Origin of the sequence: Pseudomonas sp. OTU750018 (assembly GCF_011636575.1) — a bacterium.
Lineage (GTDB): Bacteria > Pseudomonadota > Gammaproteobacteria > Pseudomonadales > Pseudomonadaceae > Aquipseudomonas > Aquipseudomonas peli.
In genome coordinates this window covers 563,257-673,317 of sequence record NZ_JAAPAU010000001.1, presented here as the reverse complement: position 1 = coordinate 673,317, position 110,061 = coordinate 563,257, and the positions used below count along the sequence as shown (strand labels likewise).

Sequence of the window (110,061 nt, the reverse complement as noted above, 5' to 3'; positions counted from 1 at the left end):
TGCGCTGGCTGCCTCGCCTACGTTTTTCAACGGACTGCTACTCGGCGCGGAAGGCACGCAGAAAGACGTCTACCGCATCGCGCACATGCTCTTCGGCCTCTGCGCCTTGTAGGGCTTCGCCACAGCCGATCAACAGGCGAAAGTTGGCACCGCCCTTGATCAGGCAGAAGAACTGGTCGGCGGCGCTCAGCGGGTCGGGTACGCGCAGCTTGCCGCTCTGGTCGGCGCTGCGTAGCAGCTCTTCCATGCCGTGCAGCACACGCTGTGGGCCGGCTTCATAGAACATCCGCGACAGCGTCGAGTCCTGCGCCGCCAGGCTCACCATCACCCTGTGCAGCTCCACGGACTCACGGCTGTTGATCAGCAGATTAAAGCCGCGGCCGATGTTCAGCAGCGTCTGCGCAATAGGTACCTGGTCATCCAGTTCGAAGAGCAGCTCGGGTAGTTGCTCTTCGCATTTGGACTTCACGGCTTCAGCGAACAGCTTCTCCTTGTCAGTGAAGTGGCTGTACACCGTGAGCTTGGAAACCCCGGCTTCCGCGGCAATTGCGTCCATGCTGCTACCGTCATAACCATTGCTAAGAAACAGGGTCTTCGCCGCTTCCAGAATGGCTTTGCGTTTGGCCAGGTCTTTGGGTCGGCCGGGGCCGCTGGGTGGCAACACTTTGTTTGGCATTGGTCGTTTTTAATACTGGACTAGTGAGTTTGCTATTTTTACTATACCCGCCAGTATAAATATTCAAAAGCCTCCACAAAGGTTAGTCATCATGTTTCGTCATGCACTGTCTGTTGCGTTGCCTGTCAGTCTTATCCTGTTGCTCGGCGCTTGCGGTAATGGCGAGCCCGCCAAGGTTGCCGTGCGTCCGGCCATGGTGGTGCAGCCGCAACTGGCTGGCGACCTGATGGATGCCTACCCCGGTGAGGTGCGTGCGCGCCTGGAGCCGGAGCTGGCGTTCCGTATCGGTGGCAAGGTGGCCAAGCGCTTGGTTGATGTGGGCGCGCGGGTGAAGAAGGACCAGCCGCTGGCCGAACTGGACCCGCAGGACGTGCGTCTGCAGCTCGAGGCTATCCGCGCCCAAGTGGCGGCAGCCGAGGCCAACTTGCAGCTGGTACGTGCCGAGCGTGACCGCTACAAAACCCTGCTGGCGCGCAACCTGGTCAGCCGCTCGCAGTATGACAATGCCGAAAACACCTACCGCTCCGGTGAGGCGCGCCTGAAACAAGTGCGTGCTGAATTCAACGTGGCTAACAATCAGGCTGGTTACGCGGTTCTGCGCGCGTCCCAGGACGGTGTAGTGGCGCGGCGGATGGTTGAAGTCGGCCAGGTGGTAGCCGCAGGGCAAACCGTGTTCACCCTGGCTGCGGATGGCGAGCGGGAAGTGTTGATCAACCTGCCGGAGCAAGCCTTCGAGCGCTTTAAGGTCGGTCAGGATGTGGCGGTTGAACTGTGGTCGCAGCCGGATCAGCGCTTCCCGGGGCGCATCCGTGAGATGTCGCCATCGGCCGATCCGCAATCGCGCACCTTCGCTGCCCGCGTGGCCTTCGTGGAAGGCAAGGTGCCGGCCGAACTGGGCCAGAGCGCCCGCGTATTTATCGCCCACAACGGCGACGTGCCGCTGGCCGTGCCGCTGTCGGCCGTGACGGCCGAGAAGGGCCAGCCCTATGTCTGGGTGGTCGACCCCAAGGATTCCACTCTCAAGCGCACTGACGTGCGCATTGGTGCCTACGGTGAGAAAACCGTGCCGATACTCGAAGGCCTGCAAGCCACTGATTGGGTGGTAGCGGCCGGTGGTCAGGTGTTGCGTGAAGGCCAGCAGGTGCGTCCGGTGGACCGCGACAACCGTGCGGTGCAGTTGACGGCCAAGGCCGACCTGACGGTCGAGGAGTAAGCCCGATGGATTTCAACCTCTCCGCCTGGGCGCTGCGTAACCGCCAGATCGTCCTGTACCTCATGCTGCTGCTGGCTGTAGTCGGCGCTATTTCCTACACCAAGCTGGGCCAGAGCGAAGACCCGCCCTTTACCTTCAAGGCCATGGTGGTGCGCACCAACTGGCCAGGGGCGAGCGCCGAAGAAGTGGCCCGGCAGGTCACTGAGCGCATCGAAAAGAAGCTGATGGAGACCGGCGACTACGACAAGATCGTCTCGTTCTCGCGTCCGGGTGAATCCCAGGTGACCTTTATCGCCCGCGATTCGATGCATTCCGCCGACATTCCTGACCTGTTCTATCAGGTGCGTAAAAAGGTCAGCGATATTCGCCACACCTTGCCCCAGGGTATTCAGGGGCCGTTCTATAACGATGAATTCGGTACCACCTTCGGCAATATCTACGCACTGACCGGTGAAGGCTTCGACTACGCCGTGCTCAAGGATTACGCCGACCGCGTCCAGCTGCAGCTGCAGCGGGTCAAGGATGTCGGCAAGGTCGACCTGCTCGGTTTGCAGGACGAGAAGGTGTGGATCGAACTGTCCAACACCAAGTTGGCCACCCTTGGCCTGCCACTGGCGGCCGTGCAGCAGGCGTTGGAAGAACAGAACGCGGTGGCTGCCGCCGGCTTCTTCGAAACCGCCTCGGATCGCGTGCAACTGCGCGTCACTGGGCGTTTTGAAACGGTTGATGAAATCCGTAACTTCCCGATTCGTGTGGCCGACCGTACGTTCCGCATCTCTGATGTAGCCGAGGTTAAGCGCGGCTTCAATGATCCACCCGCGCCGCGCATGCGCTACATGGGTGAAGACGCCATCGGCCTGGCGGTGTCGATGAAGGCCGGTGGCGACATTCTGGTGCTGGGCGAGGCCCTGGAAGGTGAGTTCGCTCGCCTGCAGGAAACCCTGCCGGCCGGCATGCAACTGAACAAGGTGTCGGATCAGCCAGCAGCGGTGAAGACGGGCGTCGGTGAGTTCGTTCGCGTGCTCACCGAAGCGGTGATCATCGTGCTGCTGGTGAGTTTCTTCTCCCTCGGCCTACGCACGGGCCTGGTGGTGGCGCTGTCGATTCCGCTGGTGTTGGCGATGACCTTCGCCGCCATGTACTACCTCGGCATTGGCCTGCACAAGATTTCCCTCGGCGCGCTGGTGCTGGCGCTGGGCCTGATGGTGGATGACGCGATCATTGCCGTGGAGATGATGGCGATCAAGATGGAGCAGGGATACGACCGCATTAAAGCGGCCAGTTATGCCTGGACCAGCACTGCTTTCCCCATGCTCACCGGCACCCTGATTACCGCAGCCGGCTTCCTGCCGATTGCCACGGCGCAGTCGGGCACCGGTGAATACACCCGCTCGATCTTCCAGGTGGTGGCGATTGCCCTGCTGGTGTCGTGGATCGCTGCCGTGGTGTTTGTACCGTACCTCGGCGCCAAGCTGCTGCCCGATCTGGCCAAGCTGCACGCGGCCAAGCATGGCGGCAGCGCCGACGGCCACGACCCCTATGGCACGCCGTTCTACCGGCGCGTGCGCACGGCGGTGGAGTGGTGCGTACGTCGGCGTAAAACCGTGATCGTGCTGACTATCGCGCTGTTTGTCGGCTCCATCCTGCTGTTCCGCTTTGTCCCGCAGCAGTTCTTCCCGGCCTCCGGCCGTCTGGAGCTGATGGTCGACCTCAAACTCAGTGAAGGTGCGTCCCTGGCCGCCACCGAGGAGCAGGCCAAGCGTCTGGAGAAATTACTCAGTGGCCATGAAGGCATCGACAACTTTGTCGCCTACGTCGGTACCGGTTCGCCGCGCTTCTACCTGCCGTTGGACCAGCAGCTGCCGGCTGCCAGCTTTGCCCAGTTTGTGGTGCTGGCGAAAAGCATCGAAGACCGCGAGAAGATCCGCACCTGGCTGATTGAGGTGCTCAACGACGAGTTCCCGACCCTGCGCACGCGTATCTCGCGTCTGGAGAACGGCCCGCCTGTGGGCTATCCGGTGCAGTTCCGCGTCTCCGGTGAGCATATCGACGAGGTGCGTCAGTTGGCCCGTCAGGTGGCCGATAAGGTGCGCGAGAACAGCCATGTGAGCAACGTGCACCTGGATTGGGAAGAACCGAGCAAGGTGGTGCGCCTGAACATCGATCAGGAGCGTGCCCGCGCCTTGGGTGTGAGCACCGCCGATCTGTCGCGCTTCCTGCAAAGTTCGCTGACCGGCTCGCCCGTTAGCCAGTACCGCGAAGGTAACGAGCTGATCGAAATCCTCCTGCGCGGCACGGTGAGTGAGCGTCAGGAACTCGGCCTGCTGCCAAGCCTGGCGGTGCCCACCGATAATGGTCGCAGCGTGCCGCTTTCGCAGATCGCCACCCTGGAGTACGGCTTCGAGGAAGGCATCATCTGGCACCGCAACCGTCTGCCGACCGTCACCGTGCGTGCTGATGTGTACGGCAAGGAGCAGCCGGCCAGCTTGATCAAGCAGATCCTGCCAACCCTTGAGCCGGTGCGTGCACAGCTGCCGGACGGCTACCAGCTGGACGTCGGCGGCACCGTGGAGGATTCTAGCCGTGGGCAGAAGTCGGTCAACGCTGGTATTCCACTGTTTATCGTGGTGGTACTGACCCTGCTGATGCTTCAGCTGAAAAGCTTCTCGCGCTCGGCCATGGTGTTCCTCACGGCGCCGCTGGGGCTGATTGGCGTGACGCTGTTCCTGCTGATCTTCCGACAGCCGTTCGGCTTCGTTGCCATGCTTGGCACCATCGCCTTGTCGGGGATGATCATGCGTAACTCAGTGATTCTGGTCGACCAGATCGAGCAGGACATCGAAGCCGGTATGGACCGCTGGCACGCGATCATCGAAGCCACCGTGCGGCGTTTCCGGCCTATCGTGCTGACTGCCCTGGCGGCGGTACTGGCGATGATCCCGCTGTCGCGCAGCGTGTTCTTCGGGCCGATGGCCGTGGCCATCATGGGCGGCCTGATCGTCGCCACCGCGTTGACCCTGCTGTTCCTGCCGGCGCTGTATGCGGCATGGTTCCGGGTCAAGGAAGTGGAAGCGAAACCAGCCTGATTCGGCGGCAGACGATGTGAAAAGCCAGGCCCAGTGCCTGGCTTTTTTATGCCGTTCAGAAAAGTCGTTTGTTGGTCTACTGTCAAAAATATGCAACTGTCAGCTGTGTGGTGCAGCTGGCTTTTACTGCGATTACAGTCTGTTACAGAGGGGTTTAGAGCGTTTCTTCGAATTATCTGCTTACGTTTCGTCGTTTTTGTTTGACATATTTTACGTATTTGCCAGACTGCGCGACCTTGAACGGGCGCGTGCAGCAACCCGTCGAGAATGGTCATAACAAAAACCTGTAGCCCATCGATCCGTCCTGCGCAGCCTGCGCGGGCCATGCATGCGGTGGGCTGACGTCTGTGGAACGGGAAAGCATGCTGATCTGGTTCGTTGCGCTCTATTTGCTGGTGACTGTCGCCATCGGTTTCTGCGCCTCCACCCGGGTGCACAACACCCGCGATTTCGCCTCCGGTGGTCGTAGCATGGGCTTCCCCATCGTCGCCGCCATGGTGTTCGCCACCTGGTTTGGCTCCGAGGCCGTGCTGGGTATCCCCGCCACCTTCCTCGAAGAAGGCTTTGCCGGCATCGTCGAAGACCCATTCGGCTCATTTGGTTGCCTGTTCCTGGTCGGCCTGATCATCGCCCGGCCGCTGTACCGGATGAACCTGCTGACCATCGGCGACTACTTCAAGAAACGCTTCGGCCCGCAGGTCGAGCTGATCATCAGCCTGGTCATCGTCATGTCCTACCTGGGCTGGATCGCCGCGCAGCTGATTGCGTTGGGCCTGGTGTTCAACGTCATCTCCGACGGCAGCATCAGTACGACCCAGGGCATGTTCCTCGGTACCTTTATCGTGCTGCTGTACACCCTGTTCGGCGGCATGTGGTCGATTGCCCTGACTGACTTCTTCCAGATGATCATCATCGTCGTCGGCCTGATCTATCTGGTCTGGCTGTTCAGCGACATGGCCGGCGGCGCCGACCTGGTGATCAGCAAGGCGGCCAGCGATGGCAAATTCACCTTTATGCATGCCTTCGAGCCCAAGGACATCGTCGCCTTTATCGGCGCAGCGGTGACCATGATGCTCGGCTCCATCCCGCAGCAGGACGTCTACCAGCGCGTGATGTCGGCCAAGAGCGAGAACATTGCTGCGCGTGCCTCGATGGCCGGCGCGGTGTTCTATCTGGGCTTCTGCATGCTGCCGATTTTCTTGGTGTACGCCGCCTCGATGATCGACCCGGCGCTGGTCGAGAAGTGGCTGACCGAAGACTCGCAGATGATTCTGCCGTTGCTGATCCTCGACAAGACGCCGCTGTTCGCCCAGATCATGTTCTTCGGCGCGCTGCTCTCGGCGATCATGTCCACTGCCTCCGGCACCTTGCTGGCGCCGTCGGTAACCCTGACCGAGAACGTGCTCAAGCGTTTCCTGCCGGTGCTTAACGACAAGCAGTTCCTGCTGCTGATGCGCGTCACCATCGTGGTCTGCGCGGCGGCGACTCTGAGCTTTGCCCTGTATTCCGATGCGAGCATCTACGAGATGGTCGGCAACGCCTACAAGGTGACCCTGGTGGCGGCCGTTGTGCCGTTGTTTGCCGGGTTGTTCTGGAAGCGCGCGACCACCCAGGGCGCGCTGGTTGCCATCGCCTTTGGTCTGGTGTCGTGGATCTACCTGGAATACACCTGGAGCGAAGCCGCCTTCTGGCCGCCGCAGCTGGCGGGCCTGCTGTTCAGCATGGCCGGTATGTTGATTGGTACGCTGCTGCCGCAGTGGAGCCGTAATCACAACGGTACGCTGGTGGCGCAGGCGGAATAAGCCTGGCGCTTGGCCGACAAAACCCCGCTGATTGGCGGGGTTTTGTTTTTCGGCCCCGGTGAGGGCATGTCTCGCCCTTGTAGGAGCGGCCCATGGCCGCGAGCTTTGTTGTTTTCTGGGATTGGTCTTTGTATGCGCCGCTTTTGCTGCGTTTCGGATATTGGTTCCGCCCTTACGGCGGGTCACTTCTGGCAAACGCCCCAGAAGTAACCAAGAGGTCTTGCCCCTTGCATCCGGGTCTCGCTGCGCTCGACTTCCCTCACTCCATCATTGCTCCAGGGGCACGCCGCGAAGGGCCATCCTTGGCCCATCGCGGCTCTCGCGGCATCCATGCCGCTCAACCCCTTACACAACGATTCCACTCGGCCTCCTGATGGGGCCTTTGGCGTCGTCTGTGAAATTGCAGGCTGGTAACTAAAAACAGAGCAACAGCTTTGTCTTTTGCCTTTCGCTCTGCCTTCCACAAATCGGCTAGGCAATGCGGTCCCCGAATCCCGTCAGGAGGCCGAGTGGAAGTGCTGTGGAGAGGGGCGTTTGGCATGGATGCCAAACGAGGCATGTCGGGCCATGGATGGCCCGTCTTGCCGACCCTCGGAACAGCACCGTAGCGAGGGGAGTTGAGCGCAGCGAAACCCGGATGCCGGGCGCGCTTTCTCTTTGGTTACTTTCTCTTTGCGCGCGCAAAGAGAAAGTGACTCGCCGTAAGGGCGAAAAGGTGATTCAAATTCAACGCAAATGCGGCGGGCGTTAGGGGCTTGATGGGTAGCAAGCAGGCCTTGCCCATCGCGCCATTCTAGGGCGGCCCTCTTGGAGGCCTCAGCCGGGAAAAGCTGGATAGCCGTGCTCTCGATCTGTATCTCAAAGGTACAGGCTGCAAAGGCGGGATTTTGGGTGGGGGGCTTCATGCCGCCAGTTTCGGCGGCATGGGGGAAGATGTTGCAGATTGACGCGGTTAAGTACCTAGGCGTTATATCCATGCATCTGTTAGGGGAGTGCTGAGATGGAAAACATAGATAAATTTAACTACTACGTTGCGTTGATCTTCGCCCGGCTACAACGAAACTTTCCTGAGCGTGTAAATGTTACGGGCCCTGACATGTTCGGTGGAACAAGTTGTGAAAGCACTATTGACGCTGCGGGCCGCTATACAGGCAAGTATCTAGTAGATGGTGAAGTTCAGGACTTAAGAAACGATCTAGATTTTCTTTGGGCCACTACTCGCTGGCTTATAGATACTGGGTATCTGATAGGTAGTGCTAAAAATGAAATGGCTGGAAGGGTCTGTCATGTGACCTTAAGCCCAAAAGCTTTAGAAGTACTCAAAGCTGCACCTTCATCAATTTCGGCCGAGCGTTCTCTTGGTGACGATCTTGAGGAAGCGATGTCGACTGCTGCCAAGGATAAGCTAGCTGAAATTGCCGGTACTGGATTGACATGGCTTTTCAAGGTTGGCTGGGGTGCCGTCGGTGCCGTTTAGGCCCTTTAGATCGGCGTTAAAAGCGCCGATCTCATCTAGCCATATATGTTTTGTCTATTTCTCGATCAATAGAAGGTTTTGAAGAGCAGTTTGTTTACGTTCACAAAAAAGCCAGACCTCATGGTCTGGCATTTTCGTATCTACGTCACCCGTTCTTACAACGCCCCAAACACCTTCTTCGCCAAACTGGTAGCCGCACCCGCCGGGTTTTCCCTAATGCTGGCTTCCTGCTCGGCGATCATGGCAAACAGACCGTCCAGCGCCTGCTCGGTTACATAGTTCTCGATATTCGCGCTTTTCGCGTCGATCACGCCGAAGCTCGCGGCTTGGCCGGCGAAGCTGTTGTATTGCTTGGCCAGGCCGACCTGGTCGGTGGCTTGCTTGACGATGGGCAGGAACTTGGCGCGGATCTGTTCGCGGCTGGTCTTGTTCAGGTATTGAGTGGCGGAATCTTGCGGGCCGCTGAGGATGCTCTTGGCGTCCTGCACGGTCATCTTCTTCACCGAATCCACCAGCAGCGCCTGGGCTTGCGGTACGGCGGCTTCGGCGGCTTTATTCATGCTTGCTTCGAGCTGATCAACCTGCGCGCCCATGCCCATCATCTTCATGGTTTTTGCGGCTTTGCCGAGGTTGCCCGGCAGTTCGATGCGCACGTCCGGGTTATTGCTGAAACCGCCGGGTTTGCCCAGCTGCTGCACGGCTACTTTGGCGCCTTGGGTGAGGGCATCCTTGAGGCCGCCGCTGGCGTCGCTTTGCGAAAGATCGGCCAGCGACAGGGCGAAGGCACTGCTGGAGAGGGCGAGGCCGGCGGCCAGGGAGATAAGACGGAGCATGATGGGCATCCTTGTGCGGTTGGTAAGGCAGTAACTGGAGCTTAACGGAGTGGCGCGCGCAGGCAAATCTGCAGTTGCGTCGCCGCTCTGGCAGGGCGTCGCGCCAGAAGGTCGCTGGAGAGGGAGAAGGGGCGAAGCTAGTTGGTTAAGCGCTGCAGCTCGCGACGCACCATTTGTGCGTAGGCGGCGGGCTTAAGGGCATACAGCTCGGCCGCCACCCAGCTAAGCCAGCGTCCACCCAGCTCGGCCTTGGCGGCCAGCAGGCGCTGGGCTTCAGTTTCGGCGCGAGCCTGGTTGGATTGGTGAAACTCCGCACGGGAGGGCCGTGCGGGTTGGTCGTTGGTTTCGCTCATAACGCTGCGGCCAGGCCGGGTTTACACCGGCTCGGCGACATCCTCGTTGCGATCCATGGTCACCTGGCGAATCGACAGGCGCAGCTCTGCCGGCAGCACGCGCTTGGCGGCGCCTTCGGCCAGTTCGCTGAGCAGCGGGTGGTGGCTGAGTTTGCCGGCTTCATCCTGACGCAGCACGCCCTGGTCGAGCAGGCTCTGGATAAAGTGACGGAACAGGCTCTTGTCGAAGAACTCCGGGGCGTTGAGGCCATGCAGGATCGACAGGCGCTGGGCCATCACGGTGCAGAGGTCTTCCAGCTCTTCGGCGCTGATGGCGTTCTGCCCGGCGTTCAGCAGCAGGGCGGTGGCCATATAGAAGCGCTGCAGGGTCTGCACGATGGCGCGGGCCAGCAGAGTGAGCAGGACGAACTCGCGCGAGCTGGGCGCCGGGCGTACATACATATCGCCGTCGAGCTTGAGCAGGCCCTGTTCAACGAAAGCGGTCAGCCATTGATCGACCACACCGTCCAGCTCATCTAGGTTCCAGCGGATAAACAGTTCGGCTTGCAGGTAGGGGTAGAGCGCGCGGGTGTAGCGCAGGATCTGCTCGCGGCTCATCCGTGAACTGCTCTGGAAAAAGCTCGCCAGCAGCGCCGGCAGGGCGAAGATGTGCAGCACGTTGTTGCGGTAGTAGGTCATCAGAACGGCGTTCTGCTCGTCCAGATAGAGAATCTTGCCGAGGGCGTCCTTCTGTTCGGCGAGCAGGTTCATCTTCTGTACGTATTCGATCAGCGCCTGTCCGTTGCCGTCTGGCAGGGTGGTGTGCGGCGAGTAGGGCACGCTGCGCAGCAGGGCTAGATAGAGGTCGAGCACCCGCGACAGAGCGCGTTCGTCCAGGGCCAGTTTGCTGGTGGAGAGCAGCGCCAGGGCCACCAGGTTGACCGGGTTGATCGCCGCCGCCTCGTTGAGGTGCTGGGCCACGCGCTCGCCGAGGTTGTTGGTGGCTTCATTCAGCCAGGCCGGGCGGTACTGCGTGCCGTAATCCTGCTCACGCCAGTCAGGCTGCTCGCTGTCTAGGAATTCCGCCAGCTTGATCGGCTCGCCGAAGTTGACCCAGACATGGCCAAAGCGCTGCTTGAGCGCGCCGATGACCTTGAAGATGTCGAAGATCGACTCTTTCTTCTTGCTCGCGCCGCGCAGCTCACCCAGGTAGGTGCGGCCTTCCAGCACGCGTTCGTAGCCGATATACACCGGCACGAACACCACTGGCAGGCGGTTGCTGCGCAGGAAGCTGCGCATGGTGATGGCCAGCATGCCGGTTTTCGGTTGCAGCATGCGCCCGGTGCGCGAACGGCCGCCTTCGACGAAGTACTCGACCGGGAAGCCCTTGCTGAACAGGGTGTGCAGGTATTCGTTGAACACCGCGGTATAGAGCGGGTTGCCCTTGAAGGTGCGGCGCATAAAGAACGCGCCGCCACGCCGCAGCAAGCCGCCGATCACCGGCATATTCAAGTTGATGCCGGCAGCGATATGCGGCGGCGTCAGGCCATTACGGAACAGCAGGTAGGACAGCAGCAGGTAGTCGATATGGCTGCGGTGGCAGGGCACATAAATCACCTCGTGGCCCTGGGCGACTTCCTGCACGCCCTCGATATGGTTGACCTTGATGCCATCGTAGATCTTGTTCCAGAACCAACTCAGCACCAGTTCGAGGAAGCGAATGGCGGTGTAGGTGTAATCCGAGGCGATCTCGTTGCCATAGCGCAGGGCCTGGCTTTCAGCCTTCTCCAGGCTGATGTTCTCGCGTTCGGCTTCTTCGATGATCGCCTGACGCACCTGCGGGCCATGCACCAGGCCTTTGACCAGGTTGCGGCGGTGCGACACGTCCGGGCCGATCACGGCGGCTTTCTGGTTGCGGAAGTGCACGCGCAGGATGCGCTGGACCATGCGCAGGGTGCGCTCGTGACCTTTGTCCTGCTCGACCAGCTCGCGCAGATGGATCGGCGTGGAGAACTGCACGCGGGTCTTGCGGCCGAGGATAAGGATGCTGACCAGGCGGCGCAGACGCCCGGTGACCGCCCAGCTGTCGGCGAACAGCAACTTCCACGGGCTGGTTTCGCGGTCCGGCGACTGGCCCCAGAACACGCTGACCGGAATGATCTGCGCATCGTCCACCGCATGCTGGCTCAGCGCGCTGACCAGGCGTTGCAGGGTGGGCGAGATGCCGCGTTTGTCCTGCCGGCCGAGCCAGTCGGGCTCAGGCGTCAGGTAGAAGAAGGCGGCAGGCTCCAGCAGTTCACCCACCGCCACCGGCAGCACCGGGCGTGGCAGGCCGGCCTTGCGGCACTCCGTATCGACCACCGCCAGGTCACTCAGCGACGGTTGCTGCAGCACGTAGAACACCGGCTTGCTGCGGTCGAGCTTGAGGGTAAAGGCGGACTGATTGATGGTTTCCGAGCGCACCCAGAGGTACAGCACGCGGCGCAGGGTGCCAAAAACGAGACGGCGGAGCGGAGATCGGGTCATACGGAGTCTGCAGGCTTGAAAACGAGCATTTGCTCGGGGGGCGTAGTGTGCCGGATCGCTTGGCTGGCGGCAAAAATCTTCTAGGGTTTAGCAGGCGTCAGCTGGGTTGCGAAATTTTTTCAGCGCAGCTGTAACAGCCGCCGGTCGGCCTCGTCTATTGGGCCGAGGCAGCCAATCGGCCGCCACTGTAAACCACCATTGGAGCGTTGCCATGAACCATCTGAACACTGTTGTTGCATCCCTGGGCGCGGTACTGCTGAGCAGCGCTACATTGAGCGTACAGGCCGCGAGCAACCCGTTTGCCGCGCAGGAGCTGAGCAGCGGCTACAGCCTGGCTGCTGGCGAAAAATCCGCCGAAGGCAGCTGCGGTGAGGGCAAATGCGGCGGCGAGATGAAAAAAGCCGAAGGCGAAGGCAAGTGTGGCGAAGGCAAGTGCGGTGGTGAAGCCAAGGCCGAAGGCGAAGGTAAATGCGGTGAAGGCAAGTGCGGCGGCGAGCAGAAAACCGAGTAACGGACTGAGTGCAGGGGCAGAACATGCAGATGGATTTCGTTAACGGTGCCGGGCTGGGCCTGCGTCGCGGCCTGCTTGGAGCGCTGCAGGAGTGCAGCACAGACGAGGTGGATTTCCTCGAGCTGGCGCCGGAGAACTGGATCGGTGTCGGTGGGCGCCTGGGCAAGCAGCTGCGCGCCTTAAGCGAGCGCCTACCACTGCTCTGCCATGGTCTGTCCCTTAACCTCGGTGGCTTTGCCCCGCTGGACATCGAGCTGCTCAAAGCCATCAAGGGCTTTCTCGACCTGCATGGCGTGCGCGGTTACAGCGAGCACCTGTCGGCTTGCGCCGACCATGGCCAGCTTTATGACCTGATGCCGCTGCCGTTTTCCGAGGAGTCGGTGCTGCGTATCGCCGAGCGCGTGCGCATCGTGCAAGACGTACTGGAGCGTCCGCTTATCATCGAAAACGTGTCGGCCTATGCGCAGTTGCCGGGCGAGCTAGATGAAGCGGCGTTTGTCAGCGCGGTGCTGGAACAGGCCGACTGCCAGCTGTTGCTCGACGTGAACAACGTCTTCGTTAACAGCATCAATTTCAACTTTGATGCGTCGGGCTATATCGCCAGTCTGCCCAGTGCGCGCATCGCCTATCTGCATGTGGCCGGGCATTACGACCAGGCCAGTGATTTGAAGATCGATACCCACGGCGCGCCGGTGATTGACCCGGTGTGGGCGCTGCTGGAGCAGGCCTACGCCGTGCACGGCGTGCGCCCGACCTTGCTGGAGCGGGATTTCAACTTCCCGCCGATTGCCGAGTTGTATGCCGAGGTGGCGCAGATTCGTCAGTTGCAAGCGACTGCCACTCCGCTTAGAGGGTACGGCACATGAGCGGCGTCGAAGCACAACGCGCCTTTGCTGCACGGATTCGCCAGCCGGCAGAGCAGCCGCTGCTTGAGGGTGTTACGGCCGAGCGGATGGCGGTGTATGAAGCGCTGTTCTTCAACAATATCGAAGGCTTTATCAGCGGCGCCTTCCCGGTGCTGCACCGGCTGATCGAAGCTGATCGCTGGCAGCGTCTGGTACGCAGTTTTATCGCCGAGCATCAGGCGCGTACGCCTTATTTCTTGCAGATCAGCCAGGAGTTTCTTGCCTGGTTACAGCAGGGCTATGTCGCTGAGGCCGGCGATCCGCAGTTTATGCTGGAATTGGCACATTACGAGTGGGTCGAGCTGGCGTTGGATGTCAGCGAGGCCGAGCTGCCTGCGCAGGGCTGGTCGCCACTGGCCTGGCCGCTGGCGTATCAGTGGCCGGTGCAGCGTATTGGTGGCGACTTCCAGCCGACAACGCCGCCGGGCGAGCCGACGTGTTTACTGGTCTGGCGCGATGGGCAAGACAAAGTGCGCTTTATGCAAATCAGCCCCTTTGCCTATCAGCTGGCGACACGCTTGCAGGCTGGTGAAGGCGCTGATGCCGCATTGTTGGCATTGGCCCAGCAGCATGGTCTGAGCGCCGACACACAGTACTTCAACAATGCCCATAACCTGCTGGCGGAGTGGTGCCGCCAGGAAATCTGGTATTCCCCCGTCACCTAATCACTTGACCCCGGCACCCTCGGTGTCGACCTGCGGAGATGTCCCATGCTGAGCTTTTTCAATCGTCTCCAGGATGCCCTGGACGCTACCCGTCGTCTGGATTTTATCGGTCCGTTATTGCTGCGCCTGTACCTGGTGCCTGTGTTCTGGATGGCCGGTATGCACAAACTGGCGGACATCGACGCCACCGCCGCCTGGTTCGACAATCCGGATTGGGGTCTGGGCCTGCCATTTCCCGAACTGCTGGCCTGGGCAGCGGCGCTCACCGAGACGGGCGGGGCGCTGCTGCTGTTGTTTGGCCTGGCGGTGCGCTGGGTGAGTATCCCGTTGATCGTCACCATGCTGGTGGCGATTTTTGCCGTGCACCTGCCCTTCGGTTGGCAGGCGATTGCCGATGCCAGCGCGCCGTTCGCCAATGAGCGGGTCATGGACTCGGTGGGCAAGCTCGAACGTGCCCGCGAGCTGCTCAAAGAGCACGGCAATTACGACTGGCTGACTAGCAGCGGCAAGCTGGTTGTGCTGAACAACGGTATCGAGTTTGCCGCCACCTACCTGGTGATGCTGGTGGCGCTGTTTTTCAGTGGGGCCGGGCGTTGGTTGAGCCTGGATTATTGGTTTAGCCGGGCATTGCGTCGGCAACCATGAGCCTAACAGGGCCCGCCGCTGCAATGGCGCGGGCCTCTGGCAAAGCATTGAACTAGAGCGGTTTTACTGCTTATAGGTAAAGGAAGTAAAAAGTTCCGCTGTCATCAAATATTTATATATCAGCAACTGCCGTGAAATATCCCGCCGCCAAGATTCCCTCCAGCACGAACGAGCCCCAGCGCTCGGGTGTTTTCAACACTTAAAAGTCCATTTAGAGGAATCTTCGATGATCCGTAAGCACAGCTTCCGTGGAGTAATGGCCGGCTTCGCAACCAGCGCTCTGGCCCTGGCCGTTTCCGCCCAGGCTTTCGCCGGTACCGTTACCACTGACGGCGCCGATCTCGTGATCAAGACCAAGGGTGGCCTGGAAGTCTCCACCACCGACAAAGAATTCAGCTTCAAACTGGGCGGCAAGCTGCAGTGGGATGCCACTAATTTTGATGGCCTGCGCGCCGCAGCTGAAGACAGCCCGTTCGATGGCGCCTTCAATACCTACATCCGTCGTGCCGAGCTGTCCATCGAAGGTGTTGCGTACAAGAACTGGGGCTACGGTTTCACCCTGGAACACGATGGCACCGATGATAATGCCACTAAGTTCACCGATGCCTTCTTCACCTACGACGGTCTTGATCTGGCCAGCGTGACCATCGGTCGTTTTGGCGCAGAGTATGGCTTGGAAAACACCACCAGCTCTTCGTGGATCACTGGTATTGAGCGTCCGTTCATGTACGACTACCTCAATGGTGACGAAGACACCAACTTTGGCGTGGCGGTTAAACACAGCGGCGACAATTATGGTCTGCTTGCTCAGGCTGCTACCTACAAGACCGAATACAACGACGGCGACAAAGACAACGACGAGTCGTTTGGCTATACCCTGCGTGCCAACTGGGCTCCTTACATGAACGGTACCGATGTTGTTCACCTGGGTGCCAACTTCCACAGCAACAATCCGGATGACGACCGTGCTCGCGTTCGTACTCGTATGGGCCTGCGCAGTGATGGCAACGACCGTCTGACCTTCTCCGATACTCGTGTGACCGATAAAGATGTCGAGTGGTTGCTTGAGGCCGGTGCACAGTTCGGCGGTTTGCGTGCACAAGCTGAATACTTCAGCCGTAGCATCAGCGGCAAGAGCACAACTGGCACTTCCCAGGACGTTGATGTTGACGGCTACTACGCTCAGGTTGGCTACATGTTTGGCGGTGTTCGTGGTTTCAAAGCTGCCGATGGCAAGTGGGATAAACCAACTGAAGCCGGTGCAATCGAAGTGTTTGCCCGCTATGAAAACAGCACTATCGACGGTGATGCTTCCGCCGTTAGCACCAACATCATCGCTGGCGTGGCTCCGGTTAGCGTCAATGACGAGTTTGAAACCAGTGCCATGGTTGTCGGCGTCAACTACTTCCCGACTAAAGCCATTCGCATGAGCTTGAACTACGTCGATTATGAAGTTGACAACGTCAACACCAATGCCAGCCTGACCAAGAACGGCAAAACCTACAAAGTAGAAGACGACGGCCAGGCCATCGTTGGTCGTCTGCAGTACGTGTTCTAAGTAACACCGCTCAACTGCTGCTCCTATCTTTAAGCCCCGCCAAGTGCGGGGCTTTTTTTCGCAATTTTTATGTTGGGAAGGACCGATGCGCGTTTGTGCTGTGTTGTTACTGATGGCGGCTATGAGTTCTGCAGCCGTGGCTGAGGATTACCGTGCGGCCAAGCCCGGTGAGTTGTTGCAGATACGTCTTGAACAGTTGCACCCGACCCAGGCCGTGGTGGGTTATGACCAGATTTATTACAAGCTCGGGCGTTTTGCCAAAGAGCTGAACAAACTCTTCGATGAGTACTGCGAGGGCAATGGCCAGGGCGAAAGCAGTAAGGTGCCAAAGGGCGCCAATCTGCATCAGCCGGACAGCTTCAGTTGCCAGGGTGCAGTGGCTTCACGCAGCAGTGAGATGAAAACTGTGGTGGTCGGCCCAGAGGGTAAGTTGTACCTGACCGATGGTCACCATACGTTCACCACGTTGTGGGAGCAGCCTGAAGGCGGCGCCAAGCTGCAGATGTGGGTCAAGGTAACCGACAACTTCAGCGATAGCGCGGATCTGGCCAGCTTCTGGCAGCGCATGCAGGCCGCGCGCAAGGTCTGGCTCAAGGATGGCCAAGGTCAGGTGATTACCCCGGAGCAGATTCCAGCGCAGCTTGGCCTGGCCAATCTGGGCGATGATCCCTACCGCGCGCTGGTGTATTTCACCCGCGAGGTGGCCTACGACAAACCGCGTTCGGGCGACGTGGCCCCTGAGTTTCTCGAGTTCTACTGGGGCAACTGGCTGCGTGGCCAGCTCAATCTGAGTGAGTACGACCTGCGCGACAAAGGCGACTACCGCGACGCGATTGGCGAGGCAGCCAAGCTGATGGTCGCCCTGAAGGCCGACAACACGGTCGGTGACAGCGGCTTCAAGGCGGCGGAGCTGGGCGGCTACTCTTCTGTCGACCGCAAGGAAATGGGCAAGATGGCCAGCAAGAAGCTGCCGTATATGGTTGCCTACAAGGCCACGCGCTGACACGGTCATATCGCGCCAGGCAAGGTGTCTGGCGCTGGGCTTGGCGCTATAGTGCAGCCTTGCCCGAGTCGCCGAGCTACCGATGTTGCCTACCTGCCTGAAGTCCATCCATGAAATTGCCGCCAGTCAGTGGGATGCTCTGCTGACTGATGCGCAGCCCTTTTTGCGCCACGCCTTTCTCTCGGCTCTGGAGGATAGCGGTAGTGTGGGCGGGCGCACTGGCTGGCAGCCGGCTCATGCAGTTCTACTCGGCGAACAAAGCCAACTGCTGGCCGCCATGCCGGGCTATGTGAAAAGCCATTCCTATGGCGAGTACGTGTTCGATCATGGCTGGGCGGATGCCTGCCACCGTGCGGGCATCGACTATTACCCCAAGCTGCTCGGTGCGATTCCTTTTTCGCCTGTGACGGGCCAGCGCGTGCTGGGCGATCCACAGGCGGCCGGGCAATTGCTCGATGAGCTAAGCGCTGGCCTTGAGCAACAGGGCTTGTCGAGCCTGCATATCAACTTCACCACCGAGGCCGAAAATGCCCTGCTGCAGGGCCGTGATGGCTGGTTGCAGCGTCTGGGGTGTCAGTTTCACTGGCGCAACCGTGGCTACCGGGATTTTCAGGACTTTCTCGATGCGCTCAGTTCGCGTAAGCGCAAGCAGATGCGCAAAGAGCGCGAGCAAGTGGCGGGGCAGGGCATCGAGTTCGACTGGCGCGAAGGCCATCAGCTCAGTGAGCTGGAGTGGGATTTCGTCTACCTGTGTTACGCCAATACCTACCGCGTGCGCGGCCAGTCACCCTACCTGACGCGCGCTTTTTTCAGCCTGCTGGCCGAGCGCATGCCCGAGATGATCCGCGTGGTACTCGCCCATCAAGCCGGCAGACCTGTGGCCATGGCCTTTAGCCTGGTCGGCGGCGACAGCCTGTACGGACGCTACTGGGGTTGTCTGGCGGAGTTTGATCGGCTGCATTTCGAAACCTGTTTCTACCAGGGTATGGACCATGCCATCGCCGCTGGCCTGCAACGCTTCGACGCCGGTGCCCAGGGCGAGCACAAGCTGATTCGCGGCTTTGAGCCGGTGATCACCCACTCCTGGCACTACCTCTGCCACCCCGGCCTGCGCAATGCCGTGGCGAACTTTCTCGCCGAAGAACAGCATGGCGTGCGCGGTTATGCTGAGGATGCACGCGGTTTGTTGCCGTATCGGCAGGGCTGAGGGTTTTCGCGGGCATGGCCCGCTCCTACAGGAGGATAGTCTGACAATACACATCAACCGTAGCGGCCCATGGCCGCTATCTGCGTTTTACTCCACCCCGACAAATCCCCCTGTCTGATGCTGCCAAAGCCGCGCGTAGAGGCCGCCTGCGGCGATCAGTTCACTGTGGCTGCCGGTTTCGACGATACGCCCCTGATCGATCACCACCAGGCGGTCCATCCGCGCGATGGTCGACAGGCGGTGGGCGATGGCGATCACCGTTTTGCCCTGCATCAGGGTATCCAGGCTTTCCTGGATCGCCGCTTCGATTTCCGAGTCCAGCGCCGAGGTGGCTTCGTCCAGCACCAGAATCGGTGCGTCCTTGAGCAGCACGCGGGCGATTGCGATGCGTTGGCGCTGGCCGCCGGAGAGCTTTACCCCGCGCTCGCCGATCTGTGCGTCGAAACCATGGCCGCCCATGCCGTCGTCCAGCAGCGGGATAAAGCTGTCGGCGCGGGCCTTGCGCACGGCTTCGAGCAGCTGTGCTTCGCTGGCTTCGGGCTTGCCGTAGAGCAGGTTGTCGCGGATTGAGCGGTGCAGCAGCGAGGTGTCCTGGGTGACCATGCCGATCTGCGCGCGCAGGCTCTCCTGGGCTACGTCGGCGATATTCTGGCCGTCGATCAGGATGCGCCCGCTCTCCAGGTCGTAAAGGCGCAGCAGCAGGTTGGCCAGGGTTGATTTGCCCGCGCCGGACGGGCCGATCAGGCCGATCTTCTCTCCGGGTGCCACCGTCAGGCTCAGGCCGGCGATCACGCCGTTGCGCTTGCCGTAATGAAAGTGGATGTTGTCGAACTGCACGGCGCCCTGGCTGACGTGCAGCGGCTTGGCCTCGGGCTGGTCGAGTACCTGGCGCGGCTGCACGATGGTTTTCATGCCGTCCTGCACGGTGCCGACGTTCTCGAAAATGCCGTTAACCACCCACATGATCCATTCGGCCATGCCGTTGATGCGGATCACCAGGCCCAGTGCCAGGGCGATAGCGCCAGTGCTGATCAGTTGCTGATCCCACAACCACAGCGCCAGCGCGCCGGTGCCGACGATCAGCATGCCGTTAAGGCAGGTGATCAGGAAATCCAGGGTAGTGATGATGCGCGACTGCAGACGTACCTTGCCGAGCAATTCCTGCATGGCTTCGCGGGCGTAGTGTTCCTCGACCTGGGTGTGGGCGAACAGCTTGAGCGTGGTGATGTTGCTGTAGCCGTCGACCACCCGGCCCATGACTTTCGAGCGCGCCGCCGAGGCCGCCGCTGAGCGTTCCTTGATACGCGGCACGAAGTACCAGAGCGCCGCGCAGTAACCGACTATCCACAGCAGCAGCGGGGCAATCAGGCGCAGGTCGGCGGCAGCAAACAGGTACAGCGCGCTGGCGGCATACACCAGCACATGCCAGAGCGCGTCGACCACCTGCATCGCCGAGTCGCGCAGCGAAGGGCCGGTCTGCATGATGCGTTGGGCAATGCGCCCGGCGAAATCGTTCTGGAAGAAGCTCAGGCTCTGCTTGAGCACATAGCGGTGGTTCTGCCAGCGGATCAGGTTGGTTAGGCCAGGGTTGATGGTCTGATGCGTGAGCAAGTTATGCAGGCCGAACACCAGTGGGCGGATGACCAGCGCCACCAGCAGCATCCACAGCAGCGTGTGCTGGTGCTGCTCGAAGAACTCTCCACTTGGGGTGTTCTGCGTCATGTCGATCAGCTGACCGAGGAAGCTGAACAGCGCCACTTCGATCAGGGCGGCGACGAAACCGACCACCAGCACGGCGAGCATCAGCGGCCAGACTTGGCGCAAATAGTAGGCGTAGAACGCCAGCATGCCGGCCGGAGGCTCGACATCCGGGCTGGCTTTGAAGACGTCGATAAGGCTTTCGAAACGGCGAAACAACATGTCAGGCATCCTGCCTAAATCAGGGAATAGCGCCCGATTCTAACGAGTTTGCCGGGGAAGGTGTTGCGCAGAAAAAACAGGCGGGGTGTGAAGCGGGCTTGAATGCGCGGGGTGAGTAGGCCCACCCCGCGTGGGGTTATCAGAGACGCTTGGCGGCAGTGATCAGCACCGGCTCACGCGGCACATTCTGATGGCCGCCACGGTTGGCAGTCGGCACCTGCGCGATCTTGTCGACCACGTCCATGCCCTTCACCACCTTGCCGAACACCGCGTAACCGAAGTCACGCGAGCCGTGGTCGAGGAAGGCGTTGTCCTTGTGGTTGATAAAGAACTGGCTGGTGGCCGAGTCGCGTACCTGGGTACGGGCCATGGCCAGGGTGCCGCGCACGTTGTGCAGGCCGTTGTCGGCTTCGTTCTTGATTGGCGCCTGGGTGTCTTTCTGCTGCATGTCGGCATCGAAACCGCCGCCTTGCACCATAAAGCCTGGGATCACGCGGTGGAACTGGGTGCCGGCGTAGTAGCCGCTGTCGACGTAGGCGAGGAAATTGGCGGTGCTGATTGGCGCCTTTTCGGCATCCAGTTCGATCTCGATTTCACCGAAGCTGGTGGTCAGCAGCACTTTCGGGTTTTCGGCGGCCAGCAGGCTGCCGGCAAACAGGATGGAGCAGGCGGCGAGGGTGAGGGTCTTGAACATGCGGGTAGTCCTTATTGTTGCTTGGCAGTAGGGGCGGCCTGTTCGACTTCGGCAAGGAAGGCTAGCAGGCTGCTGTTGAATTGTTCGGGTTGGTCCAGCGGTGTGGCGTGGCGTGAATCTTCGATTACCAGCAGGCGCGCATTGGGCATTTCGTTAACGTAGGACTGCTTCTGCGCCACCGGGGTGTAATCGCGGTCTGCCGTGACCACCAGGGTCGGACAGCTGATCCGCGCCAGGCGTTCCCGCACGCCCCAGCCGATGATCGCATCCAGGCTGGCAAGGTAAGCACGCTTGTCGTTCTGCGGCCAACGCACCAGGATTTTCTGCCGCAGCTCTTCCTGCTCTGGTTTGGGGAACAGCAGTTTACCCAGGGCCTTGGCAATGGTGTCGAGGCTGAGCAGGCGCGACAGGCTCCAGCGTTTGGCGATCTCGATATAGTCGCGCGGGCTTTTCGCCTTCACTTCCGGGCCGCTGTTGACGATGCACAGGCTTTTCAGCAATTCGGGGCGATCCACGCCCAGCTGGAAGCCGATCATGCCGCCCATGGAAATACCCACCAGATGCACCTGCGCCAGTTGCAGGTGCTCAATCAGTGCCGCCACATCCTCGGCGAAACCTTGAATGCTGTAGCGCTCGCGGGGTTTGTCCGAGCGGCCGTGGCCGCGCACATCCAAGGCGATCACCCGGTAATGACGGGCCAGCTCGGGCACCTGGTATTCCCAATCGCGGGTGCTTGAGCCAAGGCCGTGCACCAGCAGCACAGGGGCACCGTGGCCGTAGTCTTCGTAGTGCAGCTGGCAATCATCGTTGTTGAAGTATGGCATCTGCGGGACTCCTTATCAGGCCGAGGGCAGCGGCGCAGCAAAGGCTGCATTTAACGGCGCAGCATCGAAACGCTGAATCAGCTCAACGAGAATCTGTGTGGCGGGCCCCAGGGGCTTGTCCTTGTTCGAGTAGAGGAAGAACAAGGGGTTGCGGCTGCCACCCTGGTCCAGTGGCAGCGGTTTGAGCAGGCCGTCCTTGAGCTCGCGCTCAATCATATGGCGTGGCAGCCAGGCAAAGCCCAGACCGTTGCCGACAAACGTGGCGGCCGTGGCCAGGCTGCCGACCGTCCAGCGCTGTTCGGCGCCGAGCCAGCCAACATCCTTGGGTTGTTGGCGACCTGAGTCGCGAATCACCACCTGCATCTGGGTTTCCAAATCCTGGAAGGTTACGACGCGCTGCAGGCGATGCAGCGCATGATCGGGGTGAGCCACGGCGACAAACTCCACGGTGCTCATTTCTGCGCCGAGAAAACCGGGAATGTTCAGCGCGCTGATGGCGAGGTCGGCCATGCCGTCCTTGAGCACTTCTTCCACCCCGGACAGCACTTCCTCGCGCAGACGTACACGGCAGCCGCGGCTTTGCGGCATAAAGGCGGTCAGCGCGCGCACCAGGCGGGCGTTGGGGTAGGCGGCATCGACCACCAGGCGTACTTCGGCCTCCCAGCCTTGCTCCATATGGTGCGCCAGGTCTTCCAGTTGGCTGGCCTGTTTGACCAGTTGTCGCGAGCGACGCAGCAGCACGTCGCCGGCTTCGGTGAGTACCGCCTTGCGTCCGTCGATACGCAGCAGCGGTACGCCCAGCTGCTCCTGCATCCGTGCCACGGTATAACTCACCGAAGATTGTGAGCGGTGCAGCACCTCGGCGGCCTGGGCAAAACCGCCGTGATCGACCACGGCCTGCAGGGTGCGCCATTGGTCGAGCGTTACGCGGGGGGCTTTCATATTCGATTCCCGTACTGAGGGTGCAAACACCCACTCAATCAACCTAAACTGGCCGTCTTTTACCGGAGACTGCCCTGATGAAAAAGCTCTGTTGTGCGTTGCTGGCCTGCTTGCCGCTGACTGTAATGGCCTACCCGATCGAGGTGGAAAAACAGCTTAATGGTGCTGAAGTCTCCGCCACCACTCAGGAAATCGACCACAACATGGGTGCTGTGCAGCTGTACAACTATGGCCGTAGCGATGCCAAGTGCACGGCGGTTTTCCGTAACGGCCCTGAAGCGCCGCGCACCCGCAAGGTCGTCCTGCCCGCTGGTGACAGCAACAACCTGGCGGTGAAGTTCAGCCGTAGCATTATCAAGCTGCGGGTCAAACTAACCTGCGAACTGTCTTAATACTGGCCTGAGACTAAGCGCGGCCTGGCTATAAATCAAATTATTAGATTGTTTTGTGCGGTTATTTGCGCTTTTTAATCGAATTAAGTGCGCCTACTCTTTGTCCATCGACGTTCAACACCCCTTCGATGGAGCACACAACATGGCCAACGTCCTGGTAATTGAAAGCAGCGCCCGCCAGCAAGGTTCGGTTTCGCGTCAGCTTACGGCGCAATTTATCGCCAACTGGTCGTCTGCCAATCCGGCAGATCAGATCAAAGTGCGTGACTTGGCGGTTGATCAGGTGCCGCATCTGGATGCCAACCTACTAGGCGGTTGGATGACCCCAGCGGAGCAACAGAGCGACGCCGAGCAAGCGGCGCTGGCGCTGTCCAACCTGCTGACCGACGAATTGCTGGCCGCTGATGTGCTGGTGCTGGCTGCGCCTATGTACAACTTTGCCATCCCTAGCACCCTGAAGGCTTGGCTCGATCACGTGCTGCGCGCCGGGGTGACCTTCAAGTACACCGAAACCGGCCCGCAAGGCCTGCTCAGCGGCAAGCGCGCCTTTGTTCTGACTGCTCGTGGCGGCATCTACGCTGGCGGCACCCAGGATCATCAGGAACCCTACCTGCGCCAGGCGCTGGCCTTTGTCGGCATCCACGATGTCAGCTTTATCCATGCCGAAGGCCTCAATCTGGGCAGCGAGTTTATGGAAAAGGGCCTGAATCAGGCCAAGGCGCAACTGGCCCAGGCCATCTGATTTTTCCGCAAGATCTTGATCTCCTGGCGTCCGGTGCTCCTGGACGTCTCTGCCCGCTCTGCTGATGCAGTGCGGGCTTTTTTATGCCCTGCATTTTTGCACTGTACGGCTGTTTAAGTACCTGGCTGTGTCGCTTTGTGGCTGTGGCCTTCACTACAAGCCAGGCAAGATGTCAGGGTCTGATTAAGCAGGGTGGAGTGATGCAGCTGTCTGGGCGCGGTGTAGCGCTGTCGATTATTGCCTCGGTGTTGTTTGCTCTGGTGCCGGGCTATGTGCGGCTGTTAGCACCATTGGATGGCTTGCAGGTGTTTGCCCAGCGGGTGTTGTGGTCAATACCGGCGGTATTGCTGCTGATCACTTTGTCGCGGCAATGGCCGGTGCTGCTCGCCGCCTGCGAACGAGTGCGGCGCGAGCTGTTGCTGTTCGCCAGTCTGCCGTTGGCCGCGTTGTTGATGGGGATTCAGTGGGCGCTGTTTGTCTGGGCGCCGCTGGCCGGACGCATGCTGGAAGTGTCGCTGGGCTATTTTCTGCTGCCGCTGGCCATGGTGCTGGCCGGGCGGGTGTTTTATGGCGAGCGGCTGCGACCATTGCAGCGTCTGGCGGTGTTCTGCGCCTTGCTCGGCGTGGCCCATGAACTTTGGCTGACCCAGGCGTTCTCCTGGGTGGTGATGGTCACGGTGCTGGGGTATCCGCCGTATTTCATGTTGCGCCGTTGGATGCGTCTGGACGCCTTGTCCGGCTTTGCCTTCGAGATGCTGTTTATGGCACCGGTGGCAATCTGGCTGGTGCTGCAATGGAGCCCGCCGCAGCTGTTTGCCCAGGTGCCGCAGCTGTGGTGGCTGCTGCCGGGGCTGGCGATCCTCAGTTCCCTGGCGTTTGCCGCGATGATGGCTGCCAGTCGCCTGCTGCCGATGGGCCTGTTCGGTATTCTCAGTTATGTCGAGCCGGTGCTGTTGTTTCTCGTAGCGCTGCTGTTTCTCGGTGAGCAGTTCAATAGCGCGCAATGGTTGACCTACCTGCCGATCTGGCTGGCAGTACTGCTGGTCGGCTGGGACAGCGCGCGGCTGCTGATCAAGCAGGCGCGGCAAGGTTTATAGAACGACATCCGCAGGGTTTTCCGGCAGCACCTGATAGTGCAGTTGCACCACGCCGCTGCTGAAACTGCGTTGTTCGTGCAGTCTCAGGCTGCGTTCCAGACCGCTGGCGAACATCGGGATGCCGGCGCCCAGCAGATAAGGCACCAGGCTCACCACCAGCTCGTCGAGCAGACCGGCAGCAAAACAGTTACCGGCCAGCGAACCACCGCCCACCAGCCAGATACGCTGATGGCCTTGTTCGGCCAGCGTCGTCAGGGCTTCGCTCGGTGTGCAATGGCGCATGCTTACGCCATCCGGTAATTGTTCGTGCGGATAGCGGGTCAGTACCAGGCAGGGTTTGCCGAGGTAGGGCCAATCCTCCTCGGAGTCCATCAGCGTGTCGAAGGTCATGCGGCCCATTAGCAGGGCGTCGATGCCGTCATAAAAGGCGTGATAACCGTGGTCGTCGCCAGCCGCCTGGATGCTTTCCAGCCAATCGACCCGGCCATCCGGGCGAGCGATATAGCCGTCCAGGCTGGCGGCGACATAGTAGATCAGAGTGGGTTTCATGCTGATGCCCCCCCGGCAACCGAACAAGCCCATGGCGAGGGCTGTTGAACGGTTGAGTCGGATTGCGCAGCAAAGTTTCCTGCTGGTCTTGCGCGCTTAGCTGGCGGCCTGAGTACGCCCAGCCAACATGCGCAGAATGGCATTGAGCAACATGCCGTAGAGCGGCACGAACAGCAGCAGGCTGACGACCAGTTTCACCCCGTAATCGACCGTGGCGATCTCCACCCAGTGCTCGGCCATAAACGGGTTGCTGCTGTTCCAGAATGCCACCGAGAAGAACGCATAGGTGTCCAGCAGGTTGCCAAGGACGGTCGAGACTGTTGGCGCTACCCACCATAGCGGCAACTGGCGCAGTCGGTCGAATACCTGAATATCGAGGAACTGTCCCAGTACGTAGGCGAGGAAGCTGGCTATGGAAATGCGCAGCACGAACTCGTTGAACTCCAGCAAGGCGCCGAAGCCGCGAAAGCTGGCTTCCTGAAACAGCACCGAGACGATGTAGGAAATCAGCAGCGCCGGCAGCATCACCCGGGCAATCACCCGGCGCGCCGCCTGTTTGCCGAGTAGGCGTACGGTCAGGTCAGTGGCCAGGAAGATAAACGGGAAGCTGAACGCGCCCCAGGTGGTGTGCCAGCCGAACAGGGTGATCGGCAGCTGCACCAGGTAATTGCTGGCGATGATGATCAGGATATGAAACAGCACCAGTGCAATAAGCGCATTGCGCAGGCGCTGAGGGGCGGTAATAAGCATGACGGAACCTTTTTGCTGAATGGGGTTAGGGAACCCATGCCACCCGGAATTGAATGGCGGCGCGCATTCTACCGGCGCGATGCCGTAGATGCGTAGTGGTCTGACGGGAGGCGTCGATTTGTGCTGTTTACGCGCGCGGCTGCAGAGCCGCCAACTAGGCTACAGACGCCGTTGGCCAGGCCGTTCGGGCTTTTAGCCGGCAGAACCGGTAATCTATGCCGCTGTATTGCTGATTTTTTGTCGAGGTATACCCGTGTTTTCCCAATTCGCCCTGCATGAACGCCTGCTCAAAGCCGTGGCCGAGCTGAAATTTGTCGAGCCCACCCCGGTGCAGTTGGCGGCCATTCCGCTGGCGCTGCAAGGAAAAGACTTGCGGGTTACCGCGCAAACCGGCAGCGGCAAGACCGCAGCCTTTGTGCTGCCAATGCTCAATCGCCTGCTCGGCGATGGCGCTTCCCAGCCACGCATGAGCGTGCGCGCGATGATCCTGCTGCCAACCCGTGAGCTGGCCCAGCAAACCCTCAAGGAAGTCGAGCGCTTCGCTCAGTTCACCTTCCTCAAGGGTGGTCTGATCACCGGTGGTGAAGACTTCAAGGTGCAGGCCGCCATGCTGCGTAAGGTCGACATCCTGATCGGTACACCGGGTCGCCTGATCGAGCACGCCAACGCCGGCAACCTGTTGCTTGATGAAGTTGAAGTGCTGGTGCTTGATGAAGCCGACCGCATGCTCGATATGGGCTTTGCTGAAGACGTGCAACGTCTCGGCGAGCTGTGCAATGCCGACCGCCAGACCCTGCTGTTCTCTGCCACCAGTGGCGGCGCAGCCCTGCGCGAAGTGGTCGGCAAGGTGCTGAAAGAACCTGAGCACCTGCAGCTCAACCGCGTCAGCCAGCTCAATGAAGGTACCCGTCAGCAGATCATCACCGCTGACCACAACCATCATAAAGAGCGTCTGGTCGAGTGGCTGCTGAAGAACGAGACCTACGACAAGGCGATCATCTTCACCAATACCCGGGTTCAAGCCGACCGCCTGTACGGCAAGTTGGTCGCTCACGACTTCAAAACCTTTGTGTTGCACGGCGAGAAGGACCAGAAGGATCGCAAGCTGGCCATCGACCGCCTCAAGCAGGGCGCGGTGAAAATTCTGGTGGCCACCGATGTGGCGGCCCGTGGTCTGGATGTTGACGGCCTGGATCTGGTGATCAACTTCGATATGCCGCGCTCCGGCGACGAATACGTACACCGCATCGGTCGCACTGGCCGTGCTGGTGCTGAAGGTCTGGCGATTTCGCTGATCTGTCACAACGACTGGGCGCTGATGTCGAGCATCGAGCGCTACCTCAAACAGCGTTTCGAGCGCCGCAATATCAAAGACCTTAAGGGCATCTACCAGGGGCCGAAAAACCTCAAAGCGTCCGGTAAAGCGGTTGGCCCGAAGAAGAAAAAGGTCGACCCGAAAACGGGCAAGAAGCTGGCGAAAAAACCGGCAGCCAAGGCTCCGAGCAAACGCAACACGATCAATCGGCCGAAACCTGATGCGCCGGTGCTGGTCAGCCAGGACGGCTTGGCACCGCTGAAGCGCCGTACTCCCGCAGCGGAATAACTCGGCTGCAGTGTGATTACAACGGCGGGTTGGCTGGGGAGCTAATCCGCCGTCGTCATTTCAGGGCTTACTTCGGTACGATCAATATCTTGCCATCGCGCTCGCCACTGGCGGCAGCTGCTACGGCCTGCTTGATCTCGCTGACGTCATAGGTCGCAGCAACGCGGGTATGCAGCTTGCCGCTGGCGATCAGTTGTACCAACTCACCAAACACTTTCATTTGCTCGGCCTGGCTGGCGTTCTGGAACCACTTGGCCAGCCAGAAGCCGCGCAGGCTGACATCGCGGAACACAAACGAGGCGGGCGAAACCTGACACGGCTGACGGCTCATCATGCCGTAGTTGACCAATACGCCGCCCTCGCAAAGGCTGGCGGCCAAGTGATCAGTGGCTTCGCCGCCCACTGCATCAATGCCCAAACGCACGCTTGCGCCGCCAGTGGCTGCACGCACGCGTTTAGCCAGGTCCGGACCGTCGACCAGCACCACATCACCGCCTTCTGCTTCGACACCTGCCACCGCTGAATCGCGGCGCACTACGTTGATGGTCTTGAAGCCGCGTAGTTTGGCCAGCTGGATCAGGTAGCTGCCGACGCCGGAGTTGGCGGCGTTTTGGATAACCCAGTCACCGGGTTTGAGGTCAACGAATTCACTGAGCATCAGGGATGCTGTCGGCGGATTGACGGTGAGCATGGCCAGTTGCTGTGGGTCAGCTTCAGGCAGCGGAATCAATTTATTAGCCGGTGCGTTCAAATGGCTGACCCAGGTACCGCAGCCCACGGGCAACAGCACCATTTGGCCGACTTTGAGGTTGCTGACCTCGGGGCCTAGCACTTCCACACGGCCGACCCCTTCGTTGCCGCCTACTGCTGGCAGCGGCGGCAGCATGCCGTATTCGCCTGTCAGGGTAAGCACATCCGACGGGTTGATCGGTGCGGCCAACACCTTGATGCGCACCTGGCCGGCGCCAAGCTCTGGCAGCTGCAGTTCTACAGCGGCGATCACCTCTTGAGGTTGTGGGCCACGGTGTTGGTATTCGGCTTTAAGCATGGGAATTCTCCGGTAGAGGCTGAACAAAGTGGCTGAAGTCTAGACCGGAGTGGCCAAGGTGCGACGAATCCTCCGTTATCGATCTGGGTGATCGGCAGCGGTTGAACAAGCCGAGTGGTGGCTAGTTTGGGTCGTCTTGCATGTCATCGCCGGCTTCTTCCAGTTCATTGAGACGCTGGTCGTAGCCTTCGCAAGCGTTTTCCATCTCGTCAGAGGAAGTCTCGGGTGAGGTTTCCTTCAGTTCTGCGCGCAGCTGTTCCGCACGGGCAGGATCTTTTTTGGTGATCTCTGCGACTTTGGCTGCGAGTTGCCCGGCTTTGGCGATCGCCTCCTCGGAACTGCACGAAGCGTAGGCCGTGCTCTGGGCAAATAGAGCGAAGGCAGCGCAAAGGCTCAGAGCGGTTTTACTGGGCAGAGTGATCTTCATGGCAATGTCCTCGCGGGCGAATAGGCAGACGTGTTCGGTTGAGTAGGCCTGGGTGGGGAAAGTTCAGGTCGAACCTAAGCGGGCAGAGGTGGGTCGGAACTTAACAGGGCGGCGTGCAATGCAGCCCTCGCGCTTGCCACTGGGTTGAGCGCAACGCGAATGGGAGAGAGCGATATGTCTTATAACTGGGATCTTATCGAGCGCTTGCTGCATGAAGTGCAAAGTTCCGCCGGTAAAAACTTCGCGCCCCGTGCTTATGCCGAGGAGCTCGCGCAGGAGCTTGAGCGTGCAGGTGAGCACACCGATAACTTGGATGCGTTGAAAGCACAGGCGGCGGAGTACGAATCGCAGTTGCTCGGCGCTAGCTTTATCGAACCTCGGCCGGAAGAGGAGGGCGGTAACGGCGAGAATTTCGTGCTGACCCCACGAGGCTTGCAACTGCTCAGCATGATTGATAGCAGCATTCCTGGGGGTGAGCATTCCCGTGAGTTGCTTGACGACCAGGGCCCGGCCGCGTTGTCGCCGGAGGTTTTTGCCGATACGGCGGCTAAAGCCAATCTCGTTTAACAACGTTTGGCAATGCGTGCTCAGCTTCTAGTACACGGCTGGGCGGTTAGGCTTTCAGTCTTGCACTGAAAGCTGCTGATGCGTGGCGTATGTCCGATTCGGAATAATCGATCTCAGCGATAGAGCAATGCAGAGTCATGCCATAGCCGGCTATGCTGGGCTCTGGTCCAACTTGGGTATCGCTATGAAGTGGTTGTGGGTCTGTTGTTTGTTGTCGTGCAGTCTGAGCGTCTCGGCGCAAGCCTTGCGCGTAGGCTTTGGTACGCACAAACCGCCTTATATCTTCGAGAGTGAGGCCAGTGGCCTGGAGTACGACATCGTGATGACTGCCGCGCACCGCGGCGGGCTGGAGCCGATGGCGTACTACGCGCCGATGGAGCGCTTGAACCTGATGCTGAGCAAGGGCCATATCGACGTTATTGCCACCACCAACGAGCGCAGCGGTGGTTCTATTTTTTATTCGGATGCCTATATCCGCTACCAGAACGTCGCGGTGGCCTTGCGCTCGCGCAACCTGGATATCCAGCGCATCAGCGACCTGGTGGGTTACTCAGTCAATGCCTTCCAGCGTGCGCGCTTTCTGCTTGGCAGCGAGTTTGAGGTCATGGCTGCAAACAACCCGCGCTACCGCGAAGAAGCCTTTCAGATCGCCCGCAACCGCATGCTCTACAGCGGTCGGGTGGATGTGGTGGTGTCGGATATGCGCATCCTGCGTTACTTCAACCGCGAGGTGTATACCCAGGTGGATGTGACGCAGCCGCTGACCCTGTACCCGATTTTTGCGCCCACAGATTACAAGCTGGGTTGCCGCCTGCAGGCCGATTGCGAGCGCTTCAACCGGGGGTTGGCGGCGATTCGGGAGAATGGTGAGTACACGACCATCGAGCGCCGTTACGCTGTGTATTGAAGGCCTGTGATTGTCGTCACTGGCTGACGGGCGCCACTTCTTCCAGGCTTTCTTGCGCAGCGAGCAGCTCCTCCTCGCTGGGCATGGGCAAGCTGCTGACGCTGAAATCAACAATCTCGATTGCACCCTGACCCTGGCCCAGCAGGTGGAAGGAGAACGCCTTGCGTGCTTGCGGGTTGTCGAAGGTGAAGCTGACCTGGACGGGTTTGTCGCGTGTCAGCAGTGGCAGCGTTGGGATCGCCACGTCGACATCGCGGTCGTACTCCTTGGTTTTCAATTGCAGCGTGGCGCCTTTTTTATCCATACGCAGGGCGCGGATTTTCAGGGTGACGGTGGTCTGGGTAGCTGCACCCAAGGTCAGGTACTGCGCGCCCACCAGGTTGTCTGCCCAATCATCACTGACGCTGGGTTTTAGCCTGATAGGCTGCTGGTTGGCGAACTGATAGCTTTGCTTGATCTGACCTCCATTGCTCAGTGACTGGTCAAGCAGGGCCGCTTGCTGGCTGATCAGGCGTGCCGGTTTGCCGCTGAAGCGGCCCAGGTAGCGTGCGCTGTCGGCAATAAAACCGGTGCTAGCGTAGCGCCGGCAGACATTCTGGAAGTCGCATTCGGTCAGCGTGCCCTGGCCGTCATGCTGGCGCAGCAACCCGTTGGTGTAGGAAATGATCTGGCGGCCAGTGGCATAATCGCGCAGCAATGAGCGTCCGGCGATATTGCTCGGGACCGGGAAGGCGAAGTAGTCGAGCACCGACGCTGTCAGGTCGACATGGCCATACACGCCTTGCTTGATGGCGGGCAGTTGCGCCTGCTCGGGCGCCAGCAGCAAGTTGAAGCCCCAGGCCGAAGCCAGACGGACGTTTTCCAGGCCGTGTGATTCGTCCGAGGTGACGATCACCAGGGTGTCTTTCATCACACCCTGTTTTTCCAGCGCGTTGAGAAAGTCAGCAACGGCATCGTCCAGGTAGGCAATCGCCGCCAGCTTGGCGTTAGGGTGGCGGTCCAGGTAGTCCTGCGGGGCGGAGTAGGGCTGGTGAGTACCCACGGTTAGTAGGGTCAGCATCCAGGGTTGGCGCTTCTTGCGCAGCTGTTGCACGTAACCCAGTGCACCTTCGAAGTAGGCCTTATCGTCCATACCCCAAGGGAATTCGAGGTAGGGCTTGTTCTTGAACCAGTCGCGGCCCAAGGTCTTGTCGAAGCCCATCTGCGGCATGATCTGGTCTTTGGCCATAAAGCGCAGCCCGGCACCTTGCAGGAAGTGCGTACTCAGGCCGCGTTCGCGTAATTGCGCGGGCAGACATTGCTCACTGCGCGCAGGGTTGTTGAGCAGTTCAACGCCCTTCGGCGTGCCGGAGTCGAGTTTTTCGTAATCACCGCAAAGCATGGCGTACAGCCCGCGGATGGTTTGATGGTTATGCAGGACATAATCGGTGGTGAGCATGCCGCGTTCGGCCCACTGGCTCAGGCGCGGCATCGGGTCTTGCGCGTAGCTGCTGCCGATGGCCTGACGGCTGGCTTGCAGATAGGCGCCGGTTACGCCTTCCAGAGTAATGATCAATACGTTGCGGGCGCTGCCGGCTTGCTTGAGCAGCGGTGTACCGTGCAGATCAAGCTGATTCAGGCCGCTGATATCAGGTGGGCTGCTCGGCTCGTTCCCCGCCAGCCAGTCGGCCAGGTGCTGTTGAGCGCCATTGGTACTTTCCGCCAGTAACTTGTGCGTCAGGTTGAACTGCAACCATTGGTCCGCTTCGCTGGGTTTGAATTGCTGGCCGACGGTGTGCACGGCAAACAGGGCCAGTGGCAGCAACAGCCAGGCGCGTGCAAACGGCACGGCACGGCGCGGTGTTTGTACGCTGCGCAGGCCCAGGTAAAGCGCTATCAGCACGGCCATGGCTAAAGCCAATAATGGCTGGCTCAAACCACTGCCTTGGGTTGAATGACTGACAAACTGTGCGTCGCCTAAGTACTGCAAGTCGGCTGGCTCTGGCATGCGGCCTACGGCATTGACCAGCTCGGCGGTGCTCAGGGTGAAAATGCACCAGGTCAGCAGCAGAGCAATGCTCAGCAGCCAGGAGCGCTGGTGCAGGATTATCACCAGCAAGCTGCCAATCGCCAGGTCAGACAGATAGCCATAGGTATGCGACCAGCCCAACAGGTAGCGGCTGAGCAATGGCAGGGCGAGTAACAACAAACCGAGGGTAAGCAGGGTGCTGGAAGGGTGTCGCAGCCAATTGCAGGTAACGCGCACGGGTACTCCTGGGGCGATTGCCATCGTTCAGCAGTGGCAATGCCGAAACCGCCGCAAATTGCGGGCTGACATGATTCTGAAACAAGGTTGTGCTAAGCGCCAGTGGGCGGGGCGTAAAAGGGTGAAACAACTGATGTCGGACTGAGAAAGGGGGCTTGGAAACGGAGGGGGTTATGCACTGGCCAGCGCCTTGTCATTGCGAGCAAAGCGCTGCATGGCCAGAAAGCGTTACTTTTTACCGATGGTGATCTGCTTGGTGGTGCCGTACACCTGGCCGCTGACGCCTTTGGCAATTTGCTGAATTTCCCCGCCGGATTTCAGGAAGGCTTCGATCTGTGCGTCGATCGAGGCGCTGGTTTCCACGGCTGGAGCCGGCTTTGGTTTGCTGTTGGATGCTTTTACGCGCATGACGGCCATTAACCTACTCAAAAATTAATTTGGCCGCGCATAATACTCGAAATGCTTGACAATTGCTTGATAAATAAAGCTCGGATGTAGCGATATGCAGAGAGATTATTCTGTAAATAGCCCGGGTAATTAGCGGATATGCCAGTAAGTGGTTGTTTTAATAAGAATAGATAAATCGTATTGAGGCTGCGTCTTGCGATCTAGGCCATCGGTCGGATTGCTCCGCAGGTCATCAGGCTGGCGCCGTGCGATGGCCGGTAGGCCGAGAAATTCAGAGGCGAGTCGGCTAGAATGCCGGCCTGGTAATGAGGGTAGGGCATCATGGCTGTAATTGGACGAATGAATAGTTTGCAGGTCGTGAAGCACACCGACTTCGGCCTGTACCTGGATGGCGGTGCGGATGGCGAAATTCTATTGCCTAAGCGTTATATCCCGAGCGACACCCCAAGCGAAGTGGAAGACTGGTTAAACGTCTTTATTTACTTGGACAGCGAAGACAAATTAATTGCCACCACAGAAAAACCAAAAGTTCAGGTGGGTGAATTCGCCAGTTTGAAAGTTGTGGATATAAATCGCGTGGGCTTATTCCTGAATTGGGGTTTGCCGAAAGATTTATTGTTACCGCACTCCGAAGAAAAGCGCCCGTTGCAGATTGGTGATTACTGCGTGGTGCATGTATTCCTCGATAAACGCAGCAAGCGCATCACCGCCACCGCACGTCTGGATCGTTATCTGGACATCGCGCCGGCGAACTACAAGGCGGGCGAAGAAGTTGACCTGCTGGTGGTCGAGTCCACAGATATGGGTTTCAAGGCCATCATCAATGGCAAGCACTGGGGCCTGATCCACAAGAATGAACTGTTCAAGTTCGTGCGCAGCGGTATGCAGGAAAAAGGCTTTATCAAGGAAGTGCGCGCTGATGGCAAAATCAGTCTGAGTTTGCAGCCGGTTGGCCAAGAAGCGGCCAGCAGCCTGGGCGAGCAGATTCTGGCCAAGTTGCGCGAGCACGATGGCGTACTCAAGGTGAATGACAAAAGCTCGCCTGAAGAAATTGCTGGGTTGTTTCGCGTCAGCAAGGGCAACTTCAAGAAAGCCATCGGCGGCTTGTACAAACAGGGTCGCATCGTGATCCACGAAGACCGTATCGAACTGCCGAGCAAGTAACCGCCGTTACACTTCACGGCAGCGCAAAGTCAGTGAGGTGTACGGCCTAAGCTAGGCTTGGGATCACAGCTTGAGTCGCGTTGCAGCTAGTGTGCGCGACTTAAGCAATATCTTGCCGGTGTAGCTCAGTCGGTAGAGCAGCGCACTCGTAACGCGAAGGTCGCAGGTTCGATTCCTGTCTCCGGCACCATCCCCACCAATGTTCTAGCCGCCACCAAACTGAGAGAACGATGCCGTTCGACTGGGTTTGGTTTTTTGCGGCGCGGCAATTCTGCCTGCGTAGCGCCAGTCCCAGGGCGCGACGATGTCTTCGGCGGGCAGCTGCCAGAGGCCTTTACCCATGTTTCTGGCCAGGGTTTCGGCATCTTTGAGTCGGTGGTCTTTCAGCTGCTTGGTATAGGCCCAGGCAGCGCCTTGCGCGACCAGTGTGTAGTTCACGTCAGTGCCACCGACATAGGCGCGAGCCCGTGTGATGCCGTAGCGATCTACCTCGTTGACCTGCAGGATGACCTGTTTCTCCAGCACCAAAGCTGACAAAGCCTGCTTGGCTTCGACGCCATAGGGTTGCTTTCTTTCTGGTGCGTCAATTTCTGTGAGGCGAACTCGCAGCCGTTTATTCTCGGTGGTCTGGCAGCTGAACGTATCGCCGTCGCTGATGGCCACTGCCCTGCAGCTGAAGGGATCAGCAAGTGCCAGGTTGGGCAGGCTGATAAAAAACAGTAGAACGATTCGAAAGGTCATCTGGGGCGTGTTGCTCAAGTGAAGACGTAGTCGGTGATAGTAATAAATGCTTGGCAGATTAAGCGGGATGGGCATCGCGAAACAGCACGCCAGCTTTACCCACGGGCTTTCTGCATTGGCTACGTGGGGGCTTGTGCTTTTCTGCGATTCGCGGATGATTGCTCAATATTTGAGCAGTTTTACGGCTCAAGTCTGCCAAGGTGGACCACAGGTCGGAACCGCAGGTGGGTTGCTGTTGCCAAACCATCAAGTTCGTTACGCGCCGATGGCGCAGAGGTTGTGATGACGATGTGTCGATATGCGATCAGCCTGGTTGGGCTGCTGTTGGTAACGCCGCTGTATGCCGAGCAGCTGGCGCCGCAGACGTTGCGGGTCATTCCGAAGACCTATATCAGCCCCGGTGCCAGTGGCAGCATCGGCAGCTCACAGACCATCGAAAGCCATAATCTCTATGGCGGGCAGCGCCTACCCGACGGCCTGCAGCGCCATGAGCAGCGCTACGGCAGCCAGTCGATAGAAAACCGCGGAACGATCAAGCAAACGATTGAGTACCCCAATGGCTATCGGGTGCAGCAGTATCCTGGGCAAAGCACTGAATACGACGAGCGCATCCGCTAACAGGCCGTTGAAGAATTATCTACGTTGCCGATACTGCGTTGAAAACAGGCCGGGACGCGGCGTCTCGGAATGCTCATTTACAGCTCGTAAACTCGTGCGCGAGCTCAGTCCGCTTCCTTGCCGCTAGTAACAGCCTTAGGCTGTTACTAGCGTAGCGCCTTGTCTCGACTGCCTCGCCAACATTCTCAACGACCTGCTAATTCAGGTCGCCATCACCAAGCCCCAGCGCAAGCCTAGAAACGCCAGCAGGCCCAGTGGGCCGAACATTAGCGTCAGCACATAACAGGGCAGCAGTGCCCAGTGGCTGATGCCCGCGATGGCGCCTTCGTGGCGGATATACAGCCCGACCATCAGATCGAACGCCAGAATATGTATCCAGGCTGCCAGTGCGGCTGTGGGTTGGCGCAGCAGTGAGAGCACCCCGCCGAGGCTAAAGAAACCGGGCCTGCCGCTACCCGGCTCAGGCCGCTGGCGCATGGCGACAAACAACAGCCAGCTATAGACGATGGCCAGCAGGACCACGCTGAGGCCCAGTACCAGTTCATCGGTATAGGGCCAGAATGGCAGGCAGACCAGCATCAGCCAGCCGAACAGAGCGATCAGCGAGGTGAGTTTGAACAGGGGTTTCAACGGGGCCATGGAGTGCTCACTGGGCAAGGTGTGAACTCAACCATAGCGGATGCGGCGACTGCCGCATCCTGGCATCAGCGGCTGAATACAGGGCCATCAGCGGGCACGAGGGCCAGCCGATGGGCGCGGTTTATTGCTTCTTGCCCCAGAGTTGCTCCAAGCGTTGATCACGACCGCAGCCGTTGCGGTAGTAGTTGTAGCGCAGCGGATTACGTTGGTAATAGTCCTGGTGATAGTCCTCGGCCGGATAAAAGGTGCTGGCGGCGAGGATTTCCGTGACCACCGGGGCCGGCAAACGCCCGGATTTATCCAAAGTGGCTTTGGAGGCTTCGGCCAGTTGCTGCTCTTCGGCGCTGCTGTAGAAGATCGCGCTGCGGTATTGCGGGCCGCGGTCGCAGAACTGGGCGTTGGCGGTGACCGGATCAATGGTGGGCCAGTAGGCTTCAAGCAGCTTGGCGTAGCTGGTCTTGCTAGGGTCAAAGCGAACGCGCACCGCTTCGATATGCCCGCTAGTGCCTGCAGAAACCTGCTCATAAGTGGGGTTGTCGACATGCCCGCCGATGTAGCCGGAGGTGGTGTCAATTACGCCGGACACTTTGTCGAAGTCTGACTCGGTGCACCAGAAACAGCCGCCGGCGAAGATTGCCACGCCGGGGTTTTCCACCATCGGCGTTGCGGTTTTGGACTGCGGCTGCGGCGCTTGCGCAGCTGTGGGTTCACAAGCGGCCAGCAGGCCGCCCAAAACGAGGATGCTGCTGGCCAGCAGACGGCGGCGCCAAGTATAGGTGATAGCAGTCATGTTCAGCTCCGCAGCTCAGGTAAGGCTTCGCCTTGCGGGATAAAGCGCAAGGCCACGCCGTTGTTGCACCAGCGTTCGCCGCGCGGCTTCGGGCCGTCGTCGAAGACATGACCCTGGTGCCCGCCGCAGCGCGCGCAATGGTATTCGGTACGCGGGAAGAACAGCTTGAAGTCGCGCTTGGTACCCATATGGCCGGCAATCGGCTGGGTAAAACTGGGCCAGCCGGTGCCGCTTTCATATTTGTCCTGGCTGGCGAACAGCGGCAGGTAGCAGGCGGCGCACAGGTAGGTGCCATCGCGTTTTTCCTGATTTAACGGGCTGCTGCCAGGCGCTTCGGTGTCCTCTTCGAAGAGCACGGCATAGGCTTCAGGCGTCAGTAGATCCCGCCAGTCGCTGTGGGGTTTATTCAGAGGCGTCACGCTACTGGCAACAGCTTCTGCCAGGCTTAGTGGGGCGTGACCGAGCAAGGGCAGGGCTGGCAAGAGTGCCATCCCCTTGAGCAGGGAGCGTCTTTTCATGGCAGTGCTCTGTATGAAGTGTGGCCAATAGACAGAGACAAAGCCGAGTTGTTACAGCCTTGCTCTCCGCGCGCGAGAATTTTTCCGCGCAAGTTGTAAGTAAAGATAAATCGAGGGATCAGGCGATGGGTAGGCTGCTGGTTTTATCCACGCCATCATCGATGACGATGCAGTTACGGCCGGCATTCTTGGCGCGATAGAGACGTTCGTCGGCGCGCTGCAGCAGGCTTTCCCAGTGTTCGTCGCGGCGCAAGATGGCCCCGCCTACTGACATGGTCACCGCACCGCTGGGCCCGCGCAGGTGCTGCGCCACTTGCTGCTGCAGGTGCTGCGCGGCGGCCAGTAAGCCCGCACGTTCGGTGTTGGGCAACAGCAGGAGGAATTCCTCGCCGCCGAAGCGGAACAGTCGGTCTTCCTTGCGTGATGAACTTTTGATCAGTTCGACAAAATCCACCAGCACCTGGTCGCCGGCATGATGGCCATGGTTGTCATTGATCCGTTTGAAATGATCGAGGTCCATCACCAAGACGCCGTAGCTGTTGCCGTGGCGGCGGTAAATGGAGGCCGCTATCTTTAGCTCTTCATTCATCGCTCGGCGATTACGGGCGCCGGTCAGCGGGTCACGGATGGCCAGTTGCTGCAGTTGATCGCGCTGGGTGCTGGTGCGGTAGGCAAAGACGAAGCTGAGTATACTGGCCATCATACTGGTGACCAGAAATGACACCATCTGGTAGTCGCTTTCGAATACCGAGCCGGGTTTGAGTTGGCCGTAACCGACCAGCGTGGTGAGCACCAGGGTGGTGGCCAGCAAGGCCTTGGCCGGCGACACCATAAAGAAATTGAACATGATCAGCGGGTAAATCCAGAACAGGCCGTTTACGCCCAGGTTGATGGCGATCAGCGTTGCTCCGGCGGAGAAAATGGTGGCCAGGTAGATGCCGGGTTTGATCGTGTCACCGGTGCGCCAGGCATAGATCACTGCCATCACTGTGGAGACAACGATCACGGTGTCGGAGAAGCCTACCAGGTAGTTGCCGGTCGCTAGCCGGTAGACGGCATAGGGGCTAATGCCAATCACGCCAAACAGGCCCATCAGCGTGATGATGGACAACTGGAAGTCGCTACGCAGGCGCCTGAGCAACCGCGATATCTGCATAGTTAAAGGCCACTGTTGTCGTTGTTATGAGCTAAGCATGCAGAGCTTGCCCTGGCGATGGCAATAGTAAAATTCTGCAACGTGCCAGCATGGGCCACTATCTGCCGAATGGTGTTGGTTTTATCTGGTACTAAGGTTCCAGCCCTTGAGCGGCAAGGCTCGGGCTCGGCACTCGCACAAATGCCAGCATGCTTTTGCTGCGCTGATAGCGCTTCAGGCGTTCAGCCAACGGCTGAGGCAGGTCGGTGCAGGGGGCAAAGCCCAGGCGCAGGTAGAAGTCGCTCAGTTGCGGGTGGCAGAACAGCCAGACCGGTGCCGGGCAATCGAGCAACGCAGTCTCGATCAACTGGCGCGCGATGCCTTGCCCCTGCCGAGTGCTATCGACCAGAAGGCTGGTCAGCCAATGTCCGTGCGCGACCGGGTGCAGGCACAGCGCCGCGAGGATATCCCGGTCTTCGGCTACCCAGAGCTGGGCGCCGGCTGCGGCGCGCATGGCTGATCGTTGATTGCGGTAGAACTTGTCAGCCAGTGGCTTGAGCGAGGCGGGGAGTTGGCGGTAGTGCATTGCAGGTACTGTTGCGACGGTGAGTGGATGCCTGAGCGCAAGCGCGATGCTTGCCTCAGACGGGTGCTTCAGGCGTTGGCGGCGTGGCTGCCGAGCAGGGTTTTCGCACCTTGCTTGTCTTTCTTGTCCGTACGCTTTTCGCTGGCGGTTTTCAGCGGCTTTTTCTTCACTTGTTTCTTCGAATCCATACCTTTGCTCATGATCTTCACCTCTGACAATGTCGTGGTTGAATGTTCTGGAGCGGGCCATACCCTCGCGGTGAGGCGAGGCTGGTACTTGGAGTCTACGCCCATGCAGGGCGAATAGCTGAGGCGTTATCTGGGCGTCTGGATGCAGGACAGGGTTCGACTGGTTAACAGTTCACCGGCAAAAATCGGTGGCTGGCGGTGACAGCCTGAGCGTGCCGCAGCATCATGGGCTTAATTACGCCGTGTACAGCCTGCTTGCTGTGCGACTGTTGAACTCCTAAGCCGAGACATTGATGGAACAAGCGCTGATTTATGCCGGCCAGAGCGTGCCTGGGCGGGTTCGTGGGCACAATGAAGATGCTCTGTTGTGTTGCCCACAGCTGAATCTGTGGGCGATTGCGGACGGCATGGGTGGTCATCAATGCGGCGAAGTGGCCAGTGCCCTGGCCTTACAAACGCTGCAGGCGGCCTGTGCCGAAGGCCAGGACTTGGTGACGGCGGTGCATGCGGCCAATCGCGAAATCCTCAGCGTGGCGCGTACCGGTGAGCAGCGCGGCATGGGCACGACCTTGGTGGCGGTGCACTTTGTCGGCGCGGCCTTCAGCATTGCCTGGGTCGGTGATAGCCGCGCTTATCGGGTCAGCGCCGGGAAGATCGAGCGTCTGACCCGCGATCACAGCTGGGTGCAAACGATGATCGATGCTGGACAGATGAGCATTGAGGCGGCGCGTAGCCATCCGCAGCGCAATGTCATTCTGCAGTGCCTGGGCCGTGATGATCAGCCGCTGGAAGTCGGCATGTTGCAAGGCTCGCTCGGTGAGCATGAGTTGCTGCTGCTGTGCAGCGACGGCCTGACTGGCGAGTTGGAAGACGCGCAGATCCAGCAGCTTTGCAGTAACGCTCAGACCCTCGATGAGCTGGTAGAACAGCTGCTGGCGCAGGCCAACCAACTGGGCGGCAAGGATAATATCTCCTGTATCGTACTCGGCCGTGATGCGGCCACGCCCAGCGTCGAGGCCAAACCGCGAGGTTTGCTCAGCCGCCTGTTCACTTCCCGCAAGCCCTAATTCGCCGGTGTGCCCTGACCCCCATGACTGAACAATTGCTCGAAATCCCCGGTTATCAGGTGCATGGTCGCCTGGGTAAAGGCGGCATGGCCGAGGTGTACCTGGCCACGCAGGCGTCCCTGCAGCGCAGGGTGGCGATCAAGGTGCTGCTGAGCGCGGATGATCAGGCGTTCAGTCAGCGCTTTCTCAAGGAAGGCCACATCGTGGCGTCCCTGCATCACCCCTCAATCATCACCATCTATGACATCGACCAGCTCGCCGATGGTCGCCACTACCTGACTATGGAGTTCGTCCCGGGTGGCGATCTGGCGCAGCACAAGGGCGAGGTGTTCGACCTGCCGCGCGCGCTGCGTATCGTGCAGCAGGTGGCCAGCGGCCTGGCGGTGGTGCATGACAAAGGCCTGGTACACCGCGATATCAAACCGGCCAACATCCTCTTTCGCAGCGACGGCACGGCGGTGATCACCGACTTTGGCGTGGCCAAGGAAGTCGAGCTGGACCATGACCTTACCCAGTTCGGCATCGCCGTCGGCAGCCCGTCCTACAGCAGCCCCGAACAGGCGCAGTGCCAGGCACTGGATGCGCGCAGTGATATCTACAGCCTGGGGGTGATCCTGCTGGAGATGCTCACGGGCAGTAATCCCTACCGCGCTGCCAACTACACCCAGACCGTGATGAACCACCTGCAGATGGGCGTGCCGCAACTGCCGGCGCATTTGCAGAACTACCAGTGGCTGCTCGAACGCATGCTGGCAAAAGACCCGGATGAGCGTTTTGCCGACTGCAAGGTGCTGCTGGCGAGCCTCGATGAGCTGACCCGCGATGACCCGGACAGCACGCGCATCGCCCCCGCGCTGAGCCTGAGCAAACCGGCCAGAGGCAAAACTGCCCGCAGTACGCTGTGGGTCTCGCTGCTGGCCGGCATAGTGTTGCTGGCCGGTGCTGCCAGCGGCGGTTATTACCTGTACCAGCAAAAACAGATCAGCGACTACCTGGCGCGTGCCGAGCTGCGCCTGCAGAACGGCAGCCTGCTGGAGCCGCCGCAGGACAACGCCGATTACCTGTTCCGCCAGGTGCTGGCGCTGGATGCGGATAACCCGGAAGCTCTGGATGGCCTGGCGCGGGTGCTGCAGGCGCGGATCAACCAGTACTTGGCGTTGGCTGAGCAGCGTCTGGCTGATCAGCAGTTGCTGCTGCCTGAGGATGACAGTGCGACTTACTACTTCCGTCAGGTGTTGGCCTGGGAGCCCGATAATCTGCTGGCCCTGGCCGGAATCAACCGCGTGGCGCAGCGCTATATCGAGCAAAGTGAGGGTGCCTACAAGCGCCGCGAGTTTGCCCTGGCCTTGGCGCTGGTGCAGCAGGGCCTGGAAGTAGAGCCGGCTAACGAGCAGTTATTGCAGTTGCTCGATGGTCATGAGCAGCGCGTACGACTGGCCCAAGCGCCGCGGCGCCGGCCGGCAGCTGCGGAACAGCCGGCACCGGTAAACCCCGTCAAGCGGTTATGGAACAACCTATTCGATTAAGTTTTTATGCTGGCATATTGCTACCGGCTAGATTGGCAGGCAGCATGCGCGCCTCGTCCACCGTGCCGCATATGAATGCCCAGGTACGACGGGTTATAGCTGGTTGTTTAACCGATGTTGGCGGAGTGCGCAGATGCTCAAAATTCACTTCAGTGATAATCGTCAGGCCCCGATCTGGTTGGTCGACGAGCGTTTCACCATCGGCCAGGACAGCCGCAACAGCCTGGTGCTGGAAGACCCCAGCATCGCTTCGTTTCACGCGGAAATCCGTCAGGATCAGGGCTTCTATTACCTGACCGATGTGGGCAGTCCGAGCGGCTCTTTCGTCAATGACGAGCGCGTCAGCACGCGCTTCCAATTGCGCGCCGATGACCGTGTGCGCCTGGGTTCGGTGGAGCTGCAGTTGGTCGATCCGGCGCGCAGCAAGACCCACACCGAGCAAGCCGCGCGCTGGTACTTGCAGGTGATTCAGGGTGAACACGAAGGCAAGAAATTCCATATCAACGGCTCCATGACTTTTGGCCGTTCGGTGAAGTGCGAGCTGTGCTTCAGCGATCAGGAGTTATCGCGCCGTCACTGTGAGTTCTTCCTCAAGGATGACGTGCTAGAGGTCAAAGACCTGGCTTCGGCTAACGGCCTACTGGTCAACCAACAGAAGGTCACGACGGCGGTACTGCAGCCGGGCGATCAGTTGAAGATGGGCTCGGTGAGCCTGCTGGTGATCGGTCCGAAAAGCACCGTGGCGACAAGCGAGGATGAAGACGCCACGCTGTTTATGCGCGCGGTGGACCTGCCAAAACCGCTCAAAGCGGCGCCGCTTTCCAGCTCGCCGAACAACCAGTTCAACCCGCTGCGCACAAACGTGCAGGCCAACCCGCTGCGTGCAGCGCCGGCCAATGAACCCCCTGGCTTGAACAAGCCGTTGCTGGCGTTGGCGGTGCTGTTGGTAACCGGGTTGGTCGCGGCGGTGGTGGTGTTTGTTCTCTAGCTCTGGCGGGCTCTGCGCTGCTCGATTGGTGAATGGGCTGACTTGATACGACAGTGCCAGGTGGCAGCTTTGGCGTTAGGCTACGTCCCTTGCACTGCCATCCGCTGTTGGAGTCTCCGTGAAGCCATTGCTCCTGTTGCTATCTGCCTGTTGCCTGGCGTTTCAGCCGTTCAATGCCCTGGCGTGGTCCAACCATTCGTTGGGCAGTCAGCTGGCCTTGCAGAACCTGCCGCAGTTGCAGCGCACGCTGACCTATGAACCGCTGCAGGCCTTTCTGGACGCACAGGCGCCGGCAATCGAGCAATTGCTGGATGAGCAGGAAGCCTTTGCCCGTGCGCATTTTCCGGACTATCCACCCCGCCCGAATGATCTGCGGTTCGAGGCCGCGAGCTCCCTGCCTGAGCAGCGTCGTGCCGAGTTTCTGCAGGCGTTGCGGGTCAATCCACAGATTCGTCTGGCCGGTTTTGTTCAGCAGTTGCCAGGGCAGGGCGATGAGGGTCGACCACGCCTGATGGCCGAGCAGGTGCTGGTGTTTCGCAAGATTGGCCCCTGGAGCCACTGGCGGTATTTGGCGCTGCAGCCAGGTGAGGCGGTGAGTGCTTTGCAGGTGCTGAGCAGTGCGGCCGATGAGCCGGACTATGGCCACGATATCAACCTGTTCAGCGACAACCCGGGCGAAGTTGGCGCGCGCTACAACTTCGGCGTGCAGCCCTTCGGCGATGCGCGCTTCGAGTATTCCTCCCAGGCGCCATTTCATATCGGTTATTACCACGAGCCGGAGTTGGTGCTTCAGGCGGCGCCTTATCTACGCCGCACCCTGCCGCACTGGCGCATCTACCAATACACCGGGCTGGCGCGGCTGGCCCTGGCCACTGGGCACGACTACTGGGGCTATCGCTTCCTCGGTTGGGCGCTGCACTACATGCAGGACCTGACCCAGCCCTACCACGCCAAGACCGTTCCGGGCTTTAGTACGCCAGAGCTGATGCTGATTGCGCTCAAAGGCGCAGCCGGTTACCCGCAAGACCGCCAAGCAGCGATTGCCCGCGTGGCGGATCGGCACACGGCCATCGAGGAGTATCAGCTGGAGCGCATGCAGCACCTGATGGACGAACAAACGCCAGCGCCCCTGTTGCAGGCGTATACGCAAACACCACCGGATGCGTATCCGACTTATTCGGTGGATTACGCGCAGCAGGTGGTGGCGGCCGAGTCCTATGCCACGGCGGATGCGCTGGATCAGGTGATTGGTCAGTGGTTGGCCCGCAAGCCCGCGGCTGCGCCAGGTTTTAGCGGGGGGAATCAGCTGACTCAGGCTCAAGCCGACCCGGTAGTTGAGCAGATGCTGGTGGTGCTGTTTAAACGCTTTGGCGCACACACCCGCAACGTTGTGCAGACTACTTTGGCGCCGCCTGTGTCTGGCGTAACTGCGTCGGACTGAACCACAGTTCACGCCTCTGCAGTGGGGTGGCACTGGGCAATAGCGGGTTGGGCAGTTCGATCACCTGGCGTTCGGCGTCTTGCAGATGCGCCAGGCTGTTGGCGAATTGTTGCTTGAACAACTGCTCAAAGGAGCCGTCCGCGACGGCGCGCTCCATGCCAATGCGGACGGTTTCGGCCAGTTCCGGACGTCGCGGTGAAAAGAAGAAATACAACGCTGTGGGGTAGTGCAGCAGCACATGCGGGTCGGCGACCAACTGCTGTGCCCGTGGGTTTTGCAGCTCGGTACCGATTTCCAGAACCGATCGCGGGAAGTAATCAAAGCGCCGTGCCTGCAGCATATGAAACAGGCTGGCATAGTTGGACGACACCACCACGGGTAAGCCCTGGCTTTGCAGAATGGCGGTATCGGGCCAGTCGTGGCCCTGGCCTGCAGTAAACTGGCGCAGGTCATCCAGGGTTCGCACGTGCTTGAGCAGGTCCACGCGCTCGCGGGGCAGCAACGCGACACGCCAACCGAATAACCCTTTGTCCAACGGTATGCGTACAGGCAGTAGGCGTTCTTCGCGCTCGCGGCTGGTCATGCTCCAGACCACATCCAGGTGTTTGTCGTGTTGCAAATCAACCAACGCACGCTCTTGCTCCATGCTGGTATGCGTGGGCACTAGACGCAGTGGGCTGCCGGCTTTATCCAGCGCGAGGCGTAACTGAGCCAGCATGTAGTTGGAGCGCGACTCATCACCGTCACTCCAGCGCGGGTAGTAAATGGCGGTCGCGTCACTCGCGTGCACGGGCAATAACAAACTGCACAGCAACAGGCATAGCAGCCAGCGCCAGACGGTCTGTTGCAAGGGGAGTGGCATATCGATATGAATCCTTTCAATACCGGCCCGGCAGGGTTCAGTGGGCAGTGCGGCGCGCATTATGCCAGCCTGGCGTCGCGGCCGTATGCCGTAGGTCGATTGCCATCGTCGACTCAGGCCCTGCTGCGCAAGAACGCTCCGTAGTCACGCGCCTGCCCCAGGTCGCTGGCGAATACGCCTTGCTGGTACGCGATACGCCCGTTGATCACAACAGCATCCACGGCGTTGCCACGGTTGACCATGCGCTGCAAGCCACCGAAGGCCTCCATTGGCGCTTCCTGGTAGCTGGCCAGGGATTCATCCAGCGCACTGGGGTCGATGATTACCAGGTCGGCGCGAGCGCCTTCGTAGAGCCTGCCGGCGTCAATGTTGAACCACTCACCCAGCTCGCCGGTCAGGCGCCAGATTGCCGTTTCAATCGGCATCACCGGTTGGCCGCGTAGCTCGGCATCGCGCACCAGTTTGAGCAGGCGCACACCGAAGTTGTAGAAGGCCATATTGCGGATATGCGCACCGGAGTCGGCAAAACCGATCAGGGTGCTCGGCTCGCACACCAGTTTTTCCACCATCTCAGGGCGATGGTTGGCGATCAACGTGCGCCAGCGCAGGCGCGGGCCGTGGGCCACCAGTAGGTCGAGAAACAGATCGGCCGGGTGTTCATTACGGGCCTTGGCCAGTTCGCCAACGCTTTTGCCGACCACGCTGGCGTCCGGGCAGTCGACAATCCAGGCGTCGTCGAAGTCGCGGTGCCAGACCCGTGGGCCGAATTTCTTCTCCACGTCCTGGCGAAAGCGCAGGCGGTAGGCCGGGTCCTGGAACAGTTGACTGCGCATGTCGTGGTTGGCCAGGTGCAGGGCGGCCTGGCCGGCGGGAAACTCCTCGAAAACTACAAACTCCATGCCGTCGGCGTAGGTTTCAAACGGCACCGGCAGGGTTTGCCAACGGAAGTCGGCATGGGTCAGGCGATTGATCCAGCGGGTCAGTGGGCCAAGTACCGGGGCGAGCCACGGGTCGGCTTTGACATCCATCAGGGTGATCAGGGTGGTCTTCAGCGGCTTGCGCCACCAACCGCCGATGCTGTCCCAGAGAAAGGCCAGCACATTGAGTTTGGTGACCAGGTTTGGCGCGCCCTGATGGATGCGTCCGCGCCGGCGCAGGACCTTGTTCAGCCGCGCGTACTCGGCCCAGGGAGCATACACCGAGGGCAGAGATTTCGAGCGCTGGCGGTCGCCATCGAGCTTGTCCCAGGGATTAGTCATGCTCGACAGGCCGAGCAAACCGGCGTCCAACGCTTCTTCCAGCAGGCGTTCCATTTGCTGTAATTCACCCTCGGTGGGGCGCACGTTGGCGTCTACGGCGCGTTCCAGGCCAAGCACGGCAACGCGTAAATCAGAGTGGCCGAGGAAGGAGCAGATGTTCGGCCCCAGCGGATGCTGATCGAGAAAGGCGGCGAATTGGTCGGCGCTGTGCCAAGTCTTGCGTGCCTGCAACAGTGGCAGGACATGCTCGCGCGGCACCGATTCGACGCGGGTGAACAGGTCTGAGCAATCCTCGGGGCTGGACAACACCATGCTGATCGAGCAGCTGCCGATCATCACCGTGGTCACGCCATGGCGCACCGACTCCTTGAGCGCAGGGGCGGCCACCAGTTCGGCGTCGTAATGGGTATGCATGTCGATAAAACCGGGTGTCACCCAGCGGTTTTGTGCATCAATCACCTGGCCGCAGCCATTTTCATCCAGGGCGCTGGCGCTGATGCAGGCCAGCTTACCGTCACGGATGCCAAGGTGACGCACGACGCCGGGCGCGCCGGTGCCATCGAAAAACAGCGCGTTTTTGATCAGCACATCGAACATCGGCAAGCTCCTTGGCGAGTGATTCTGACTCGTCGAGCTTAGTCTGCCGTGCGCCGTTGTTGTGAGGGTGTAAGTGAACAACCCTCGGTCAATTCGGCCACCTCGCCAAGCTGCTCAAGCGTTAAGGCGCCGGCGCTCGGCGCTGATCTCCGGCATATCGGTACGGCGCACGTAGACCCGCAGCGGTTCGCTGATCGCAAGGCGGTCATCGATGTTCTGTTCCAGCAGCAGTTGCAGGCGCGCGCGGTCGAGGCTCATCAGTTCGCCGTCAAAGGCACGCCAGACGAATTCGCACGTAGGGGTGATGCTCTGCTCGAGTACATCGAGGCCAAAGGAGTCTTCGGAAAAACGCACGATATAGCGCCCGGTCTTGGCATTGAAACCGACAAAACCCTGTAGTTGGTCGGCAGCCGCGCAGATGCTGGCAGAGGTGATGCTCATGGGACCCTCGTCGATGGCAATGGATGTCATCGGCATAGGCTAAAGCGCTCTGGGCAGAGGATCTTGCGATGGATCAATAAGTGAGTGGATGGGCTGTTGGGCACCACGACCATTGCGGTCGTGATGCCTGGTGCGGTGTGGCTAGATCAACTTCTGCCGTGCGGCTTCTTCCAGGCTGCTCTGGGTCAGCTGGTTGAGGATCGGGTCAATCGATTCGTTGAAGGGCACCGCCACGATCAGTAGCAGTTGCATCCAGGTGGTGATGGTTTCGCGTTTCTCGATGCGCCCGAGCACCTTGCCGTCACCATCCTTGAAGGTGGTTTCCATGCTCAGTTCATTGCTGAACTTGCCCGGTATGACAAACAGGGTGAAGCCGGTGATAAAGGCGCTGGCCAGACTGCCGCGCTCATGGTTGCTGACGCGCACGCTGATATAAATGTCGGCTTTCTGCTTGGCCGTGGTGACGTTGCTGAAACGCTTGCTGTCCTGGTACTGGGTAACGACCAGCTTTTCCAGATTGGCCTGGTTGAAGCCCCCTGCGCGAGTCTGATCATTGAACAGGTATTGGCTATCAACTTTGACGTAGGCCGACTGCGTAGGTTGCTCACTGGCGGTCAGCGGCCACTGTTCAACCTGGGCCAGGTCGTGGTGCGAGTAGGACAGGCAGCCCGTTAGCGAAAGTAGGGCAGCGGCGAGTAGGGCGGTAAAGACGGCTTTCATGCGTAACATCCTTGTTAGGGGCGAGCGAGTTGACGGGTGCTGTCCTGCAGCAGTTGTTCAACCAGTTGGTTTAGCTGGTCTGAGCCGAGCGACATGTTGAAATAGTCGTTGTCCCAGAGGCCCGTGTTCTGGTCGAGCTTGACCTGCTGACGACTGCTGGCGAGCAGCTTGCCCTGGGCGTCGGTGATCGACAGTTCGCCGGCCAGGTCGTATTTGTCGACATAGATGGGGCCGTTGACCCAGATCCACACAGTCAGTGTCAGCAGGGCTCCGGGGAAATAGGCTGGATGCGGTGTGCGCTTGCCTTTGAGCGAAGTCAGGTTGAGTTTGAGCAGCACATCCTGTTCGCCGAGGGTGGCGGGGAAGCTGATCACCTTGGCGAAGTACTCGCCCCGCTCGATGCGGTTACTCAGTTGTTCGGTGAACTGGCTGCTCAGGGTTTTGCGCAGGTTGTCGTTGATCTTGTTGTCAGTGATCTGTACGTCATCGACCATCACTGCGCGGGGCTGGGTGTAACTGGCGGGCTGCTTGGGGTCGCCAATCGGGCCTGCTGGGGTGAAGGATACGCAGCCGGTCAGGCTTAAGCTGAACAGCGCGGCTACAAGGTAATGCAGAGTTTTCATGGCTCATCCTTGATTGGGTGTTGCACGGCGATAGGCTACGCCAGGCAGCACATGGTTACTGCCTGGCGTAGCGGGAAAGCGGGGGAGGGACTAACGGGTGCTGGAGAAGGCGCTGATCTTGCCGAATGGCGAGCTTTGCATGCCCACCTTTACCGCCATCAGCGGCGAGTTGTTGACCCAGACATCGTCGATCACGATGGTTTCACCGATGTCGTCGTTATCGGCGGCTACCAGTAGGTAGTAAGTGCCGTCTTCGGCGGCTTCACCATCCCAGCTCAGGCTGATCTGGCCGACCACGGCTTCGGCACGCGAAGGCTTGTCGGCAATCACTGCGCCATAGGCATCCAACAGCATGGCGCGTGGTTTCAGGGCGTATTTGCTGACGCCCATGCAGGGGTCGTTGCACAGTGAGTGCACGTTGAGCGTGTAGCGCTCGCCCTTTTTCAGCTGCAGGGAAAAGATCCGGTAGTTGGAGATCGAGCTGCCGAAGTCCAGGCGCGGCTCATCGGCGCTGATCGGCCACTGAGGTGCCAACAGGCCCGGGTTGAGCGGCAGCGGAATGGCCTGGGTGTTGTGGATGGCTTCCAGGGCGCTCTTGGCCATCGGACTTTTGCCCGCCTTAACGTCTTGCTGGTAGGTCGTCTGCGGGTTGCTGGCGCAGGCGCCAAGCAGCAGGCAGACGGCCAGAATCAGAAACTTGTGCACGGTAAAACTCCTGTGTGACAACGTCCTTGTGTACACGCCGGGCGCTGGTGGCGCGGCGGGCGGCGATTCTACCCGCTTTGCGGGGCGCGGGCAGTGGTTAATCGACCGATTCGACGAACTGCGCACACTGAGCGGTGCCGTTCGTGGGCCCGCTGCGCATCCTGCACGGCGGGCCTGGTCAGTCTTTGTTTAGCCGGAAAGCCCGACGTAGACGTTCTGCACGTCATCGTGTGCGTCGAGGGCTTCGAGGAAGGCTTCGACTTCTTCCAGTTGTTCTGCAGTCAGGCTGTTCACCGGGTTTTTCGGGATATAGCCGATCTTCGCCGAGTTGACGCTGAAACCCTGCTCTGGCAGCGCGCGGCACACGGCGTCGAGGTCAGTCGGCTCTGTGATAAACAGGGTGTTGCCTTCATCGGCCGGCTCGAAATCCTGAGCGCCGGCTTCGATGGCGGCCATTTCTGGGTCGGCATCGCTCTCGGTACTGGCTTCGATCATGCCTACATGGTCGAAATCCCAAGTCACCGAGCCGGAAGCGCCCATCTGGCCCTTGCGGAACAGCACACGGACTTCTGCCACAGTGCGGTTGATGTTGTCGGTCAGGCACTCGATGATCACCGGCACCTGGTGCGGGGCGAAACCCTCATAGGTGGCGGAGTGGAAGGTTACGGTGTCACCCAGCAGGCCAGCGCCTTTCTTGATCGCCCGCTCGAGGGTTTCCTTGGGCATCGAGGCTTTTTTCGCTTGATGGATGGCCAGGCGCAGCTTGGGGTTCAGGTCTGGGTCAGCGCCGTTGCGGGCGGCGATCATGATTTCCTTGACCAAGCGGCCGAAGATCTTGCCTCTGGCGTTGGCCGCGGCTTCTTTAGGTTTGGCTTTCCACTGGGCGCCCATGGAGTATCTCGTCGTTGCGGGTTAATGGGTGAGAACCTGTTTACGATCTGCTGCGCGTCGGCCAGCCTGCGTTAAAAACAGCCTCGGAATGCTCATTTACAGCTCGTAAACTCCGCTTCCTCGCTGTTTTTGCCTTGTCTGGCTCTAGCTCGCTAGATCGTAAATAGGCTCTAAGGGATGCGATTCTAGCCCTTCGAAGCGCTGGCGGCACCTGTGGCGCTGCAATCTGCCGATCAGTGTTGTGCTGTACGGCTTATTTGCAGGGTTTCTGTATGGGCGTTATGGCGCTGCTAGCCGCTTTAATAAGCATTGAGTGATTAATCCGGAGCGTCCATGCAACCCAAGGATCTACTGCTGGCCCTGGTGGTGATCATCGTCTGGGGCATGAATTTTGTGGTGATCAAGATCGGCCTGCACGAGATGCCGCCGATGCTGCTGGGCGCGTTGCGTTTTCTGCTGGCGGCCTTTCCTGCCGTGCTGTTTATCAAGCGCCCACAGATTCCGCTGCGTTGGCTGCTGGCCTATGGCGTGACCATCTCGCTGGGGCAGTTTGCCTTTCTCTTCTCGGCCATGTCCGTCGGCATGCCGGCTGGCCTGGCGTCGCTGGTACTGCAATCGCAGGCGCTGTTTACCCTGCTGTTTGCTGTGCTGTTGCTGGGTGAGCGTTTTCGCCTGGCCAATCTGTTCGGGTTATTGGTGGCAGCCGGCGGTTTGCTGCTGATTGGCTCGCAGGGTAATGGCCTGATGACCCTGGCCGGTTTTCTTCTCACGCTCTGCGCTGCCGCCATGTGGGCGCTGGGCAATATCGTCACGCGCAAGTTGGGCAAGGTGAATCTGGTGGGGCTGGTGGTGTGGGGCAGTCTGGTGCCGCCGCTGCCGTTTTTTGCGCTGTCCTGGCTGATGGAAGGCCCTGAGGTGATCGAGTCTGCGCTGCGCGGCTTTAGCCTGGATACCTTGCTGGTGCTGGTCTACCTGGCATTCGGCGCGACCATTCTTGGCTATGGCCTGTGGAGCCGCTTACTGTCGCGCTACCCAGCCAGCCAGGTGGCGCCGTTCTCGCTACTGGTGCCAGTGGTCGGACTGACCTCATCGGCATTGCTGCTTGATGAACGCCTGAGCAGCCTGCAGCTGGTCGGTGCGCTGTTGGTGATGCTCGGTTTGCTGCTGAATTTTTGCGGCGGTTGGTTGCAGGAGCGTTTGCGCGCGCGTTGGGCTTAACGTTTACCCATGGCGCGGCGAGTCCCACTTGGCGCTGGGCCAATCTTCTTTTCGTGGCTCGACTTGTTGCCCTTCTGGTGCCAGGGCTGATCGTCTTGTTTGCCGGAAGCGGCTTTGGCGGCGCCGAACAGCGAGGCAAAGCCGCTGGCTTTAACCGTGTTGGTGGCGTTGCTCTCGTTGGCGGACGGCGCGGCGCTGTCGGCAGACTGAACGGCGAGGGTGGGTTCAGCTGCTGGAGTGTTGGTCATGGCGAGGTCCGCGGGTGCGAGAAGAAAAGGCCGACGAGTATACCTGGCTATTGCCCGAGGTTCTGGACTGTTGGTCAGTGGCGTGGTGCCCGATGGGCGCTGCGCGAAAATAGGATTCGCCGGGCCGAGCGGCCCAGCGAAGAGGCAGGATCAGTCCTGGCGGCTGGTCACTTCCAGCAGGTGATAACCAAACTGGGTCTTCACCGGGCCTTGCACCACGTTGATTGGTGCGCTGAATACTACGGTGTCGAATTCCTTGACCATCTGGCCTGGGCCGAACGAGCCGAGGTCACCGCCACTGCGGCTGGATGGGCAGCTGGAGTTGTCTTTGGCGACTTGGGCGAAGTCGGCACCGCCTTCGATTGCGGCTTTCAGTTCGTTGCACTTGTCTTCGCTGGCAACCAGGATGTGACGGGCAGTGGCGCGGGCCATGGGAATTACTCCTTATAAAGAAGCGGCAAAGCCTACCGGAATCGTTAGGTTATTCAAACGCTGGGCGTGCGACGTTTATCGGTTGAGTAATAAAAGCTGCCTGGAGCGCTGATTCACGCTGCGTTGCGTTGAACCCTGAATGGCGTGCATAAAAAAGGCTTACCCGTGGGTAAGCCTTTTGTTGTTTCGGCCAGCGTTTAGCTGCGTTGTTGCTCAGCTTGGCAGGCGGCGGCGGTGAACAGCACGTCGGTGGAGGAATTCAGCGCGGTTTCTGCAGAGTCCTGCACGATGCCGATGATAAAGCCGACGGCGACCACCTGCATGGCTACATCATTAGGGATACCGAACAGGCTGCACGCCAACGGGATCAGCAGCAGTGAGCCACCGGCCACGCCCGACGCGCCGCAGGCGCTGATCGAGGCGAGTAGGCTGAGCAGCAGGGCAGTCGGCAGATCGACAGCGATGCCCAGGGTGTGTACGGCGGCCATGGTCAGTACGGTGATGGTGATCGCTGCGCCGGCCATGTTGATGGTCGCGCCCAGTGGGATCGACACCGAGTAGGTTTCCTCATGCAGGCCCAGACGCTGGCAGAGCTGCAGGTTGACCGGGATATTGGCCGCCGAGCTACGGGTGAAGAACGCGGTCAGGCCGCTTTCGCGCAGGCAGGTCAGCACCAGTGGGTAAGGGTTGCGACGGGTCTTGAAGTAGACAATCGCCGGGTTGGTCACCAGCGCGACAAACAGCATGCAACCGACCAGTACCAGCAGCAGGTGCAGGTAATCGAGCAGGGCGGAAATACCCGACTCAGCCAGTGTGGCCGCTACCAGGCCGAAAACCCCCAGTGGCGCCAGGCGAATCACCAGTTTGACGATACTGGTGACTGCGTCAGAAAGGTCAGCGAGCATCTGCTTGCTGCTCGGGCTGGCGTGGCGGAAGGCAAAACCCAGCGCGATGGCCCAGGCCAGAATGCCGATAAAGTTGCCTTTGAGCAGAGCATTGATCGGGTTATCCACCACATTCAGCAGCAGGGTTTTCAGCACTTCGCTGATGCCGCCGGGTGGCGACAGCTCGGCGCTGTTGCTCACCAAGGTCAGGCTGGACGGGAAGGCAAAGCTGGCGGCTACTGCGATCAACGCCGCGCTGAATGTGCCGATCAGGTACAGCAGCAGAATCGGTTTGATATGGGTCTGCTGGCCTTGCTGATGGTTGGCAATCGACGCCGCCACCAGTACGAATACCAGCACCGGTGCTACGGCCTTCAGCGCAGATACAAAAACCGTGCCGAGGAAGCTGACGCTCGCTGCGGCTTCAGGCAGGAGCAGCGCCAGGGCGATACCGGCCACCAGGCCGATGGCGATTTGCAGCACCAGACTGGTGCGGTTGAGCAGTTGGACAAGCGGGTGTTGGGCAGTGGTCATGACATGCATCTCTACTTGGCGGGCAGGCCTGCGATCTCTTCATATTGCCTGCGGGGCTTGGGGCGCCGGGGGCTGGATGCATGGCTGCGGTGCGCGTTATGAGGCTTTTCGCGGGGGATGAAACAAGGCCACGCTGAAAAATAGCGCGCGACTCTACCACAGTGACCCGCTGTTACGCGCTGGCGCAGTGCCAGCCCCGCCCAGCGGCTGTTATGCCTATCAACCGGTCGTCAGGCGGGCTAGGCTAGGGCCTTTGCGAGGCCATGAGGTGGTTATGTCCAACGAAGATGCGAACGCTATGGCGGTTGAAACCCTGACGATCGTCGAAGCACGGGTACTGGGTTGCTTGATCGAAAAGCAGCTGACCACCCCCGAAGCCTATCCCCTGACGCTGAATGCTCTGGTGCTGGCCTGCAATCAGAAAACCAGTCGCGAGCCGGTGCTCAACCTTACCGCCGGCCAAGTAGGCCAGGCTCTGCGCAGCCTGGAAGGGCGAGAAATGGCGCGCCTGGTGATGGGTAGCCGAGCGGATCGCTGGGAACACCGCGCCGACAAAGCGCTGGAACTGGTGGCGGCGCAGGTGGTGCTGCTCGGTCTGTTGCTGCTGCGTGGCCCGCAGACTATCAACGAGCTGCTGACCCGCAGCAGCCGCATGCATGATTTTGATGATGCCGAGCAGGTGCAGCATCACCTTGAGCGCCTGATCAGCCGCGAACTGGCCTGCCTGTTGCCACGCCAGTCGGGGCAGCGCGAAGACCGTTATATGCACGTACTGGGTGACCCCGCGGATTTGCAGGCGGTATTGGCAGCCAGAGCCAGTGAGCCGCAGCGCGCGACGGCGGGCGGTCAGCAGGATGAGCGCCTGGACGCTCTGGAGGCGCGGATTGCGGCGCTGGAAGAGCGCTTGGCGCAGTTGGAGTCGCCTGCGCAATAAACAAAAAAGGTGCTCGATTGAGCACCTTTTTTGTGTTGCCTATTAGCTGTAATCAGCTAAAGCGCAGGCCTGGTGTACGTTCAGCGCCACCTTCGGCGACACGGTTTGCGCCAGTGCGGTCTGCACCGTCTTCGGCAACACGCAGGCGCTCTTGCAGGCGATCAGCACCACCTTCAGCGACGCGGTTAGCGCCAGTGCGGTCGGCACCGTCTTCGGCTACACGCAGACGCTCTTGCAGGCGATCAGCACCACCTTCAGCGACACGGTTTGCGCCAGTGCGGTCGGCACCGTCTTCGGCCACACGCAGGCGCTCTAGCAGACGATCAGCACCGCCTTCAGTTTGCAGGTTGCTACCAAAACCCATCAGGGTCTTCACGCTGCTGTCCTGCTTTTCACCCAGCAGTGGCTGCGGGTTGTTCTGTGGCAGGGCAAAGGCGCTGATGGACAGGCTGCTCAGGATTAGGGTGGTGAGAATTTGCTTTTTCATGTTCAGGCTCCTCGTAAGGGCGGGTGTAAGTGAGTACGGAGCCAATCATACGGATGAAAATTTGATGAAGAAGTGCAGGCTGGGCATGGTAATCATCGACGGCATCGATAGTTGAGTTAATGTTTTATTTATCATGTAGTTATATTTATTTTTGAGTGTCTATACGATGGTTTTTGGAGCGATTGTGCATGATCATTAATATCTAATTAGTCGATATATTTAACTGCGCAGCTTGCGCGTCAGGTATAGGGTGTGGCTTTGCTTGAAATATCGAACGCCTGGTGCGTATTTTGTGCGCCTCGCCGTGCAACTGCGGCCTCTTGCATCAATAAGGACAACAGCAAATGAGTACCCTCGACCGCACCGCCCTGGCTGAGTTGCTGCGTGGTGTTGATGAAGTTGAATGTGTAACGCCTGATCTCAACGGCGTGCCGCGCGGCAAGGTGATGACGGCTGAGGGTTTTCTGGAGGGGCGGCGCTTGCAGTTGGCGCGCGGGGTATTGCTGCAATGCATCATGGGTGGCTATCCGGCGCCGTGTTATTACGGCAGTGATGACGGTGACCTGGCCTTGAATGCCGAGCCGACGCAGATTCATCGGCTGCCCTGGAGTGAAACGCCGCGCGCGCTGGCCATCTGCGATGCTGATGAACTGGATGGACGTAGTTCCGGGTTGTCGACCCGCGGCCTGCTTAAGCAGGTAATTGCGCGTTACGCCAGTCATGGCTGGCAGCCGGTGGTGGCGACCGAGCTGGAGTTTTTCGTGTTTGCCCGCAATGCTGATCCGCTGCAGCCATTTCAGCCGCCGCTCGGGCTCGATGGTCGGCGTGAAGACGGCGGCTCGGCCTTCGGTGTGAGTTCCAACAACGGGCTGCGTCCGTTCTTCCGTGAGGTTTATCAGTGCATGGCGGCGCTAGGGTTGCCGCGCGATACCTTTATGCATGAGATGGGCGTAAGCCAGTTTGAAATTAACCTGCTGCACGGCGATCCGCTGCTGCTGGCGGATCAGACCTTTCTGTTCAAACACCTGCTCAAGGAGGTCGCGCTCAAGCATGGGCTCACTGTGGTATGCATGGCCAAGCCGCTGGCGCATACCCCGGGCAGCTCCATGCATATTCATCAGAGTGTGGTGGAGCAGGGCAATGGGCAGAATATCTTCAGCGCGGCCGATGGCCAGGCAACGTCGGCGTTCTATCAATTTATTGCCGGTCAGCAGGCCGCTATGGCTGATTTCACTCTGCTGTTTGCCCCGCATGTAAATTCCTATCAGCGCCTTTGTCATCCTTATGCGTCGCCGAACAATGCCTGCTGGTCGGAGGATAATCGCGCCGCAGGTCTGCGCATTCCGGCCAGTGCGCCAGTGGCGCGGCGGGTGGAAAACCGCTTGCCGGGCGCCGATGCCAATCCTTATCTGGCGCTGGCGGCGAGCCTTGCGGCGGGTTTGTATGGGATTGAACAGCAGCTGCAGCCCAGTGCGCCGATCCAGGGTGAGTTCGAAGTCCCGGACGAATTGGCGCTACCCTGTACCATGCATGCCGCGATCGAGCGTCTCAAGCGCAGTGCACTGGCGCAGGAACTGTTTGGTGCCGAGTTCATCGAAGGCTACATCGCCAGCAAGACGCTGGAACTCACCAGTTTCTTTGATGAAATTACCCCGTGGGAGCGCCGCGTGTTGGCGGCCCATGCCTAGAGTCTGACCGCCGAGCAGGGTTTCGGCGGCTTTTATGGAGACACCTGCCGCCCCATGTCTGTGATCCTCAAGTCATTTAGTTCACTGTATTTCGCCACCCTGTTGATGCTGTTGGGCTCGGGTTTGTTGAGTACTTACCTGGCGTTGCGGTTGGCGGAAACGGCCGATGGACTCTGGGTCGGTGCGCTTATGGCGGCCAATTACCTGGGGCTGGTGCTGGGCGGCAAGATTGGCCACCGTCTGATTGCTCGGGTGGGTCATATCCGCGCCTATGTCGCCTGCGCCGGTGTGGTCACCGCTGCGGTTCTCGGGCATGGCTTGAGCGACTGGTTACCCAGCTGGTTGCTACTGCGGATGCTGGTCGGCCTGGGCATGATGTGCCAGTACATGGTGATCGAGAGCTGGCTCAATGAGCAGGCGGAAACCAGCCAGCGTGGTCAGGTGTTTGCCGGTTATATGGGGGCTTCCTACCTCGGTCTGATCCTCGGGCAGCTGGTGTTGGTGGTGCACCCGACGCTCGGTCTTGAGCTGCTGATGCTAGTGGCGCTGTGCTTTGCCCTGTGCCTGGTGCCGGTGGCCTTGACCCGCAAACTGCACCCTGCCCCCTTGCATCCAGCCCCGCTGGAAATGCGCTTCTTTATCGACCGTGTGCCGTTGTCGCTGACCACCATTGTGGTCGCGGGACTGCTGATTGGTTCGTTCTACGGCCTGGCGCCGCTGTATGGCACGCGCATGGGGTTGTCCACTGAGCAGATCGGTCTGTTTATGGGCTGCTGCATCATCGCTGGCCTGGTGGTGCAGTGGCCGTTGGGCTGGTTGTCTGATCGGCATGACCGCGTGCAGCTGATCCGTGGCTGTGCCGCGTTGCTGGCGCTGGCTGCGCTGCCATTGGCGATTCTGCCGCAGGCCAGTTTGCCGCTGTTGTTTGCCGGCGGCTTTGCGGTGTGTGCCTTGCAATTCAGCCTCTATCCGCTGGCGGTGGCGCTGGCCAATGACCATGTTGAAGCCGAGCGGCGGGTATCACTGACGGCCATGCTGCTGGTGACCTTCGGTGTCGGCGCCAGTATTGGACCGTTACTGGCGGGCGTGCTAATGCGCTTTCTCGGCGCGAACATGTTGTATGCCTTCGTCTGCGGCTGCGCCTTGATTCTGGTGCTGCGTATCCGGCCGGAGCGCGTTACCCATCTGCATCAGGTCGTAGACGCGCCGCTGCACCATATCCCCATGCCAGACAGCACCACCAGTTCGCCGTTGACGGCGGCACTTGATCCGCGCGTCGATGAGCAGGTGGTGCAAGAGCAGATGCATGACACCAGTGCCGTGCAAGCGCCTGAAGGTGAATCGCCTACTCAGCCAGAGCCGCGCGGATGAAACCGTTGCTAAGCGTGGTGATTCCTGCACGCAATGAAGCGCAAGCCCTGCCCGCATTGTTGGATGATTTGGCGGGACTTCGTGCCTCTGGTGCTGAGTTGATCCTGGTCGATGGTGGTAGCAGCGATAGCACTTGCGAGCTGGCGCGGGGGCGGGTTGATCAAATACTTCGAGTGGCCCCTGGGCGTGCGTTGCAGATGAATGCCGGTGCGGCGGTGGCTTGTGGTGAATATGTGTGGTTTTTACATGCCGACACGCGGGTTAGTGCCGCGTCGCTCATGCGCTTACACGACGTGCTAAGTGAGCGACCTCTGTGGGGACGCTTCGATGTGCGTTTATCTGGGCAAGGGCTGGCACTGCGGCTGATTGGTGCGATGATCAGTTTGCGTTCGCGCCTGAGCGGTATCGCCTCGGGTGATCAGGGGATTTTTGTTGCCCGACAGTCCTTTGACGCGTTGGGCGGTTATGCACAGATCCCCTTGATGGAAGATTTACAGCTGTGCAAACGACTTAAGTCGCTGGCTCGACCGCGCTGTCTGCGTCCGCCCTTATTGACCTCCAGTCGGCGCTGGGAGCAGAACGGGATTGTGCGTACTGTGCTGCTTATGTGGCGCCTACGGCTTGCCTACTACTGTGGTGTCAGTCCAGCAAAGCTGGCCCGCCAATACCGCCGAGGGTCATGGCTATGAACCTGTCGATCTCATTGCACTTGCTTGCTCGTTCACCGGTCGCGGGGCAGGTAAAGACTCGCCTGATTCCAGCCCTGGGTGCTCAGGGGGCCTGTGACCTGCAGCAAATGCTGCTAGAGCGCGCATTGCAGTTACCGGCTGACGGCTTTGTTGAGCGCTTTCTCTGGTTGGATGGCGTTCCCAGTACAAGTCTGCAGGCGCTGGCGCAGCGCCTTGGCTGGACGTTGGTCGAACAGCCGGCTGGCGATCTTGGCGAGCGCATGCGCCGTATCGCCACGCTAGGGCTGGCTGAAAGTGATGCGGTAATCCTGATCGGCAATGACTGTCCGGCGCTCAATGGCGACTACCTGCAAGCAGCTTGTAGCGCGTTGCAGGAACGGTCTGTCGTGATTGGGCCTGCGGAGGATGGCGGTTATGTGCTGCTAGGGTTGCGTTGTATAGACGCAACTTTGTTCAGTGAGATGCCGTGGGGCACTGAGCGAGTGCTGGATATGACACTGCAACGCCTGCAGCAGCTGGACTGGCATCCGGGGCTGTTGCCTGCGTTGTGGGACGTGGATCGACCTGAAGATTTGTCTCGCCTGGCGGCGCTGAATATCGTGATCTAGAACAGTCCGTCACTTTCAAAACGCCGCGCTTCGCGCTGCAGCTGGTAAACGAAACGTTCGACCAGACGCTGTTCCTGGCCATTGATGCGGTGAAAACGTGCACCGACAAAAGTGGTGTCTACCTTGTCTTCATATTGCACGTGACGCATCTCGATGGCCGTGGTCATGGCGCCGAAAGGAAAGCGTGCAGTAAACCGTTCATAGACCTGGCCCGCCTGTAGGCTGCCGGTGATGTTGCCGGGGAAGCGCAGCTTGCAGCCGGTTGCAGAGATATCCAGCAAATGCCCCGGTACGGCTGTGCGCAGTTTATCGCCGGCGAGCTCAATTTTGATCAGTTCACTTTGCTTAAGCGGCGCGCGGAAAGCACTACGCCGTTGGTGATAGGTCACCTCAAGCGGCATCGGGCTGAAATAGCAGCGCGCACCTTCATGGTCGGTAATGCGCACGCTTTGTTCGCATGTCCAGGCGACGCGGACACCTTCATGGAAGGCTTCGACATTAAACGCCTCGCCATTAGCAAGGTAGCGCTCGCCATCATTCGGCATTAACTCGTCAAGAATCAGTAGGTTCTTGTCGCGATCAACTTCGATTACGTAGCTCTGGAAGCGTTGGTTACGTTCGTGGAAAGTGATAATCAGCGGGTCATGGTTTTGTTGCAGTTGGCGCAGGTTGGCAACTATTTCCACCGGTGCCTTGAGCACCTTGGGCGGCTGCGGGCCATCTTCCTGGCTAAAAGGACTGGACACGGTCCATAACTCTCCGAGCAAATACTATGGCACTAGCATACTGGCAATATGACAGTATGTCCCCTGTGCCTTGTTGGGTTTCAGGCCTGGCTAAGCGGGCGCTGCTGGCCGATTCTAGCGGCACTGCCGCGGCTGTCATAGAGGCTGGGTGTCTCGTTGCCGCGCAGAATGCCGAGCATGCTGTGAGCGGACGCCTGACTGGAACGAATCAACCGGCCATTGCGCAGATTGGCCGCTTGGCAGCGTTCGAGCAGGCTGTTGAGCTGGTCGCCACGCTCCAGCAACAGCTCGCCCTGATTGGACTGAGCTGCAAGCGTTTGCAGGCCTGCACGGTCGGTACTGAGGTTGAGACTGCTAAGCAGCTGGCTGCGTATCTTGCCGTGCTGGTCGAGCAGCGTCAGCAATGGCAGTTTTTCCGTGAGGATACTTTGCAGGCGAGGGAGGTCGCGGTCGCTGAGGGCTTGGAATTCGGTGTCGATCAATTCAAGCAACTGCTCGGCGGTGCCGATATCGTTGGTGAACAGTTCAAGCAACTGGGTGTCGTGCATTGCAGGCTCTTCGGGGTAACAGGCACTGATGCGAGTAGCATTCAGCGTCTATTGGGCGACCAATTACCCCAGCGTAGCCCGGTGACTAGCGCTGGGATTCGAAATTAAGCAGTTTGCTGGCAACGCGCTGGCTATCAACTTGGTAGCTGCCGTCTTCAATTGCTTGCTTGAGTTGGGCAACGCGTTCTTTATTGACGGTCGGCTGATCGCGCAACTTCTCACTGACTTTCTGAAGCTGTTGCGCATCACGGCTCAGCTGCACGGACTCACCGCTTTTGCCGGCCTGTTGTGCCTGCTCGGCAGGGTTGGGGACGTTGCCAGGCTGTTTGCCGCTGATGGCTTCGTTCTGGCCACCTGCCTGCGCACTGCCGGCCCGCCCCGAATTGGCTGGCGATGCGGCATTGTTGAGCCGGTTGATGTCAATGACCATGATGCAAAACCTCGAACAGAGTTTGGACGCTTGCCTAGCTTGTCGGCATTGCCCTGGAAAACTTTAGGGCAAAAAAGTGTGCGCCAAATAACAGTCTAAACACAGTGTGGATAATCGTCAGCTCACCGAGTGAACAAAGTTTAAAACAAGAATCATGCCTACATCGCTACTTCAACCTGTCCAGGGCCGATTACACGGGCTCTGATTACTCTGTTCGAGCGTTGATTGCGCACACTGATCTGCTTGCCAATTATGCCGTCAGATAAGGCTTCGCCCTGCATTCGCACGCTGATACCTGCGCTGCGGGCGCTGATAACAACCTGATCACCTTTGCGGATGGCGTCGGCCATTTGTACATGGATGGGCGCAAGCACCTGGTCGGGTAACAAAGGGCGCGTCAATTTTTTGCCGATAGCTTGCTTAAGTGCAGTGAGATAGCCCTGGTTGAGCAGGCCGACATCCCGCTCAGCCAACATCACGTCCATTTGTGTCAACAGGATGTCGCGCTTCAACGGTCGGCTGGCGATCACCACTTCCCGGTACAGGCGCACTTGTCCGGGCACAAACACCGTCCAAGGCGAGGCGCCGTCACAGCGTACGCGCAGGGTGACGCGGCCAATCGGTTCCGCAGGGCTTTCCAAGGTTGTGGTCAGGGGCTGCTGGCACTCTGGCAGACGCAAGCGTGGGTCGAGTCGGTTGATTTGAATCTCATGGCGGCCAGCGATGTTGCTACGCTGTAAATAATCGTTCACCGCTTGCTCAAGAAAAACTTCGCCAGCGCCGATAAGTTGTTCAGGTCGTGTGGCGTTGGCTGTTGCCAAAGCGCTATAGCCGACTGCCAGCAAAGCGGGTACAACTGCCAGCCAGTAGCGGCATTTTGCCAGTGAGTGTCGGTTCGTTGTCGTTTCAGTGTTCATATGGGTCAGATAGCAAGGCGCGTGCCGCCTGCTACGCTGACAGCAATCTGTTACTCAAATAAGGAGTTTGGGTATGGCCGGTGTGATGGATTCGGTTAACCAACGAACTCAGTTGGTTGGGCAGAATCGTTTGGAGTTGTTGCTGTTTCGTCTGAACAGCAACCAGCTGTATGGGATCAATGTTTTCAAGGTGAAAGAGGTGCTGCAGTGCCCCAAGCTCACCATCATGCCGAAATCGAGCCCGGTTGTTCGTGGTGTCGCCAATATCCGTGGCGGCACTATCCCGATTCTTGATTTGTCCATGGCCACCGGCAGCGCGCCGCTGGCTAACATCGACAACAGCTTTGTCATCATCACTGAATACAACACCAAGGTTCAGGGCTTTCTGGTGCACTCGGTAGAGCGCATCGTCAACATGAACTGGGAGTCGATTCATCCACCACCCAAGGGCACCGGTCGTGACCATTACCTCACAGCGGTCACCCACCTTGACGACAAGATGGTTGAAATCATTGATGTCGAGAAGATTCTGGCCGAAGTGGCTCCGACATCTGAGGTTATCTCTGAAGGTGTTCTGAATGCGGAGACCCAGGCTCGCGCGGTCAGTAAACGTGTACTGACTTGCGACGACTCATCGGTGGCGCGTAAACAGGTTACTCGCTGTCTGGAAACTGTCGGCGTGGAGGTGGTTGCGCTGAATGATGGGCGTCAGGCACTGGATTATCTGAAGGCGATGGTGGACGAGGGCAAAAATCCCGCAGAAGAGTTTTTGATGCTGATTTCCGACATCGAGATGCCGGAAATGGATGGCTATACGTTGACCGCGGAGATCCGCGCAGATCCGCGCATGCAAAAGCTGCACATCATCCTGCATACTTCGTTATCGGGCGTGTTCAACCAGGCCATGGTGAAGAAAGTCGGCGCGGATGATTTTCTCGCTAAGTTTCGCCCGGATGACCTGGCTGCACGGGTAGCTGACCGCATCAATATCGCGGCAGGGGACTGAGGGCTTTGCCCTCAGTGAATCATATGTTTGTCGAGGCCTCGCGAGTGTCTACAGGTAATTTGGATTTCGAGCAGTTCCGGACTTTCCTGGAAAAAGCCTGCGGCATCCTGCTTGGCACCAACAAGCAGTATCTGGTTTCCAGTCGGCTCAACAAGTTGATGGAGCAGAACAGCATCAAGACCCTGGGTGAGCTGGTGCAGCGCATGCAGAGTCAGCCACGAAGTGGTCTGCGTGAGCAGGTGGTCGATGCCATGACGACCAATGAAACCCTGTGGTTTCGCGACACTTATCCGTTTGAAGTGCTGAAAAACCGTGTGCTGCCGGAGATGATCAAGGCCAGCCCCGGTCAGCGCCTGCGCATCTGGTCGGCGGCGTGCTCTTCGGGGCAGGAACCTTATTCACTGTCGATGACCATCGACGAGTTCGAGAAGACCAATATCGGTCAGCTCAAGGGTGGTTTGCAGATTGTGGCCACTGACCTCTCGCCGACCATGTTGATCAACTGTAAATCCGGTGAATACGACAGTCTGGCGATGGGGCGTGGGCTTTCCCAGGAGCGTCTGCAGCGCTATTTCGACCCTAAAGGGCCGGGGCGTTGGGTGGTCAAACCAGCCATTCGTAGTCGCATTGAGTTTCGCCCGCTGAACCTGTTGGACAGTTACGCCAGCCTCGGCAAGTTCGATGTGGTGTTCTGCCGTAACGTGCTGATCTACTTCTCGGCTGAGGTGAAGAAGGATATCCTCACGCGCATTCATGCCATGTTGAAGCCGGGCGGTTACCTGTTTCTGGGGGCTTCCGAAGCGCTTAATGGCCTGCCTAACCACTACCAGATGGTGCAGTGCAGTCCTGGGATCATCTACAAAGCGAAGTAACAGTCGTTGTATTGAAAAACGGGAGGCCATTGGCCTCCCGTTTTTTATTGCGGACAGTTTTTAATGCTGGCCTTACGAGTTGCTGACCTGCGTCGCGGGGCTGGGTGGCAGGCACTGGCTGTGGGTATCTGGCTCAAGGTAGGGCTGCAGAATCGGGGCCATGCCCTTGAGCACCTGCACTGGCAGGGCTGAGGTGAAACGGAAGCTTTCTGCAGCGCGGCCTGGGACGAAAGCGGTAAGCGTCCCGTAGTGGCGAGCGCCGAGGTAGAACACGAACGTTGCCGTACGGTTCATCGCCCGCGAGCTGATTACCCGGCCACCGGCGCCAACGGTTTCGATGCGATTGTCGCCAGTGCCGGTTTTGCCGCCGACTTTCAGCGGTTGGCCGTCCGCCTGGATAAAACTACCGAGTAGGCGCCGCGCAGTACCGGCTTCAACCACATCGGCGAGGGCGCTGCGCAACGCGGCCGCAACCTCAGAGGCCATCACTCGTTTGCCCTCGGTTTGATCGCGGACCACCAGGGTGTCATAGGGCGTATCCGCAGCGAAGTGCAGGCTGTCGATGCGAGCTGTGGGCTGCCGAATGCCGTCGTTCTGAATAATTCCAGCCAGTTCGGCCAACGCGGCCGGCCGGTCGCCAGAGCTGCCGATGGCGGTTGCTAGCGACGGGACCAGGTGGGCGAAGGGGTAGCCGAGGTTTTGCCAGCGCCGGTGAATATCGAGGAAGGCCTCCACCTCCAGCATGATGCGGATGCGACTGTCGCGGGCGCTCTTGTGTCTGCTGCGGAACAGCCAGCCGTAGACTTCCTGGCGTTCGTCCTGGCTGGCGGCCACCGCATTGCTGAAGGTCGCTTGCGGTTGTTCGATCAGGTAGCCCAAAAGCCACAATTCAAGCGGGTGGACGCGAGCGATATAGCCCTGATCAGGCAGGCTGTAGGTGCCGGGGCCGTAGCTCTTATAGAGCTCGGCGATGCGCTTATCGCTGAGTTTTTCCTGGGGCAGGTATTTGCGCAGGAAGGCGGCGAAGCTGGCTTCATCGCTATTTGGCATCAGGTAGCGGTGCACGGCGGCAAGGCGTACCGAGGTGTGGCGCAGGCCGTTGAGGAAGGTGTCCAGGCGCTGTTGCTCGGGCTGGCCCTGGTATTTTCGCCAGAAACGCAGCAGGAAGGTGGTGCCTTCACGGTCGGCGAAGTCCTGCAGGTAGGCTTGGCGGCGCGGGTCCTTATCATCCTTGAGCAGTTCGGCGCTGTTGTTCGGGCCCTGGTAGGTGCTGTAGCGCACCAGGTCGCGCATCAGGCGGATAAATGGCAGGTTGAGCGACTCGCGCAGGGCTTCGCGCATGCTGGCGATGCGCTGGTTATCTTCGCGGCGGAAGTTGGCGAAGGTGTGAATGCCGCCGCCAGTGAAGAAACGCTCGCCCGGGCTGGCCGAGTATTTGCGCTCCAGCGCGGCATCCAGCATGGCCGGTAGGCTGGCGTTGGGGGTGCTCTGCAGATAGCCGATGGCCCAGCGGGTGAGGTTGTCCTGAGCGTTGACAGCGCGCAATTCGCTGGCGCTTTGGCCGGCATGGCGCTGGTGCAGCTCGGCAATGATTTCCAGGTAGGTGGCCAGCACCCTGAGCTTGGCGGTGGAGCCCAGCTCCAGCTTGCTGCCTTCATTGATGTCGAACGGCTGGTCTGTGCTGTCGGTTTGCACCCGTACCACGCTGCCGTTACTGGTGCGCTCGAACAAGGTGAAGCTGTAGCGCACATCGGCAGTCTTTTCCGGGGACAGCAGACGCTCGCCAAACAGGCCGATTTGCCCGGCAAACTCCGGGTCGGCCAATTGCTGCAGGTACTGGCTGGCGGCTTGCTGCAGCTGGTTGTTCAGCGTGCTGGTGGCGCTCAGGTCGAGGCGATCCAGGTCATACAGCGGCATGTTGAGCATGGCTGACAGGCGTGCCCGCGAAACGCTGATGCCTTTGTTACCGTCCACCACCTGCAGGTTGGGCTCCAGGGCCCAGTCGCGGTAGACCAGTGACTGGTTCAGTGCCGCATCGCGTAGCGCCGCGTCAATCAGGCCGCCGCCGGCCAGCAGACGGATATGGCTATCGGTCAGTTCGGCCAGGTCATTACGGCCCTGAGCCAGGTAATACGAGGGGCGGCGCTGGGCAATCATCAGGGCCAGTACCTGACGCAGCGCCAGGCCGCGCTCGGCCAGGCTGGCATCTGGCGAGCGCGCCGGGTCGAGCAGCAGATTGACCTGGGTGAAGTCCGCGCCGAACCAGATGCGCAGGCCATCGGCCAGGCCATGCACTTCGCCATGCCCGGGGGCGGCGGAGAGCGGCACGCTATTGAGGTAGTCGCGCACGATATTTTCCCGCGCAGCCAGTGTCTGCGGGCCGCTCTGGTAGGCGCGCACGCTGGCGGAAAGCATCTGCCGCAGTTTCTCCGTGGCCGACAAGGTCAGGCCATCCGGGGAGTGGCGGTACTTCTCCAACTGGGTGGCCAGCGTGCTGCCGCCGGCAGACTGGTCCTGCATGTCCAGCAGCTTGCCAACCTGGGAGATGGCTGCCATCACAAAGCGCGGCCAATCCACCGCCGGATTGGCCAGCGGCTGCTCGGGGTCGAGCAGCTTACGGTTCTCGATAAACAGCAGGCTGCTGGCTACCAGTGGCGGGATGGCGTTGAAGCTTGGGTAGCGCTGTTGCGGGTAGCGAAATTCATAGAAGGGCGTGCCGCTGCAATCACTGATGCGCAGGCCACTCTGGATTTTTTCCGGGTAGGGGATAAACAGGCCTCGCTGGGCATAGCTGAGCAGGGCGGGGGAGAACTGCGCCTGCTGCTGAACGATGTAATTGCGCTGGCCAAGGCGTTCCAGCATCAGGGGCAGGTAGGTATAGCCCTGGCGCTTATCGAAAGGGCCTTCTTTGGGGTAGATGATCGACGGGCTGGGACCTGGCTTGACCTGGTAGCTCAACGTTTGCGCATAGCGGCTGAGTTCCTGAGCCTGAAAGCGTGAGGTGCGCACTTCCTCGGCCAGCCAAAAGCCGGCAGCGATGCACAGCAGTAAAACCAGCAGCCAGAAAGTGACCTTCACTTTACTGATGCGCTTGCGCCGGTTAGGTGGTTCGCCGGCCGGCAGGGTGGTGATATCGAGTTGCCAAGGTGCGCCCATATTCATTTAGCCTGATGTACTCATCCATAGGTTTGACAGGTTGCTGAATAACATCAGCGGGCTTGAGCACTGAGTTCCTCTCAGCTGGCCACTGCCTGTAGTTTAGTCGTTGGTGCAGTAGGTAAGCCGGGATGGGCTTGGCAGCCGGAAGATTTTTTGCTGATTTTTATGCGCGGCTGTTGGATTAAGTGATCAGCGGCAACACCGCGATACGGGAACTGGTGCACGATTGTGGTGATGCTGCGTTGAGGCGCAGTTGGCTGGAATTTTGCCGTGACGGAACAGGCGACGAGTGAGCGATGCAGCGCGATCATCGGGAGCAACTCAACCTCAGTTGGCAGGCCAATGCCGATGCCTGGACGGCAGCCGTGCGCGAGCAGCGCATTGAAAGCCGCCGGTTGGTGACGGATGCCGCCATCGTTCAGGCGATTCTGGCCTTGGCGCCTAAGCGTGTGCTGGATCTGGGGTGTGGCGAGGGCTGGTTGTGCCGTGGGTTGGTCGAACATGGCATCGAGGCGGTTGGCGTGGATGCTTCCGCTCCGCTGATTGCTGTGGCGCAGCAGGCGGCGACAGGTGCGTCGCAGTACCGCGTATGCGGCTATGCCGAGCTGGAAAGTCAGGCCGAGCTGCTGGGCCGTTTCGATGTGCTGGTGTGCAACTTTGCCCTGCTGGAAGAACCCCTGACGCCGACCCTGAATGCTTTGCATGGCCTACTGACGGAGAACGGTCGCTTATTGATCCAGACCCTGCATCCTTGGCGCGCCTGCAATGATGCGAGCTATCGCGACGGTTGGCGGGTGGAAACCTTTGCCGGCTTCGGTGAGGGCTTTGCCCAACCGATGCCCTGGTTCTTTCGCACGCTGGAGTCCTGGCTGGCGTTGTTCAGTGAAACCGGCTGGCGCCTGCAATGGCTGCAGGAGCCGTTGCATCCGGAGAGCGAACAGCCGGTGTCGCTGCTGATGCTGCTGAGTTCCGAGCGCAGCTGAACCGGCTGTACTGCCGATCAATCGACGATAAACAGCCGCGCCCCGTCGGTCGTGGATGAACGATGCGCCTCAGCCTGATCAGCGACCTGATAGCTCATACCTGCTGTCATGACAAAGCGCCGGCCATCCTCCAGCTCGGTGTGCAGTTCGCCTTCGAGGCACAGCAGGATGTGGCCTTTCTTGCACCAATGATCGGCCAGGTAGCCGGCGCTGTACTCGACCATGCGCACGCGAATGTTGCCAAACACCTGGGTGCGCCAGTAGGCCATACCGGTTTCGCCGGCATGTTCGCTGCGCTCAATCTGGCTCCAGTCGGTAACGCCGAATGGGATATCGCTGAGGTTCATGGTGTCAGTCCTTTGCTCAAGCCGCTCAACTGCGGCGTTGACGGTCTTCTGCATAGCGGCGCATCACCCATTGGCCGGCCGGGTGAGCGTGCAGCTCATCAAGGAAGGCCTGGGTCTTGGCATCGTGTCCGGCAATGCCTTCCCACGGCGTACCGGCGGGGGTGAACAGCGGGGCGAACAGGGCGGCGGCGCTGATATCGGCCAGGGTCAGCTGCTCACCGACCAGATAGCGTGATGGATCGCCATGGATGCGCGACTCGATCAGTGCCAGGCCTTCGAGCAATTCGGCCTGGGATTTCGCCACCCGCGGCGGCGTAACGCCATACAGGCGTTGTACGCCGTTGATCAGCACCGGCTTCATCAGGTCGCGCAGGCCCAGCAGCGGGCGGTAGACCTTGAGCATGGCGTGCATCACCGAGTCCCATTGCTTGATCTGGCCGTACAACCAGCGGCGTACATGCACACCCAGGCGGTCGAACTGTTCTTCCAGCTCCAGCACCTCGGCGCGTTGTGCCGCGTCGGTCGGCAGCAGCGGACGCTCTGGATAATGCTGCTCCAGGTACAGGGCGATCTGCGTGGAGTCGCCGATGACCTGCTCGCCATCCTTGAGGATCGGCAGGGTGACGATATTGGCCAGGCGCTTGCTTTTCAGCCGGTGCAGACCAGGAAAGAGGTTATCCACCTGAAAATCGAGGCCCTTGTGGTCCAGGTGCCAGCGGGTTTTTTCGCAGTAGTGGGATATCGGGAACTGATAAAGCGTGCGCATGGTGGGCCCTCGACAATGATGCGCCGAGTGTACGGGCTGTTTGGTCGACTACCCAGTCGCAATCAGCAGTCCAGGCTTTCGTTGGGGGAGCCATTGCCCAGGCCACTGTAGACCTGGGCAAACAGCTTAGGGCGTGCGTTGCAGCTCGACCTTCCCTGTGGCACTGGCCAGCAGATGCTCCGGCAAGTCGAGCAGGTCATCGTCGAAGGTTTCCAGCGGCGGCGGGCGACGTTCGAAACGCGAGCCGAGTACCAGCAGGCAAGGCGTCAGCAGCAGGGTCAGCACGGTGGCGAAGCTCAGGCCGCCAGCGATGGCGCTGGACAGCTGGGTCCACCACTGGGTCGACGGCGCGCCAAAGCCCAGGCTTGGGGTGAGCAGGTCAACGTTGACCCCGATCACCATCGGCACCAGGCCGAGGACCGTGGTCACGGCGGTCAGCAGCACTGGGCGCAAGCGCAGGCTGCCGGTTTCCAGCGCCGCCTCACGCGGCTCCAGACCCTGGCGGCGTAGCTGGTTGTAGGTGTCGATGAGGATAATGTTGTTGTTCACCACGATCCCCGCCAGTGCGATCAGGCCCATACCCACCATCACGATACCGAACGACTGGCCATTGACCAGCAGGCCCATCAGCACTCCGGCGGTGGACAAGACGATAGCCGAGAGCACCAGCAGCGACTGGTAGATGCTGTTGAACTGCGTCACCAGGATGATAAACATCAGGAAAATCGCCACCGCAAAGGCAGTGCCGAGGAACGTCGCGGCTTCACGCTGGTCGGCGTCTTCGCCGGCGAACTTCACCTGCACATCAACGGGCACCTCGCCCATGGCTTCGCGCAGGGCTTGCAGGCGCTCGTCCAGGCGCGCGCCTTCGGCGATGTCGGCCTGTAGGGTGATTGTGCGGTTACCGTCGACCCGGCGCAGGGTGCCGACCTTCGGCGCCTGTTGCAACGAGACGAAATTACTCAGCGGAATCTGCCCGGCCGGGGTGTTCAGGGTCAGGCGGCCGAGCTGGTCGAGGGAGCGCCAGTTGGCCGGCAGGCGCACGCGGATATCCACCTCGTCGGTGGCGTCTTCCGGGCGGTAGGTGGCCAGTTTCAGGCCGTTGGTGACCATCTGCACGGCATTACCCACGCTCAGCACGTCCGCGCCAAAACGCGCGGCCGCCTCGCGGTCGACCTTGACCCGCCATTCGATACCCGGCAGGGCACGGTCATCCTCGACATCCTTGAAGCCGCCCAGGCGCTGCATGTTGGCGCGCACCTGTTCGACCCACTGATCGGCCTTGGCCGGGTCCATGGAACTGACCTGTAGCTTCACGGGTTTGCCGCTGCTGGGGCCTTCTTCCTGTTTGCGGAATTCCAGCACGATGCCCGGGATATCCGCCGTTCGCGTGCTCATGTCGGCGAGAATCTTGCCGGCCGAACGCCGCTCATGCCATTCGACGAACTGGAATTGCAGGGTGCCGATCACGTCCGCACCGAGCTGGCCGTCCGGCTGCGCCAGGGAGCGGGCGTACAGCGCTTTGACCTCGCTCATGCCGAGCAGGCGCTTCTCCACCTGTTGCAGCAGGGCGTCTTTTTCTTGCACTGACAGATCGCCACGGGCGCGCAACCAGATCTGCGCGTTTTCCGGCTCGACTTCGGGGAAGAATTCCACGCCATGGTTAAAGCGGCCATAGGCGGTGTAGATCAGCGCAATCAACGCGAGCATGCCCAGTAAGGTCAGCCCAGGGCGTTTCAGCAACGTAGCGAGCAGGCGGCGATAACCGACGGCGCCACGGCCAGGCTGGGCGGCTTGCGGCAGGGGCTGGCCGCCAGTGACGGCGCCGAGCACCGGCAGAAACACCAGGGCCATGGCCAGCGAAGCGAGCAGGCAGACGATCACCGTGGCTGGCAGGTATTTCATAAACTGGCCGACTACGCCGGGCCAGAACAGCAACGGCAGAAACACCACCAGGGTGGTGGCGGTGGAGGCGATCACCGGCCAGGCCATCCGCGTGGCCGCATTGGCCCAGGCCTGACGCGGGCTTTGCCCCTGATGCAGGTAGCGGTCGGCCAGTTCGGAGACGACGATGGCACCGTCCACCAGCATGCCGGCCACCAGAATCAGGCTGAACAACACGACGATATTCAGGGTGAAACCGAGCATCCAGATCAGCAGGATGCCGCTGAGAAAGGCCCCGGGAATGGTCAGTCCGACTAATAGCGCCGAGCGCATGCCCATGCTCGCCACCACCAGAATCAGCACCAACACGATGGCGGTCATCACGTTGTTGAGCAGGTCACTGAGCATGCTCTGCACCTGCTGCGACTGATCCATGATGTAGCTGACCTTGAGGCCTTCAGGCAGCAGCGGTTGGGCTTTGACCATCAACGCCTTGACCTGCTCGATGGTGTCGATGATGTTCGCGCCGCTGCGCTTGGACACCTCCAGTACCACCGCCGGTTGGCCATTGATCCGCGCGTAACCGGTGGGGTCCTTGAAGGTGCGGTGAATGGTGGCAACGTCGCCGAAGGTCACCACACTGTCGCCGACCACCTTGATCGGCATGGACAGTACGTCTTCGAGGTCTTCGATCACCCCGGGCACTTTCATGCTCATACGCCCGGCACCGGTGTCCAGGCTGCCGGCGGCGACCAGGCGATTGTTGCGGCTGACCAGGTTGAACAGCTCGTTGTAATCGATGCCGTAGCTGTCGAGCACCTGTGGGTCTACGACGATTTCCAGTAGGTCTTCGCGGTCGCCGCCGATTTCCACCGACAACACTTCGGCGATGCCTTCGACGTTCTCTTTCAGGCGCCGGGCGATGTAGACCAATTCGGTTTCGGCAATCGGCCCGGACAGGCCAATCGACAGCACCGGAAACAGCGCCACGTTGACTTCATTGACTGTCGGTTCCTCGGCTTCCTCTGGCAGCTTGCTGCGGGCGGTATCAACCTTCTCACGCACATCGGCCAAGGCCAGTTTGGCGTTGAAGCCAGCATCGAACTCCAGGGTTACCGAGGCATGGCCTTCGCTGGCCATGGAGCGCATTTCCTTGACCCCTTCGAGGCTGCGCAGCTCCTGCTCCAGGGGGCGAACCAGCAGGCGCTCGGCGTCTTCCGGGCTGATGCCTTCGAGGGTTACCGAAACATAGATGATCGGGATGCTGACATCCGGATTGGCTTCCTTGGGGATGGCGAAATACGCCGTCAGCCCGCCCAGCATAAGAAATAGCAGCACCAGCAGGCTGGTGCGGCTGCGATCCAGCGCCGCAGCGATCAGGCCGTGCATATCAGCTACCCCCTTTGGCCAGCTGGCTGATCACCTGCTGGCCCGGCTCGACAAAGCCCTGGCCGAGGGTGATCAAGGCGACCTTGTTAGGCAGGCCGCTGACCCAGGCGCCCTGATTGTCGACGCTGATCAGTTGCACGGGCGTGAACTCTACCTGTTGCTGCTCGTTAACCCACTTGACGCCATGCCGGCCGGCTTTATCCAGGCTCAGCAGGGCGGGCGACAGGCGATGGGCCAGGGCTTCGCCGGTCTGTACATGCAGGGTCGCGCTGGCACCCGCCAGGCGCAGGGCTTGCGGGTTGGCAACCTTGACCTCGATGCGGAAGCTGCGTGAGCCCGGATCGGCGGCGGCGGCGATAAAGTGCAGCTCGCCCTGTAGTTCGCGGCCGTCGAGCAATTCGACCTTCACCGGCTGCCCCAGCTTGAGTTGGGTGACTTCCTGCTGGGCAATCTGCGCACTGACCTTGAGCTGGCTGATGTCCACCAGGGTCAGCAGGCTTTGCCCCGGCTGGACGAAATCGCCCAGCTCGACCATGCGCTGGTCATACACCCCGGCAAAGGGCGCGTTGATTTGCGTGTTGCCCAGCTGAATGCGCGCAAGGTCGAGTTCGGCGCGGGCTTTGGCCAGTTCGCTCTGCAGGCGGATCAGTTCATTGGTGGAAACCAGGTTGCGTTCACGCAGGCGTTCGGCGGCGCTGGCGTCGGCGGCGCGCTGGCGTACATCGGCCTCGCCCTTGGCCACTTGGGCCGGGCGGTTGTCGGTGGAGAGGCTGAGCAGCAACTGACCCTGCTTGACCGGGTTGCCTTTGTCCTGATCCAGGCGCGTCACCGTGCCGCTGATCTGCGAACGCAGCTCGACCCGGCGCCAGGCTTCGATCTGCCCTTGCACCACATGCTGGCGCTGCATCGGGCTGGCTTCCAGCCACTGCACTTCAACCTTGGTCAGACCCTTTTCCGCCACTGGCGCATCGGCCGTGGCGGTTTCCTGGGTCTTGAACAGCGAGCCGCTGAACAGCCACAGCACGAGCAGCAGACTGATGGCGACGGCGATCAACCAGGGGCGTTTGGACAGCTGACTGAACATGGTGGTTACTCGTGGCAATGGGGTTGAGCAAGCAGTTCGGCGGCCTGAGTGCGCAGGCCAGCAATGATGAAATCGGTGACGCGGGCGAAGTACTCATCCAGGGCAATCGGCTCGGCCCAGTGGGCAAAGCCACCGGAGGCGATGCGTGCCATTACCCCGTTGACGCAGGCTTCCACGCCCCATAACAGGTTCTGACAGTCGCTCTGGCTCAGCGCCTGGTTGTTCAGGGCCACGCCGAGCATGTCGCTGAAGAACAGCTGGAATTCGCGCTCTATATCGAGGAATTGCTGGCGGTACGGGCTTTCCAGGCGCTCCTGAAACTCTGGGCGGTCGCAGTGCAGGCACAGCTGCGCCTGGATCGGGTTGGCCAGCATCTGCTCGAAGGCGCGGTGGATCACCCGGCGCATGGCGTCCTGTGCGGGGCTGGCGGCATGCAGCTGGCGCAGTTCCAGCAGGTTGGCGCGGCTGAGGTCGAGCACCAGGCGCGCATACAGCGCTTCCTTGCTGGGGAAGTGCTTGTACACCGTGCCTTTGCCGATGCCGGCGGCAAGCGCCACTTCGGCAATAGTCACGCGGTCCCAAGGCTGCTCGGCAAACAGCTGGCGGGCCGCATCGAGAAGGGTGTTTTCGCGTTGTTCGAAGAGTTGATCTTGGTAGCGCATGCGGATTTGTCGGAGGTTGTGACCGACGGTCATGCTATGACTGTTGGTCACGATGCGGCAAGCCGGCAGTTGTAACAGACTTTGCCGTGATTGGATGGATCAGCGTTTAAGGATGGTGTGATGTGCTGAGTGGTTGCCAGAGTTGCGCATAACGGCCGCTGTCTTTCAGCTCGCGCAGGCCCTGATCGAAGAGTTGCTGTAGGCGTTCGCTCTCAGGCAACTGGCGGGAGAAAATCAGGTGGTAATCCCAGGTATCGTAGGTTTGCGTGGTGGTCAGGTGGGCGCGTTCCTTGGCGCTGAGTTGGTTGAGCACATGGCTGCCCGAGCCTTTGACGATGTCCACCGCATCAATGCGCCCGGCGGCCAGCTTGCGCAGGTTGATCAGCTCATCCCCGCTGGCTTCGTACCGCACCCAGCCGCGCTGTTCGGCTTGCTCCAGCACTGGCATCTTCGCCGAGCCCAACGGAATGCCGATGCGCAGACCATTGAGCTGCTCGGCCCCTGCGAGGCGGCCGTCCCAGCTGATCGGTTTGTCGCGACGGTAGAACAGCACCAGTTCATCGCTGTAGACCACAGCAGAAAACAGACAGTCGGCCTCGCGCTCCGGCGTGCGACCCCAGATGGCCGAGGCTTGCCAGTGACCCTGTTTGACCTCTGTGTAGGCGCGCTTCCAAGGGAAGAAACCGTATTCCACGCTGACGTTCTGGCTGGCGAAGACTTCGCTGATCAACTGCGGCACTACGCCGTAGTGGGGCAGCGATGCGCTGATAAACGGCGGCCATTCGCCGATGGCGATGTGTATTTTTTCCTGGCTATGCAGGGGCTGGCAGAGGCCAGCCCAGAGCAGCAAGACGGAAAGCAAACAACGCATGCAGTGCTCGATATTCAGGCGGCGGGTTATGCAAGCTTAGCCGCGTGCCACGCTGACGCCTTCCAGATTGGCGAAGGAGGTGTCCTTGGCGGTCAGCAGGAAGTCGCGCATAAACGGCGCGTCGAGCATGTCGGTGCGGATGCCGGCATACAGGGTGGCAAACAGCCCCTTATCGCCCAGGCGTTTTGCCGTCACGTAGCCACGCGAACTGTATTCATGCAGCGCCCAGTTGGGCAGGCCACACACGCCGCGGCCGCTGGCCACCAGTTGCATCATCATCACCGTCAGCTCGGAGGTGCGCACCTGCGCTGGTTCGACATCTGCCGGCTCAAGGAAGCGGGTGAAGATGTCCAGGCGGTCGCGTTCCACCGGGTAGGTGATCAAGGTTTCCGTGGCCAGGTCCTGCGGCTTGATGCACGGTTTGCTGGCCAGCGGATGCTGGTTGGCCACGGCGAGCATGGCTTCATAGGTAAACAGTGGCACATAGGTGATGCCGGCCAGCTCCAGTGGATCGCTGGTCACCACCAGGTCCAGATCACCGCGGGCCAGGGCGGGCAGTGGGGCGAAGGAGAAGCCCGAGGCCAGGTCCAGTTCCACTTCCGGCCAGGCATCGCGGAACTGGTCGATGGTCGGCATCAGCCACTGGAAGCAGCTGTGGCATTCGATGGCCATGTGCAGACGGCCGGCGGTGCCACCGGCCAGGCGGGCTAAATCACGCTCGGCACCGCGCAGCAGCGGCAATACCGTATCGGATAGCTGCAACAGGCGCAGGCCGGCGCTGGTAAAACGCACCGGCTTGGTTTTGCGCACGAACAGCGGCATGCCCAGGCGCTCTTCCAACTCCTTGAACTGGTGCGACAGCGCTGATTGCGTCAGGTGCAGGCGTTCGGCGGCATCCACCAGGCTTTCGCTTTCGCGCAGAGCATGCAGGGTTTTCAGGTGGCGCAATTCGAGCATGGCGGGCCTCGGTGTTTGGCGGATCGGCGTTCTAGCGATAAGCAGAACATGAGTAAAACTATAGATCAAGGCGAATGGATTGAGTTTGTCTCACTTAGGCGGGGTGCCGAGAATAGCCAGCATCTTATTGATCTGCTGGAGCGTTCTGACATGGCCCTGTCCCATTCCCTTGGTTTTCCGCGTATCGGTCGCGACCGTGAACTGAAAAAAGCCCTGGAGGCCTACTGGAAGGGCGAACTGGACGAGGCCGGCCTGCGGACTGTGGGTCGTGAACTGCGCGCCGCCCACTGGCAGCTGCAGAAGGACGCTGGCATCGATCTGTTGCCGGTCGGCGACTTTGCCTGGTACGACCAGGTGCTGACGCATTCGCTGAGCTTCGGCGTGATCCCCGAGCGCTTCCGTCCGGCCAACGGCAAGCCGACCCTGGATACCTTGTTCGGCATGGCGCGCGGTGCCGTTGCAAACAAGAGCAGCCAGAGCGCCTGCTGCGCTGCCCATGCGCAAGAGATGACCAAGTGGTTTGATACCAACTACCACTACCTGGTGCCCGAATTCAGCGTCGATCAGCAGTTCCAGCTGAGCTGGGAACAACTGTTCGAGGAAGTCGAAGAAGCCCACGCCCTGGGTCACCGCGTCAAACCGGTGCTGATCGGTCCGCTGACCTATCTCTGGCTGGGCAAAGCCAAGGGTGGCGATTTCGACAAGCTTGACCTGCTGGAGCGGCTGCTGCCGGTCTACGGCGAAATCCTCCAGCGCCTGGCCGCTCAGGGTGTGGAGTGGGTGCAGATCGATGAGCCGATTCTAGTGCTGGACCTGCCGCAAGCCTGGAAGAACGCCTTCGAGCGCGCCTATAACCTGCTGCAGCGCGAGCCCGGCAAGAAACTGATCGCCACCTATTTCGCCGGCCTGGAAGACAACCTCGGCCTGGCCGCCAGCCTGCCGGTGGATGGCCTGCATATCGACCTAGTGCGTGCCCCTGAGCAGTTTCCGACTATCCTCGACCGTTTGCCGGCCTACAAGGTGCTGTCGCTGGGCGTGGTCAACGGCCGTAACGTTTGGCGTACCGATCTGCAAGCGGTGCTGGAGACGTTGCAACAGGCCCAGGAACGCCTGGGTGAGCGTCTGTGGGTGGCGCCGAGCTGTTCGCTATTGCACAGCCCAGTCGACCTGAGCCGCGAGGACAAACTGGATGATGAGCTGAAAAGCTGGCTGGCCTTTGCCGTGCAGAAGTGTGAGGAAGTCGCATTGCTGACCACGGCGCTTAATAACACGCAGGATGCTCAGCTGCAGGTCGCGTTGGCGCAGAGCCAAGCCGTGCAGGCCAGTCGCGCGCAATCTCCGCGTATCCACAAGCCGGCAGTGCAGGCGCGTTTGGCTGCCATTACTGCTGCCGACAGCCAGCGTCAGTCGCCATTTGTCAAACGCATCGAACAGCAGCGCGCACGCTTGCAGTTGCCGGTCTTGCCGACCACCACCATCGGCTCGTTTCCGCAAACCGCCGCCATCCGTCTGGCGCGCCAGGCGTTCAAGGCTGGCAAGCTGTCGGCTGCTGATTACACCGAGGCCATGCACAACGAAATCCGTCATGCCGTCGAGGTGCAGGAAAACCTCGGCCTGGATGTGCTGGTGCACGGTGAGGCCGAGCGCAACGACATGGTCGAGTACTTTGCCGAGCAACTCGACGGCTATGCCTTTACCCGTTTCGGTTGGGTGCAGAGCTACGGCTCGCGCTGCGTCAAACCGGCAGTGATCTACGGCGACCTGAGTCGGCCCAAGGCCATGACTGTGGCCTGGATCGGTTATGCGCAGACCCTTACCCGCAGAGTGATGAAGGGTATGCTGACCGGCCCGGTTACCATGCTGATGTGGTCCTTCCCGCGCGACGACATTTCCCGTGAACAGCAGGCGCGTCAGCTGGCCCTGGCCATTCGTGACGAGGTGGTGGACTTGGAAACGGCCGGGATCAAGATCATCCAGATCGACGAAGCCGCCTTCCGCGAAGGCCTGCCGCTGCGCCAGGCGCAGTGGCAGGGTTACCTGAACTGGGCCACCGAAGCCTTCCGTCTGTGCGCCTCGGGCGTGCGTGACGAAACGCAGATCCATACCCACATGTGCTACAGCGAGTTCAACGACGTGATCGAGTCCATCGCTGCCATGGATGCCGACGTGATCACCATTGAAACCTCGCGTTCGGACATGGAGCTGCTGGAGGCCTTCGAACGCTTCGACTACCCCAACGACATCGGTCCCGGCGTGTATGACATCCATTCGCCACGGGTGCCGGACGGCCGGGAGATGGTCAACTTGCTGCGCAAGGCTGCGCAGCGTATTCCGCTCGAGCGGCTGTGGGTCAACCCGGACTGCGGCCTGAAAACCCGTGCCTGGCCGGAGACCGAAGCGGCGTTGATCAATATGGTGGCGGCGGCTCGTCAGCTGCGTAGCGAACTGGCCTGATCGCCTTCACGAGCAAGCCCCTGTGACTGCCCTGATCGGCTGTCGTAGGGGCTTTCGCTATTTTTTGTCGCGGTAGAAAGACCGCTCGTCTCCCTTCATCAAATTGTCACGCTTGTGTGGCAGCGCGCTCGCACAAACATCACCACACTCGCGTCTTAATGGGGTGCTGCGTTCTGCTGTCCCGGGTCTGGGTGATGTTATGCGTGGGTTGATTCTTCTCGCTGCACTGTTGTGCGGCTTGCCGGTTTTTGCGGCGCAGCGTTGTGATGTAGAGGTGCCGACGCACACGGCGGATGTGGGCGAGGTGCGCCTGGCGTATCAGAGCATTGGTCGCGACAGTGATCCTGCGCTGCTGCTAGTGATGGGCCTGGGCGGGCAGTTGATTCACTGGCCGGATGAAGTGGTGGCGCGACTGTGTCAGCAGGGCTTTCGGGTGATCCGCTTCGATAACCGCGATGTTGGGCTGAGCGCATGGGCTGGCAACGCGCCAGAAATCAATCTGACCTATGAAGCATTGCGTTATCGCCTCGGTCTGTCGGTGGCCGCGCCCTATGGGCTACGCGATATGGCCAAGGATGCCCTGGGCTTGCTGGATGCATTGGCCGTGCGTGAGGTTCACGTGCTTGGGGCGAGCATGGGCGGAATGATTGCCCAGCATATGGCCGACCTTGCACCTGAGCGGGTGCAGAGCCTGACCTTGATTATGACCAGCTCCGGTGCTCAGGGGTTGCCGGCGCCAAGTAGCGCGCTACTGAGTCTGCTGGCCAAACGTGAGGCGCCCAACCGCGCGATAGCCCTGGAGCAGCAGGCCGACCTGCTGGCCGCGCTGGGCAGCCCGGCGGTCAGCGATGACCGGCAGTTACTGCTGCAACAGGCGCAGATTGCCTACGACCGGGCGTTCAACCCCGAAGGTGTGCAACGTCAGTTGTTGGCGATTCTCGCGGAGCCGAGCAGGGTCGAGCTGCTTAACCGTCTGCGCGTGCCAACCCTGGTGGTGCATGGCACGGCCGATCCGCTGCTGCCGGTGATGCACGGCGTGCATGTGGCGGCGCATATCAAGAACAGTGAATTGAGACTGATCCCCGGTCTGGCCCACCGCTTTCAGGAAGCGTTCAAAGAACCCTTGCTAGCGGCGGTGTTGCCGCACCTGCAGGCCCATCGGGGCGATGGGCAGTGGGCACGGTTGTAGTGATACGGCAGGCATTCAGTCGAGGCGTTTGCGCACGCGGGTCACGGCGAGACTGAGGGTCAGCAGGGTAAACAATAGCAATGCTGCCAGCGCCGGCCACTGCTCGCTCAGGTTGGCACCGCGCAACATGATGCCGCGTACCAGGCGCAGAAAATGCGTCAACGGCAATAGCTCCGCCAGCCATTGAGCGACCTTAGGCATGCCGGCAAACGGGAACATAAAACCGGACAGCAATATCTGCGGCAGAAACGTGAAGAATGCCATCTGCATGGCTTGAAACTGGCTGCGGGCCAGGGTTGAGACCAGTACGCCGAGTGACAGGCTGGCGCAGATAAACACCACTATCGCCACATACAACTCACCCAGTGAACCGCGCAGGGGAACGGCAAACAGCAGTTTTCCCAGAAGCAGCACCAGACTGGCCTGCAGCAAACCGATGGCGACAAAGGGCAGCACCTTGCCTAGGGTCAGCTCCCAGGGTGACATCGGTGTGGTGATGAGCATTTCCATGTTGCCGCGCTCACGTTCGCGCACCAGGGCAATGGCCGTGAACATCACCATGGTCATGGTCAGAATCACGCCGATCAGCCCCGGTACCGTATTGATTGGCGCCAGGCGTTGCGGGTTATACAGATTGAGCACTTCGATGCTGTTCACGTCACTGCGTGCGCGACCGGGAAGCGGGAAGGCTGCCAGCTGGCGTGCCGCTGATTGCACCACCTGATCGGAACCATCCACCACGATCTGCAGGGCTGGGCGATCGGCCTGCTCCAGACGCCTCTCGAAATCCCGCGGCAGTACCAGCGCTAGGCTGATCTGGCCCCGGCGCAGCAGTTCTTGCAGCTGCGCTGGGGAACTTAATGAATAACGCAGGTTGAGCACCTGGCTGGCGCCCATAGCGGCCACCAGTTCGCGCGAGCGGGCGGTGTTTGACTGATCCAGAACTGCGGCATCGAGGTTGCGCACATCCATGTTGATGGCATAACCGAAGAGCACCAACTGCAGAGTGGGGATGCCGATAATCATGGCAAAGGTCAGGCGGTCGCGACGCAGCTGGCGCAGTTCCTTGAGGACGATGGCGGCTAGGCGACGCAGGTTCATACTGGGTGGCATGCTGTAGGTTGGGTGGCGTGAAGAGGGCGCTGAGTGACACTGACAAACACGTCCTCAAGGTTCGCCGCTGCCGCTGTGATCCTGGCCGGGATACCGGCAGTCTTGAGGTGGGCAGCTATTTGTTCGGCTGGTTCGCCGGCAGTGCTGGCCATCAGCACGCGCAGGGCGTTGCCAACCTGAGTCAGGGCCAACACACCAGATAGGCTTTGCAGGGCTTGCTGTGCCAGGCGTGGCTGAGGGCATTCAACCAACAGGGGGTGACCGGGCAGATTGGCCATCAGCTCATTGGGGCTGCCGTCGGCAACCAGGCGGCCGCGATCGAGAATACCCAGGCGGGTGCAGCGCTCGGCTTCGTCCATGTAGTGCGTGGACACCAGCAGGGTGGTGCCGGCATCGGCCAACTCGAACAGCGAGTCCCAGAACTCGCGGCGCGACTGCGGGTCGACCGCGCTGGTCGGTTCATCCAGTAGCAGCAGATCGGGTTTGTGCAGCACCGCCCCGGCCAGCGCCAAGCGCTGTTTCTGCCCGCCACTCAGGGTGCCGGCGAGTTGCTTGCGCCGGTCGCCGAGCCAATAGCGCTGCAACAGTTCGTCGATTCGCTGGCGGGCCTGACGCCGATCAAGACCCTGAATGGCGGCAAGGAACTCCAGGTTCTCGCTGATGCTCAGGTCTTCATACAGCGAGAACTTCTGCGTCATATAGCCAATACGCCGTTTCAGCGCTTCGGCATCACGGGGAATCTGGCTGCCCAGTACCTCGATACGACCCGCGCTGGGCAGCAGCAGGCCACAGAGCATGCGAATGGTGGTGGATTTGCCGCAGCCATTCGGGCCGAGAAAACCGAAGACTTCGGCACGACGCACGCTGAGGTTGAGCTGATCGACGGCCAGCAGCTCACCGAAGCGTTTGCTCAGACCTTCAGCGCGAATGACCAGATCATTCCCCGGCATGGTCAATACGCTCGGCGTGCAGTGGCAATCCGGCGGGCAGCTGCCGCGCCGCATCGCCTTCGAGGACAGCTTCGGCGCGGTAGCTGAGGCGACTGGCATCATCACCCACCAGGGCATAGTAGGGGGTGAAACTGGCCTCACTGGCAATGCTGCGGATGCGCGCGGCGACCGGTTCGGCGATGCCTTCGACCTGCACCCGCAGCCGATCGCCAATGGCCAGCTCGGCCCGTTGTGACGCCGGTATAAACAAGCGCGCATAAGGCGCTTGACCGCTCAGCAGGCTGACCAATGTGGCCCCGACCGGCGGCTGGTCACCCGGTTTGAAGGGCAGAGCATCGACGCGACCGGCATGCGGGGCACGCAGGCTCAGGCGTTCAAGGTTGAGCTGCTGCTGCTGCAGTACGGCGCGGGCGGCGGCCAGTGCGGCGCTGGCCTGCTCCAGTTGTTCCACACGGGCACCGGCAGTCAGTTCGTCCAGTTGTGCGCGGGCGTTGTTCAGTTCGGCTCGGGCGCTGTCGCGGTTGGCGCGGGCCTGATCCAGCTCGGCATTGGCGGCCATGCCACGCCTTTGCAGGGCGGCGATGCGCTGAAAGCTGCGCTCGCTCTCGGTGAGCCGCGCCTGGCTACGCGCCATCATGGCCTGGGCGGCTTCGATGTTTTCCAGGCGAGCGCCGTTACTTAGCTCACGCCAGCGGGCGCTGGCCTGTTCGACCTCAGCCTGCGCCTGCGCCGCACGGGCCTGTTGCCGGCGTGGGTCGAGTTCGAGCAGCAGATCTCCGGCCGCGACCTGATCCCCTTCGGCCACCAGCCAGCGCAGAATCGGCTCTGAGGCCTCAGCTGGCAGGGCAATGCGATCCCACTCCAAAGTGCCAGGCAGGCTGTCGAGCGTCTGTGGACCACAACCTGAGCACAGCAGGGCAACTGCCAGTAGCAGGTGTCTAGCGTTCATGAGGGTTCTCCAGGCCGTGTTCGAGCAGGGCGATGGTGTGACGTGCCAAGGCGTCATCATCCAGTTCGGCAGCGGGGAAAAAGCCGCGCCAGATCGGTGCGGCCGCATAGGGGAATAGGGTCAGACCGATCAGCGAAACCACCAGCAGCCGCGGATCGAGGTCAGGGTTGAGGGCCCCGCGTTGCTGGGCCGCCGTGAAGCGCGCTGCAAGCATGTGGGGGAGCAGGGGGGCAAGGCGGCTCATCAGCAGATCGCGTAAACCGCCGCCTTCGCACAGCACCTCGCGCACCCACAGGGGAGGGAGCCAGGGGTGCTGCGCGACGATCCCCCGCATGCCCTGGATAAATCCGCGGACAAGTTCGATGGGTTCATCGCCGATCTGCCGCAAGCTTTGTCCCAGCCCCATCAGCAGTGGCAATACCCGCTCTTCAACCACGGTCGCGAGCAGTTTCTCCTTGTTGCCGAAGTAGTAATTCACCAACGCGGGGGTCACGCCGGCGGCACTGGCAATGACACGCAGGCTGATGTTGGCGATGCCCTGGTGGGAAAACGCGTGGAGTGCGGCATCCAGCAGGCATTCGCGCTGGACAATCGACTCGCCGGCTGGGCGGCCGGGAGCGCGGGGTGTGCTTGGCGAGAGAGGGGGGGCTGAGGTCGTCATAAATTGAATTTAAATTTAAATTTAATTAAATGACAAAAGCGATTTTGTAACGGCCGTCGGGGTGTGTGGAGGGGAGTAAAGCAAGCCCGGCGAACAACTCAAGTGTCCGCCGGGCTAACGGGCTAGCGAGTGCCGAGGAAATCGCGCTTGCCGATGCTGACACAGTTATGGCGCAGGATGGCGTAGGCGGTGGTGTAGTGGAAATAGAAGTTCGGCATGACGTGATCGAGCAGGAAGGCCTGACCCTGGAAGTGGGTTTCCTTGTCGCGGCGCTTGAGGGTGACGGTGCGCGCTTCGCTGCCGTCGATCTGCGCAGCGTCGAGGCTGTGCAGGAAATCCAGGGTTTTGGTGATGCGTGCCTGCAGCTCGGCAAAGCTGGCTTCATCATCGGCATGGCTCGGTGCGTCGACGCCAGCCAGCAGTGCAGCGCCGGCCTTGGCGCCATCACAGGCGATCTGCACCTGGCGGCTTAGTGGAAACATATCGGGTGCCAGGCGCGCGTTGAGAAATACGCTCTGCTCGATCTTCTTCTCTTCGGCGTGGGCGGCGGCGATACCGAGGATAGTCGACAGGTTGTTCAGCTGGCGGGTGAAGACCGGGATGGATGCTTGGTACATGGACAGGGACATGAAAATCTCCAGAAGCGCCGAAGCGGATTGCCCGAGCGCGATTATGTCGAAGGGCGGTACACCGCCGCAGGCAGCGGCGGTGAAGTGGGCTAACAAGCTTTAGAAGCTGTTGATGATCTTGCTGCCGAGCAACGGGCAGTCGATCGTGAGCAATTTTTAGCCGATGGTGATGGGCGGCAGCTGAGTCAGTTCAACGGTCTGCGCTTTGCGCGGGGCGAGGATTTCCGCTTCGCCATCGACCACCAGCTCATCGTTCTGGTTGAACACGCGAGTGGCTACACGCACGCGGAATTTTGGCAGTTTCTCAAGGATTTCAAGACGCACGGTGAGGGTGTCACCGAGCTTTACTGGTGCGGTGAAGCGCATGCTCTGGCCGATGTAAATAGTGCCTGGGCCAGGAAGTTCGCAGGCCACGGCAGCGCTGATCAATGCACCGCTGAACATGCCATGGGCGATACGCTCCTTGAACATGGTGGTGGCAGCATATTCAGCGTCAAGGTGCACCGGGTTGTGATCGCCGGACACTTCGGCAAACAGCTGGATGTCGCGTTCGCTGACGGTCTTGCTGTAGCTGGCGGTCTGGCCGACTTCGAGGGCGTCGTAGGGCGTGTTGCTGCTCTGGGTCATGGGTGACTCTCTTGGCTCTGTTGGTGGCACTGGCGCGGTTGGCTGAGAGCCTGCTGCAACCAGTCGATGATGTAGGCGGTGACGTCGTCGCGGTTGCTCTCGTTGAGCAGCTCATGACGCGCATCGGGATAGAGTTTGACCTGTACGTGCTGGCTGCCTGCGGCGCTCAGGGCATTACCCAGGTCCTGCTGACGGCGGCCGTCGCTGACCGGGTCACAGGCCCCGCCGATCACCAGCAGCGGCAGGCTGTTGTCGATCTGCGCAAGATTTTCCAGCGGGGTGATCTGTTGCAAGCCGCCAAGTAGGTCGACCCACAGCTGATTGCTGCAGCGGAAGCCGCATAGCGGGTCATTGATGTATTTGTCGACTTCCAGCGGGTCGCGGCTCAACCAGTCGAAGGCGGTGCGGTTGGGCTTGAAGGCTTTGTTAAATGAGCCGAACGAAACGAACTCCAGCAGCGCACTGCGCCCCTGCGCCCCTTGCCGCCAGCGCTCGAAGCGTGCCAGCAACTGGCCGGCACGGTACAGCGCCACGGGTTGGTAGTTGGAGCCGGAAAGAATAGCGCCCTGCAGGCTGCAGCTGTGGTGCATCAGGTAGGCCTGACTGATGTAGCTGCCCATGCTGTGGCCGAGCAGGAATATCGGCGTTTGCGGGTGGGTTTGGCGCATATGATGGTTAAGGTGGGCCAGGTCATTGACCACCAGCTCCCAGCCCTTGCTGTCGGCATAGTGGCCGAGCAGACCATGTTCGGCAGTTTTGCCGTGCCCGCGCTGGTCATGCGCATACACCTCGAAGCCTTGTGCCACCAGTGCTTCGGCCAGGCGTGCATAGCGCCCGCTGTGTTCGGCCATGCCGTGAGCGACCATCAGCAACGCTTTCGGCGGCTGTTCGGCGTACCAGCGGTTGACAAAGAGGGGCGCTGCATCGGTGCTATTGAGCCAGAACGCTTGGTGGAGCATGGCGAATTCCTTAAGCCTGCAGAAGCTGCGCATTGTGCACCCCGCGCGGCGCGGCGCAAAGTCCGTGCGGGTTTAAGGGTTATGGCTGCGCAATATCTGCATATATTCGCCGCTGCTGTGTAGATCGCGCAGGCCCTGCTCAAACACTGCGCTCCAATCCGGTTCGCCGGGCTTGGCGGGAACAAAACCGACCAGCAGCGGGACGCGCTCCAGCACATTGCCCTGCCAGCTGAGCTTGCCGCGCAGTTGTTCATCGTTGGCGATCAAATAGTTACCGACGATACGTTCCAGCAACACCATGTCGAAACGCCGGGCATTGAGCTTGCGCAGGTTGCTTATGTCGTCCACGGCGTCTTCGAGGGTCAGCCCAGCATCGAGAATATGCTGTGGGTAACCGTAGCCGCGCACGATGCCCAGGGTGCGCCCGCGTAATTCCTGCAGCTGGCTGAACTGCAGCGGATAATCGTTGCGAATAAACAGCCCCAGTTCGCTGTAAAACAGCGGGCGCGAGGGCTGCAGCCCTTCCTCGTTAATCTCCTTGGGCCATAGCGCCAGCGCACCCTGGTAGTTGCCGTTGCCCAGCTCAACACGCGCCCGCGCCCAGGGTAGAAAGTCGATCTGCAGCGGATAGCCGCGTACGGCAAAGGCGCGGCGGGTCAGGGCGACGATGCTGCCGCCATCCGGCAGCTGTTCAGAGCTGTAGGGCGGGTATTCCAGGGTGGCCATGCGCAGTTGTGGCTGGGCCTGCGCCGATTGCGCGAAGAAAAACAGTAATGTTGCAACGAGTAGAACGATAGGCATGGTGAGCCGTCAGGGCAGGGTCCTGATTGGTTATAGGTGGCGCGGCAGGATAGTTCCATAGGGAGCGGCAAGATTCAGTGCGTCAATGACGCTGCTCGGCTATTTGCCTGTTTGGCGTTAGCTGTTAACTTCCAGCCAACTCCGCAGCGCGGATTAGACCATCTCAGGGCAAGAGGATAAAAATAATGCAGCCTGATTTCTGGAGTGACAAACGCCCGGCCGGCGTACCCAATGACATCGACCTGGGGGCTTACAAGTCGGTAATCGAGGTGTTCGAGCGCTCGTGCAAGAAGTTCGCCGACCGGCCCGCCTTCAGCAACCTGGGCGTGACCCTGACTTATGCCGAGCTTGATCGGCTCTCGGCGGCCTTTGCCGCCTACCTGCAAAAGCACACTGACCTGCAACCGGGCGAGCGCATCGCCGTGCAGATGCCCAACGTGCTGCAGTACCCGATTGCCGTATTCGGCGCTATGCGCGCCGGGCTGATTGTGGTCAACACCAACCCGCTGTACACCGCCCGCGAGATGCGCCACCAGTTCAAGGATGCCGGCGTGCGTGCGCTGGTGTACCTGAACATGTTCGGCAAGCTGGTGCAGGACGTGCTGCCGGATACCGAGATCGACTACCTGATCGAAGCCAAGATGGGTGACATGCTGCCTAGCCTGAAAGGCTGGCTGGTCAACACCGTGGTGAAGAAGGTCAAGAAGATGGTTCCTGACTACCACTTGCCGCAGGCGGTGGGCTTCAAGGATGCGCTAAAGCAGGGCCAAGGGCATGCGCTGAAGCCGGTCAAGGTCGGCCAGGAAGACATCGCCGTGCTGCAATACACCGGCGGCACCACCGGTGTGGCCAAGGGCGCGATGCTCACCCACGGCAACCTGGTGGCCAATATGCTGCAAGTCGATGCCTGTCTGTCGCAGCTGGGCAACGATGGCACCCCGCTGATGAAGCAGGGCCAGGAAATCATGATCGCGCCGCTGCCGCTCTACCATATCTATGCCTTCACCGCGAACTGCATGTGCATGATGGTCAACGGCAACCACAACGTGCTGATCACCAACCCGCGCGACATTCCAGGCTTCGTCAAGGAGCTGGGCAAGTGGCAGTTCTCTGCCTTGCTGGGCCTCAACACGCTGTTCGTCGCGCTGATGGATAACCCCGAGTTCCAGAAACTGGATTTCTCCAAGCTCAAGGTCACCAACTCCGGCGGCACCGCCCTGGTCAAGGCTACGGCCGAGCGCTGGCAGGCGATGACCGGCTGCACCGTGGTCGAAGGCTATGGCCTCACCGAAACCTCGCCAGTGGCCAGTACCAACCCTTATGGCGATAAAGCGCGTCTGGGCACGGTGGGCATTCCGGTGCCGGGTACGGCGTTCAAGGTCATTGATGATGACGGCGTTGAGCAAGGCCTGGGCGAGCGCGGCGAGCTGTGCATCAAGGGCCCGCAGGTGATGAAGGGCTACTGGAACCGTGAAGAAGCCACTGCCGAGGTGCTGGACGCCGAGGGCTGGTTCAAGAGCGGTGATGTGGCGGTGATCGACCCGGATGGCTTTGTGCGCATTGTCGACCGCAAGAAGGACATGATCATCGTCTCGGGTTTCAACGTGTACCCCAACGAGATCGAAGATGTGGTCATGGCTCACCCGAAAGTCGCCAGTTGCGCGGCCATCGGCGTGCCGGATGAGAAGTCCGGGGAAGCGGTCAAGCTGTTCGTGGTGGCCCGCGACAGCAGCCTCAACGCCGATGAACTGAAGGCCTACTGCAAGGAGAACTTCACCGGCTACAAGGTGCCCAAGCAGATCGTCTTCCGTGATTCGCTGCCGATGACCCCGGTAGGCAAGATTCTCCGTCGCGAGCTGCGCGATATCGCCTGACGCATACACGGTCGCGTCAATACAGCCGCAGGTTAAGCTGCGGCTGTATGAAACCTCCGCCAATCCCCGCGAAACCCCTGTAACTCGCTGCTTTCAGCGCCATCAATAAAAATGACTTAAATTGCCTTGTTGGTCATTTTTGTGACTGCTGCGGCGCTTATTGGTGCTAGTCGCTGTTTGGCAAAGCTGCTACTCTCGGGCGGCTTTTTTGTGATCCACCATCCATGGCGACCCTGCTTTCCAGGCTGTTGCTGTGTGACGTCAAAAATTGCTCCCGGTAATTTTTTTGCCGTTCAAATCGCAGAAAACACGCAAATCTACAATAAACAACCGTCTACGCGCGGTGAAGATCAAGCTGTTGCTGAGGAGTGGGCTTCCATGACCGAAAACTTTTGGAAGGATAAGTATCCCGTTGGGATTGCTGCCGAAATCAATCCTGACCAGTACCCGAACATCCAGGCGGTACTGAAAGAGTCCTGCCAACGCTTCGCCGACAAGCCCGCTTTCAGCAATATGGGTAAAACCATTACCTATGGTGAGCTGTACGAGTTGTCCGGCACTTTTGCCGCTTACTTGCAGCAGAACACCGACTTGCAGCCTGGCGACCGAATCGCCGTGCAACTGCCCAACGTGCTGCAGTATCCGGTTGTTGTCTTCGGTGCCCTGCGCGCCGGTCTGGTGGTGGTCAACACCAACCCGCTCTACACCGCGCGGGAAATGGAACACCAATTCAACGATTCCGGCGCCAAGGCCCTGGTCAGTCTGGCCAACATGGCCCACCTGGCTGAACAGGTTCTGCCGAAAACCGGGATCAAGACGGTCATCATCACTGAAGTTGGCGACATGCTTTCGCCGCTCAAGCGCCTGCTGGTCAACAGCGTGGTCAAGCACGTGAAGAAGATGGTCCCGGCCTACAACCTGCCGCAAGCCGTCAAATTCACTGCTGCCATGGCCAAAGGCCGTGGTCAGAGCGTGAAAGAAGCAGCTCCGGCCAATGGTGAAATTGCCGTGCTGCAATACACCGGCGGCACCACCGGCGTGGCCAAGGGCGCGATGCTCACCCACCGCAACCTGATCGCCAACATGCTGCAGGTCAAGGCACTGATGGGCTCAGAAATGAGCGAAGGCAGCGAAGTGCTGATCGCGCCATTGCCGCTGTACCACATCTATGCGTTCACCTTCCATTGCATGGCGATGATGCTGATTGGTGGGCACAACGTGCTGATCACCAACCCGCGTGATCTGCCGGCGATGACCAAGGATCTGGCCAAGTACAAATTCACCGGTTTTGTCGGCCTCAACACCCTGTTCGTTGCCCTGTGCAACAACGAGGACTTCCGCAAGCTGGACTTCTCCACCCTGAAGGCCACCTTCTCCGGCGGTATGGCGCTGCAACTGGCGACCGCCGAGCGTTGGAAGCAGGTGACCGGTTGCTCAATCTGCGAAGGCTTCGGCATGACCGAAACTAGCCCGGTGGCCTCGGTCAACCCGTTCAGTAATATCCAGATCGGCACTATCGGTATTCCGGTACCGTCGACCGTGTGCAAAGTGATCGATGACGAAGGCGTTGAGCAGCCACTGGGTTCGATTGGTGAGCTGTGCGTCAAAGGTCCGCAGGTGATGAAGGGCTACTGGCAGCGTCAGGAAGCCACCGACGAAATCCTCGACGCCGAAGGCTGGTTGAAGACTGGCGATATCGCGGTGATTCAGGAAGACGGTTACATGCGTATCGTCGACCGCAAGAAGGACATGATTCTGGTGTCCGGCTTCAACGTCTACCCGAACGAGCTGGAAGACGTGCTCGCCACTCTGCCAGGTGTGCTGCAGTGCGCGGCCATCGGTGTGCCGGATGAGAAGTCGGGCGAAGCGATCAAGATCTTTGTGGTGGTCAAACCGGGTGAAACCCTGACCAAAGAGCAGGTCATGGAGCACATGCGCGCCAACGTCACGGGTTACAAGGTGCCGAAAGCCGTGGAGTTCCGCGACATCCTGCCGACCACCAACGTCGGCAAGATCCTGCGCCGCGAACTGCGTGATGAAGAACTGAAGAAGATGGGCAAGAAGTAAAACCGCGCTAAACAAAACCCCGCCTAGGCGGGGTTTTTTGTGTCTGCGACTAAACCGATCGAACAGCGGTGAGCTTTAGTTTCAGTGGTCGGTCAAGCTGTGCGCCAGGTGATTTCCTCTACGCCATCAGCGCTGATGCGCATCCAGCGGTCGGCTTGCTCGTCGCTTTCTTCTTCCTGCCAGCCGCCCGGCGCGCAGCGGACTTCAACATTCAGTGCCGCGAAGGCCGCTTGAGCGCAGGCCAGGTCGTCAGCCCAGGGCGTGGCATCACTTTCCAGGTACAGGCTATTCCATTTGCCAACCGCTTTGGGCAGCCAGGTGACGGGTACGTCGCCGGCCGTGCATTTATAGGTCTGGCCTTTCTGCTGCCAAGGCGTGCAGCTGCCCAGTGCGCTGTTCAGCCACTCGCCGATGGCGGTGTGGTCGGCGTCTTTCAGGTAAATCTCGATATCCGGTTGGCGCATGGTCATAGTCTCTCGATCCAGTCGTAGCGGATGGCGACAGTTACGTCGCAAGGTTCGGCGATTACCGCCGCGCGGCGCTCGGCGCTGGCGCGCCAGCCGTGTGGGGTCATGGCCAGCAGGTCGGCGCGCGCCTCGCTGCTGTCCAAGTGCAGATTAAAGGTCAGGGTTTCGCTGTGGGCCAGGCGCATGCCCTCAGGGATCAGCTCCAGGTGTTTCTGATCATCGTAGTCACGTACTTCGTCGTACAGCTTCTGACGTAATTCCATCAGGTGTTCGCGGGTTGGGCCCATGCGCAGCAGGCCACCACCGGGGGCGAGCAGACGCTTGGCTTCTTGCCAGTCGAGCGGACTGAAGACGCTGGCGAGTAATTGGCAGCTGGCGTCTGCTAGCGGCACGCGGGCCATGCTCGCCACCAGCCAAGTCAGCTGGGGCGCACGTTTGCAGGCGCGCTTGACCGCCTCGCGGGAGATGTCCAGGGCATAGCCATCGGCCTGTGGCAGGGCGTCGGCGATCTGTGTGGTGTAGTAACCCTCGCCACAGCCAATATCCAGCCAGCGTTCCGGGTTATAACCGGCAGCCAGTTCGGCCAGGCGCTGCGCCAGAGGGGCGTAATGCCCACCGTCGAGAAAGCGCCGTCGGGCCTCGACCATGGCGGCGTTATCGCCGGGGTCGCGACTGTTCTTGTGCTGCACTGGCAGCAGGTTCAGGTAACCCTGGCGTGCACGGTCGAAGCGGTGGTTGGCCGGGCAGGCTACACCATTGTCGAGCGTCTGCAGCGGCGCCTGGCAGATCGGACAGGTCAGGCTCATGCGAGCAGATTGACCAGGGTTTGATAGTAAATCTCGGTCAGCACATCCAGATCACTGGCCAGCACGCGTTCGTCGACCTGGTGGATGGTGGCGTTGACCGGACCAAGTTCGACCACTTGGGTGCCAAGGGTGGCAATAAAGCGCCCGTCCGAGGTGCCGCCGCTGGTAGACGGTTTGGTATCGCGGCCGGTGATGGCCTTGATACTGGCCGCTACGGCGTCGAGCAAGGCTCCTGGCTCGGTGAGAAAAGGCAGGCCGGAGAGTGCCCAGTCGAGCTCAAAATCCAAGCCGTGTTTATCGAGGATGGCCTGAGTGCGCTGCTGCAGACCTTCAACCGTCGATTCAGTCGAGAAACGGAAGTTGAAGATGGCCTTCAGCTCACCCGGAATCACGTTGGTCGCGCCGGTGCCTGCGTTGAGGTTGGAAATCTGGAAGCTGGTCGGCGGGAAGAATGCGTTGCCGTCGTCCCAATGCTCGGCGGCCAGTTCGGCCAGGGCCGGCGCGGCCAGATGAATCGGGTTGCGCGCCAGGTGCGGATAGGCCACGTGACCTTGCTTGCCGCGTACGGTGAGGGTGCAGCCGAGCGAGCCGCGGCGGCCGTTTTTCACTACGTCACCGACCAGGGTAGTGCTCGAGGGTTCGCCGACGATGCACCAGTCCAGGCGCTCGTTACGTTCGCGCAGGCGTTCAACCACCGCCTTGGTGCCATGGTGCGCCGGGCCTTCTTCATCACTGGTGATCAGAAAAGCGATACGGCCTTTATGGTCCGGGTATTCCGCAACAAAGCGTTCAACGGCAATGATCATCGACGCCAGGCTGCCTTTCATGTCCGCCGCGCCACGGCCACAGAGCATGCCGTCTTCATCAATCAGTGCATCGAATGGCTGGTGCTGCCACTTCTGCACCGGGCCGGTGGGCACCACATCGGTGTGTCCGGCAAAGCACAGTACGGGACCCTCTTGGCTGCCGTGGCTGGCCCAGAAGTTGTCCACATCTTCGATACGCATCGGCTCGATGGTGAAACCGCAGGCGGCAAGGCGGCGCGTCATCTGCTCCTGACAGCCTTCATCAAGCGGCGTGACGGAAGGACGACGAATCAGCTCACAGGCAAGCTCCAGCGTCGGGGAGAGGGGCGTGGCGTTGGCGGTCATTGCGGCTCCAAGGCGGCATCAAGCGGAAAGGTCGCCATCTTAAAGCAAAACGGCGGCCATTGGCCGCCGTCTAGCATTCAGGACACCTGTGATCAGCTGGCCGCCGCGGTTTCCTGCGCGCTTGCCTGAGGCGCCGGCAGTGACGACAGCAAAGCCATGATCAGTGCCGCCAGGTAGGGCAGCGACTGCACCAGCAGCATAGCTACCCAGAACTTCACATCGGCGCTGGGCAAGCCCTGGACGATGCTGATGCCGATGGCCGAACCCCACAGCAGCAGCATGATAAACACTTCTTCGCGGGCCTCGGCCAAGGCCACCAGGATGCCGTGGTTGCTGGCCATCTTCGGTGTGCGGAAGAACGGGATAGTCTTGGTGAAGGTGCCGTATAGCACCGCCTTGGCGATCGTGTGCGACAACGCCAGGCCTGCCAGCGCAGCCTGGAAGGAGCGCACCAAGTCAACTCCCATGGCCTTGCGGTAGAGGAACAGGATCTTGCCCAGCTTGAAGAAGAACAGCGCCAACGGCGGGATGGCGAAGATCATCAGTGGCGGGTCAACCCGCTGCGGCACGATGATCATCGCTGCCGACCAGAGCAGCGCACCGACGGTGAAGAAGATATTCAGGCCGTCGGCGATCCACGGCAGCCAACCGGCGACGAAGTGGTAGCGCTGTCCGCTCTTGAGTTCGGAGTCCTTGCCGAGGAACAGGCTGCGTGCATGGCCCTTCATGATCTGAATGGCGCCGTAAGCCCAACGGAAGCGCTGCTTCTTGTAGTCGATAAAGGTGTCCGGCATCAGCCCCTTGCCGAAGCTTTCGTGGGCGTAGGCGGCGCTGTAGCCTTTCTCGAATACGCGCAGGCCCAGTTCGGCGTCTTCGCAGATGGTCCAGTCGGCCCACTTCAGCTCGTCCATCACGGTACGACGGATCATGGTCATGGTGCCGTGCTGGATGATCGCGTCGCGGTCATTACGCGTCACCATGCCGATATGGAAGAAGCCTTTGTATTCGGCATAGCAGAGCTTCTTGAAGACGTTCTCGTTGCCGTCACGGTAATCCTGCGGTGATTGCACCACGGCGATCTTAGGGTCGCTGAAGTGCGGCACCATGTACTTAAGCCAGTTCTTGTCGACGCAGTAATCAGCGTCGATCACCGCTACCACTTCGGCGTCCGGACAGGTGTGCGGCAGGATGTAGTTCAGCGCACCGCCTTTGAAACCGGCAATTGGTGCTACGTGGAAGAAGCGGAAGCGTGGACCCAGGACTTTGCAATACGCCTCAACCGGCTCCCACACGGCCGGGTCCTTGGTGTTGTTGTCGATGATGATGACTTCGTAATCCGGATAATCCAGCGCAGCCAGGGCGTCGAGGGTCTGTTTGACCATCTCCGGTGGCTCGTTGTAGCAGGGTACGTGCACCGATACCTTGGGGCGGTAGGCACTGTCGGCCAAGACCGGCTGGAACGGCCGGCGCCGCGCGCGGGTCCAGGCGGTTTCAGCCAGTTCGTGGGCTTCTGTCAGCAGGACGATAAACACGCCGAAGGCGCCAATACCCAACAGCAGGCCAACCAAGGTGCTGAACCAGGTGCTGTACTGCTGGCTGTAGTCGTAACCGATCCATACCAGGGCGGAGCCGCCGGCGAACGCGACAATGGTCAGGAAGGTGCGCCCGCGCTGACGCAGGGCACTGCCGTCGATCAGCATCAGTGCCAGGCTGAGCAGGGCCAGTACCACCGAGCCGATGGCCAGCAAGCGCCATTGTGGGATCGCCACCACGGGGCCTTCGAAAGCGAATTTGGCCTGACGTTCGAGGTTGTAAACGCCCCAATACGCACCCACCGAGCCCTCATCGCTGGCTTTCCATGGCTGGTCGAAGGCTTCAATAACGAAGTAGTTGTAGCCTTTGGCATTGAGCGCATTGACCAGCGTGCGCAGGTATATCGCCTGGTCCGCTTGAGAGGCATCGGCGCCGCCGCGCATGCGGCCGTTGCTCGGCCAGCCAACTTCGGAGAGCAGCAGCGGCTTTTTCGGGAAGAGTTTTTTCAGGTCTTTGGCGCGCTCCAGCACGAAGTCGGTGGAGTCCTCCATCGGCACGAATTCCCAGTAGGGCAGAACGTGGGCGGCGATCAGGTCGACGTGCTGAGCCAGCTCTGGATGGTCCTGCCAGATGTGCCACTGCTCCGAGGTGGTCACCGGCACCTTGACTGCTGCGCGCACACGGTCGATGTAGGCGATCAGGTTTTCCGGGGTCACTTCGCTGCGGAACAGCGCTTCGTTACCGACCACCACGCGCACTACGCTGCGTGAGTTATTGGCTATTTCGATGGCTTTGGCGATTTCTCGCTCGTTGCGCTCCAGATCCGGGCTGATCCAGATACCCAGGGTCACGCGCAGGCCGAACTCTTCTGCGAGCAGGGGGATGTTGCCCAGTGGGCCGTCTACCGAGTACGTGCGGATGTTGTCGGTGTGTGTGCTCAGCAGCTCCAGGTCAGCGCGCATCTGCTCATCGCTGGGGTAGGTGTCCTGCTGCGGGTTTTGCCCGGCGCGGAAAGGCGAGAAGGAAAATCCGGAAATCTGTTCCGGCCAATCCGGTGCGGTTACCGGGCGGTTATACAGCGCCCAGATACCGGTAAACACGGCGGCAATTGCCAGGAACATGACCAGGTTCAGTCCAAACTTACGCGAAGGCATAGTGTGCAGGTCCAGCGAAGGGGCAATAAAAAGCGACGAGCGTCGGGTGCCGCATGCTACGCCGCCGCTATTGGGCTGTATAGCCGGCAGACGGGCATATTGATGGGACGATTGTCGGTCGTGAAGGTTCCGATAGTGGCAATGTGCTATGGCTGTTCATCGGATAGACAGGGCTAGACCAAGACAGGGCTTGGGTGTGGCTCGTCAGCTACCTATAATGCGCGCCGCTTGTGGCTTGTGAGAGTGAAGAATGCCTGTGGATGAACAACGCTTTGCCGGGATCGCCCGTCTATATGGTCGCCAGGGAGCCGAGCGGCTCGCGGCTGCGCATGTGGCGGTGGTCGGGATTGGCGGCGTGGGCTCCTGGGCAGCTGAGGCTTTGGCGCGCTCCGGAGTGGGCGAGATTTCCTTGTTTGATCTGGATGATGTCTGCGTCAGCAACAGCAACCGTCAGCTGCATGCGCTCGACAGCACGGTTGGCCAACCTAAGGTCGAGGTGATGGCCGCGCGTATCCGCGCTATCAATCCGGCCTGTGTGGTACATGCGGTGGCGGATTTCGTGACCCGTGAGACCATGGCCGAGTACATCACTGAGCACCTGGATGCAGTGATCGACTGCATCGACAGTGTCAACGCCAAGGCTGCGCTGATTTCATGGTGCAAACGGCGCAAGATCCAGGTGATTACCACCGGTGGCGCGGGTGGGCAGATCGACCCGACGCAGATCCAGGTCGGCGACCTGAACAAAACCTGGAATGATCCGCTGGCGTCCAAAGTGCGCTCCACCCTGCGCCGCGATTACGGCTTCTCACGCACGCCTGGGCGCAATTACAGCGTGCCCTGCGTGTATTCCAGCGAGCAGCTGCGCTATCCCAAACCCGACGGTACGGTGTGTCAATACAAGGGTTTTGTGGGGGAGGGGGTCAAGCTCGACTGCGCCGGCGGTTTTGGTGCAGTGATGATGGTGACCGCGACTTTTGGCATGGTCGCCGCGGCGCGCATCGTCGATAAATTGGTTGCTGGTACTCGGCGGCCGGCAGAGCGGCGGCCCGCACATGATGATGTTGGCTAATATTTAAAGAATGACCGGTTGCGGTCTATGTTCAGCAGGGATGTGCTGGTAGTTCTCTTTTGAGGTGTGCTGTGTTGTCCCTGCTGCGTCATGTATTACGTCATGTCCCGCGATATGCGCTGCTGTTTGCTGCGTTCTCTGCTTGCCTGAGTGTCCATGCCCACTCGGTTGTGCGAGTTGGTACCGGTGACTGGGTGCCCTATGTTGATCAGCAGCGCAAAGATGGCGGCGCCTTGTCACGGTTGGTGCGGGACATTTTCAAGGCGGCCGGTTATCAGGTTGAGTTCGTTTATTACCCCTGGGACCGCAACCTGCTGATGCTCGAACAGGGCGGCCTGGATGCGGTGATGCCGTATATCTGCAGTAAGAGTCGCCAGCGTTTCACAGCATGCAGTGATGCAGTTGTGGCGGGGGACGTGGTGTTATTCCAACGCAGCGACCAGCAACTTGCTTGGACCCGTTTCGGCGATCTTAAGACGTTCCGCATCGCTACGACGCTGGGCTACTCCTATGGTACGGAGTTTGATGCGGCGCTTGATGCTGGGCAGTTGCAGGTGCAGCAACATGGCAAAGAAGACACTGGCTTCCGTTTACTGAGCCTGGGGCGGGTTGACTTCCACCCTCAGGATCGAGCAGTAGGTTATGCCATGCTGCGTCGCCTGTTTTCCGACCAGGAGCGAGCGTTGATTACCCATAATCCGCGTATTTTGCATGCTGAACCGTTGCACCTGCTGTTTCGCAAAGGTGATGCTAAAGCCGATCAGTTGCGTGAGATATTTAATACCGGCCTGCGGCGCCTGGCGCAGAGCGGTGAGTTGCAGCGTTTGCAACAGGCCCTGTATTCCGGCAATGCCGATCAGTGGCGCGCTGCGCCCTGATCGTTGGCATCGAGCAAGTGCTGCATCCGTGTCAGCACGGCCTGTAGGCCATTGCTGCGTGAGGGTGACAGGTGACGGGCCAGGCCAAGCTGGGTAAACCAGTCCTGCAGATCCAGCTGCGCCAGTTCGGATGCCGGCAGGCCGTTGACTCTGGCCAGCAGCAGCGCGAGCAAACCCCGCAACAGTCGTGCATCACTGCTGGCGCGAAACTGCCAGTGAGCGCCGTCCTGCTCCGCCAGCAGCCACACCTGACTTTCACAGCCTTGCACCCGGTTGGCTTCAATGCGTTCGGCATCACTCAGCGGGACGAGCTGGTCGCCCCATTGCATCAGCAGGCGTGCGCGCTGTTCCCAGCCGGGGCAGGCGCCAAAGGCTTGTAGTGCAGTCTGCGCAGTGGCAGGAAGGCTCATTGCAACAGCTCCAAGGCTTGATCCAACGCGCTGAAAAAACGCTGTAAATCGCCGCCATCGTTATACAACCCCAGCGACACACGAATCGCCCCGTTCAGGCCGAGGCCCTGTAACAGCGGCATGGCGCAGTGATGGCCGGCGCGCACGGCGATGCCCTGTTCGGTCAGCAGGTGAGCCAAGTCGGCATGGTGCACGCCATCGACCACAAAACTGGCCAGTGCGACAGTCGGCGTGCCGAGCAGGCGCAGGCTCTGGCGAAGTTGCAGCCCTGCGATCAGCTCGGCATGCAATGCCGCTTCGTGGGCGCTGACGGCGCTGGCATTGAGGCTGCTCAGGTAATCCAGGCTGGCGCCGAGGGCGATCACCGAGGCAATCGGCGGAGTGCCAGCCTCAAAACCCAATGGTGCTGGGCGAAAGCTGGCGTTGCTGTAGTCGGTGTGCAGCAGCATCTCGCCACCAAACTGCCAGTGCGCCAGCTGCTCAAGGGCGTGCGTGCGGCCATAAAGCAGGCCGACGCCGTCCGGGCCATAGAGTTTGTGGCTAGAGCATATATAGAAGTCGCAGCCCAAGGCCTGCACGTCTTGGCGGCCATGCACCACGCCCTGAGTGCCATCGACCAAAGTCAGCGCGCCTTGCGCCTGTGCCATCGCGAGCAGTTGCTCAAGCGGTTGCCAGCAACCGAGCACGTTGGACAGCTGGCTTACCGCCAACAGGCGGGTGCGTGGGCCAATCAACTGCGCTGCTTGGGCTAGGTCGATCAACCCATGCTGATCCAGCGGCAGCACCACCAGCTTGAGCTGGCGGCGCAGCGCGAGTTGCTGCCAGGGCAGCAGGTTGGCGTGATGTTCCAGGGCGCTGATGACGATCTCGTCACCGGGCTGCAGGCGCTGCTCCAGGCCGTAGGCCAGCAGGTTGAAAGCTTCGGTGGCGCTGCGGGTAAAGATGATCTGCTGCGCGCTGGGCGCATTTAGCCAGCGTGCAACCTTCTCCCGCGTGGCTTCGAAGGCGCGGGTGGCACGCTCGCCCGGCAGGTGCTGGGCGCGATGCACATTGGCTGCGCCACCGGCGTAATAGCCGAGCAGGGTATCGAGCATGGCCTGGGGTTTTTGCGCGGTGGCGGCGCTGTCCAGATAGGTCTGGCCTTCGGCCGCAAGGGCCTGAATGCCAGGGAAGTCAGCGCGCCAGGGGGAAGTCAGTGACATGGATTTTCCAGAGATTATCTGGCGACTAAAAGTTGGGTTTAGCGCGTTGCGAGCGAAACCCAGACAAGGCGCAATAAGGCGAGGACGCGGAGTTTACTGGTGTAAATGAGCGTCCGAGCCTTAGTGCAACGCAGTATGGGCGAGCGCAGCCGCGCTAAACCAACTTTTTAGTTGTGCGCGTGCAGGGCTTCGTTCAACTCGATAGCCGACTTGTGGGTCTTGCACTCCACGGCGCCAGTTTGCGAGTTGCGGCGGAACAGCAGGTCCGGCTGGCCCGCCAGATCACGGGCCTTGAGCACCTTGACCAGCGTGTTGTCAGCATCCAGCAGCGCCACCTTGGTGCCGGCAGTGATGTACAGACCGGACTCCACGGTGTTGCGGTCGCCCAACGGAATGCCGATGCCGGCATTGGCACCGATCAAGCAGCCTTCGCCCACGGAAATGACGATATTGCCGCCGCCGGACAGGGTGCCCATGGTCGAGCAGCCGCCGCCCAGGTCCGAGCCCTTGCCGACGAACACGCCCGCCGACACGCGGCCTTCGATCATGCCGGGGCCGGCAGTACCGGCGTTGAAGTTGACGAAACCTTCGTGCATCACGGTGGTGCCTTCGCCCACGTAGGCGCCCAGGCGGATGCGCGCGCTGTCAGCGATACGCACGCCAGCCGGCACCACGTAGTCGGTCATTTTCGGGAACTTGTCCACTGAGAAGACTTCCAGCAGATCGCCCTTCAGGCGCGCTTCCAGTTGACGCTCAGCCAGTTCACCGAGGTCGACGGCACCCTGGCTGGTCCAGGCCACGTTTGGCAGCAGCGGGAAGATTCCGTTGAGGTTCAGGCCGTGCGGCTTGACCAGGCGGTGCGACAGCAGGTGCAGCTTGAGGTAGGCCTCAGGCGTGCTGGTGAGTGCGGCGTCTTCGGCGAGCAGAGTGACCACCAGCGGCTTCTGGCTTTCGGCCAGGCGGGTGAGCAGGGCGGACTGCTGGCAGTCGACGTTTTTCAGCGCTTCGGCCAGGTCGCCTGCCTGGCTGTTTGTCAGGCTGAGAGCCTGGTTGCCGCCTTGGTACGCGATTTTTTCCAGCACTTTGGCGACCAGTTCGCTGCTCGGGGTGAGCAGTGGCTGGGCGTAGAAGACTTCCAGCCAGGTGCCCTGACGGTTCTGGGTGCCAACGCCGAAAGCCAGGCTGAAGAGGGTTGTGCTCATGTTGTTTTCCTTACCGCAAATTCGTGTGGGCCGGCTGGTTCAAACCAGTTCGGCGGCATAACGGTCAGCCTTGAAGCCAACCAGGGTCTTGTTGCCGAGATCCAGCACCGGGCGTTTGATCATCGACGGTTGGGCGAGCATCAGTTCGATCGCCTTGTGCTGATCGAGGCCGCTTTTCTGCGCCTCGTCCAGCTTGCGGAAGGTGGTGCCTGCGCGGTTCAGGATGGTTTCCCAACCATGCTCATTGCACCACTTCTCCAGGTTGCCACGGTCTATGCCGCAGGCTTTGTAATCATGAAAGGCGTAGCTTACCCCGTGCTCATCGAGCCAGGTGCGAGCTTTTTTCATGGTGTCGCAGGCTTTTATGCCAAACAGGGTCTTGCTCATCAGAGGCTCTTCACAAAATCACGGATACGTTCGGCTGCTGCCACGCACTCGGCCAGCGGCGCGACCAGGGCCATGCGCACACGGCCGGCCCCCGGGTTGTTGCCGTCCACTGCGCGCGACAGGTACGAACCAGGCACCACGGTGACATGCTCGCGGGCAAACAGCTCGCGGGTAAATGTTTCATCGTCTATCGGCGTTTTCGCCCACAGGTAGAAACCGCCATCCGGCCGTTGCACATCCAGGACATTGCCAAGAATCGCCAGCACCGCGTCGAACTTCTCGCGGTACAGGTCGCGGTTGGCTTTGACGTGGGCTTCGTCGCTCCAGGCGGCGACGCTAGCTAGCTGGGTTTGCACCGGCATGGCGCAGCCGTGGTAGGTACGGTACAGCAGGAAAGATTTCAGAATGTCGGCGTCGCCGGCGACGAAGCCCGAACGCAGGCCTGGCAGGTTGGAGCGTTTGGACAGGCTATGGAACACCACGCAGCGTTTGAAATCATGGCGGCCCAGTTCGGCGCAGGCCGTCAGCAGGCCGGCCGGTGGGGTGGCTTCATCGAAATACAACTCGCTGTAGCACTCATCCGCAGCGATCACGAAGTCGAATTTATCAGCTAGGGCGATCAGCTTTTTCAGTGTCGGCAGCGGAATCAGCGCGCCGGTCGGGTTGCCGGGTGAGCAGAGAAAGAGGATCTGGCAACGCTGCCAGACCTCGTCGCTGACGGCGTCGAAATCCGGGTTGAAACCATGTTCTTCCAGGCATGGCAGGTAGTGCGGACGTGCGCCGGCAAGAAAAGCCGCGCCTTCATAGATCTGATAGAAGGGGTTGGGGCTGACTACCAGGCCATCGACATCGCGCTTGACCACCGCCTGGGTAAAAGCAAACAGCGCTTCACGGGTGCCGTTGACCGGCAGCACATGGCGCGCCGGATCGAGCACGCCCGCCGGCAGGCCAAAGCGGCGGTTACACCAGCTGGCGATAGCTTCACGCAGCGCCGGGATGCCCAGGGTGGTCGGGTAGACCGCAAGCTGGTCGAGGTTTGTGCGCAACGCCTCGGCGACAAACTCCGGTGAACGGTGCTTGGGCTCACCAATCGACAGGGCAATCGGGCTTTTGCCGGCGGCTACCTGCACGCTGCCAAGCAGTGCGCGAAGCTTTTCAAACGGGTAGGGCTGCAGCTGGTTTAACGCGTCGTTCATTGTTGCTTCCTGAGGTCTGCCAGCACCCGCATCCAAGATGGCGGGCGGCTCAAGGGTAATAAGGGGCTTTAAATAACGATTCGGCTTGGTTCGGCCTGTGTGCCTGGGGCATCGGACAGTTGCGCAACCATGGTTTCCTGCAGGCGCATGCACAGCTCGGGGTCGGACAGCGGCTGGTTGTGCGCATCGGTGACGAAGAACACGTCTTCCACCCGCTCGCCTAAGGTGGCGATTTTTGCGTTCTGCAGCGACAGGTCGAAGTCGAGGAAAATCCGCCCGATTCGCGCCAGCAGGCCCGGTCGATCCGGTGCGGTGACTTCGAGGATGGTCACTGGTCGGTGCGCATCGTTGTGAATGGTCACTTGCGGCGCAAAAGCAAAGTGCTTGAGCTGGCGCGGTACCCGGCGTTGGATAATGGCTGGGTAGTCGTCTGGGTTCTTCAATGCGTCGACCAAGCCCTGGCGAATCTCTTTGATTCGCACTGGGTTCTCGCCAATCGAGCCGCCTTCGCCTTCGAGCACGATGTAGGTGTCGAGGGTGAACTGGCTGGTGGAGGTGAGAATCCGCGCGTCATGGATGTTCAGGTTGAGCTGGGCCATGGCCGCCACGGTCACGGCAAAAAAGTCGTGCTGATCCTGGGCGTAGATAAAGATCTGCGTGCCACCTTCAAACTCGCGCTGGGTGGTTTCCTTGATCAGTACCAACGGCTCGCTGTTGTTGCCGTGTTGCAGGATCGCCTCGCTGTGCCAGGCCACGTCCGATGCCGTGTGGCGCAGGAAGTAATCGTCACCCAGTTGCGACCAGAGTTGCTCGGCATCATCCGGGTCGGTGCCGCCGCGCACCAGGATGTCCAGGGCGGCGATCTGCGTCAGGCGTATCTGCTCTTCGCGGTCCAGCGGGTTTTCCAGGCCGCGGCGCAGCGCACGCTTGGTCTCGGTATACAGCTGGCGCAGCAGGCTGGCACGCCAGGAGTTCCACAGGCTGGGGTTGGTGGCATTGATGTCAGCCACGGTCAGCACGTAGAGGTAATCCAGGCGGGTTTGGTCGCCGACCAGGCGGGCGAAGTCGAAGATCACCTGTGGGTCGGACAAATCCTTGCGTTGCGCCGTGGTGGACATTACCAGGTGGTGTTGCACCAGCCAGACGATCAGCTTGGAGTCCCAGTTCGGCAGTTGGTGGCGTACGCAGAAGGCTTCGGCATCCACTGCGCCGAGCTCCGAATGGTCGCCGCCACGGCCTTTGCCGATGTCGTGGTAAAGCCCGGCCATATAGATCAGCTCGGGCTTGGGCAGCTTGTCGATCAGTTTGCTGGCCAGGGGGAATTTTTCCGCAAGCTCGGTCCACTTGAACTTACGCAGGTGCTTGATCAGGTTCAGGGTGTGCGCATCGACCGTATAGATGTGGAACAGGTCGTGCTGCATCTGCCCGACAATATGGCCGAACTCCGGCAGGTACAGGCCGAGGATGCCGTAACGGTTCATCCGCCGCAGATTGCGATGAATGCCTTGCGGGCTTTTGAACAGTTCAACGAACAGGCTGGTGTTGCGGATGTCACGGCGGAAATCATCGTCGATCAGGTGACGGTGCTCGCGCAGCAGGCGAATGCTGTTGGCGCACACGCCTTTGATGTCGGGGTGCTGCGCCATCAGCACGAAGATTTCCATGATGGCAAACGGCGTACGCTTGAACACGTTGGGGTGCGCGACTTCGATATAGCCATCCCGCAGCAGGAAACGACTGTTAAGCGGTGTGGCCTGGCCAATTTCGCCGGCGTTGAGGATTTGCTCTTCGAAGTGCTGGACGATCAGATCGCTCAATTCGGCGATCGCCATCACCACGCGGTAGTACTTCTGCATAAAGCGCTCAATGGCGCGCTTGCTGTCGCTGTCTTCGTAACCCAGTAGGGCCGCTACCTTGCTCTGGTGGTCAAACAGTAGACGGTCTTCGGCGCGGCCTGCGAGCATGTGCAGTGCGTAGCGCACCTTCCAGAGGAATTCCTGACTGGAGGCAAGCAGGGCGTATTCGCTTTCCAGCAAAAAGCCCTGGCCGACCATGGCGTGCAGGTTCAGCGTGCCGAAATGCCGGCGCGCGACCCAAAGGATGGTCTGGATATCGCGTAATCCGCCGGGTGAGCCTTTGACGTTGGGCTCCAGGTTGTATTCGGTGTCGTTGTATTTGCCGTGACGGGCGCGCTGCTCTTTGTGCTTGGCCAGGAAGAACTGCTTGCTCGGCCACATCTGCTCGGTGCTGGTAACCGCCTGCATGCGCTGACGCAGGCGTTCGGGACCGGCAATGGTGCGGCTTTCCATCAGGTTGGTAATCACCGTCAGGTCGGCGCGTGCCTCTTCGGCGCATTCATCCACGCTGCGCACGCTTTGCCCGACTTCCAGGCCAATGTCCCAGAGCAGGGTAAGGAAGCGCTCTATGGGCTCGCGGAAGGTTTCGTGGTCGGCGTTGTCGAGCAGGATCAGCAGATCGATATCGGAGAAGGGGTGCAGTTCGCCGCGACCGTAGCCGCCGACGGCGAGCAGGGCGATATCGGCATCTTCACTCCAGGACAGGCGATCCCAAGCCTCGCGCAGGATCTGGTCGACAAACCAGGCGCGGTCTTCAACCAGGCGGCGCACATCGCGACCACTGGTGAAACGCCCGTCGAGTACTTCGCGGGCGTGGCGAATGGCCTTCTTGAACGCCGCAATAGGGCTGGCCTTAAGGGCCAATTCCGCCTGGAACTGGCCGCGGTCGAACAGCTCGGGATCTACCTGCGGCATTGCGGCCTTCCTTCTATCTATAAAGCAGACTCAGCGAGCGGCTCAGGCCGATGTACGGGCGATGGTGTCATCACTGCGCAGTGTGAATATCTCGTAGCCATCAGCGGTCACCAGAATGGTGTGCTCCCACTGGGCGGAGAGCTTGCGGTCCTTGGTGATTGCGGTCCAGCCGTCACCCAGGGTGCGGGTTTCTGGGCGGCCCTGGTTGATCATCGGCTCGATGGTGAAGGTCATGCCTTCCTTCAGTTCCATACCAGTGCCGGCGCGGCCGTAGTGCAGCACTTGCGGTTCTTCATGGAACACCGCGCCAATGCCATGGCCGCAGTATTCGCGCACCACCGAGAAGCCGTTCTTCTCTGCATGCTTCTGGATCACTTCGCCGATATCGCCCAGGCGCGTACCGGGTTTGACCAGCTCGATACCTTTATACATGCACTCCTGGGTGATCTTGGCCAGGCGCTCGGCCCACTCCGGCACTTTGCCGACCATAAACATCTTGCTGGTATCGCCGTGGTAGCCATCTTTGATCACGGTGATATCAATGTTGATCACGTCGCCTTCTTTCAGCGGCTTGTCATTTGGGATGCCGTGGCAGACCACGTGGTTGACCGAAGTGCAGATCGACTTTGGGAAACCTTTGTAATTGAGCGGCGCAGGGATGGCCTGTTGCACGTTGACAATATAGTTATGGCAGATGCGATCAAGCTCTTCGGTGGTGACGCCGGGCTTGACGTGTTCGCCAATCATTTCCAGAACTTCGGCAGCCAAGCGACCGGCTACGCGCATTTTCTCGATTTCGTCGGGCGTTTTGATGGTGACGGTCATGTGCGGCTCTCGAACGCGAACAGAAAGGGCGACATCTTAACAGCTACAAGTCGCCAGCCATAAGCGCTACGTTAAACCTGCGGCTAACTTGGCTGCATATGTTGTTGTCTGTGAGTAGCTTGGTCCTGACTTTTATGGTATAAAACGCGCCGCTTTACGAGCTGTGTGCCCGAAAGCTTAAACCCACACACGTATCGACACGGTTTCCTGGGTGCCTTGCGACAAGTTCGCCAGGTTGGAGATCGGGATACGTGGAGGCCTAACCCGACTTATCAAGGAACTATCATGTCCCAAGTCAACATGCGCGATATGCTGAAGGCCGGTGTGCACTTCGGCCACCAGACCCGTTACTGGAACCCGAAAATGGGCAAGTACATTTTCGGCGCGCGCAACAAGATCCACATCATCAACCTTGAAAAAACCCTGCCAATGTTCAACGAAGCACTGTCCTTCGTTGAGAAACTGGCTTCGGGCAAAAACAAGATTCTGTTCGTGGGCACCAAGCGTTCCGCTGGCAAGATCGTTGCTGAAGAAGCAGCACGTTGCGGTTCGCCGTACGTCGATCATCGCTGGTTGGGCGGCATGCTGACCAACTACAAAACCATCCGCGCCTCGATCAAGCGTCTGCGTGATCTGGAAGTTCAGTCCCAGGACGGTACTTTCGCCAAGCTGACCAAGAAAGAAGCCCTGATGCGCACCCGTGATCTGGAAAAACTGGATCGCAGCCTGGGTGGTATCAAGGACATGGGCGGTCTGCCAGACGCTCTGTTCGTGATCGACGTTGACCACGAGCGCATTGCTATCACCGAAGCCAACAAGCTGGGTATCCCAGTTATCGGCATCGTCGATACCAACAGCAGCCCTGAAGGCGTTGACTACATCATCCCAGGTAACGATGACGCCATTCGCGCCATCCAGCTGTACATGGGTGCAATGGCTGACTCGGTAATCCGTGGTCGCACCAACGCTAACGGCGGCGCCGACGAGTTCGTTGAGCAAGCCCCGGCTGCAGAAACTGCTGAAGGCTAAGTAAAACGCGCTTAGCGTTTGCTTAGTTCGCAAAAAGGGGGCTTAGCCCCCTTTTTGCCACCTTGAAAACCATCGTCGACGTGCAGTTGCAATCGTTTCTGGTCATTGTCGGCAATGCGTTACGAATTGAGCGCCCGTTTTTGGCGGGTGGAATGGTTAACAACCTATCCAGAGGATTTTGAAATGGCAGAAATTACTGCAGCGTTGGTTAAAGAACTGCGTGAGCGTACTGGCGAAGGCATGATGGATTGCAAGAAGGCCTTGACCAAGGCTGGCGGCGACATCGAAAAAGCCATCGACGACATGCGTGCTTCCGGCGCGATCAAAGCTGCCAAGAAAGCCGGCAACGTGGCTGCTGAAGGCGCCATCAGCATCAAGGAAGATGGCAAGACTGCCGTCATTCTCGAAGTCAACTCGCAGACCGACTTCCTGGCTCTGCAGGACGATTTCAAGAACTTCGTTGCTGCCAGCGTCGAGAAAGCCTTTGCTGACAAGATGACCGAAGTTGAGCCGCTGATCGCTGCTCAAGAAGAAGCCCGTCTGGCACTGGTTGCCAAAACTGGTGAGAACGTCAATATCCGTCGTCTGGCGCGTATTGAAGGTGACGTTCTGGGTTCTTACCTGCACGGCAACAAGATCGGTGTTGTGGTTGTGCTCAAGGGCGGCACTGTCGACCTGGCCAAAGACATCGCCATGCACGTAGCTGCAAGCAACCCTGAATTCCTGCTGCCTTCGGAAGTGTCCGCTGAAGCCATCGAGCGCGAGAAAGCCGTGTTCGTCAGCCTCAACGAAGACAAGATCAAGGGCAAGCCGGCTGAAATCGTCGAGAAGATGGTTGCTGGTCGTATCCAGAAGTTCCTGGCTGAAGCCAGCCTGGTTGAGCAAGCCTTCGTTAAGGATCCGGAAATCAAGGTCGGTGCTCTGGCCAAGAAAGCCGGTGCTGAAATCGTTTCCTTCACCTACTTCAAGGTTGGCGAAGGCATCGAGAAGCCGGTCGACAACTTTGCTGAAGAAGTTGCTGCGCAAGTAGCTGCTGCCAGCAAGCAGTAAGACGGCTAACTGCTGTTGCCCCGAAGAGGCTGCCCGCTAACGCGCGCGGCCTCTTTGTCAAATTGAGGGCACAGCTAAGCTGTGGAGTGGTTGGTGCTTTGGCACCAATGGCTCAGGGCGCTGTCGAAGCGCTCGATAAAAGCGAACCGAAGGTTTGCACAGAATTCAAACGCCGCAGGAGAGACTCGCAATGGCTCAGCAGATGAGTGGTCGTCAACCGCGCTACAAGCGCATTCTGCTCAAACTTAGCGGCGAGGCCCTGATGGGGTCGGAAGATTTTGGCATCGATCCCAAGGTGCTGGACCGCATGGCGCTGGAAGTCGGTCAGTTGGTCGGTATCGGTGTACAGGTCGGTCTGGTTATCGGTGGTGGCAACCTGTTCCGTGGCGCGGCGCTGAGCGCGGCGGGTATGGATCGGGTAACCGGCGACCATATGGGCATGCTGGCCACCGTGATGAACGCCTTGGCCATGCGCGACGCGCTGGAGCGTTCGAATATTCCGGCCATCGTCATGTCGGCTATTTCCATGGTTGGAGTGACCGATCACTACGACCGGCGCAAAGCGCTGCGTCATCTGAAAACCGGTGAGGTGGTGATTTTCGCCGCTGGCACTGGTAATCCGTTCTTTACCACCGACTCGGCCGCTTGCCTGCGCGCCATCGAAATTGATGCCGACGTGGTGTTGAAAGCCACCAAGGTCGATGGTGTGTACACTGCCGATCCATTCAAAGACCCGCATGCCGAGAAGTTCGATCGCCTGACCTACGATGAGGTGCTCGACCGCAAGCTGGGCGTAATGGACCTTACGGCCATCTGCCTGTGCCGCGACCATAATATGCCGCTGCGTGTTTTCAACATGAACAAGCCTGGTGCCCTGCTGAACGTTGTAGTGGGTGGCGCTGAAGGCACTCTGATTGAGGAAGATAAACATGATCAATGAGATCAAAAAAGACGCCCAAGTGCGTATGCAAAAGAGCCTGGAATCACTGGTTCATGCCTTCAGCCGAATCCGTACCGGTCAGGCCCACCCAAGCATCCTCGGTGGCGTGATGGTGCCTTACTACGGCTCCGACACCCCGCTGAACCAGGTGGCTAACGTCACCGTCAAAGACGCCCGTACCCTGCAGGTTGTGGCCTTCGAGCGCAACATGCTGTCTGCTGTCGACAAGGCGATCCAGAGCTCCGGCCTGGGCTTCAACCCGACCAATCTGGGTGAGCTGCTGCTGATCTCAATGCCGGCGCTGACCGAAGAAACCCGTAAGGGCTTCACCAAGCAGGCGCGTGATGCGGCTGAAGATGGTCGTGTGGCGGTGCGCAATATTCGTCGTGACGCCCTGAGCCAGTTGAAAGACTTGGTCAAGGAGAAGGAAATCAGCGAAGACGAAGAGCGCCGTGCGGCCGACGAGATCCAGAAGCTGACCGACAAGTTTGTCGCGGAAATCGAAGTGGCAGTGAAGCAGAAAGAAGCGGATCTGATGGCCGTTTAACGGCCAGGATATCGTCATGGAAAAGACCAAAGACGGTAGTCCGTTCGCCGTGCCACGGCATGTGGCGATCATCATGGACGGTAACAATCGCTGGGCGAAGAAGCGTCTGCTGCCCGGCGTGGCCGGTCATAAAGCCGGTGTCGATGCGGTGCGTGCGGTGATCGAGGTTTGCGCCGAGGCGGGCGTCGAGGTGCTGACGCTGTTCGCCTTTTCCAGTGAAAACTGGCAGCGCCCGGCCGAGGAAGTCAGTGCGCTGATGGAGTTGTTCCTCAGTGCACTGCGCCGCGAGGCGAAGAAGCTCAATGCCAATGACATCAGCCTGCGCATCATTGGTGATCGCTCACGCTTTCACCCTGAGTTGCAGGCCGCGATGCGTGAGGCTGAAGCGCAGACTGCTGGCG

The 110,061-nt window shown here is 60.1% G+C and carries 106 protein-coding genes and 1 tRNA gene (1 of these 107 only partly in view); 44 read left to right on the top strand and 63 right to left on the bottom strand.

The genetic code is table 11. The annotated features are described in order from the left end of the window. Window positions 1-37: 37 nt before the first annotated feature. The gene (locus HCI85_RS03320; RefSeq protein ID WP_167141896.1) at window positions 38-676 is read right to left on the bottom strand and encodes a TetR/AcrR family transcriptional regulator; all 639 of its coding nucleotides are present in this window, start codon (window positions 674-676) and stop codon (window positions 38-40) included. Window positions 677-767: 91 nt separating this feature from the next. Here HCI85_RS03320 and HCI85_RS03315 point away from each other — a divergent pair, with 91 nt between their 5' ends. The 4 genes from HCI85_RS03315 (at window position 768) to HCI85_RS03300 (ending at window position 8,254) form a co-directional block, all read left to right on the top strand. Continuing rightward, window positions 768-1,889, top strand: coding sequence for an efflux RND transporter periplasmic adaptor subunit (locus tag HCI85_RS03315; RefSeq protein WP_090248524.1), 1,122 nt, complete (start codon window positions 768-770; stop codon window positions 1,887-1,889). Between the two features lie 5 nt (window positions 1,890-1,894). Next, complete coding sequence (locus HCI85_RS03310; RefSeq protein WP_090248522.1) at window positions 1,895-4,975, top strand: efflux RND transporter permease subunit; 3,081 nt, start codon at window positions 1,895-1,897, stop codon at window positions 4,973-4,975. A 362-nt stretch (window positions 4,976-5,337) separates the two neighbouring features. Further along, window positions 5,338-6,777, top strand: a complete 1,440-nt coding sequence (locus HCI85_RS03305) for a sodium:solute symporter family protein (RefSeq protein ID WP_167141893.1) — start codon at window positions 5,338-5,340, stop codon at window positions 6,775-6,777. A gap of 1,000 nt (window positions 6,778-7,777) precedes the next feature. After that, window positions 7,778-8,254, top strand: coding sequence for a hypothetical protein (locus HCI85_RS03300; RefSeq protein ID WP_167141890.1), 477 nt, complete (start codon window positions 7,778-7,780; stop codon window positions 8,252-8,254). A 155-nt stretch (window positions 8,255-8,409) separates the two neighbouring features. On the opposite strand, the gene HCI85_RS03295 is transcribed toward HCI85_RS03300, so the two are convergent. From HCI85_RS03295 to plsB, 3 genes are all read right to left on the bottom strand, one after another. Next, window positions 8,410-9,087 carry a DUF4197 domain-containing protein gene (locus tag HCI85_RS03295; RefSeq protein WP_160085204.1) on the bottom strand — a complete coding sequence of 226 codons (678 nt, stop codon included), beginning with the start codon at window positions 9,085-9,087 and terminating at the stop codon, window positions 8,410-8,412. A gap of 137 nt (window positions 9,088-9,224) precedes the next feature. Further along, on the bottom strand, window positions 9,225-9,440 hold the full coding sequence (locus HCI85_RS03290) for a hypothetical protein (RefSeq protein WP_167141887.1): 216 nt from the start codon (window positions 9,438-9,440) through the stop codon (window positions 9,225-9,227). A 21-nt stretch (window positions 9,441-9,461) separates the two neighbouring features. After that, a complete protein-coding gene (gene plsB / locus HCI85_RS03285; protein ID WP_167141884.1) occupies window positions 9,462-11,945 on the bottom strand; it encodes a glycerol-3-phosphate 1-O-acyltransferase PlsB in 2,484 nt (827 codons plus the stop codon). Window positions 11,946-12,156: 211 nt separating this feature from the next. Here plsB and HCI85_RS03280 point away from each other — a divergent pair, with 211 nt between their 5' ends. From HCI85_RS03280 to HCI85_RS03250, 7 genes are all read left to right on the top strand, one after another. Continuing rightward, the gene (locus tag HCI85_RS03280) at window positions 12,157-12,456 is read left to right on the top strand and encodes an HvfA family oxazolone/thioamide-modified RiPP metallophore (RefSeq protein ID WP_167141881.1); all 300 of its coding nucleotides are present in this window, start codon (window positions 12,157-12,159) and stop codon (window positions 12,454-12,456) included. 23 nt (window positions 12,457-12,479) lie between these two features. After that, a complete protein-coding gene (locus HCI85_RS03275) occupies window positions 12,480-13,322 on the top strand; it encodes an HvfB family MNIO-type RiPP peptide maturase (RefSeq protein ID WP_167141878.1) in 843 nt (280 codons plus the stop codon). After that, entirely contained in the window at window positions 13,319-14,026 is a 708-nt protein-coding gene (locus tag HCI85_RS03270; RefSeq protein ID WP_167141875.1) for an HvfC family RiPP maturation protein, read from the top strand. Before HCI85_RS03275 ends, HCI85_RS03270 begins: the two co-directional genes overlap by 4 nt. Before the next feature lie 45 nt (window positions 14,027-14,071). Continuing rightward, window positions 14,072-14,671, top strand: a complete 600-nt coding sequence (locus HCI85_RS03265) for an HvfX family Cu-binding RiPP maturation protein (protein WP_167141870.1) — start codon at window positions 14,072-14,074, stop codon at window positions 14,669-14,671. A 226-nt stretch (window positions 14,672-14,897) separates the two neighbouring features. Then, window positions 14,898-16,229 (top strand): OprO/OprP family phosphate-selective porin, encoded by a 1,332-nt coding sequence (locus HCI85_RS03260; RefSeq protein ID WP_167141867.1) that lies wholly within the window; start codon window positions 14,898-14,900, stop codon window positions 16,227-16,229. Window positions 16,230-16,350: 121 nt separating this feature from the next. Continuing rightward, on the top strand, window positions 16,351-17,232 hold the full coding sequence (locus HCI85_RS03255) for a ParB/Srx family N-terminal domain-containing protein (RefSeq protein WP_446730769.1): 882 nt from the start codon (window positions 16,351-16,353) through the stop codon (window positions 17,230-17,232). Window positions 17,233-17,314: 82 nt separating this feature from the next. Beyond that, the gene (locus tag HCI85_RS03250) at window positions 17,315-18,439 is read left to right on the top strand and encodes a GNAT family N-acetyltransferase (protein WP_167141861.1); all 1,125 of its coding nucleotides are present in this window, start codon (window positions 17,315-17,317) and stop codon (window positions 18,437-18,439) included. An 87-nt stretch (window positions 18,440-18,526) separates the two neighbouring features. On the opposite strand, the gene HCI85_RS03245 is transcribed toward HCI85_RS03250, so the two are convergent. The 4 genes from HCI85_RS03245 to HCI85_RS03230 form a co-directional block, all read right to left on the bottom strand. Then, window positions 18,527-20,359 carry an ABC transporter ATP-binding protein gene (locus tag HCI85_RS03245; protein ID WP_167141858.1) on the bottom strand — a complete coding sequence of 611 codons (1,833 nt, stop codon included), beginning with the start codon at window positions 20,357-20,359 and terminating at the stop codon, window positions 18,527-18,529. A gap of 139 nt (window positions 20,360-20,498) precedes the next feature. After that, window positions 20,499-21,053, bottom strand: coding sequence for a peptidylprolyl isomerase (locus HCI85_RS03240; RefSeq protein WP_167141855.1), 555 nt, complete (start codon window positions 21,051-21,053; stop codon window positions 20,499-20,501). Between the two features lie 11 nt (window positions 21,054-21,064). Beyond that, the gene (locus HCI85_RS03235; RefSeq protein ID WP_167141852.1) at window positions 21,065-21,877 is read right to left on the bottom strand and encodes an alpha/beta fold hydrolase; all 813 of its coding nucleotides are present in this window, start codon (window positions 21,875-21,877) and stop codon (window positions 21,065-21,067) included. A 15-nt stretch (window positions 21,878-21,892) separates the two neighbouring features. Further along, window positions 21,893-22,819, bottom strand: a complete 927-nt coding sequence (locus tag HCI85_RS03230; RefSeq protein ID WP_090248496.1) for a LysR family transcriptional regulator — start codon at window positions 22,817-22,819, stop codon at window positions 21,893-21,895. A gap of 77 nt (window positions 22,820-22,896) precedes the next feature. Here HCI85_RS03230 and HCI85_RS03225 point away from each other — a divergent pair, with 77 nt between their 5' ends. The 3 genes from HCI85_RS03225 (at window position 22,897) to rarD (ending at window position 25,050) form a co-directional block, all read left to right on the top strand. Then, a complete protein-coding gene (locus HCI85_RS03225) occupies window positions 22,897-23,211 on the top strand; it encodes a 3-phosphoglycerate kinase (protein WP_090248494.1) in 315 nt (104 codons plus the stop codon). A gap of 142 nt (window positions 23,212-23,353) precedes the next feature. After that, the gene (locus HCI85_RS03220; RefSeq protein WP_167141848.1) at window positions 23,354-23,953 is read left to right on the top strand and encodes an FMN-dependent NADH-azoreductase; all 600 of its coding nucleotides are present in this window, start codon (window positions 23,354-23,356) and stop codon (window positions 23,951-23,953) included. A 200-nt stretch (window positions 23,954-24,153) separates the two neighbouring features. Beyond that, on the top strand, window positions 24,154-25,050 hold the full coding sequence (rarD, locus tag HCI85_RS03215) for an EamA family transporter RarD (protein WP_167144242.1): 897 nt from the start codon (window positions 24,154-24,156) through the stop codon (window positions 25,048-25,050). On the opposite strand, the gene HCI85_RS03210 is transcribed toward rarD, so the two are convergent. Both HCI85_RS03210 and HCI85_RS03205 read right to left on the bottom strand, forming a co-directional pair. Beyond that, on the bottom strand, window positions 25,045-25,599 hold the full coding sequence (locus HCI85_RS03210; RefSeq protein ID WP_167141846.1) for a dihydrofolate reductase family protein: 555 nt from the start codon (window positions 25,597-25,599) through the stop codon (window positions 25,045-25,047). The genes rarD and HCI85_RS03210 overlap by 6 nt on opposite strands. A 96-nt stretch (window positions 25,600-25,695) precedes the next feature. Beyond that, a complete protein-coding gene (locus HCI85_RS03205; protein ID WP_167141842.1) occupies window positions 25,696-26,349 on the bottom strand; it encodes a 7-cyano-7-deazaguanine/7-aminomethyl-7-deazaguanine transporter in 654 nt (217 codons plus the stop codon). Window positions 26,350-26,602: 253 nt separating this feature from the next. On the opposite strand from HCI85_RS03205, the gene HCI85_RS03200 reads away from it, so the two are divergent. Continuing rightward, window positions 26,603-27,952, top strand: a complete 1,350-nt coding sequence (locus HCI85_RS03200) for a DEAD/DEAH box helicase (RefSeq protein WP_167141839.1) — start codon at window positions 26,603-26,605, stop codon at window positions 27,950-27,952. A 67-nt stretch (window positions 27,953-28,019) separates the two neighbouring features. On the opposite strand, the gene HCI85_RS03195 is transcribed toward HCI85_RS03200, so the two are convergent. Continuing rightward, a complete protein-coding gene (locus HCI85_RS03195; RefSeq protein ID WP_167141836.1) occupies window positions 28,020-29,000 on the bottom strand; it encodes a zinc-dependent alcohol dehydrogenase family protein in 981 nt (326 codons plus the stop codon). A 121-nt stretch (window positions 29,001-29,121) separates the two neighbouring features. Next, complete coding sequence (locus HCI85_RS03190; protein ID WP_167141833.1) at window positions 29,122-29,427, bottom strand: hypothetical protein; 306 nt, start codon at window positions 29,425-29,427, stop codon at window positions 29,122-29,124. Between the two features lie 174 nt (window positions 29,428-29,601). On the opposite strand from HCI85_RS03190, the gene HCI85_RS03185 reads away from it, so the two are divergent. Both HCI85_RS03185 and HCI85_RS03180 read left to right on the top strand, forming a co-directional pair. Continuing rightward, complete coding sequence (locus tag HCI85_RS03185; protein WP_167141829.1) at window positions 29,602-29,994, top strand: transcriptional regulator; 393 nt, start codon at window positions 29,602-29,604, stop codon at window positions 29,992-29,994. Window positions 29,995-30,178: 184 nt separating this feature from the next. Next, on the top strand, window positions 30,179-30,901 hold the full coding sequence (locus HCI85_RS03180; protein WP_167141826.1) for a substrate-binding periplasmic protein: 723 nt from the start codon (window positions 30,179-30,181) through the stop codon (window positions 30,899-30,901). Window positions 30,902-30,917: 16 nt separating this feature from the next. On the opposite strand, the gene HCI85_RS03175 is transcribed toward HCI85_RS03180, so the two are convergent. Both HCI85_RS03175 and HCI85_RS03170 read right to left on the bottom strand, forming a co-directional pair. After that, window positions 30,918-33,146 carry an LTA synthase family protein gene (locus tag HCI85_RS03175; protein ID WP_241693723.1) on the bottom strand — a complete coding sequence of 743 codons (2,229 nt, stop codon included), beginning with the start codon at window positions 33,144-33,146 and terminating at the stop codon, window positions 30,918-30,920. A gap of 228 nt (window positions 33,147-33,374) precedes the next feature. Beyond that, the gene (locus HCI85_RS03170) at window positions 33,375-33,563 is read right to left on the bottom strand and encodes a hypothetical protein (protein WP_169852821.1); all 189 of its coding nucleotides are present in this window, start codon (window positions 33,561-33,563) and stop codon (window positions 33,375-33,377) included. Window positions 33,564-33,875: 312 nt separating this feature from the next. Between HCI85_RS03170 and HCI85_RS03165 the strand changes: the two genes are divergently transcribed. Together HCI85_RS03165 and HCI85_RS03160 are read left to right on the top strand one after the other, a co-directional pair. After that, window positions 33,876-34,718 carry a CvfB family protein gene (locus tag HCI85_RS03165; protein WP_167141820.1) on the top strand — a complete coding sequence of 281 codons (843 nt, stop codon included), beginning with the start codon at window positions 33,876-33,878 and terminating at the stop codon, window positions 34,716-34,718. A gap of 114 nt (window positions 34,719-34,832) precedes the next feature. After that, window positions 34,833-34,908 (top strand) — tRNA-Thr (locus tag HCI85_RS03160). Window positions 34,909-34,922: 14 nt separating this feature from the next. On the opposite strand, the gene HCI85_RS03155 is transcribed toward HCI85_RS03160, so the two are convergent. After that, complete coding sequence (locus HCI85_RS03155) at window positions 34,923-35,459, bottom strand: thermonuclease family protein (protein ID WP_167141817.1); 537 nt, start codon at window positions 35,457-35,459, stop codon at window positions 34,923-34,925. A 282-nt stretch (window positions 35,460-35,741) separates the two neighbouring features. On the opposite strand from HCI85_RS03155, the gene HCI85_RS03150 reads away from it, so the two are divergent. Continuing rightward, a complete protein-coding gene (locus HCI85_RS03150) occupies window positions 35,742-36,077 on the top strand; it encodes a hypothetical protein (RefSeq protein WP_241693722.1) in 336 nt (111 codons plus the stop codon). Between the two features lie 201 nt (window positions 36,078-36,278). Here HCI85_RS03150 and HCI85_RS03145 read toward each other — a convergent pair whose 3' ends face one another. From HCI85_RS03145 to HCI85_RS21080, 6 genes are all read right to left on the bottom strand, one after another. Continuing rightward, complete coding sequence (locus HCI85_RS03145; RefSeq protein ID WP_167141814.1) at window positions 36,279-36,716, bottom strand: ABA4-like family protein; 438 nt, start codon at window positions 36,714-36,716, stop codon at window positions 36,279-36,281. A gap of 121 nt (window positions 36,717-36,837) precedes the next feature. After that, entirely contained in the window at window positions 36,838-37,506 is a 669-nt protein-coding gene (msrA, locus tag HCI85_RS03140) for a peptide-methionine (S)-S-oxide reductase MsrA (RefSeq protein WP_167141811.1), read from the bottom strand. A 2-nt stretch (window positions 37,507-37,508) separates the two neighbouring features. Beyond that, window positions 37,509-38,024, bottom strand: coding sequence for a peptide-methionine (R)-S-oxide reductase MsrB (gene msrB / locus HCI85_RS03135; RefSeq protein WP_160085182.1), 516 nt, complete (start codon window positions 38,022-38,024; stop codon window positions 37,509-37,511). Between the two features lie 118 nt (window positions 38,025-38,142). Then, complete coding sequence (locus HCI85_RS03130; RefSeq protein ID WP_167141807.1) at window positions 38,143-39,180, bottom strand: diguanylate cyclase; 1,038 nt, start codon at window positions 39,178-39,180, stop codon at window positions 38,143-38,145. Window positions 39,181-39,310: 130 nt separating this feature from the next. After that, window positions 39,311-39,745 carry a GNAT family N-acetyltransferase gene (locus HCI85_RS03125; protein ID WP_167141804.1) on the bottom strand — a complete coding sequence of 145 codons (435 nt, stop codon included), beginning with the start codon at window positions 39,743-39,745 and terminating at the stop codon, window positions 39,311-39,313. Between the two features lie 68 nt (window positions 39,746-39,813). Then, on the bottom strand, window positions 39,814-39,945 hold the full coding sequence (locus HCI85_RS21080) for a hypothetical protein (protein WP_256665405.1): 132 nt from the start codon (window positions 39,943-39,945) through the stop codon (window positions 39,814-39,816). A gap of 281 nt (window positions 39,946-40,226) precedes the next feature. Between HCI85_RS21080 and HCI85_RS03120 the strand changes: the two genes are divergently transcribed. From HCI85_RS03120 to HCI85_RS03105, 4 genes are all read left to right on the top strand, one after another. After that, on the top strand, window positions 40,227-41,000 hold the full coding sequence (locus HCI85_RS03120; protein WP_167141801.1) for a PP2C family protein-serine/threonine phosphatase: 774 nt from the start codon (window positions 40,227-40,229) through the stop codon (window positions 40,998-41,000). Window positions 41,001-41,023: 23 nt separating this feature from the next. Continuing rightward, a complete protein-coding gene (locus tag HCI85_RS03115) occupies window positions 41,024-42,526 on the top strand; it encodes a serine/threonine-protein kinase (protein ID WP_167141796.1) in 1,503 nt (500 codons plus the stop codon). A 133-nt stretch (window positions 42,527-42,659) separates the two neighbouring features. Further along, a complete protein-coding gene (locus tag HCI85_RS03110; protein WP_167141793.1) occupies window positions 42,660-43,514 on the top strand; it encodes an FHA domain-containing protein in 855 nt (284 codons plus the stop codon). 127 nt (window positions 43,515-43,641) lie between these two features. Further along, window positions 43,642-44,955 (top strand): phospholipase, encoded by a 1,314-nt coding sequence (locus tag HCI85_RS03105; protein WP_167144237.1) that lies wholly within the window; start codon window positions 43,642-43,644, stop codon window positions 44,953-44,955. Here HCI85_RS03105 and HCI85_RS03100 read toward each other — a convergent pair. The 7 genes from HCI85_RS03100 to HCI85_RS03070 all read right to left on the bottom strand — a co-directional run bounded on the left by HCI85_RS03100 (window position 44,912) and on the right by HCI85_RS03070 (window position 51,053). Further along, entirely contained in the window at window positions 44,912-45,817 is a 906-nt protein-coding gene (locus tag HCI85_RS03100) for a hypothetical protein (RefSeq protein WP_206677979.1), read from the bottom strand. The genes HCI85_RS03105 and HCI85_RS03100 overlap by 44 nt on opposite strands. Before the next feature lie 113 nt (window positions 45,818-45,930). Further along, window positions 45,931-47,673 carry an N-acyl-D-amino-acid deacylase family protein gene (locus tag HCI85_RS03095; RefSeq protein WP_241693720.1) on the bottom strand — a complete coding sequence of 581 codons (1,743 nt, stop codon included), beginning with the start codon at window positions 47,671-47,673 and terminating at the stop codon, window positions 45,931-45,933. Between the two features lie 114 nt (window positions 47,674-47,787). Beyond that, on the bottom strand, window positions 47,788-48,114 hold the full coding sequence (locus HCI85_RS03090; protein ID WP_167141781.1) for a DUF2025 family protein: 327 nt from the start codon (window positions 48,112-48,114) through the stop codon (window positions 47,788-47,790). Window positions 48,115-48,255: 141 nt separating this feature from the next. After that, a complete protein-coding gene (locus HCI85_RS03085) occupies window positions 48,256-48,834 on the bottom strand; it encodes a hypothetical protein (protein WP_160085174.1) in 579 nt (192 codons plus the stop codon). A 14-nt stretch (window positions 48,835-48,848) separates the two neighbouring features. Then, on the bottom strand, window positions 48,849-49,457 hold the full coding sequence (locus HCI85_RS03080; protein ID WP_167141778.1) for a hypothetical protein: 609 nt from the start codon (window positions 49,455-49,457) through the stop codon (window positions 48,849-48,851). Between the two features lie 90 nt (window positions 49,458-49,547). Further along, window positions 49,548-50,162, bottom strand: coding sequence for a hypothetical protein (locus HCI85_RS03075; protein ID WP_241693719.1), 615 nt, complete (start codon window positions 50,160-50,162; stop codon window positions 49,548-49,550). 189 nt (window positions 50,163-50,351) lie between these two features. Then, window positions 50,352-51,053, bottom strand: coding sequence for a YebC/PmpR family DNA-binding transcriptional regulator (locus HCI85_RS03070; RefSeq protein ID WP_160085172.1), 702 nt, complete (start codon window positions 51,051-51,053; stop codon window positions 50,352-50,354). A gap of 333 nt (window positions 51,054-51,386) precedes the next feature. On the opposite strand from HCI85_RS03070, the gene HCI85_RS03065 reads away from it, so the two are divergent. Next, the gene (locus HCI85_RS03065; protein WP_160085171.1) at window positions 51,387-52,271 is read left to right on the top strand and encodes an EamA family transporter; all 885 of its coding nucleotides are present in this window, start codon (window positions 51,387-51,389) and stop codon (window positions 52,269-52,271) included. Here HCI85_RS03065 and HCI85_RS03060 read toward each other — a convergent pair. The 3 genes from HCI85_RS03060 to sstT form a co-directional block, all read right to left on the bottom strand. Continuing rightward, entirely contained in the window at window positions 52,268-52,519 is a 252-nt protein-coding gene (locus HCI85_RS03060) for a hypothetical protein (RefSeq protein WP_167140875.1), read from the bottom strand. The genes HCI85_RS03065 and HCI85_RS03060 overlap by 4 nt on opposite strands. Window positions 52,520-52,669: 150 nt before the next feature. Beyond that, entirely contained in the window at window positions 52,670-52,951 is a 282-nt protein-coding gene (locus HCI85_RS03055; protein ID WP_090248458.1) for a peptidylprolyl isomerase, read from the bottom strand. Window positions 52,952-53,148: 197 nt separating this feature from the next. Further along, the gene (gene sstT / locus HCI85_RS03050) at window positions 53,149-54,369 is read right to left on the bottom strand and encodes a serine/threonine transporter SstT (protein ID WP_167141775.1); all 1,221 of its coding nucleotides are present in this window, start codon (window positions 54,367-54,369) and stop codon (window positions 53,149-53,151) included. Window positions 54,370-54,643: 274 nt separating this feature from the next. Here sstT and HCI85_RS03045 point away from each other — a divergent pair, with 274 nt between their 5' ends. Next, a complete protein-coding gene (locus HCI85_RS03045) occupies window positions 54,644-55,303 on the top strand; it encodes a YceH family protein (RefSeq protein ID WP_167141772.1) in 660 nt (219 codons plus the stop codon). Between the two features lie 52 nt (window positions 55,304-55,355). On the opposite strand, the gene HCI85_RS03040 is transcribed toward HCI85_RS03045, so the two are convergent. Further along, window positions 55,356-55,790 carry a phage infection protein gene (locus HCI85_RS03040; RefSeq protein ID WP_167141769.1) on the bottom strand — a complete coding sequence of 145 codons (435 nt, stop codon included), beginning with the start codon at window positions 55,788-55,790 and terminating at the stop codon, window positions 55,356-55,358. Between the two features lie 446 nt (window positions 55,791-56,236). Here HCI85_RS03040 and HCI85_RS03035 point away from each other — a divergent pair, with 446 nt between their 5' ends. From HCI85_RS03035 to HCI85_RS03020, 4 genes are read left to right on the top strand one after another with little or no spacing between them, the layout of a single operon-like run. Beyond that, the gene (locus HCI85_RS03035; protein WP_176600624.1) at window positions 56,237-57,478 is read left to right on the top strand and encodes a glutamine synthetase family protein; all 1,242 of its coding nucleotides are present in this window, start codon (window positions 56,237-56,239) and stop codon (window positions 57,476-57,478) included. A gap of 54 nt (window positions 57,479-57,532) precedes the next feature. After that, entirely contained in the window at window positions 57,533-58,849 is a 1,317-nt protein-coding gene (locus tag HCI85_RS03030) for an MFS transporter (protein WP_160085165.1), read from the top strand. Continuing rightward, complete coding sequence (locus HCI85_RS03025; protein WP_167141764.1) at window positions 58,846-59,538, top strand: TIGR04283 family arsenosugar biosynthesis glycosyltransferase; 693 nt, start codon at window positions 58,846-58,848, stop codon at window positions 59,536-59,538. The genes HCI85_RS03030 and HCI85_RS03025 overlap by 4 nt, the downstream gene beginning before the upstream one ends. Then, window positions 59,535-60,146 carry a TIGR04282 family arsenosugar biosynthesis glycosyltransferase gene (locus HCI85_RS03020; RefSeq protein WP_167141762.1) on the top strand — a complete coding sequence of 204 codons (612 nt, stop codon included), beginning with the start codon at window positions 59,535-59,537 and terminating at the stop codon, window positions 60,144-60,146. The genes HCI85_RS03025 and HCI85_RS03020 overlap by 4 nt, the downstream gene beginning before the upstream one ends. Here the strand turns inward: HCI85_RS03020 and HCI85_RS03015 are convergent. From HCI85_RS03015 to flgA, 4 genes are all read right to left on the bottom strand, one after another. Next, on the bottom strand, window positions 60,143-60,892 hold the full coding sequence (locus HCI85_RS03015; RefSeq protein ID WP_167141759.1) for a flagellar brake protein: 750 nt from the start codon (window positions 60,890-60,892) through the stop codon (window positions 60,143-60,145). The genes HCI85_RS03020 and HCI85_RS03015 overlap by 4 nt on opposite strands. An 80-nt stretch (window positions 60,893-60,972) precedes the next feature. After that, window positions 60,973-61,440 (bottom strand): flagella synthesis protein FlgN, encoded by a 468-nt coding sequence (locus tag HCI85_RS03010; protein ID WP_167141756.1) that lies wholly within the window; start codon window positions 61,438-61,440, stop codon window positions 60,973-60,975. 85 nt (window positions 61,441-61,525) lie between these two features. After that, window positions 61,526-61,870: a flagellar biosynthesis anti-sigma factor FlgM gene (flgM, locus tag HCI85_RS03005; RefSeq protein WP_160085160.1), complete on the bottom strand. Its 345-nt coding sequence runs from the start codon at window positions 61,868-61,870 to the stop codon at window positions 61,526-61,528. A gap of 158 nt (window positions 61,871-62,028) precedes the next feature. Then, window positions 62,029-62,787, bottom strand: a complete 759-nt coding sequence (gene flgA, locus HCI85_RS03000) for a flagellar basal body P-ring formation chaperone FlgA (RefSeq protein ID WP_160085159.1) — start codon at window positions 62,785-62,787, stop codon at window positions 62,029-62,031. 73 nt (window positions 62,788-62,860) lie between these two features. On the opposite strand from flgA, the gene HCI85_RS02995 reads away from it, so the two are divergent. Further along, on the top strand, window positions 62,861-63,793 hold the full coding sequence (locus tag HCI85_RS02995) for a chemotaxis protein CheV (RefSeq protein ID WP_090248441.1): 933 nt from the start codon (window positions 62,861-62,863) through the stop codon (window positions 63,791-63,793). Window positions 63,794-63,837: 44 nt separating this feature from the next. Then, on the top strand, window positions 63,838-64,665 hold the full coding sequence (gene cheR, locus HCI85_RS02990; protein ID WP_160015726.1) for a protein-glutamate O-methyltransferase CheR: 828 nt from the start codon (window positions 63,838-63,840) through the stop codon (window positions 64,663-64,665). A gap of 72 nt (window positions 64,666-64,737) precedes the next feature. Here the strand turns inward: cheR and HCI85_RS02985 are convergent, their stop codons facing one another. Further along, complete coding sequence (locus HCI85_RS02985) at window positions 64,738-67,821, bottom strand: transglycosylase domain-containing protein (RefSeq protein WP_167144231.1); 3,084 nt, start codon at window positions 67,819-67,821, stop codon at window positions 64,738-64,740. Window positions 67,822-68,120: 299 nt separating this feature from the next. Here HCI85_RS02985 and HCI85_RS02980 point away from each other — a divergent pair, with 299 nt between their 5' ends. After that, the gene (locus HCI85_RS02980) at window positions 68,121-68,807 is read left to right on the top strand and encodes a class I SAM-dependent methyltransferase (protein WP_167141753.1); all 687 of its coding nucleotides are present in this window, start codon (window positions 68,121-68,123) and stop codon (window positions 68,805-68,807) included. Between the two features lie 17 nt (window positions 68,808-68,824). Here the strand turns inward: HCI85_RS02980 and HCI85_RS02975 are convergent, their stop codons facing one another. The 7 genes from HCI85_RS02975 to metR form a co-directional block, all read right to left on the bottom strand. Further along, a complete protein-coding gene (locus tag HCI85_RS02975) occupies window positions 68,825-69,154 on the bottom strand; it encodes a DHCW motif cupin fold protein (protein WP_090248436.1) in 330 nt (109 codons plus the stop codon). A gap of 25 nt (window positions 69,155-69,179) precedes the next feature. Then, window positions 69,180-69,920, bottom strand: a complete 741-nt coding sequence (locus tag HCI85_RS02970) for a glutathione S-transferase family protein (protein WP_090248434.1) — start codon at window positions 69,918-69,920, stop codon at window positions 69,180-69,182. Between the two features lie 126 nt (window positions 69,921-70,046). Beyond that, the gene (locus tag HCI85_RS02965) at window positions 70,047-73,193 is read right to left on the bottom strand and encodes an efflux RND transporter permease subunit (protein WP_167141750.1); all 3,147 of its coding nucleotides are present in this window, start codon (window positions 73,191-73,193) and stop codon (window positions 70,047-70,049) included. A gap of 1 nt (window position 73,194) precedes the next feature. Continuing rightward, entirely contained in the window at window positions 73,195-74,277 is a 1,083-nt protein-coding gene (locus HCI85_RS02960; protein ID WP_167141747.1) for an efflux RND transporter periplasmic adaptor subunit, read from the bottom strand. Between the two features lie 5 nt (window positions 74,278-74,282). Continuing rightward, window positions 74,283-74,939, bottom strand: coding sequence for a TetR/AcrR family transcriptional regulator (locus tag HCI85_RS02955; protein WP_167144229.1), 657 nt, complete (start codon window positions 74,937-74,939; stop codon window positions 74,283-74,285). A gap of 106 nt (window positions 74,940-75,045) precedes the next feature. Continuing rightward, on the bottom strand, window positions 75,046-75,810 hold the full coding sequence (locus tag HCI85_RS02950; RefSeq protein WP_206677978.1) for a substrate-binding periplasmic protein: 765 nt from the start codon (window positions 75,808-75,810) through the stop codon (window positions 75,046-75,048). 36 nt (window positions 75,811-75,846) lie between these two features. Further along, window positions 75,847-76,767 (bottom strand): transcriptional regulator MetR, encoded by a 921-nt coding sequence (gene metR / locus HCI85_RS02945; RefSeq protein WP_108487605.1) that lies wholly within the window; start codon window positions 76,765-76,767, stop codon window positions 75,847-75,849. 150 nt (window positions 76,768-76,917) lie between these two features. Between metR and metE the strand changes: the two genes are divergently transcribed. Next, window positions 76,918-79,221: a 5-methyltetrahydropteroyltriglutamate--homocysteine S-methyltransferase gene (gene metE, locus HCI85_RS02940; RefSeq protein ID WP_167141744.1), complete on the top strand. Its 2,304-nt coding sequence runs from the start codon at window positions 76,918-76,920 to the stop codon at window positions 79,219-79,221. 199 nt (window positions 79,222-79,420) lie between these two features. Beyond that, the gene (locus HCI85_RS02935; RefSeq protein ID WP_167141741.1) at window positions 79,421-80,410 is read left to right on the top strand and encodes an alpha/beta fold hydrolase; all 990 of its coding nucleotides are present in this window, start codon (window positions 79,421-79,423) and stop codon (window positions 80,408-80,410) included. Between the two features lie 15 nt (window positions 80,411-80,425). Here HCI85_RS02935 and HCI85_RS02930 read toward each other — a convergent pair whose 3' ends face one another. From HCI85_RS02930 to HCI85_RS02895, 8 genes are all read right to left on the bottom strand, one after another. Beyond that, window positions 80,426-81,511 (bottom strand): ABC transporter permease, encoded by a 1,086-nt coding sequence (locus HCI85_RS02930; RefSeq protein ID WP_160085152.1) that lies wholly within the window; start codon window positions 81,509-81,511, stop codon window positions 80,426-80,428. Then, the gene (locus tag HCI85_RS02925) at window positions 81,508-82,473 is read right to left on the bottom strand and encodes an ABC transporter ATP-binding protein (protein WP_206677977.1); all 966 of its coding nucleotides are present in this window, start codon (window positions 82,471-82,473) and stop codon (window positions 81,508-81,510) included. Before HCI85_RS02925 ends, HCI85_RS02930 begins: the two co-directional genes overlap by 4 nt. Further along, window positions 82,460-83,422, bottom strand: a complete 963-nt coding sequence (locus HCI85_RS02920; RefSeq protein ID WP_167141738.1) for an HlyD family secretion protein — start codon at window positions 83,420-83,422, stop codon at window positions 82,460-82,462. Before HCI85_RS02920 ends, HCI85_RS02925 begins: the two co-directional genes overlap by 14 nt. Beyond that, window positions 83,412-84,083, bottom strand: coding sequence for a TetR/AcrR family transcriptional regulator (locus tag HCI85_RS02915; RefSeq protein WP_167141735.1), 672 nt, complete (start codon window positions 84,081-84,083; stop codon window positions 83,412-83,414). The genes HCI85_RS02920 and HCI85_RS02915 overlap by 11 nt, the downstream gene beginning before the upstream one ends. A 122-nt stretch (window positions 84,084-84,205) precedes the next feature. Continuing rightward, window positions 84,206-84,712 carry a DUF1993 domain-containing protein gene (locus HCI85_RS02910; protein ID WP_167141731.1) on the bottom strand — a complete coding sequence of 169 codons (507 nt, stop codon included), beginning with the start codon at window positions 84,710-84,712 and terminating at the stop codon, window positions 84,206-84,208. A 156-nt stretch (window positions 84,713-84,868) separates the two neighbouring features. Next, complete coding sequence (locus tag HCI85_RS02905) at window positions 84,869-85,339, bottom strand: MaoC family dehydratase (RefSeq protein WP_090248421.1); 471 nt, start codon at window positions 85,337-85,339, stop codon at window positions 84,869-84,871. Continuing rightward, complete coding sequence (locus HCI85_RS02900) at window positions 85,336-86,298, bottom strand: alpha/beta hydrolase (protein ID WP_167141728.1); 963 nt, start codon at window positions 86,296-86,298, stop codon at window positions 85,336-85,338. Before HCI85_RS02900 ends, HCI85_RS02905 begins: the two co-directional genes overlap by 4 nt. 72 nt (window positions 86,299-86,370) lie before the next feature. Beyond that, window positions 86,371-87,099, bottom strand: coding sequence for a substrate-binding periplasmic protein (locus HCI85_RS02895; RefSeq protein WP_167141726.1), 729 nt, complete (start codon window positions 87,097-87,099; stop codon window positions 86,371-86,373). Between the two features lie 185 nt (window positions 87,100-87,284). Here HCI85_RS02895 and fadD2 point away from each other — a divergent pair, with 185 nt between their 5' ends. Beyond that, a complete protein-coding gene (gene fadD2 / locus HCI85_RS02890) occupies window positions 87,285-88,973 on the top strand; it encodes a long-chain-fatty-acid--CoA ligase FadD2 (RefSeq protein WP_160085146.1) in 1,689 nt (562 codons plus the stop codon). A 378-nt stretch (window positions 88,974-89,351) separates the two neighbouring features. Continuing rightward, window positions 89,352-91,040 (top strand): long-chain-fatty-acid--CoA ligase FadD1, encoded by a 1,689-nt coding sequence (gene fadD1, locus HCI85_RS02885; protein ID WP_090248415.1) that lies wholly within the window; start codon window positions 89,352-89,354, stop codon window positions 91,038-91,040. 92 nt (window positions 91,041-91,132) lie between these two features. Here fadD1 and HCI85_RS02880 read toward each other — a convergent pair whose 3' ends face one another. The 4 genes from HCI85_RS02880 to HCI85_RS02865 all read right to left on the bottom strand — a co-directional run bounded on the left by HCI85_RS02880 (window position 91,133) and on the right by HCI85_RS02865 (window position 96,151). After that, entirely contained in the window at window positions 91,133-91,504 is a 372-nt protein-coding gene (locus HCI85_RS02880; RefSeq protein ID WP_167144225.1) for a hypothetical protein, read from the bottom strand. A 2-nt stretch (window positions 91,505-91,506) separates the two neighbouring features. Further along, window positions 91,507-92,313, bottom strand: coding sequence for a putative RNA methyltransferase (locus tag HCI85_RS02875; protein WP_167141724.1), 807 nt, complete (start codon window positions 92,311-92,313; stop codon window positions 91,507-91,509). After that, window positions 92,310-93,464, bottom strand: a complete 1,155-nt coding sequence (dapE, locus tag HCI85_RS02870; protein ID WP_090248412.1) for a succinyl-diaminopimelate desuccinylase — start codon at window positions 93,462-93,464, stop codon at window positions 92,310-92,312. The genes HCI85_RS02875 and dapE overlap by 4 nt, the downstream gene beginning before the upstream one ends. A gap of 92 nt (window positions 93,465-93,556) precedes the next feature. Next, entirely contained in the window at window positions 93,557-96,151 is a 2,595-nt protein-coding gene (locus HCI85_RS02865) for a glycosyltransferase (protein ID WP_167141722.1), read from the bottom strand. A gap of 250 nt (window positions 96,152-96,401) precedes the next feature. Between HCI85_RS02865 and tcdA the strand changes: the two genes are divergently transcribed. Together tcdA and HCI85_RS02855 are read left to right on the top strand one after the other, a co-directional pair. Continuing rightward, window positions 96,402-97,223, top strand: a complete 822-nt coding sequence (gene tcdA, locus HCI85_RS02860) for a tRNA cyclic N6-threonylcarbamoyladenosine(37) synthase TcdA (RefSeq protein WP_090248409.1) — start codon at window positions 96,402-96,404, stop codon at window positions 97,221-97,223. A 74-nt stretch (window positions 97,224-97,297) separates the two neighbouring features. Further along, complete coding sequence (locus HCI85_RS02855) at window positions 97,298-98,101, top strand: substrate-binding periplasmic protein (RefSeq protein WP_241693716.1); 804 nt, start codon at window positions 97,298-97,300, stop codon at window positions 98,099-98,101. Here the strand turns inward: HCI85_RS02855 and HCI85_RS02850 are convergent. From HCI85_RS02850 to map, 7 genes are all read right to left on the bottom strand, one after another. Continuing rightward, entirely contained in the window at window positions 98,080-98,511 is a 432-nt protein-coding gene (locus tag HCI85_RS02850) for a SufE family protein (RefSeq protein ID WP_167141720.1), read from the bottom strand. The two genes, HCI85_RS02855 and HCI85_RS02850, sit on opposite strands and share 22 nt — an antisense overlap. Beyond that, window positions 98,508-99,713 carry an aminotransferase class V-fold PLP-dependent enzyme gene (locus HCI85_RS02845; RefSeq protein ID WP_167141717.1) on the bottom strand — a complete coding sequence of 402 codons (1,206 nt, stop codon included), beginning with the start codon at window positions 99,711-99,713 and terminating at the stop codon, window positions 98,508-98,510. The genes HCI85_RS02850 and HCI85_RS02845 overlap by 4 nt, the downstream gene beginning before the upstream one ends. A 167-nt stretch (window positions 99,714-99,880) precedes the next feature. Then, window positions 99,881-100,915, bottom strand: a complete 1,035-nt coding sequence (gene dapD, locus HCI85_RS02840) for a 2,3,4,5-tetrahydropyridine-2,6-dicarboxylate N-succinyltransferase (protein ID WP_167141715.1) — start codon at window positions 100,913-100,915, stop codon at window positions 99,881-99,883. Window positions 100,916-100,954: 39 nt separating this feature from the next. Then, a complete protein-coding gene (locus HCI85_RS02835; RefSeq protein ID WP_167141713.1) occupies window positions 100,955-101,302 on the bottom strand; it encodes an ArsC family reductase in 348 nt (115 codons plus the stop codon). After that, window positions 101,302-102,498 carry a succinyldiaminopimelate transaminase gene (gene dapC, locus HCI85_RS02830; RefSeq protein ID WP_167141711.1) on the bottom strand — a complete coding sequence of 399 codons (1,197 nt, stop codon included), beginning with the start codon at window positions 102,496-102,498 and terminating at the stop codon, window positions 101,302-101,304. The genes HCI85_RS02835 and dapC overlap by 1 nt, the downstream gene beginning before the upstream one ends. A 68-nt stretch (window positions 102,499-102,566) precedes the next feature. Then, on the bottom strand, window positions 102,567-105,269 hold the full coding sequence (locus HCI85_RS02825; RefSeq protein WP_167141709.1) for a [protein-PII] uridylyltransferase: 2,703 nt from the start codon (window positions 105,267-105,269) through the stop codon (window positions 102,567-102,569). Window positions 105,270-105,311: 42 nt separating this feature from the next. Further along, window positions 105,312-106,094 (bottom strand): type I methionyl aminopeptidase, encoded by a 783-nt coding sequence (map, locus tag HCI85_RS02820; RefSeq protein WP_167141707.1) that lies wholly within the window; start codon window positions 106,092-106,094, stop codon window positions 105,312-105,314. Window positions 106,095-106,379: 285 nt separating this feature from the next. Between map and rpsB the strand changes: the two genes are divergently transcribed. The 5 genes from rpsB to uppS form a co-directional block, all read left to right on the top strand. Further along, on the top strand, window positions 106,380-107,123 hold the full coding sequence (gene rpsB / locus HCI85_RS02815; protein ID WP_090248396.1) for a 30S ribosomal protein S2: 744 nt from the start codon (window positions 106,380-106,382) through the stop codon (window positions 107,121-107,123). A gap of 183 nt (window positions 107,124-107,306) precedes the next feature. After that, entirely contained in the window at window positions 107,307-108,173 is an 867-nt protein-coding gene (tsf, locus tag HCI85_RS02810; protein WP_160085136.1) for a translation elongation factor Ts, read from the top strand. 190 nt (window positions 108,174-108,363) lie between these two features. Continuing rightward, entirely contained in the window at window positions 108,364-109,113 is a 750-nt protein-coding gene (gene pyrH, locus HCI85_RS02805; protein WP_090248393.1) for a UMP kinase, read from the top strand. Beyond that, a complete protein-coding gene (frr, locus tag HCI85_RS02800) occupies window positions 109,103-109,660 on the top strand; it encodes a ribosome recycling factor (protein ID WP_090383231.1) in 558 nt (185 codons plus the stop codon). The genes pyrH and frr overlap by 11 nt, the downstream gene beginning before the upstream one ends. Window positions 109,661-109,676: 16 nt before the next feature. Beyond that, window positions 109,677-110,061 carry the 5' portion of a polyprenyl diphosphate synthase gene (gene uppS / locus HCI85_RS02795; RefSeq protein WP_090248390.1) on the top strand. The gene runs 371 nt beyond the window's last position, so the window shows 385 of its 756 coding nt (coding positions 1-385); the start codon lies at window positions 109,677-109,679; the stop codon falls past the right edge of the window.

What these genes read in the sequence shown, in the direction of transcription:
- HCI85_RS02920 (WP_167141738.1), bottom strand. Translation starts at nt 83,422, where the DNA reads ATGAACGCTAGACACCTGCTACTGGCAGTTGCCCTGCTGTGCTCAGGT.
- plsB (WP_167141884.1), bottom strand. Translation starts at nt 11,945, where the DNA reads ATGACCCGATCTCCGCTCCGCCGTCTCGTTTTTGGCACCCTGCGCCGC.
- HCI85_RS02910 (WP_167141731.1), bottom strand. Translation starts at nt 84,712, where the DNA reads ATGTCCCTGTCCATGTACCAAGCATCCATCCCGGTCTTCACCCGCCAG.
- HCI85_RS03120 (WP_167141801.1), top strand. Translation starts at nt 40,227, where the DNA reads ATGGAACAAGCGCTGATTTATGCCGGCCAGAGCGTGCCTGGGCGGGTT.
- HCI85_RS02880 (WP_167144225.1), bottom strand. Translation starts at nt 91,504, where the DNA reads ATGCGCCAACCGGATATCGAGATTTACCTGAAAGACGCCGACCACACC.
- HCI85_RS03110 (WP_167141793.1), top strand. Translation starts at nt 42,660, where the DNA reads ATGCTCAAAATTCACTTCAGTGATAATCGTCAGGCCCCGATCTGGTTG.
- HCI85_RS02960 (WP_167141747.1), bottom strand. Translation starts at nt 74,277, where the DNA reads ATGTTCAGTCAGCTGTCCAAACGCCCCTGGTTGATCGCCGTCGCCATC.
- HCI85_RS03040 (WP_167141769.1), bottom strand. Translation starts at nt 55,790, where the DNA reads ATGAAAAAGCAAATTCTCACCACCCTAATCCTGAGCAGCCTGTCCATC.
- HCI85_RS02975 (WP_090248436.1), bottom strand. Translation starts at nt 69,154, where the DNA reads ATGAACCTCAGCGATATCCCATTCGGCGTTACCGACTGGAGCCAGATT.
- HCI85_RS03240 (WP_167141855.1), bottom strand. Translation starts at nt 21,053, where the DNA reads ATGTTCAAGACCCTCACCCTCGCCGCCTGCTCCATCCTGTTTGCCGGC.
- HCI85_RS02915 (WP_167141735.1), bottom strand. Translation starts at nt 84,083, where the DNA reads ATGACGACCTCAGCCCCCCCTCTCTCGCCAAGCACACCCCGCGCTCCC.
- dapC (WP_167141711.1), bottom strand. Translation starts at nt 102,498, where the DNA reads ATGAACGACGCGTTAAACCAGCTGCAGCCCTACCCGTTTGAAAAGCTT.
- HCI85_RS02965 (WP_167141750.1), bottom strand. Translation starts at nt 73,193, where the DNA reads ATGCACGGCCTGATCGCTGCGGCGCTGGATCGCAGCCGCACCAGCCTG.
- HCI85_RS03225 (WP_090248494.1), top strand. Translation starts at nt 22,897, where the DNA reads ATGAAAAAGCTCTGTTGTGCGTTGCTGGCCTGCTTGCCGCTGACTGTA.
- HCI85_RS02900 (WP_167141728.1), bottom strand. Translation starts at nt 86,298, where the DNA reads ATGCTCCACCAAGCGTTCTGGCTCAATAGCACCGATGCAGCGCCCCTC.
- HCI85_RS03115 (WP_167141796.1), top strand. Translation starts at nt 41,024, where the DNA reads ATGACTGAACAATTGCTCGAAATCCCCGGTTATCAGGTGCATGGTCGC.
- HCI85_RS03210 (WP_167141846.1), bottom strand. Translation starts at nt 25,599, where the DNA reads ATGAAACCCACTCTGATCTACTATGTCGCCGCCAGCCTGGACGGCTAT.
- HCI85_RS02875 (WP_167141724.1), bottom strand. Translation starts at nt 92,313, where the DNA reads ATGAGCCTGACCTGTCCGATCTGCCAGGCGCCGCTGCAGACGCTCGAC.
- tcdA (WP_090248409.1), top strand. Translation starts at nt 96,402, where the DNA reads ATGCCTGTGGATGAACAACGCTTTGCCGGGATCGCCCGTCTATATGGT.
- HCI85_RS03190 (WP_167141833.1), bottom strand. Translation starts at nt 29,427, where the DNA reads ATGAAGATCACTCTGCCCAGTAAAACCGCTCTGAGCCTTTGCGCTGCC.
- tsf (WP_160085136.1), top strand. Translation starts at nt 107,307, where the DNA reads ATGGCAGAAATTACTGCAGCGTTGGTTAAAGAACTGCGTGAGCGTACT.
- HCI85_RS03245 (WP_167141858.1), bottom strand. Translation starts at nt 20,359, where the DNA reads ATGTTGTTTCGCCGTTTCGAAAGCCTTATCGACGTCTTCAAAGCCAGC.
- HCI85_RS03230 (WP_090248496.1), bottom strand. Translation starts at nt 22,819, where the DNA reads ATGAAAGCCCCCCGCGTAACGCTCGACCAATGGCGCACCCTGCAGGCC.
- rarD (WP_167144242.1), top strand. Translation starts at nt 24,154, where the DNA reads ATGCAGCTGTCTGGGCGCGGTGTAGCGCTGTCGATTATTGCCTCGGTG.
- HCI85_RS02980 (WP_167141753.1), top strand. Translation starts at nt 68,121, where the DNA reads ATGCAGCGCGATCATCGGGAGCAACTCAACCTCAGTTGGCAGGCCAAT.
- HCI85_RS02930 (WP_160085152.1), bottom strand. Translation starts at nt 81,511, where the DNA reads ATGAACCTGCGTCGCCTAGCCGCCATCGTCCTCAAGGAACTGCGCCAG.
- HCI85_RS03165 (WP_167141820.1), top strand. Translation starts at nt 33,876, where the DNA reads ATGGCTGTAATTGGACGAATGAATAGTTTGCAGGTCGTGAAGCACACC.
- HCI85_RS03055 (WP_090248458.1), bottom strand. Translation starts at nt 52,951, where the DNA reads ATGGCCCGCGCCACTGCCCGTCACATCCTGGTTGCCAGCGAAGACAAG.
- HCI85_RS03020 (WP_167141762.1), top strand. Translation starts at nt 59,535, where the DNA reads ATGAACCTGTCGATCTCATTGCACTTGCTTGCTCGTTCACCGGTCGCG.
- HCI85_RS21080 (WP_256665405.1), bottom strand. Translation starts at nt 39,945, where the DNA reads ATGAGCAAAGGTATGGATTCGAAGAAACAAGTGAAGAAAAAGCCGCTG.
- HCI85_RS02835 (WP_167141713.1), bottom strand. Translation starts at nt 101,302, where the DNA reads ATGAGCAAGACCCTGTTTGGCATAAAAGCCTGCGACACCATGAAAAAA.
- HCI85_RS03250 (WP_167141861.1), top strand. Translation starts at nt 17,315, where the DNA reads ATGTTGCCTACCTGCCTGAAGTCCATCCATGAAATTGCCGCCAGTCAG.
- HCI85_RS03180 (WP_167141826.1), top strand. Translation starts at nt 30,179, where the DNA reads ATGAAGTGGTTGTGGGTCTGTTGTTTGTTGTCGTGCAGTCTGAGCGTC.
- HCI85_RS03260 (WP_167141867.1), top strand. Translation starts at nt 14,898, where the DNA reads ATGATCCGTAAGCACAGCTTCCGTGGAGTAATGGCCGGCTTCGCAACC.
- dapD (WP_167141715.1), bottom strand. Translation starts at nt 100,915, where the DNA reads ATGAGCACAACCCTCTTCAGCCTGGCTTTCGGCGTTGGCACCCAGAAC.
- fadD2 (WP_160085146.1), top strand. Translation starts at nt 87,285, where the DNA reads ATGCAGCCTGATTTCTGGAGTGACAAACGCCCGGCCGGCGTACCCAAT.
- msrA (WP_167141811.1), bottom strand. Translation starts at nt 37,506, where the DNA reads ATGACTGCTATCACCTATACTTGGCGCCGCCGTCTGCTGGCCAGCAGC.
- HCI85_RS03090 (WP_167141781.1), bottom strand. Translation starts at nt 48,114, where the DNA reads ATGAGCATCACCTCTGCCAGCATCTGCGCGGCTGCCGACCAACTACAG.
- HCI85_RS02895 (WP_167141726.1), bottom strand. Translation starts at nt 87,099, where the DNA reads ATGCCTATCGTTCTACTCGTTGCAACATTACTGTTTTTCTTCGCGCAA.
- fadD1 (WP_090248415.1), top strand. Translation starts at nt 89,352, where the DNA reads ATGACCGAAAACTTTTGGAAGGATAAGTATCCCGTTGGGATTGCTGCC.
- HCI85_RS03305 (WP_167141893.1), top strand. Translation starts at nt 5,338, where the DNA reads ATGCTGATCTGGTTCGTTGCGCTCTATTTGCTGGTGACTGTCGCCATC.
- HCI85_RS03085 (WP_160085174.1), bottom strand. Translation starts at nt 48,834, where the DNA reads ATGAAAGCCGTCTTTACCGCCCTACTCGCCGCTGCCCTACTTTCGCTA.
- HCI85_RS02955 (WP_167144229.1), bottom strand. Translation starts at nt 74,939, where the DNA reads ATGCGCTACCAAGATCAACTCTTCGAACAACGCGAAAACACCCTTCTC.
- frr (WP_090383231.1), top strand. Translation starts at nt 109,103, where the DNA reads ATGATCAATGAGATCAAAAAAGACGCCCAAGTGCGTATGCAAAAGAGC.
- metR (WP_108487605.1), bottom strand. Translation starts at nt 76,767, where the DNA reads ATGCTCGAATTGCGCCACCTGAAAACCCTGCATGCTCTGCGCGAAAGC.
- HCI85_RS03070 (WP_160085172.1), bottom strand. Translation starts at nt 51,053, where the DNA reads ATGGGCGCCCAGTGGAAAGCCAAACCTAAAGAAGCCGCGGCCAACGCC.
- HCI85_RS03060 (WP_167140875.1), bottom strand. Translation starts at nt 52,519, where the DNA reads ATGACCAACACTCCAGCAGCTGAACCCACCCTCGCCGTTCAGTCTGCC.
- HCI85_RS03220 (WP_167141848.1), top strand. Translation starts at nt 23,354, where the DNA reads ATGGCCAACGTCCTGGTAATTGAAAGCAGCGCCCGCCAGCAAGGTTCG.
- flgM (WP_160085160.1), bottom strand. Translation starts at nt 61,870, where the DNA reads ATGGTCATTGACATCAACCGGCTCAACAATGCCGCATCGCCAGCCAAT.
- HCI85_RS03185 (WP_167141829.1), top strand. Translation starts at nt 29,602, where the DNA reads ATGTCTTATAACTGGGATCTTATCGAGCGCTTGCTGCATGAAGTGCAA.
- dapE (WP_090248412.1), bottom strand. Translation starts at nt 93,464, where the DNA reads ATGACCGCCAACGCCACGCCCCTCTCCCCGACGCTGGAGCTTGCCTGT.
- HCI85_RS03310 (WP_090248522.1), top strand. Translation starts at nt 1,895, where the DNA reads ATGGATTTCAACCTCTCCGCCTGGGCGCTGCGTAACCGCCAGATCGTC.
- HCI85_RS03095 (WP_241693720.1), bottom strand. Translation starts at nt 47,673, where the DNA reads ATGTTCGATGTGCTGATCAAAAACGCGCTGTTTTTCGATGGCACCGGC.
- HCI85_RS03045 (WP_167141772.1), top strand. Translation starts at nt 54,644, where the DNA reads ATGTCCAACGAAGATGCGAACGCTATGGCGGTTGAAACCCTGACGATC.
- HCI85_RS03280 (WP_167141881.1), top strand. Translation starts at nt 12,157, where the DNA reads ATGAACCATCTGAACACTGTTGTTGCATCCCTGGGCGCGGTACTGCTG.
- HCI85_RS03010 (WP_167141756.1), bottom strand. Translation starts at nt 61,440, where the DNA reads ATGCACGACACCCAGTTGCTTGAACTGTTCACCAACGATATCGGCACC.
- map (WP_167141707.1), bottom strand. Translation starts at nt 106,094, where the DNA reads ATGACCGTCACCATCAAAACGCCCGACGAAATCGAGAAAATGCGCGTA.
- HCI85_RS03125 (WP_167141804.1), bottom strand. Translation starts at nt 39,745, where the DNA reads ATGCACTACCGCCAACTCCCCGCCTCGCTCAAGCCACTGGCTGACAAG.
- HCI85_RS02970 (WP_090248434.1), bottom strand. Translation starts at nt 69,920, where the DNA reads ATGCGCACGCTTTATCAGTTCCCGATATCCCACTACTGCGAAAAAACC.
- HCI85_RS02985 (WP_167144231.1), bottom strand. Translation starts at nt 67,821, where the DNA reads ATGGGCGCACCTTGGCAACTCGATATCACCACCCTGCCGGCCGGCGAA.
- msrB (WP_160085182.1), bottom strand. Translation starts at nt 38,024, where the DNA reads ATGAAAAGACGCTCCCTGCTCAAGGGGATGGCACTCTTGCCAGCCCTG.
- HCI85_RS02845 (WP_167141717.1), bottom strand. Translation starts at nt 99,713, where the DNA reads ATGTCACTGACTTCCCCCTGGCGCGCTGACTTCCCTGGCATTCAGGCC.
- HCI85_RS03080 (WP_167141778.1), bottom strand. Translation starts at nt 49,457, where the DNA reads ATGAAAACTCTGCATTACCTTGTAGCCGCGCTGTTCAGCTTAAGCCTG.
- HCI85_RS03270 (WP_167141875.1), top strand. Translation starts at nt 13,319, where the DNA reads ATGAGCGGCGTCGAAGCACAACGCGCCTTTGCTGCACGGATTCGCCAG.
- HCI85_RS03065 (WP_160085171.1), top strand. Translation starts at nt 51,387, where the DNA reads ATGCAACCCAAGGATCTACTGCTGGCCCTGGTGGTGATCATCGTCTGG.
- HCI85_RS03025 (WP_167141764.1), top strand. Translation starts at nt 58,846, where the DNA reads ATGAAACCGTTGCTAAGCGTGGTGATTCCTGCACGCAATGAAGCGCAA.
- HCI85_RS03235 (WP_167141852.1), bottom strand. Translation starts at nt 21,877, where the DNA reads ATGCCATACTTCAACAACGATGATTGCCAGCTGCACTACGAAGACTAC.
- metE (WP_167141744.1), top strand. Translation starts at nt 76,918, where the DNA reads ATGGCCCTGTCCCATTCCCTTGGTTTTCCGCGTATCGGTCGCGACCGT.
- HCI85_RS03155 (WP_167141817.1), bottom strand. Translation starts at nt 35,459, where the DNA reads ATGACCTTTCGAATCGTTCTACTGTTTTTTATCAGCCTGCCCAACCTG.
- flgA (WP_160085159.1), bottom strand. Translation starts at nt 62,787, where the DNA reads ATGAACACTGAAACGACAACGAACCGACACTCACTGGCAAAATGCCGC.
- HCI85_RS02825 (WP_167141709.1), bottom strand. Translation starts at nt 105,269, where the DNA reads ATGCCGCAGGTAGATCCCGAGCTGTTCGACCGCGGCCAGTTCCAGGCG.
- HCI85_RS03265 (WP_167141870.1), top strand. Translation starts at nt 14,072, where the DNA reads ATGCTGAGCTTTTTCAATCGTCTCCAGGATGCCCTGGACGCTACCCGT.
- HCI85_RS03205 (WP_167141842.1), bottom strand. Translation starts at nt 26,349, where the DNA reads ATGCTTATTACCGCCCCTCAGCGCCTGCGCAATGCGCTTATTGCACTG.
- HCI85_RS02995 (WP_090248441.1), top strand. Translation starts at nt 62,861, where the DNA reads ATGGCCGGTGTGATGGATTCGGTTAACCAACGAACTCAGTTGGTTGGG.
- HCI85_RS02850 (WP_167141720.1), bottom strand. Translation starts at nt 98,511, where the DNA reads ATGAGCCTTCCTGCCACTGCGCAGACTGCACTACAAGCCTTTGGCGCC.
- HCI85_RS03030 (WP_160085165.1), top strand. Translation starts at nt 57,533, where the DNA reads ATGTCTGTGATCCTCAAGTCATTTAGTTCACTGTATTTCGCCACCCTG.
- sstT (WP_167141775.1), bottom strand. Translation starts at nt 54,369, where the DNA reads ATGACCACTGCCCAACACCCGCTTGTCCAACTGCTCAACCGCACCAGT.
- HCI85_RS03255 (WP_446730769.1), top strand. Translation starts at nt 16,351, where the DNA reads ATGAGTTCTGCAGCCGTGGCTGAGGATTACCGTGCGGCCAAGCCCGGT.
- HCI85_RS03320 (WP_167141896.1), bottom strand. Translation starts at nt 676, where the DNA reads ATGCCAAACAAAGTGTTGCCACCCAGCGGCCCCGGCCGACCCAAAGAC.
- HCI85_RS02935 (WP_167141741.1), top strand. Translation starts at nt 79,421, where the DNA reads ATGCGTGGGTTGATTCTTCTCGCTGCACTGTTGTGCGGCTTGCCGGTT.
- HCI85_RS02950 (WP_206677978.1), bottom strand. Translation starts at nt 75,810, where the DNA reads ATGCGTTGTTTGCTTTCCGTCTTGCTGCTCTGGGCTGGCCTCTGCCAG.
- HCI85_RS03315 (WP_090248524.1), top strand. Translation starts at nt 768, where the DNA reads ATGTTTCGTCATGCACTGTCTGTTGCGTTGCCTGTCAGTCTTATCCTG.
- HCI85_RS03295 (WP_160085204.1), bottom strand. Translation starts at nt 9,087, where the DNA reads ATGCTCCGTCTTATCTCCCTGGCCGCCGGCCTCGCCCTCTCCAGCAGT.
- pyrH (WP_090248393.1), top strand. Translation starts at nt 108,364, where the DNA reads ATGGCTCAGCAGATGAGTGGTCGTCAACCGCGCTACAAGCGCATTCTG.
- HCI85_RS03275 (WP_167141878.1), top strand. Translation starts at nt 12,480, where the DNA reads ATGCAGATGGATTTCGTTAACGGTGCCGGGCTGGGCCTGCGTCGCGGC.
- HCI85_RS03145 (WP_167141814.1), bottom strand. Translation starts at nt 36,716, where the DNA reads ATGGCCCCGTTGAAACCCCTGTTCAAACTCACCTCGCTGATCGCTCTG.
- HCI85_RS03100 (WP_206677979.1), bottom strand. Translation starts at nt 45,817, where the DNA reads ATGCCACTCCCCTTGCAACAGACCGTCTGGCGCTGGCTGCTATGCCTG.
- HCI85_RS02865 (WP_167141722.1), bottom strand. Translation starts at nt 96,151, where the DNA reads ATGCCTTCGCGTAAGTTTGGACTGAACCTGGTCATGTTCCTGGCAATT.
- HCI85_RS03035 (WP_176600624.1), top strand. Translation starts at nt 56,237, where the DNA reads ATGACGGCTGAGGGTTTTCTGGAGGGGCGGCGCTTGCAGTTGGCGCGC.
- HCI85_RS03170 (WP_169852821.1), bottom strand. Translation starts at nt 33,563, where the DNA reads ATGGCCGTCATGCGCGTAAAAGCATCCAACAGCAAACCAAAGCCGGCT.
- HCI85_RS03150 (WP_241693722.1), top strand. Translation starts at nt 35,742, where the DNA reads ATGACGATGTGTCGATATGCGATCAGCCTGGTTGGGCTGCTGTTGGTA.
- HCI85_RS03290 (WP_167141887.1), bottom strand. Translation starts at nt 9,440, where the DNA reads ATGAGCGAAACCAACGACCAACCCGCACGGCCCTCCCGTGCGGAGTTT.
- rpsB (WP_090248396.1), top strand. Translation starts at nt 106,380, where the DNA reads ATGTCCCAAGTCAACATGCGCGATATGCTGAAGGCCGGTGTGCACTTC.
- HCI85_RS03195 (WP_167141836.1), bottom strand. Translation starts at nt 29,000, where the DNA reads ATGCTTAAAGCCGAATACCAACACCGTGGCCCACAACCTCAAGAGGTG.
- HCI85_RS02925 (WP_206677977.1), bottom strand. Translation starts at nt 82,473, where the DNA reads ATGCCGGGGAATGATCTGGTCATTCGCGCTGAAGGTCTGAGCAAACGC.
- HCI85_RS02905 (WP_090248421.1), bottom strand. Translation starts at nt 85,339, where the DNA reads ATGACCCAGAGCAGCAACACGCCCTACGACGCCCTCGAAGTCGGCCAG.
- HCI85_RS03300 (WP_167141890.1), top strand. Translation starts at nt 7,778, where the DNA reads ATGGAAAACATAGATAAATTTAACTACTACGTTGCGTTGATCTTCGCC.
- HCI85_RS03130 (WP_167141807.1), bottom strand. Translation starts at nt 39,180, where the DNA reads ATGCAGATATCGCGGTTGCTCAGGCGCCTGCGTAGCGACTTCCAGTTG.